The 115,343-nt window shown below is 74.4% G+C and carries 100 protein-coding genes and 2 tRNA genes (2 of these 102 running past the window's edge); 78 read left to right on the top strand and 24 right to left on the bottom strand.

Annotated elements, in window-relative coordinates; translation table 11 throughout:
- Window positions 1-790: the 5' portion of a glycoside hydrolase family 3 N-terminal domain-containing protein gene (locus IEV86_RS04425; RefSeq protein ID WP_161784016.1), read on the bottom strand. Its footprint begins 488 nt before the window's first position; 790 of the gene's 1,278 nt are visible here — the first part of the coding sequence; its start codon is at window positions 788-790; its stop codon lies beyond the left edge, outside the window.
- A gap of 120 nt (window positions 791-910) precedes the next feature.
- A tRNA-Gly gene (locus IEV86_RS04420) sits at window positions 911-981 on the bottom strand.
- A gap of 90 nt (window positions 982-1,071) precedes the next feature.
- On the opposite strand from IEV86_RS04420, the gene IEV86_RS04415 reads away from it, so the two are divergent.
- From IEV86_RS04415 to IEV86_RS04390, 6 genes are all read left to right on the top strand, one after another.
- Window positions 1,072-1,145, top strand: a tRNA-Pro gene (locus IEV86_RS04415).
- Window positions 1,146-1,373: 228 nt separating this feature from the next.
- Window positions 1,374-2,750: a trigger factor gene (gene tig, locus IEV86_RS04410; protein WP_043603444.1), complete on the top strand. Its 1,377-nt coding sequence runs from the start codon at window positions 1,374-1,376 to the stop codon at window positions 2,748-2,750.
- Window positions 2,751-3,112: 362 nt separating this feature from the next.
- On the top strand, window positions 3,113-3,691 hold the full coding sequence (locus tag IEV86_RS04405; protein WP_052425920.1) for an ATP-dependent Clp protease proteolytic subunit: 579 nt from the start codon (window positions 3,113-3,115) through the stop codon (window positions 3,689-3,691).
- 47 nt (window positions 3,692-3,738) lie between these two features.
- The gene (locus IEV86_RS04400) at window positions 3,739-4,449 is read left to right on the top strand and encodes an ATP-dependent Clp protease proteolytic subunit (RefSeq protein WP_043603441.1); all 711 of its coding nucleotides are present in this window, start codon (window positions 3,739-3,741) and stop codon (window positions 4,447-4,449) included.
- Between the two features lie 164 nt (window positions 4,450-4,613).
- A complete protein-coding gene (gene clpX, locus IEV86_RS04395; RefSeq protein WP_043603438.1) occupies window positions 4,614-5,882 on the top strand; it encodes an ATP-dependent Clp protease ATP-binding subunit ClpX in 1,269 nt (422 codons plus the stop codon).
- A 333-nt stretch (window positions 5,883-6,215) separates the two neighbouring features.
- A complete protein-coding gene (locus tag IEV86_RS04390) occupies window positions 6,216-7,457 on the top strand; it encodes a baeRF2 domain-containing protein (protein ID WP_052425911.1) in 1,242 nt (413 codons plus the stop codon).
- Window positions 7,458-7,496: 39 nt separating this feature from the next.
- On the opposite strand, the gene IEV86_RS04385 is transcribed toward IEV86_RS04390, so the two are convergent.
- From IEV86_RS04385 to valS, 5 genes are all read right to left on the bottom strand, one after another.
- Window positions 7,497-9,308: an AMP-dependent synthetase/ligase gene (locus tag IEV86_RS04385; protein WP_043603435.1), complete on the bottom strand. Its 1,812-nt coding sequence runs from the start codon at window positions 9,306-9,308 to the stop codon at window positions 7,497-7,499.
- An 82-nt stretch (window positions 9,309-9,390) separates the two neighbouring features.
- Entirely contained in the window at window positions 9,391-10,152 is a 762-nt protein-coding gene (locus tag IEV86_RS04380; protein ID WP_188484553.1) for an amino acid ABC transporter ATP-binding protein, read from the bottom strand.
- Window positions 10,149-10,982, bottom strand: coding sequence for an amino acid ABC transporter permease (locus IEV86_RS04375; RefSeq protein ID WP_052425910.1), 834 nt, complete (start codon window positions 10,980-10,982; stop codon window positions 10,149-10,151). Before IEV86_RS04375 ends, IEV86_RS04380 begins: the two co-directional genes overlap by 4 nt.
- Entirely contained in the window at window positions 10,982-11,770 is a 789-nt protein-coding gene (locus IEV86_RS04370) for a transporter substrate-binding domain-containing protein (protein WP_052425909.1), read from the bottom strand. Before IEV86_RS04370 ends, IEV86_RS04375 begins: the two co-directional genes overlap by 1 nt.
- A 190-nt stretch (window positions 11,771-11,960) precedes the next feature.
- Entirely contained in the window at window positions 11,961-14,627 is a 2,667-nt protein-coding gene (gene valS / locus IEV86_RS04365; protein ID WP_043603432.1) for a valine--tRNA ligase, read from the bottom strand.
- Window positions 14,628-14,856: 229 nt separating this feature from the next.
- Between valS and IEV86_RS04360 the strand changes: the two genes are divergently transcribed.
- The 4 genes from IEV86_RS04360 to IEV86_RS04345 all read left to right on the top strand — a co-directional run bounded on the left by IEV86_RS04360 (window position 14,857) and on the right by IEV86_RS04345 (window position 20,158).
- On the top strand, window positions 14,857-15,675 hold the full coding sequence (locus IEV86_RS04360) for an ABC transporter ATP-binding protein (RefSeq protein ID WP_052425908.1): 819 nt from the start codon (window positions 14,857-14,859) through the stop codon (window positions 15,673-15,675).
- Window positions 15,672-18,200 (top strand): ABC transporter permease, encoded by a 2,529-nt coding sequence (locus tag IEV86_RS04355; RefSeq protein WP_043603429.1) that lies wholly within the window; start codon window positions 15,672-15,674, stop codon window positions 18,198-18,200. The genes IEV86_RS04360 and IEV86_RS04355 overlap by 4 nt, the downstream gene beginning before the upstream one ends.
- A 168-nt stretch (window positions 18,201-18,368) precedes the next feature.
- Window positions 18,369-19,370 carry a TIGR03557 family F420-dependent LLM class oxidoreductase gene (locus tag IEV86_RS04350; RefSeq protein WP_043603427.1) on the top strand — a complete coding sequence of 334 codons (1,002 nt, stop codon included), beginning with the start codon at window positions 18,369-18,371 and terminating at the stop codon, window positions 19,368-19,370.
- Complete coding sequence (locus tag IEV86_RS04345; protein ID WP_043603425.1) at window positions 19,367-20,158, top strand: coenzyme F420-0:L-glutamate ligase; 792 nt, start codon at window positions 19,367-19,369, stop codon at window positions 20,156-20,158. Before IEV86_RS04350 ends, IEV86_RS04345 begins: the two co-directional genes overlap by 4 nt.
- Before the next feature lie 50 nt (window positions 20,159-20,208).
- On the opposite strand, the gene IEV86_RS04340 is transcribed toward IEV86_RS04345, so the two are convergent.
- The 4 genes from IEV86_RS04340 to IEV86_RS04325 are packed head-to-tail and all read right to left on the bottom strand — an operon-like array spanning window position 20,209 to window position 23,667.
- A complete protein-coding gene (locus IEV86_RS04340) occupies window positions 20,209-20,787 on the bottom strand; it encodes an HhH-GPD-type base excision DNA repair protein (protein ID WP_043603422.1) in 579 nt (192 codons plus the stop codon).
- Window positions 20,788-20,792: 5 nt separating this feature from the next.
- A complete protein-coding gene (locus IEV86_RS04335; RefSeq protein ID WP_043603478.1) occupies window positions 20,793-21,599 on the bottom strand; it encodes a putative F420-0 ABC transporter ATP-binding protein in 807 nt (268 codons plus the stop codon).
- Entirely contained in the window at window positions 21,596-22,654 is a 1,059-nt protein-coding gene (locus tag IEV86_RS04330; protein WP_043603419.1) for a putative F420-0 ABC transporter permease subunit, read from the bottom strand. Before IEV86_RS04330 ends, IEV86_RS04335 begins: the two co-directional genes overlap by 4 nt.
- Complete coding sequence (locus IEV86_RS04325) at window positions 22,651-23,667, bottom strand: putative F420-0 ABC transporter substrate-binding protein (RefSeq protein ID WP_043603476.1); 1,017 nt, start codon at window positions 23,665-23,667, stop codon at window positions 22,651-22,653. Before IEV86_RS04325 ends, IEV86_RS04330 begins: the two co-directional genes overlap by 4 nt.
- 194 nt (window positions 23,668-23,861) lie before the next feature.
- Here IEV86_RS04325 and IEV86_RS04320 point away from each other — a divergent pair, with 194 nt between their 5' ends.
- The 3 genes from IEV86_RS04320 to ssuE all read left to right on the top strand — a co-directional run bounded on the left by IEV86_RS04320 (window position 23,862) and on the right by ssuE (window position 26,928).
- Window positions 23,862-25,181, top strand: a complete 1,320-nt coding sequence (locus IEV86_RS04320) for an aspartate aminotransferase family protein (protein WP_043603416.1) — start codon at window positions 23,862-23,864, stop codon at window positions 25,179-25,181.
- Complete coding sequence (locus IEV86_RS04315; protein WP_043603412.1) at window positions 25,178-25,921, top strand: SDR family oxidoreductase; 744 nt, start codon at window positions 25,178-25,180, stop codon at window positions 25,919-25,921. The genes IEV86_RS04320 and IEV86_RS04315 overlap by 4 nt, the downstream gene beginning before the upstream one ends.
- 440 nt (window positions 25,922-26,361) lie before the next feature.
- Window positions 26,362-26,928 (top strand): NADPH-dependent FMN reductase, encoded by a 567-nt coding sequence (gene ssuE, locus IEV86_RS04310; protein WP_043603408.1) that lies wholly within the window; start codon window positions 26,362-26,364, stop codon window positions 26,926-26,928.
- 317 nt (window positions 26,929-27,245) lie between these two features.
- Here ssuE and IEV86_RS04305 read toward each other — a convergent pair whose 3' ends face one another.
- On the bottom strand, window positions 27,246-28,019 hold the full coding sequence (locus IEV86_RS04305) for a MerR family transcriptional regulator (protein WP_043603405.1): 774 nt from the start codon (window positions 28,017-28,019) through the stop codon (window positions 27,246-27,248).
- Window positions 28,020-28,361: 342 nt separating this feature from the next.
- On the opposite strand from IEV86_RS04305, the gene ileS reads away from it, so the two are divergent.
- From ileS to whiG, 29 genes are all read left to right on the top strand, one after another.
- Window positions 28,362-31,610 carry an isoleucine--tRNA ligase gene (gene ileS / locus IEV86_RS04300; RefSeq protein WP_043603403.1) on the top strand — a complete coding sequence of 1,083 codons (3,249 nt, stop codon included), beginning with the start codon at window positions 28,362-28,364 and terminating at the stop codon, window positions 31,608-31,610.
- Window positions 31,607-32,953 carry a bifunctional folylpolyglutamate synthase/dihydrofolate synthase gene (locus IEV86_RS04295; protein WP_043603401.1) on the top strand — a complete coding sequence of 449 codons (1,347 nt, stop codon included), beginning with the start codon at window positions 31,607-31,609 and terminating at the stop codon, window positions 32,951-32,953. The genes ileS and IEV86_RS04295 overlap by 4 nt, the downstream gene beginning before the upstream one ends.
- A gap of 197 nt (window positions 32,954-33,150) precedes the next feature.
- Window positions 33,151-34,146, top strand: coding sequence for a dihydroxyacetone kinase subunit DhaK (dhaK, locus tag IEV86_RS04290; protein WP_043603397.1), 996 nt, complete (start codon window positions 33,151-33,153; stop codon window positions 34,144-34,146).
- A gap of 167 nt (window positions 34,147-34,313) precedes the next feature.
- On the top strand, window positions 34,314-34,961 hold the full coding sequence (gene dhaL, locus IEV86_RS04285; protein ID WP_043603395.1) for a dihydroxyacetone kinase subunit DhaL: 648 nt from the start codon (window positions 34,314-34,316) through the stop codon (window positions 34,959-34,961).
- Entirely contained in the window at window positions 34,958-35,710 is a 753-nt protein-coding gene (gene dhaM, locus IEV86_RS04280; protein WP_202595136.1) for a dihydroxyacetone kinase phosphoryl donor subunit DhaM, read from the top strand. The genes dhaL and dhaM overlap by 4 nt, the downstream gene beginning before the upstream one ends.
- Before the next feature lie 106 nt (window positions 35,711-35,816).
- On the top strand, window positions 35,817-36,260 hold the full coding sequence (locus IEV86_RS04275) for a DUF4233 domain-containing protein (RefSeq protein ID WP_081978511.1): 444 nt from the start codon (window positions 35,817-35,819) through the stop codon (window positions 36,258-36,260).
- A 5-nt stretch (window positions 36,261-36,265) separates the two neighbouring features.
- A complete protein-coding gene (gene ndk, locus IEV86_RS04270; RefSeq protein WP_043603469.1) occupies window positions 36,266-36,694 on the top strand; it encodes a nucleoside-diphosphate kinase in 429 nt (142 codons plus the stop codon).
- Between the two features lie 91 nt (window positions 36,695-36,785).
- Window positions 36,786-40,403, top strand: coding sequence for a chromosome segregation protein SMC (gene smc / locus IEV86_RS04265; RefSeq protein ID WP_188484552.1), 3,618 nt, complete (start codon window positions 36,786-36,788; stop codon window positions 40,401-40,403).
- Between the two features lie 81 nt (window positions 40,404-40,484).
- Window positions 40,485-40,820, top strand: a complete 336-nt coding sequence (locus IEV86_RS04260) for a hypothetical protein (protein WP_043607872.1) — start codon at window positions 40,485-40,487, stop codon at window positions 40,818-40,820.
- 31 nt (window positions 40,821-40,851) lie between these two features.
- Entirely contained in the window at window positions 40,852-42,033 is a 1,182-nt protein-coding gene (gene ftsY / locus IEV86_RS04255) for a signal recognition particle-docking protein FtsY (protein WP_043607874.1), read from the top strand.
- A 154-nt stretch (window positions 42,034-42,187) separates the two neighbouring features.
- Window positions 42,188-43,549: an ammonium transporter gene (locus IEV86_RS04250; protein ID WP_052426350.1), complete on the top strand. Its 1,362-nt coding sequence runs from the start codon at window positions 42,188-42,190 to the stop codon at window positions 43,547-43,549.
- Entirely contained in the window at window positions 43,549-43,890 is a 342-nt protein-coding gene (locus IEV86_RS04245) for a P-II family nitrogen regulator (protein WP_043607893.1), read from the top strand. Before IEV86_RS04250 ends, IEV86_RS04245 begins: the two co-directional genes overlap by 1 nt.
- A 4-nt stretch (window positions 43,891-43,894) precedes the next feature.
- On the top strand, window positions 43,895-45,688 hold the full coding sequence (locus IEV86_RS04240; RefSeq protein ID WP_052426351.1) for a [protein-PII] uridylyltransferase: 1,794 nt from the start codon (window positions 43,895-43,897) through the stop codon (window positions 45,686-45,688).
- A gap of 55 nt (window positions 45,689-45,743) precedes the next feature.
- Entirely contained in the window at window positions 45,744-47,351 is a 1,608-nt protein-coding gene (gene ffh / locus IEV86_RS04235) for a signal recognition particle protein (RefSeq protein WP_043607876.1), read from the top strand.
- The gene (locus tag IEV86_RS04230; RefSeq protein WP_052426352.1) at window positions 47,348-48,502 is read left to right on the top strand and encodes an amidohydrolase family protein; all 1,155 of its coding nucleotides are present in this window, start codon (window positions 47,348-47,350) and stop codon (window positions 48,500-48,502) included. The genes ffh and IEV86_RS04230 overlap by 4 nt, the downstream gene beginning before the upstream one ends.
- Window positions 48,503-48,615: 113 nt before the next feature.
- The gene (locus IEV86_RS04225) at window positions 48,616-49,992 is read left to right on the top strand and encodes an MFS transporter (RefSeq protein ID WP_052426355.1); all 1,377 of its coding nucleotides are present in this window, start codon (window positions 48,616-48,618) and stop codon (window positions 49,990-49,992) included.
- A 239-nt stretch (window positions 49,993-50,231) separates the two neighbouring features.
- On the top strand, window positions 50,232-50,672 hold the full coding sequence (gene rpsP, locus IEV86_RS04220; protein WP_043607878.1) for a 30S ribosomal protein S16: 441 nt from the start codon (window positions 50,232-50,234) through the stop codon (window positions 50,670-50,672).
- Complete coding sequence (locus IEV86_RS04215; protein ID WP_043607880.1) at window positions 50,672-50,911, top strand: RNA-binding protein; 240 nt, start codon at window positions 50,672-50,674, stop codon at window positions 50,909-50,911. Before rpsP ends, IEV86_RS04215 begins: the two co-directional genes overlap by 1 nt.
- Before the next feature lie 73 nt (window positions 50,912-50,984).
- Window positions 50,985-51,578, top strand: a complete 594-nt coding sequence (rimM, locus tag IEV86_RS04210) for a ribosome maturation factor RimM (RefSeq protein WP_052426353.1) — start codon at window positions 50,985-50,987, stop codon at window positions 51,576-51,578.
- A gap of 1 nt (window position 51,579) precedes the next feature.
- Window positions 51,580-52,464, top strand: a complete 885-nt coding sequence (trmD, locus tag IEV86_RS04205) for a tRNA (guanosine(37)-N1)-methyltransferase TrmD (protein WP_081978823.1) — start codon at window positions 51,580-51,582, stop codon at window positions 52,462-52,464.
- A gap of 191 nt (window positions 52,465-52,655) precedes the next feature.
- Window positions 52,656-53,015, top strand: coding sequence for a 50S ribosomal protein L19 (rplS, locus tag IEV86_RS04200; protein ID WP_043607883.1), 360 nt, complete (start codon window positions 52,656-52,658; stop codon window positions 53,013-53,015).
- 199 nt (window positions 53,016-53,214) lie between these two features.
- Window positions 53,215-53,916: a signal peptidase I gene (gene lepB / locus IEV86_RS04195; RefSeq protein ID WP_052426354.1), complete on the top strand. Its 702-nt coding sequence runs from the start codon at window positions 53,215-53,217 to the stop codon at window positions 53,914-53,916.
- Entirely contained in the window at window positions 53,913-54,779 is an 867-nt protein-coding gene (gene rnhB, locus IEV86_RS04190) for a ribonuclease HII (RefSeq protein WP_229734462.1), read from the top strand. The genes lepB and rnhB overlap by 4 nt, the downstream gene beginning before the upstream one ends.
- On the top strand, window positions 54,776-55,099 hold the full coding sequence (locus IEV86_RS04185) for a DUF2469 domain-containing protein (protein ID WP_043607885.1): 324 nt from the start codon (window positions 54,776-54,778) through the stop codon (window positions 55,097-55,099). Before rnhB ends, IEV86_RS04185 begins: the two co-directional genes overlap by 4 nt.
- A gap of 111 nt (window positions 55,100-55,210) precedes the next feature.
- Window positions 55,211-55,567, top strand: a complete 357-nt coding sequence (locus IEV86_RS04180; protein ID WP_043607887.1) for a YraN family protein — start codon at window positions 55,211-55,213, stop codon at window positions 55,565-55,567.
- Window positions 55,564-57,093, top strand: a complete 1,530-nt coding sequence (locus IEV86_RS04175; RefSeq protein WP_043607890.1) for a YifB family Mg chelatase-like AAA ATPase — start codon at window positions 55,564-55,566, stop codon at window positions 57,091-57,093. The genes IEV86_RS04180 and IEV86_RS04175 overlap by 4 nt, the downstream gene beginning before the upstream one ends.
- Window positions 57,090-58,346 carry a DNA-processing protein DprA gene (dprA, locus tag IEV86_RS04170; protein ID WP_188484551.1) on the top strand — a complete coding sequence of 419 codons (1,257 nt, stop codon included), beginning with the start codon at window positions 57,090-57,092 and terminating at the stop codon, window positions 58,344-58,346. The genes IEV86_RS04175 and dprA overlap by 4 nt, the downstream gene beginning before the upstream one ends.
- Window positions 58,347-58,399: 53 nt before the next feature.
- On the top strand, window positions 58,400-59,329 hold the full coding sequence (locus IEV86_RS04165) for a tyrosine recombinase (RefSeq protein WP_043605026.1): 930 nt from the start codon (window positions 58,400-58,402) through the stop codon (window positions 59,327-59,329).
- A gap of 13 nt (window positions 59,330-59,342) precedes the next feature.
- Entirely contained in the window at window positions 59,343-60,200 is an 858-nt protein-coding gene (gene whiG, locus IEV86_RS04160; RefSeq protein ID WP_081978640.1) for an RNA polymerase sigma factor WhiG, read from the top strand.
- 153 nt (window positions 60,201-60,353) lie between these two features.
- Here the strand turns inward: whiG and IEV86_RS04155 are convergent, their stop codons facing one another.
- Window positions 60,354-60,881, bottom strand: coding sequence for a M23 family metallopeptidase (locus tag IEV86_RS04155; RefSeq protein ID WP_052426083.1), 528 nt, complete (start codon window positions 60,879-60,881; stop codon window positions 60,354-60,356).
- A gap of 384 nt (window positions 60,882-61,265) precedes the next feature.
- Between IEV86_RS04155 and rpsB the strand changes: the two genes are divergently transcribed.
- From rpsB to dxr, 8 genes are all read left to right on the top strand, one after another.
- A complete protein-coding gene (rpsB, locus tag IEV86_RS04150) occupies window positions 61,266-62,303 on the top strand; it encodes a 30S ribosomal protein S2 (protein WP_043605023.1) in 1,038 nt (345 codons plus the stop codon).
- A 90-nt stretch (window positions 62,304-62,393) separates the two neighbouring features.
- Window positions 62,394-63,233 carry a translation elongation factor Ts gene (gene tsf / locus IEV86_RS04145; RefSeq protein ID WP_043605020.1) on the top strand — a complete coding sequence of 280 codons (840 nt, stop codon included), beginning with the start codon at window positions 62,394-62,396 and terminating at the stop codon, window positions 63,231-63,233.
- 106 nt (window positions 63,234-63,339) lie between these two features.
- Window positions 63,340-64,092: a UMP kinase gene (pyrH, locus tag IEV86_RS04140; RefSeq protein WP_229734461.1), complete on the top strand. Its 753-nt coding sequence runs from the start codon at window positions 63,340-63,342 to the stop codon at window positions 64,090-64,092.
- 36 nt (window positions 64,093-64,128) lie between these two features.
- Window positions 64,129-64,686 carry a ribosome recycling factor gene (gene frr / locus IEV86_RS04135; protein ID WP_043605017.1) on the top strand — a complete coding sequence of 186 codons (558 nt, stop codon included), beginning with the start codon at window positions 64,129-64,131 and terminating at the stop codon, window positions 64,684-64,686.
- Window positions 64,686-65,546: a phosphatidate cytidylyltransferase gene (locus IEV86_RS04130; RefSeq protein ID WP_052426082.1), complete on the top strand. Its 861-nt coding sequence runs from the start codon at window positions 64,686-64,688 to the stop codon at window positions 65,544-65,546. The genes frr and IEV86_RS04130 overlap by 1 nt, the downstream gene beginning before the upstream one ends.
- Window positions 65,547-65,625: 79 nt before the next feature.
- A complete protein-coding gene (gene rlmN / locus IEV86_RS04125) occupies window positions 65,626-66,714 on the top strand; it encodes a dual-specificity RNA methyltransferase RlmN (protein WP_043605062.1) in 1,089 nt (362 codons plus the stop codon).
- Window positions 66,711-67,262 carry a DivIVA domain-containing protein gene (locus IEV86_RS04120; protein WP_043605011.1) on the top strand — a complete coding sequence of 184 codons (552 nt, stop codon included), beginning with the start codon at window positions 66,711-66,713 and terminating at the stop codon, window positions 67,260-67,262. Before rlmN ends, IEV86_RS04120 begins: the two co-directional genes overlap by 4 nt.
- Window positions 67,263-67,323: 61 nt before the next feature.
- Window positions 67,324-68,508 carry a 1-deoxy-D-xylulose-5-phosphate reductoisomerase gene (gene dxr, locus IEV86_RS04115; RefSeq protein WP_043605059.1) on the top strand — a complete coding sequence of 395 codons (1,185 nt, stop codon included), beginning with the start codon at window positions 67,324-67,326 and terminating at the stop codon, window positions 68,506-68,508.
- Window positions 68,509-68,553: 45 nt separating this feature from the next.
- Here the strand turns inward: dxr and IEV86_RS04110 are convergent, their stop codons facing one another.
- Genes IEV86_RS04110 through IEV86_RS04100 form a run of 3 tightly spaced genes read right to left on the bottom strand, consistent with a single transcriptional unit; the run spans window position 68,554 to window position 71,916 of the window.
- Entirely contained in the window at window positions 68,554-70,017 is a 1,464-nt protein-coding gene (locus tag IEV86_RS04110) for an NAD(P)/FAD-dependent oxidoreductase (protein WP_081978639.1), read from the bottom strand.
- A gap of 7 nt (window positions 70,018-70,024) precedes the next feature.
- Complete coding sequence (locus IEV86_RS04105) at window positions 70,025-71,446, bottom strand: aspartate aminotransferase family protein (protein ID WP_052426081.1); 1,422 nt, start codon at window positions 71,444-71,446, stop codon at window positions 70,025-70,027.
- Window positions 71,443-71,916 (bottom strand): Lrp/AsnC family transcriptional regulator, encoded by a 474-nt coding sequence (locus IEV86_RS04100; RefSeq protein WP_043605008.1) that lies wholly within the window; start codon window positions 71,914-71,916, stop codon window positions 71,443-71,445. The genes IEV86_RS04105 and IEV86_RS04100 overlap by 4 nt, the downstream gene beginning before the upstream one ends.
- Window positions 71,917-72,120: 204 nt before the next feature.
- Between IEV86_RS04100 and IEV86_RS04095 the strand changes: the two genes are divergently transcribed.
- The 7 genes from IEV86_RS04095 to IEV86_RS04065 all read left to right on the top strand — a co-directional run bounded on the left by IEV86_RS04095 (window position 72,121) and on the right by IEV86_RS04065 (window position 80,509).
- Complete coding sequence (locus IEV86_RS04095; RefSeq protein ID WP_052426080.1) at window positions 72,121-73,569, top strand: gamma-aminobutyraldehyde dehydrogenase; 1,449 nt, start codon at window positions 72,121-72,123, stop codon at window positions 73,567-73,569.
- A gap of 173 nt (window positions 73,570-73,742) precedes the next feature.
- Window positions 73,743-74,969, top strand: a complete 1,227-nt coding sequence (locus IEV86_RS04090) for an ABC transporter substrate-binding protein (protein ID WP_052426079.1) — start codon at window positions 73,743-73,745, stop codon at window positions 74,967-74,969.
- Window positions 74,969-76,219: an ABC transporter ATP-binding protein gene (locus IEV86_RS04085; protein WP_081978637.1), complete on the top strand. Its 1,251-nt coding sequence runs from the start codon at window positions 74,969-74,971 to the stop codon at window positions 76,217-76,219. Before IEV86_RS04090 ends, IEV86_RS04085 begins: the two co-directional genes overlap by 1 nt.
- Window positions 76,216-77,136, top strand: coding sequence for an ABC transporter permease (locus IEV86_RS04080; protein ID WP_043605005.1), 921 nt, complete (start codon window positions 76,216-76,218; stop codon window positions 77,134-77,136). The genes IEV86_RS04085 and IEV86_RS04080 overlap by 4 nt, the downstream gene beginning before the upstream one ends.
- Window positions 77,133-78,011 carry an ABC transporter permease gene (locus tag IEV86_RS04075; protein WP_438501596.1) on the top strand — a complete coding sequence of 293 codons (879 nt, stop codon included), beginning with the start codon at window positions 77,133-77,135 and terminating at the stop codon, window positions 78,009-78,011. Before IEV86_RS04080 ends, IEV86_RS04075 begins: the two co-directional genes overlap by 4 nt.
- Before the next feature lie 60 nt (window positions 78,012-78,071).
- Window positions 78,072-79,373: a saccharopine dehydrogenase family protein gene (locus tag IEV86_RS04070; protein ID WP_043605002.1), complete on the top strand. Its 1,302-nt coding sequence runs from the start codon at window positions 78,072-78,074 to the stop codon at window positions 79,371-79,373.
- Window positions 79,370-80,509, top strand: a complete 1,140-nt coding sequence (locus IEV86_RS04065; RefSeq protein ID WP_052426078.1) for a GGDEF domain-containing protein — start codon at window positions 79,370-79,372, stop codon at window positions 80,507-80,509. The genes IEV86_RS04070 and IEV86_RS04065 overlap by 4 nt, the downstream gene beginning before the upstream one ends.
- Window positions 80,510-80,546: 37 nt before the next feature.
- Here IEV86_RS04065 and IEV86_RS04060 read toward each other — a convergent pair whose 3' ends face one another.
- Together IEV86_RS04060 and gabT are read right to left on the bottom strand one after the other, a co-directional pair.
- Window positions 80,547-82,013 carry a transaminase gene (locus tag IEV86_RS04060; RefSeq protein WP_081978636.1) on the bottom strand — a complete coding sequence of 489 codons (1,467 nt, stop codon included), beginning with the start codon at window positions 82,011-82,013 and terminating at the stop codon, window positions 80,547-80,549.
- A complete protein-coding gene (gene gabT / locus IEV86_RS04055; protein ID WP_052426077.1) occupies window positions 82,010-83,437 on the bottom strand; it encodes a 4-aminobutyrate--2-oxoglutarate transaminase in 1,428 nt (475 codons plus the stop codon). Before gabT ends, IEV86_RS04060 begins: the two co-directional genes overlap by 4 nt.
- Before the next feature lie 231 nt (window positions 83,438-83,668).
- On the opposite strand from gabT, the gene IEV86_RS04050 reads away from it, so the two are divergent.
- The 3 genes from IEV86_RS04050 (at window position 83,669) to IEV86_RS04040 (ending at window position 87,169) form a co-directional block, all read left to right on the top strand.
- The gene (locus tag IEV86_RS04050) at window positions 83,669-84,985 is read left to right on the top strand and encodes a M50 family metallopeptidase (protein WP_043604999.1); all 1,317 of its coding nucleotides are present in this window, start codon (window positions 83,669-83,671) and stop codon (window positions 84,983-84,985) included.
- A 77-nt stretch (window positions 84,986-85,062) separates the two neighbouring features.
- Window positions 85,063-86,217 (top strand): flavodoxin-dependent (E)-4-hydroxy-3-methylbut-2-enyl-diphosphate synthase, encoded by a 1,155-nt coding sequence (gene ispG / locus IEV86_RS04045; protein ID WP_043604996.1) that lies wholly within the window; start codon window positions 85,063-85,065, stop codon window positions 86,215-86,217.
- Window positions 86,218-86,293: 76 nt separating this feature from the next.
- Entirely contained in the window at window positions 86,294-87,169 is an 876-nt protein-coding gene (locus tag IEV86_RS04040) for a GNAT family N-acetyltransferase (protein WP_043604993.1), read from the top strand.
- A gap of 70 nt (window positions 87,170-87,239) precedes the next feature.
- On the opposite strand, the gene IEV86_RS04035 is transcribed toward IEV86_RS04040, so the two are convergent.
- A complete protein-coding gene (locus tag IEV86_RS04035) occupies window positions 87,240-88,100 on the bottom strand; it encodes an Fpg/Nei family DNA glycosylase (protein WP_043604989.1) in 861 nt (286 codons plus the stop codon).
- Window positions 88,101-88,224: 124 nt separating this feature from the next.
- Between IEV86_RS04035 and IEV86_RS04030 the strand changes: the two genes are divergently transcribed.
- Window positions 88,225-90,027, top strand: a complete 1,803-nt coding sequence (locus IEV86_RS04030) for a proline--tRNA ligase (RefSeq protein WP_043604986.1) — start codon at window positions 88,225-88,227, stop codon at window positions 90,025-90,027.
- A 57-nt stretch (window positions 90,028-90,084) separates the two neighbouring features.
- On the opposite strand, the gene IEV86_RS04025 is transcribed toward IEV86_RS04030, so the two are convergent.
- Window positions 90,085-91,044 carry a DUF4439 domain-containing protein gene (locus IEV86_RS04025; protein WP_043604984.1) on the bottom strand — a complete coding sequence of 320 codons (960 nt, stop codon included), beginning with the start codon at window positions 91,042-91,044 and terminating at the stop codon, window positions 90,085-90,087.
- Window positions 91,045-91,388: 344 nt separating this feature from the next.
- On the opposite strand from IEV86_RS04025, the gene rimP reads away from it, so the two are divergent.
- From rimP to IEV86_RS03965, 12 genes are all read left to right on the top strand, one after another.
- Window positions 91,389-91,880: a ribosome maturation factor RimP gene (gene rimP, locus IEV86_RS04020; protein ID WP_043604981.1), complete on the top strand. Its 492-nt coding sequence runs from the start codon at window positions 91,389-91,391 to the stop codon at window positions 91,878-91,880.
- Window positions 91,880-92,914 (top strand): transcription termination factor NusA, encoded by a 1,035-nt coding sequence (nusA, locus tag IEV86_RS04015; protein WP_043604978.1) that lies wholly within the window; start codon window positions 91,880-91,882, stop codon window positions 92,912-92,914. Before rimP ends, nusA begins: the two co-directional genes overlap by 1 nt.
- Before the next feature lie 152 nt (window positions 92,915-93,066).
- Entirely contained in the window at window positions 93,067-93,279 is a 213-nt protein-coding gene (locus tag IEV86_RS17815) for a DUF448 domain-containing protein (RefSeq protein ID WP_229734460.1), read from the top strand.
- 126 nt (window positions 93,280-93,405) lie between these two features.
- Window positions 93,406-96,273: a translation initiation factor IF-2 gene (gene infB / locus IEV86_RS04005; RefSeq protein ID WP_188484550.1), complete on the top strand. Its 2,868-nt coding sequence runs from the start codon at window positions 93,406-93,408 to the stop codon at window positions 96,271-96,273.
- A gap of 241 nt (window positions 96,274-96,514) precedes the next feature.
- Window positions 96,515-96,970, top strand: a complete 456-nt coding sequence (gene rbfA, locus IEV86_RS04000; RefSeq protein ID WP_043609159.1) for a 30S ribosome-binding factor RbfA — start codon at window positions 96,515-96,517, stop codon at window positions 96,968-96,970.
- Window positions 96,967-97,875: a tRNA pseudouridine(55) synthase TruB gene (truB, locus tag IEV86_RS03995; RefSeq protein WP_043609156.1), complete on the top strand. Its 909-nt coding sequence runs from the start codon at window positions 96,967-96,969 to the stop codon at window positions 97,873-97,875. The genes rbfA and truB overlap by 4 nt, the downstream gene beginning before the upstream one ends.
- A 128-nt stretch (window positions 97,876-98,003) precedes the next feature.
- Window positions 98,004-98,993, top strand: coding sequence for a bifunctional riboflavin kinase/FAD synthetase (locus IEV86_RS03990; protein ID WP_043609155.1), 990 nt, complete (start codon window positions 98,004-98,006; stop codon window positions 98,991-98,993).
- 91 nt (window positions 98,994-99,084) lie between these two features.
- Window positions 99,085-99,354, top strand: a complete 270-nt coding sequence (gene rpsO / locus IEV86_RS03985; RefSeq protein WP_043609153.1) for a 30S ribosomal protein S15 — start codon at window positions 99,085-99,087, stop codon at window positions 99,352-99,354.
- Window positions 99,355-99,614: 260 nt separating this feature from the next.
- Window positions 99,615-101,846, top strand: a complete 2,232-nt coding sequence (locus IEV86_RS03980) for a polyribonucleotide nucleotidyltransferase (protein WP_043609150.1) — start codon at window positions 99,615-99,617, stop codon at window positions 101,844-101,846.
- A 1-nt stretch (window position 101,847) separates the two neighbouring features.
- Window positions 101,848-103,191, top strand: coding sequence for a M16 family metallopeptidase (locus tag IEV86_RS03975; protein WP_043609149.1), 1,344 nt, complete (start codon window positions 101,848-101,850; stop codon window positions 103,189-103,191).
- 26 nt (window positions 103,192-103,217) lie between these two features.
- On the top strand, window positions 103,218-103,973 hold the full coding sequence (dapB, locus tag IEV86_RS03970) for a 4-hydroxy-tetrahydrodipicolinate reductase (RefSeq protein ID WP_043609162.1): 756 nt from the start codon (window positions 103,218-103,220) through the stop codon (window positions 103,971-103,973).
- Entirely contained in the window at window positions 103,973-104,443 is a 471-nt protein-coding gene (locus tag IEV86_RS03965; protein WP_188484549.1) for a hypothetical protein, read from the top strand. Before dapB ends, IEV86_RS03965 begins: the two co-directional genes overlap by 1 nt.
- 22 nt (window positions 104,444-104,465) lie before the next feature.
- Here IEV86_RS03965 and IEV86_RS03960 read toward each other — a convergent pair whose 3' ends face one another.
- The 4 genes from IEV86_RS03960 to IEV86_RS03945 form a co-directional block, all read right to left on the bottom strand.
- Window positions 104,466-104,999 carry a GNAT family N-acetyltransferase gene (locus IEV86_RS03960; protein WP_043610721.1) on the bottom strand — a complete coding sequence of 178 codons (534 nt, stop codon included), beginning with the start codon at window positions 104,997-104,999 and terminating at the stop codon, window positions 104,466-104,468.
- Between the two features lie 62 nt (window positions 105,000-105,061).
- A complete protein-coding gene (locus IEV86_RS03955; protein WP_043610719.1) occupies window positions 105,062-105,376 on the bottom strand; it encodes an AzlD domain-containing protein in 315 nt (104 codons plus the stop codon).
- Window positions 105,373-106,062: an AzlC family ABC transporter permease gene (locus IEV86_RS03950; RefSeq protein ID WP_188484578.1), complete on the bottom strand. Its 690-nt coding sequence runs from the start codon at window positions 106,060-106,062 to the stop codon at window positions 105,373-105,375. Before IEV86_RS03950 ends, IEV86_RS03955 begins: the two co-directional genes overlap by 4 nt.
- 56 nt (window positions 106,063-106,118) lie before the next feature.
- Window positions 106,119-107,609, bottom strand: coding sequence for an NAD-dependent succinate-semialdehyde dehydrogenase (locus IEV86_RS03945; RefSeq protein ID WP_043603153.1), 1,491 nt, complete (start codon window positions 107,607-107,609; stop codon window positions 106,119-106,121).
- 44 nt (window positions 107,610-107,653) lie between these two features.
- Between IEV86_RS03945 and IEV86_RS03940 the strand changes: the two genes are divergently transcribed.
- The 5 genes from IEV86_RS03940 to IEV86_RS03920 form a co-directional block, all read left to right on the top strand.
- On the top strand, window positions 107,654-108,154 hold the full coding sequence (locus tag IEV86_RS03940; protein ID WP_043603151.1) for a dihydrofolate reductase: 501 nt from the start codon (window positions 107,654-107,656) through the stop codon (window positions 108,152-108,154).
- A gap of 51 nt (window positions 108,155-108,205) precedes the next feature.
- The gene (dapA, locus tag IEV86_RS03935; RefSeq protein ID WP_043603149.1) at window positions 108,206-109,120 is read left to right on the top strand and encodes a 4-hydroxy-tetrahydrodipicolinate synthase; all 915 of its coding nucleotides are present in this window, start codon (window positions 108,206-108,208) and stop codon (window positions 109,118-109,120) included.
- On the top strand, window positions 109,120-110,805 hold the full coding sequence (locus IEV86_RS03930) for a ribonuclease J (protein WP_043603146.1): 1,686 nt from the start codon (window positions 109,120-109,122) through the stop codon (window positions 110,803-110,805). Before dapA ends, IEV86_RS03930 begins: the two co-directional genes overlap by 1 nt.
- Window positions 110,806-111,008: 203 nt before the next feature.
- Window positions 111,009-113,648 carry an FtsK/SpoIIIE family DNA translocase gene (locus tag IEV86_RS03925; protein WP_043603145.1) on the top strand — a complete coding sequence of 880 codons (2,640 nt, stop codon included), beginning with the start codon at window positions 111,009-111,011 and terminating at the stop codon, window positions 113,646-113,648.
- A 23-nt stretch (window positions 113,649-113,671) separates the two neighbouring features.
- A protein-coding gene (locus IEV86_RS03920) for a putative bifunctional diguanylate cyclase/phosphodiesterase (RefSeq protein WP_229734459.1) crosses the window boundary here: on the top strand, window positions 113,672-115,343 show its 5' portion. The gene runs 800 nt beyond the window's last position; 1,672 of the gene's 2,472 nt are visible here — the first part of the coding sequence; its start codon is at window positions 113,672-113,674; its stop codon lies beyond the right edge, outside the window.

Genomic DNA, 115,343 nt, shown 5'->3' with positions numbered 1-115,343 from the left:
CCGCGAGCGGGGCGGCGACGACGTCGGACGTGCGGTGGGTGTCGGCCGACGAGCTCCCGTGGCCGGGGAAGTGCTTGACGGTCGGGACGACGCCCGCGTCGTCGAGCCCGGCCGCGAACGCGAGGCCGTACTCGGACGCCACCTCGGGGTCGCCGCCGAACGACCGGTCGCCGATCGTCCCGTCCCACGGCCCGTCGTCGAGGTCGAGCGAGGGGGCGAGGTCCAGGTCGACGCCGACGGCCGCGAGCCGCTCCCCGATGCCCGCCGCGACCTCGCGGACCTCGTCGGGCGTGCGCTGGGCCGCGAGGCGACGCGGCGACGGACCGGACCCGACGATCGCACGGGTGACCGAGACCCTCCCGGACTCCTCGTCGGTCGACACCACGAGGGGCCGCGGCGACCGCTCGCGCAGCCCGGCGACGAGCTCGGTGACCTGCGAGGCGTCGACGACGTTCGCCTCGGACAGGAAGACCCCGCCGACGCCGACCCGCGTCACCTCCGCCACGAGCGGGTCGTCCGGGCTGGTCACGTGCGGCAGGCCGACGACGAGCACGGCCGCGGCGCGGTCGGCGAGCGGCGCCGGGGTGCACGCGTCGTCGTCGGCGGCGGGCGCGGAACCCGTCCCCGCGACGGCGCCGGGACCCCGGTCGCCGACGTGCTCGGCGCCGCCCGCCGCGCCCACGGCGGCCGGTGCGGCGGTGGAGCCGAGCGGGACCGAGCACGCGGCGAGGACGAGGGTGCAGGACAGCAGCACCGTCGCGGGGCCGCTGCCGGGGGATCGGCGGCTCACGGGCCGAGCGTAGGTGGGCCGTGCCCGACGCGCGCGCCGGGCGGTCAGGGTGTCGGGTGGTCACGGCACCGGGTGGAGAGCCGGCGCCGCTGTCGCGGAGCCGGCGATCGAGGTGGAGGGAGCGGGCGACGGGAATCGAACCCGCGTAGCCAGTTTGGAAGACTGGGGCTCTACCATTGAGCTACGCCCGCACGTGCCCCGGGGGGCAGCGTGGACAGGGTAGCCGGTCGCCGCGCCAGGGCGGGAAACGGGACCGGTCGCGGCCAGTAGGCTCGTCCCCACGGGATGTGGCGCAGGTTGGTAGCGCGTCCGCTTTGGGAGCGGAAGGTCGTCGGTTCGAATCCGTCCATCCCGACCGGTCCCGCACGTGTGCCGTACGATCGGGTGGCCACGCGCCCTCCGCGTTCGCGCGCCCCGCCCCAGACCGCTCGCCCCCCGTGGTGAGCGTGTGACGGGGTCGGGCGCGAGCACGGGTGCGTGGAGCACCGCCAGCACACCCCACCGGGACCGCACGCCGACGCGAGCGGTCCGCCGCCTGCGCCGGGGCCCACCCGGAACACCCGAGCCGTTGGAGACCACTGCAGTGAAGAGCGCCGTCGAGACCCTGGACCCCACCACGGTCAAGCTGACCGTCGAGGTGTCGTACGACGAGCTGAAGCCGAGCATCGACCACGCGTACGAGCACATCGGCTCGCAGGTGCAGATCCCCGGCTTCCGCAAGGGCAAGGTGCCGCCGCGGCTCCTCGAGCAGCGCGTGGGCCGGCCCGCGATCATCGAGCACGCCGTCAACGACGGGATGCCGACGTTCTACCGCCAGGCGGTCAACGAGGCGGACCTGCGCCCCCTCGGCCAGCCCGAGATCGAGGTCACCGAGATCCCCGCGCTGACCGGCACCGAGGGTGGTCTCACCTTCACGGCCCAGGTCGAGGTGCGGCCGGCGTTCGAGCTGCCCGAGCTCTCGGGCCTGACCGTCACGGTCGACGACGTCGCGGTGTCCGACGAGGACGTCGACGCGCGGCTCGACGCGCTGCGCGAGCGGTTCGGGACCCTCGTGGGCGTCGACCGCCCCGCGGCCGAGGGCGACTACGTCGTGCTCGACCTGACGGCGACCGTCGGCGAGGAGGAGGTCGACTCGGTGAGCGGCATCTCCTACCAGATCGGCTCGGGCAACATGCTCGACGGGCTGGACGAGGCGCTCACCGGCCTGTCGGCGGGCGAGACGACGTCGTTCGAGACGGCGCTCGCCGGTGGCGAGCACGCGGGCGAGACCGCTCTGGTCACGGTGACCGCGACGACCGTGAAGACGCGCGAGCTGCCCGACGCCGACGACGAGTTCGCCCAGCTCGCGTCGGAGTTCGACACGCTCGACGAGCTGCGTGAGGACCTGCGCGCCCAGGTCGGCCGCACCAAGGTCCAGAACCAGGCCGTCCAGGCGCGCGACGAGCTCGTCAAGCAGCTCCAGGCCGCGGTGGAGATCCCGGTCCCGTCGGGCGTCGTCGAGGCCGAGGTGCACCGCCACCTCGAGTCCGAGGGACGACTCGAGGACGACGAGCACCGCACCGAGGTCACGGAGCAGGCGCAGGACGCGCTGCGCACGCAGATCCTGCTCGACACGCTCGCCGAGAGGCTCGAGGTCAAGGTCGGCCAGAGCGAGCTGCTCGAGTACCTGGTCTCGGCGTCGCGCCAGTACGGCATGGACCCGAACACGTTCATCCGCACGGTCGACGAGCAGGGCCAGATCCCGGTCATGATCGCCGAGGTCGGGCGGTCGAAGGCCGTCGCGGTCGCGCTGCGCTCGGTCTCGGTCGTGGACTCGACCGGCTCCGCCGTGGACCTGAGCGAGTACATCGGCTCGGACGAGGAGGACGCCGCCGCCGAGGCTGCCGAGCAGGCCGCCACGGAGGCCGCCGACGCCGCGTCGGACAACGACGCCGCCGCCGAGGAGCGCGCCGAGGCCTGACCCGGTCGGGAGCCTTCCGAGAGCCCCGTCCCCGCGTCGTCGGGGGCGGGGCTCTCGGCTGTCCGGGCGCTGCGCGGGTGCCCGGATCGACGCGCCGTGCCGGCGCCGGGCCGCGAGGTCGAGACGTGTCGTCAGCCGCTGGCCCGGGGGACGCGGAGAGCCGCGGGGGAGACGGGTCGGCGTGGGTGCGCCGACAGCGAAAAGGCCCCGCGGCGCGCGTGCCGTGTCGGCTCACCGCGTTAGGGTCGCTGCGAACCGAGAGGGCCGGGGGACTCCCCGGGTGGTCCACGACGAGGAGAGCTGTGAACGGGACGACGCACGCAGACCTGACGCCGCGCGACGCGCGCGGTGAGGGCCCCTCGATGGGCCTCAACGACAGCATCTACAACCGTCTGCTGCGCGAGCGCATCATCTGGCTCGGCTCCGAGGTCCGGGACGAGAACTCGAACGCGATCTGCGCGCAGATGATGCTCCTCGCCGCCGAGGACCCCGAGAAGGACATCTACCTCTACATCAACTCGCCCGGTGGCTCGATCACGGCGGGCATGGCGATCTACGACACGATGCAGTACATCGAGCCGGACGTCGCCACCGTCGCGATGGGCATGGCGGCGTCGATGGGGCAGTTCCTGCTCTCCTCGGGCGCCAAGGGCAAGCGCTACGCGACGCCGCACGCCCGCGTGATGATGCATCAGCCGTCGGGCGGCATCGGCGGGACCGCGACCGACGTGCGCATCAACGCCGAGCTGATCCTCCACATGAAGCGCGTCCTCGCCGAGCTCACGGCCGAGCAGACGGGCAAGAGCGTCGAGCAGATCAACGCGGACGCCGACCGCGACCGCTGGTTCACCGCTCCCGAGGCCCTCGAGTACGGCTTCATCGACCACGTCGTCACGCACGCCCGGTCGGTCAGCGGCGGCGGCGGGACCACCGGGGCCTGAGCGGCCCCGCCCGACGCCCGACGGCCACCACACACCGAGGAGCACCAGTGAGCACCGAGCACCAGTTCATCGCCCGCGCCTCCGCCCTGGCGGGCGGTTTCGGCGGGACCGCCGGCCGTGGCGCGCTGCCGTACGGCACGCCGTCGTCGCGCTACGTCCTGCCCCAGTTCGAGGAGCGCACGGCCTACGGGTTCAAGCGCCAGGACCCCTACACCAAGCTGTTCGAGGACCGGATCATCTTCCTCGGGGTGCAGGTCGACGACGCCTCGGCCGACGACGTGATGGCCCAGCTCCTGGTCCTGGAGAGCCAGGACCCGGACCGCGACATCACGATCTACATCAACTCGCCCGGCGGCTCGTTCACCGCGCTCACGGCGATCTACGACACGATGCAGTACATCAAGCCGCAGATCGCGACGGTGTGCCTCGGTCAGGCCGCGTCGGCCGCCGCGGTGCTCCTCTCGGCCGGCGCCCCCGGCAAGCGGCTGGCGCTGCCGAACGCGCGGGTGCTGATCCACCAGCCCGCGATGGAGGGCGGCGGCTACGCGCAGGCCTCGGACATCGAGATCCACGCGAACGAGCTCATCCGCATGCGCGAGTGGCTCGAGGAGACGCTGGCCCGGCACACGGGCCAGGACGTCGACAAGATCCGCAACGACATCGAGCGCGACAAGATCCTCACCGCGCAGCAGGCGCTCGAGTACGGTCTGGTCGACCAGGTGCTCGCGAGCAGGAAGGCGCCGAGCCTCCCGGCGTGACGTCGACGGCGGGGTGTCGCTCAGGCGGCACCCCGCCCGGCCGATTGGATGACGACACGGTCACGACCGTGGACACGCGCAGCGCCGCGGCTGACAGCCGGGCGGGCGTGGTGTGCAATGGGGGTACGAGCGGGCGTCGGACGCCCACCGGGAGGGAGACAGCAGTGGCACGCATCGGGGAAGGCGCTGACCTGCTGAAGTGCTCCTTCTGCGGAAAGAGCCAGAAGCAGGTCAAGAAGCTCATCGCCGGACCTGGCGTCTACATCTGCGACGAGTGCATCGACCTGTGCAACGAGATCATCGAGGAGGAGCTCGCCGAGGCGACCGAGGTCGGCATGGTCGAGCTCCCCAAGCCGCGGGAGATCTTCGACTTCCTCGAGCAGTACATCGTCGGCCAGGAGCCCGCCAAGCGGTCGCTCGCGGTCGCCGTGTACAACCACTACAAGCGCATCCAGGCGGGCGAGGCCGCCCGCGGCGAGGGTGACGAGGTCGAGCTCGCGAAGTCCAACATCCTGCTCATCGGGCCCACGGGCTGCGGCAAGACGTACCTCGCGCAGACGCTCGCGAAGATGCTCAACGTGCCGTTCGCGATCGCGGACGCGACCGCGCTCACGGAGGCCGGGTACGTCGGCGAGGACGTCGAGAACATCCTCCTCAAGCTCATCCAGGCCGCCGACTACGACGTCAAGAAGGCCGAGACGGGCATCATCTACATCGACGAGGTCGACAAGATCGCCCGCAAGAGCGAGAACCCGTCGATCACGCGCGACGTCTCGGGCGAGGGCGTCCAGCAGGCGCTCCTGAAGATCCTGGAGGGGACGACCGCGTCGGTCCCGCCCCAGGGTGGTCGCAAGCACCCGCACCAGGAGTTCATCCAGATCGACACGACGAACGTGCTGTTCATCGTCGCGGGCGCGTTCGCCGGCCTCGACGAGATCATCACGTCGCGCGCAGGGCGCCGTGGCATCGGCTTCGGGGCCCCGCTGCACTCGGCCGACGACACCGACGTGTTCGGCGACGTCATGCCCGAGGACCTGCTGAAGTTCGGTCTCATCCCCGAGTTCATCGGGCGCGTCCCGGTCATCACCACCGTGTCGCCGCTCGATCAGGCTGCGCTCGTGCGGATCCTCACCGAGCCGCGCAACGCCCTCATCAAGCAGTACCAGCGGATGTTCGAGATCGACGGCGTCGAGCTCGAGTTCACGGCCGACGCCGTCGAGGCGGTCGCGGACCAGGCGCTGCTGCGCGGCACGGGTGCGCGCGGTCTCCGTGCCATCCTCGAGGAGGTCCTCCAGCAGGTGATGTTCGACGTCCCCAGCCGTGACGACGTCGCCCGGGTCGTCATCACCCGCGAGGTGGTTCTCGAGAACGTCAACCCGACGATCGTCCCGCGCGAGGCACCGAAGCGGACCCCCCGCGAGAAGTCGGCCTGACACGCGCGGCGTTGCGTCGCCGCACGCACGTCGCCCGACGAGGGCCCGGTGGGACTCCTACCGGGCCCTCGTGGTCCATCCGGCCGGCCCTGCGCGTCCGTCGTCGGGCGTTCCCGACGCGCGGGTCCAGCGGCAGTCCGGGCCTGCTCGGGGACGCCCGGAGAGGACCCGGAGTCCCGTGGCGGGCGCTGTGCGGACGCGGGCTCGTCCAGCCTGCGGGACGCGCCCATCCGGTGCGGTGAAGAGGTGGCGCAGCCGGGAGCCGTGCACCAAGGTGGGAGGGGACCGACGGGGCGTCCGAGGCGCCCCCAGCGACCGATCGTGAGGTGCTCGATGAAGCTCGACTCGCTCAAGCCCCTGCTCCACCACGGCGGACCGTTGACGACGGTCTGCCTCGACGTGACCCGCGCCGACGAGGCGGGGGACCGCGAGATCCGCAGCCGGTGGAACGGCCTCCGGCGCGAGCTGGAGCATCGTGGAGCGCCGGGCGAGACCCTCGACGCGATCCAGGAGGTCGTGCTCCGGCCGACGCACGTCCCCGGACCGCACGGGCGCTACGTCGTCGCGTCGCGCGACGAGATCCTGTTCGACCACGTCCTCGCGGACCCGCCCGTGCGGGACGAGGCGTTCCACGACGGCACCCCGTCCCTCATGCCCGCCGTCCGCGCGGCCGACGAGGCCGTGCGGTACCTGCTCGTCGAGGTGGACCGGGCGGGCGCGGACCTCAGCTGGTCGGGCGTGGACTCGCACGACGCGGACACCGACCTCGGCCACGTCGAGGGGGGCCACGACGTGCTCCACAAGTTCGGGGGCGGGGGCTGGTCGCACCGACGGTTCCAGGAGCGCGTCGAGGACTCGTGGGAGCGCAACGCCGAGGCGGTCGCGGCCGAGGTCGAGCGACTCGTCACGCGGTACCGCCCCGAGCTCGTGCTGCTGACCGGCGACGTCCGTGCCGTGCCGCTCGTCCGCGACGCCGCCGGCCACGCCACGAAGGAGGTCCTCGTCGACGTCCCGGGCGGGTCGCGCGCCGACGGCGTCAAGGAGGACGTGTTCGCGCGCAACGTGGGTCAGGTCCTCGAGGCCTACCGTGCACGCCGCCGCGAGGCCGTCGTCGACCGTCTGCGTGAGGGCCTGGGCCGCGGCGACGGCGCTGTGACGGAGCTGGGTGACGTCGTCGACGTGCTGCGCAAGGGCCAGGTGGACGAGCTCGTCGTCGTCCGGAACGCGGCGGGCGACTCGGTCGCGCACCTCAACGAGCGGACGCTGTGGGTGGGACCCGAGCCGCTCCAGCTCGGGCTGTCGCGGGGCGACCTCGAGTCGCTCGGCGTCCCGTCGGCGGACCAGCGCGAGCTGCGTGCCGACATCGCGGTGCTGCGCGCCGCGCTCGCGCAGGACGCGGGCTTCACCTTCGCGCTCGAGGGCAGCGTGTCGCTCGTCGACGGGCTCGGCGCGCTGCTGCGCTGGACCGACGCGGCGACGCCTCACGAGACGGCCCCGAGCTACACGGCCGACAGCCACCGCCGCGGCGGTCACAACCAGGGCGCTCGACGTTCCGCGGGACCCGACGTCGGCTGACGGACCGACCGGGAACCGCACCGGCCGGCGTCCACCCGGTCAGCCGGCCGGTGCGGTCCCGTAGAGCGCGTCCACCTCGCTCGCGAAGTCCTCGAGGACCCGCGCGCGACGCACCTTGAGCGACGGCGTCAGGTAGCCGTTGGTCTCGGTGAAGTCGGACGTGAGCACGGAGATCCGCCGGATCGACTCGGCGCGCGAGACGGCCTCGTTCGCGCGCTCCACGGCTCGGTCCAGCGCCGCGACCACCGTCGGGTGGACCGCGGCGGCGGCGACGTCCATGGGCGGCAGCCCGTGACCCGCGAGCCACCCGGGCAGCATCTCGGCGTCGAGCGTCACGAGCGCCCCGATGAACGGCCGGCCGTCACCGACGACGACGACCTGGCTCACGAGCGGGTGGCCGCGCAGCCGGTCCTCGAGCACGGCGGGGGCGACGTTCTTGCCGCCCGCGGTGACGATGATCTCCTTCTTCCGACCGGTGATCCGCAGGCAGCCGTCGTCGTCGATCGTCCCGAGGTCGCCCGTGCGGAACCAGTCGTCGTCGAACGCCTCGGCGGTGGCCTCGGGGTTGCCGCGGTAGCCGCGGAACACGTGCGCCCCGCGGACCTGGATCTCGCCGTCGTCGGCGATCCGGACCGACGCGCCTGGGAAGGGGGGCCCGACCGTGCCGATCCGGACCGAGCCCGGTCGGTTGACGGCGGTCGGTGCGGTCGTCTCGGTCAGCCCGTACCCCTCGAGCACGGTCAGCCCGAGCCCGCGGTAGAAGTGGCCGAGGCGCTCGCCGAGGGGTGCGCCGCCCGAGATCGCGTACCGGGCCGCGCCGCCGAGCGTCGCACGCAGCCGGGACAGGACGAGCCGGTCGGCGAGCGCGTGCTGGGCCCGCAGCGCGGGGCTCGGCCCGTCCGCGGTGTCGAGTGCGCGCGAGTAGACGATCGACGTCTTCGCGGCCCAGCGGAACAGGCGGAGCTTCACGCCCCCCGCGGCCTTCTGCTCGGCCGCGTTGTAGACCTTCTCGAAGACGCGCGGGACGGACAGGATGAACGTCGGGTGGAACGTGCCGAGGTCCGCGACGAGGTTCCTGGTGTCCGGCGTGTGGCCGATGACGGCTCCCGACGCGACGCACAGGACCTCGATGAACCGCGCGAACACGTGCGCGAGCGGCATGAAGAGCAGGGTCCGCGAACCTGGGGCGGCGCACACGTCGTACAGGCCCGCGACGCCCTCGAGGCTCAGCGAGACGAAGTTGCCGTGCGTCAGCTCGACGCCCTTGGGACGCCCCGTCGTCCCGGACGTGTAGATGACGGTCGCGAGGTCGTCCGCGGTCGCGAGCCGGCTGCGCCGCTCGACCTCGGCCGGCTCCACGGAGGCGCCCGCCTCGGCGAGCTCGTCGACGGCGCCCTCCTCGATGACGAGCACGGTGCCGAGGTCCGGCAGGCGGTCGCGGACCGACTCCGTCAGCGTCGCGTGCGCGCGGCTCTCGACCACCGCGAGCCGCACCCCGGCGTCCGCGAGGATCCAGGCGACCTGCTCGGCGGACGACGTCTCGTACACCGGCACGGGCACGCCGCCCGCGGCCCACACCGCGAAGTCGAGGAGCGTCCACTCGTACCGCGTCCGGCTCATGATCGACACCCGGTCGCCCGGCGCGACGCCGAGGGCCACGAGGCCGCGCGCGGCCGCCGCGACCTGGTCGGCGAACTCCTGCACCGTGACGGGTGTCCAGGCGCTCCCGAGCGCGGCCTTCCGCTCGGCGAAGGGGCCGTGCGGGTCGGCCGCGAGCCGGCCCGCGAGCAGGCCGGGGATCGACAGCGTCGGGTCGGGCGTGATGAGGCTCGGACTCGTCGTCTCGCGCACAGGTCTCTCCGGTCTCTCCGGGGCGGGGCGGCTGCCGGGTGGGCTCGTCGACCCTACCGGCGGGGGAGGCCGCCGCCCTGGGTCAGACGTGCCGGTGCGTGGGATCCAGCACGCGCGACAGGAACGACCGCGTGCGGTCCTCGGTCGGCGCGCCGATGACGCGGTCGGCCGTGCCCTGCTCGACGACGAGCCCGTCGTCCATGAAGACGACCCGGTCGGCGACCTCGCGCGCGAAGGCCATCTCGTGCGTGACGACGAGCATCGTCATGCCCGCGTCGGCGAGGTCCCGCATGACCGCGAGGACGTCGCCGACGAGCTCGGGGTCGAGCGCCGACGTCGGCTCGTCGAAGAGCATGAGCGCCGGGTCCATGCTCAGCGCGCGGGCGATCGCGACGCGCTGCTGCTGGCCGCCGGACAGCTGACCCGGCATCGAGGCCGCGCGGTCGGCGAGGCCGACGTGCTCGAGGTTGCGCCGCGCGACCGCCTCCGCCTCCTCGCGCGACCGCTTGAGCACGGTGCGCTGCGCGAGGGTGCAGTTGTCGAGCACCGAGCGGTGCGGGAAGAGGTTGAAGCCCTGGAACACCATGCCGACGTGCGTGCGGACGCGGTCGATGTCGACGTCCGGGTCGGTGACCTCGGTGCCGAGGACGCGCACCGTGCCCGCGGTCGGCTGCTCGAGCAGGTTGACGCACCGCAGGAGGGTCGACTTGCCCGACCCGGACGGCCCGATGACGCACACGACGTCGCCCTGGTCGACCGTGAGGTCGATCCCGCGGAGCACCTCGCGCTCGCCGAAGGACTTGTGCAGGCCCTCGACCTGGACGACGGACGTGCTCGCGCTCATACGTGCCCCTTGTGGCCGGTCGTCCGCTCGAGCCAGCGCGTGACGCTGCTGAGCGGGATCGTGATGAGGAGGTAGACGAGCCCGACGAGGACGACGGCGGTGAGCCCGCCGCCGGCCTGGTTGATCCCGTCGCGGCCCAGCCGGGTGAGCTCGAACTGGCTCGTCGTCAGGCCGAGCCCGAAGATCAGCGAAGTGTCCTTGACCAGGAGCACGGCCTCGTTGGTCAGCGGGGGCAGCACGATGCGGAACGCCTGCGGCACCACCACGTGCAGCATCGTGCGTCCGGGCGACATGCCGAGCGACCGGGCCGCCTCGACCTGACCCTTGGGCACGGCCTGGATCCCCGCGCGCAGGGTCTCGGCGATGTACGCGGCGGACACCATCCCGAGCGCGATGGCGATCTGCAGGACGACGGAGTCGAAGCGCACGTCGAAGGCGGCGGGGACGCCGTAGCCGAACGCGAACACCACGAGCAGCGCTGGGATGCCGCGGAAGAACTCGATGTAGCCCGTGGCGATCGCGCGGTAGACGCGCACGCTCGAGAGCTTCATGAGCGCGAGCACGAGCCCGAGCGCGAGCCCGACGGCGAACGCGGACACGGTGTAGACCAGCGTGTTGAGCGCCGCACGCGGCAGGCGCGGTGCGAGCGCCTGGACGGCCTCGGGGTCGAGGAACGCGTCCGCGAACTGCCGCCAGTTGACCGTGAGCACGAGCACCACCACGAGCACGACGAGCAGCACGTACTGGACGCGGCGCGACATCTCCGCGCGGCGCCGGGGGCTCAGGCCGGTCCGGGGCTCGATCCGGACCGGCTCGACGGCCGGGCTCATCAACCCTCCGACGGCGCGGTGCCGATGTGCGTCTCGTAGATCGCGTCGTACGTGCCGTCCTCGCGGATCCGCTCGAGGGTCGCGTCGACGGCCTCGAGCAGCGCCGTGTTGCCGGTCTCGACGCCGAGCCCGTACTGCTCACCGGTCGTGAACGTCGTGCCGATCTCGAGCTCGTCGTCGGCGAAGGGGCCGAGGACCGCGATGTCGTTGACGACCGCGTCGACCGAGCCGTTGCGCAGCGCCTGCACCTGGAGGCCGAGATCCTCGAACTCGACCGTGCTCAGGCCCTGCTCGGCGGCCCAGTCCAGCCCGGTGGTGGCCTGCTGGACGCCGACCTGCAGACCCTCGAGCGCCTCGACCGAGTCGAGCCCCGAGCCGGCGGCGACGAGCAGACCCTGGTCGGCGTCGAAGTACGGCGCGGAGAAGTCCATGTTCTCCTCGCGCTCCTCGGTGATGGTGATGCCGGACGCGACGACGTCGCAGTTGCCCGCGTTGAGGTCGGCACCGGACTGGATGCCCTCGAAGGGCGTCACGACGACCTCGAGCTCGACGCCGAGGTCGTCGGCGACCTCGCGCACGACGTCGACGTCGAGGCCCACGACCTCGCCGTCCTGCTCGTACTCGAACGGCTCGTAGGGCGGGTTCGTGCACATCGTCAGGACGCCCTCGCGGACGAGCTGGACCTCGCCCGACGCGGCGGCGTCGTCGTCGGTCGCCGTGGAGCTGCAGCCCGCGAGGGCGAGCGCGGACAGCGCGACGGCGGTCGCGGCGGCGTGGGTCCTGGGCATGGTGGTCCCTTCGAGGAGCGGATCAGGCGCGTGAAACTTTATCCGCTCCGCACGATAGGTATGCACACAGGCGCCCCGGTGTGACGAACGTCCCGTCGTCAGCAACCCACCACGGGCGAGGGCCCTGCCGCCCGGGTCGGGTGGCAGGGCCCTCGCTGCGCCTCGCCGGGCCGCACCCGGCCGCGTCGCGTCAGGTGGTCGGCGCCTCGAGCTCGGCGCGCCGGACCTGGGCGACCTCGACGTCGTCCGCGACGAGCCGCAGCGCGACCGTCCGGCCCGCGGCGCGCACGTCGTCGACGGCGAGCTCGACGAGCGCGCGCTGCGCCGCCGGCACCGCGAGCTCGGCCTCGGTGATGACCGTGCGCATCGAGACCTTCGCCTCGGACTTGACCTTGCGCAGCGCGGCGAGCGCCCGGCCCGCGGCGTCGAGCGTCGCGGGGTCCGCGTCGCCGGCCGCCTCGCGCAGCGGTGCCGCCTCGGGCCACGCGGCGCGGTGCACCGAGCCGCTGCGCCACCACGACCAGACCTCCTCGGTCGCGAACGGCAGCACGGGCGCGAGGAGACGCAGGAGCGTGTCGAGCGCGATGCCGAGGGCGGCACGCGCCGACAGCGTCGCGGCGGTCGGCGTCTCGTCGCCCGAGCCGTACGCACGGTCCTTGACGAGCTCGAGGTAGTCGTCGCAGAAGGTCCAGAAGAACGTCTCGGTGAGCTCGAGAGCGCGCGTGTGGTCGTAGGCCTCGAGCGCGGCGGTGGCCTTCTCGACGACGTCCGCGAGCCCCGCGAGCATCGCCCGGTCGAGCGCGACCGTGACCGCCTGCGGGTCGAGCGGACGGTCCAGGTCGGCCTCGCCGGCGAACCCGAGGGCGAACTTGCTCGCGTTGAGGACCTTGATCGCGAGCCGCCGCCCGATCTTCATCTGGCCGACCTCGAACGCCGCGTCCGTGCCGAGCCGCGCGGACGCCGCCCAGTAGCGGACCGCGTCCGAGCCGTGCTCCTCGAGGAGCCCCATGGGCGTCACGACGTTGCCCTTGGACTTCGACATCTTCTTGCGGTCGGGGTCGAGGATCCAGCCGGAGATCGCGGCGTGCTTCCACGGCAGCGAGCCGTGCTCGAGGTGGGACCGCACGACCGTGGAGAACAGCCACGTGCGGATGATGTCCTGGCCCTGCGGGCGCACGTCCATCGGGAAGACGCGCTCGAACAGGTCCGGGTCGGTCTCCCAGCCACCCGCGATCTGCGGCGTGAGCGACGACGTCGCCCAGGTGTCCATGACGTCGGCCTCGCCGACGAACCCCCCGGGCACGCCGCGCTGGTCCTCGGTGTACCCGGGCGGGACGTCGCTGCTGGGGTCGACGGGCAGCGACGCCTCGTCGGGCACGATCGGGTGGTCGTGGTCGACCTCGCCGTCCGCGTCGACCGGGTACCACAGCGGGATGGAGACGCCGAAGAACCGCTGCCGTGAGATGAGCCAGTCGCCGTTGAGGCCGCCGACCCAGTTCTCGTAGCGCACGCGCATGAAGTCGGGGTGGAACTGCAGCTCCCGACCGCGTGCGAGGAGCGCATCGCGCAGGCCCGCGCCCGTGCCCTCGTCGCGTCCGCCGTTGCGGATGTACCACTGGCGCGACGTGACGATCTCGAGGGGCTTGTCGCCCTTCTCGAAGAAGTTCGCCATGCGCTGCGTCGGCGTGGGCTCGCCGTCCAGGTCGCCGGACGCGCGCAGCCCCTCGACGACCGCGGTGCGTGCCGAGAAGGTCGTCTTGCCCGCGAGCTGCTCGTAGTGCTCCCGCCCGGTCTCGGTCGTGACCCACTCGGGCGTCTCGCGCTGCAGGCGCCCGTCGCGCTGGACGACCGAGCGCGTCGGCAGCTGGAGCTCGCGCCACCACTGCACGTCCGTCAGGTCGCCGAACGTGCAGCACATCGCGATGCCCGCACCCTTGTCGGGCTCGGCGGCCGGGTGCGCGAGCACGGGGACCTCGACGTCGAACAGCGGCGAGCGCACGGTGGTGCCGAACAGGTCCTGGTAGCGCTCGTCGTCGGGGTGCGCGACGAGCGCCACGCACGCGGGGATGAGCTCGGGGCGCGTCGTCTCGATGTGCACGGGTCCCGAGCCGTCGGTGCGGTGGAACGCGACGCGGTGGAAGTGGCCCGGGTACTCGCGGGCCTCGAGCTCGGCCTGCGCCACGGCCGTCTGGAACGTCACGTCCCACAGGCCCGGGGCCTCGGCCTGGTATGCCTCGCCGCGCGCGAGGTTGCGCAGGAACGCCTTCTGCGCCACGGCGCGCGCCTTCTCGCCGATGGTCTGGTAGTGGTGCGACCAGTCGACCGAGAGCCCGAGCCGGCGCCACAGGGCCTCGAACTGGCGCTCGTCCTCGACCGTGAGCCGCTCGCACAGCTCGACGAAGTTGCGCCGCGAGATCGGCACCTGGTCGGCCGCCTTGACGCTCTTGCCCTCGGCGCCCTCCAGCGGCGGCACGAAGCCGGCGTCGTACGGCAGGGACGGGTCGCAGCGCACGCCGTAGTAGTTCTGCACGCGGCGCTCGGTGGGCAGCCCGTTGTCGTCCCAGCCCATCGGGTAGAAGACCTCGCGGCCGCGCATCCGCTGGAACCGCGCGACGACGTCCGTGTGCGTGTACGAGAAGACGTGGCCCACGTGCAGCGAGCCCGAGACCGTGGGCGGCGGGGTGTCGATCGAGAACACCTGCTCGCGCGTCGCGGTCCGGTCGAAGGAGTACGTGCCCTGCTCGGCCCAGGCGGCGTCCCACCGGCCCTCGAGGCCGTCCAGGCTCACCTTGTCCGGTACCCGGGACGCCGTCGTCGGCGCCGGGGTGCTGGGGGACGTCGTGGGGAGGTCGCTCATGGGCGCCGATTCTCCCAGACCGCGGGGTCCGCCCGTGCACGCGAGCGGCACGGGAACCCGCAGGGTCTGTCGTCCGTCCTCGGGGTGGGCGACCCTGGGACTCAGGGCCCGTTCAGGGGCCGGTTCAGGGCCGTCCCCGATGTCGGTGCCGGGCTGCGGTCCAGCACGATCGACCCGACACGCGGGACGACGGCGACCCGCGACCACTGCGACGACGAAGGACACGAACATGCGAGCACTGGCCGCGGACCCCGGGGTGGGACCCATCGCCTCCGCGCGGGACCTGGTCAAGACCTACGGCAGGGGAGAGGCGGTCGTCCGGGCGCTGGACGGCGTCTCCGTCGACTTCGCGCGCGGTGAGCTCACCGCGATCATGGGCCCCTCGGGCTCGGGGAAGTCGACGCTGATGCACTGCATGGCGGGGCTCGACACCCCGACGGCGGGCACCGTCGTCGTCGACGGCGAGGACGTGGGCCGGATGAACCAGCGCCGGCTCACGCGCCTGCGCCGCACCCGGCTCGGCTTCGTCTTCCAGGCCTTCAACCTCATCCCCACGCTCACCGCCGAGGAGAACATCCGCCTGCCGCTCGACATCGCGCGGCGGCCCGTCGACCGCGCGTGGTTCGACACCGTGGTGGACGCGGTCGGCCTGCGCGACCGGCTCGACCACCGCCCGGGGGAGCTCTCCGGCGGTCAGCAGCAGCGCGTCGCGTGCGCGCGCGCGCTGATCTCGCGGCCCGCGGTCGTCTTCGCCGACGAGCCCACCGGCAACCTCGACTCGCGGTCGTCGGGCGAGGTGCTGGGCTTCCTGCGGCGCTCGGTCGACGAGCTCGGTCAGGCGATCGTCATGGTCACGCACGACGCGACCGCCGCGTCGTACGCCCACCGCGTGCTGTTCCTCGCCGACGGCCGCCTCGTCGGCGAGCTCGAGGACCCCACGCGCGAGACCGTGCTCGACGCGCTCCGCGGCTTCACGCCCGGCGACGGCGACGGCCACGGACGTCACGAGCAGCCCCTCGCGCAGACCGCCGGCCCGGTGACCCGGTGACCCGGGTCGCGCTGCGGGGCATCCGCAGCCACCTGGGCCGCTTCCTGCTCTCGGTGCTCGCCGTCCTGCTCGGCGTCGCCTTCGTGGCCGGCACGTTCGCGCTGCGGACCATGCTGTCGACCACCTTCTCGGACATCATCGCGAGCTCCGTCGTCGGCGACGCCTACCTGCGCGGCGCGCAGGAGACCTCGACGACGAGCCCGACGGGCCTGGGCACCGAGCGCAACCGGATCCCGCTGTCCGTCGCGGACGACGCCGAGCGCGTCGAGGGCGTCGACCGCGTGCTGCCCGACATCACGGGCCCGATCGTCGTCGTCGGCAGCGAGGGCACCGCGGTCATCAGCGGCAACGGGGCCCCGAGCTTCGCGATGGCCATGTACGACGACGACCCGTCGGTCGAGCTCGTGGACGGACGTGCGCCGCAGGGCCCCGACGAGGTCGCGCTCGAGTCGTCGACGCTCGAGGCGTCGGGCCTCGCAGTCGGCGACCGGACGACCGTCGTGGTCGGCGGGGCGCTCGCCGAGGTCGAGGTCGTCGGCGAGGCCGCCTTCGCGGCGCCGCTCGCGGGTGCCGTCATCGTCATGCTCGACGTCGACACCGCCACGGCGGCGTACGCGCCCGACGGCACCGTCGCGACCATGGCGGTGTACGGCGAGGAGGGCACGACGCAGGAGGGGCTCGTCGACGCGCTGTCCGCCGCCGTGGGCGACGACACCGTCGCGGCCGTCACGGGCGAGCTGCTGCGCGAGGAGTCCGAGGAGCAGGTCCAGTCGGCGCTCGGCTTCGTCTCGACGTTCCTGCTCGTGTTCGCCGCGATCTCGCTCTTCGTCGGCGCGTTCATCATCGCCAACACGTTCCAGATGGTCGTCCGTCAGCGTCAGCGCGAGTACGCGATGCTGCGCGCCGTGGGGGCCTCGCCGCTCCAGGTCTTCTCGACGATCCTCGTGCAGGCGGCGGTCGTCGGCCTGCTCGGGTCGGCGCTCGGCGTCGGCGCGGGTGTCGGCCTCGTCGCGGCACTGCGCGGGTTCTTCGCGACCATGGGCATGGAGCTGTCCGGCCGGATCCCGCTCGACGGCTTCACGGTGGTCGTCTCGGTCGTCACGGGCACGGTCGTGAGCCTCGTCGCGGCGGCCGTCCCGGCGCGACGGGCGGCGCTCACGCCGCCCGTCGAGGCCATGCGCGACGAGGTCGTCACGCACGACCGCAGGTCGGTCGTGCGGGCCGCCGCGGGTGCGGTGCTGCTCGTCGGCGGGATCGCGGCCGTCGCGCTCGCGGTGCGTGGCACCGAGGACGCCGGCACGGTCCTCGGCCTCGGCGCGGCGTCGGTCGTCGTGTCGGTCCTGCTGCTCGCGCCGACGGTCGTCCCGGCCGCCCTCGGCGTCCTCGCGGCACCCGCCGTCGCGCTCGTCCGGCCGCTCGGCGCGCTCGCGCGCGGCAACGTGACGCGGGTCCCGCGCCGCACCGCCAGCACGGCGAGCGCGCTCATGATCGGCATGGCGCTCGTCGGGGCGGCGTCGGTCCTCGCGGCGTCGACGCAGGCCTCGACGCGCGTCATCGTCGAGAACGAGTCGACGTCCGACCTGCTCGTGCAGTCGGCCACGCAGGCCGTCCCCGAGGAGGTCGTGGGTGCGGTCGCCGCGCTCGACGGCGTCGACCGTGCCGACCCGGTGCGGTTCGCCGCGCTGACCGTCGACGGGACGTCGGACTTCGGCCTCGGCCTGCCCGCGGGCGCGTTCGGCTCGGCGCTCGACGTGGAGGTGGTCGAGGGGTCGACCGACCGCATGGCCGACGGCGAGGTCGCGGTCCAGCGCAGCCGCGCGGAGGACGAGGGCTGGTCGGTGGGCGACACCGTGACGGTCGGTGCGGGCCTAGGCGAGCGCGAGCTGACGATCGGTGCCGTGATCGACTCGCGGGCGCTCGGTGCGCCCGTGGTCCTCCCCGAGGACGTCTTCACCGAGCTGGTCCCGACGACCGAGGCCGTGATCGACACGGTGTTCGTCGTCGCCGTGGAGGGAGCGGACCTCGACGCGCTGCGCGACGACGTGACCGACGTCGTGCGCCCGTACGTCGTCGTCTCGGTGCTCGACAACGAGCAGTTCGCGGACGAGCTCGCCGACCAGGTCGACCAGGTGCTCGTGATCCTCTACGCGCTCCTGGGCCTGTCGATCGTGATCGCGGTGCTCGGCATCGTCAACACGCTCGCGCTGTCGATCGCGGAGCGCACCCGGGAGATCGGCCTGCTCCGCGCGGTCGGCCTCGGGCGGCTCCAGCTCGCGACCGTCGTGACGATCGAGTCGGTCCTCACCGCGGTCTTCGGGACGGTCCTCGGGCTCGTGGTCGGCACCGGGCTCGCCGCGACGCTGCCGCAGGTGTTCGCCGACGAGGGGCTCACCGAGCTCGCCGTCCCGTGGGGCCAGCTCGGCGTCCTGCTCGGGCTCGCCGTCGTCATCGGCGCGGTCGCGGCCCTGTGGCCCGCGATCCGGGCCGCCCGGATGGACGTGCTCGACGCGGTCTCCTACGAGTGACCCTCCCGGCCCGGTCCGTGCCCCGCGCACGGGCCGGGCCGGCGTCGTCCGTGCCGCACGGCCGCGCCGTACGCAGGCGCGGCCCGGGTGTGCCCCGTGCGGTGCCGCGTGGGTAGTGTCGCCAGGGACGGGCCGGACGCGCCGGCCGACGAGGACGTGAGGTGTCGTGTGGCAGGTCTGGCGGTCGGGTACGCGGCGGCGCTCGAGCAGTTCCACCCGACGGAGATCGTCGAGTACAGCGTCCTGGCCGAGCAGCACGGCTTCTCGGGCGTGATGGCGGCCGACCACTTCCAGCCGTGGGTCCCCGCGCAGGGGCACGCCGCCTTCGTGTGGAACGTCCTGTCGGCCCTCGGCGAGCGCACGACGGGCGACCTCGGCCCGGGCGTCACCGCGCCCACCTTCCGCTGGCACCCCGCGCTCGTCGCGCAGGCGTCGGCGACGCTGGCGGCGATGTACCCGGGACGGCACTGGCTCGGTCTCGGCTCGGGCGAGGCGCTCAACGAGCACATCCTCGGCACGTACTGGCCCGAGGCGCCCGAGCGGATCAACCGCATGTTCGAGGCCATCGAGATCATCAAGAAGCTCTTCCAGTCGGGCCTCACCGGCAAGGACGTCAAGCACTCGGGCACCTTCTACAAGCTCGAGTCCACGCGGCTGTGGACGATGCCCGAGACGCCGCCCGAGATCCTCGTGGCGACGGCCGGCCCCGTGACCGCCAAGCGCACGGGCCGTCACGCCGACGGCCTCATCACCGTGGGCGCGCCGCTGGAGAAGATCAGCGGGCTCTTCGCGAAGTTCGAGGAGGGTGCGCGTGAGGCTGGCAAGGACCCCTCGACCATGCCCAAGGTGCTCCAGGTCCACGTGTCGTGGGCCGAGACCGACGAGCAGGCCATGGCGAACGCGCTCGAGCAGTGGCCCAACGGCGGCATGAAGTTCCCCAAGGGCGACATCCGCTCGCCGCACGACTTCGAGGCCATGGCCAAGCTCGTGCGGCCCGAGGACTTCGCGGGGCGCATGGTCGTCTCCGCCGACCCCGACGTGCACCGCGCCGAGCTGCAGAAGTACGTCGACCTCGGCTTCGACCGGATCTACCTGCACAACGTCGGACGCAACCAGCGCGAGTGGATCGAGGTCTTCGGCCGCGACGTGCTGCCGCACCTGTCGCGGTGACGCGGCCGTCGTCGCGCCTGGCGGTGTGGGCGCCCGACGGGATGGGCGAGGTCGGGCCCGGTGACGACCTCGCGCGGCTCGTCGGCGACCTGCTCGAGGCCGAGGGCCTCGCGGACGGCGACGTCGTCGTCGTCACGAGCAAGGTCGTGTCGAAGGCCGAGGGCCGCGTCGTCGCCGCGGCGGACCGCGAGGACGCGATCACGGCGGAGACCGTGCGCGTCGTCGCGACGCGGGTGCACGCGCACGGGACCCTACGGATCGTCGAGAACCGGCTCGGGCTGGTCATGGCGGCCGCCGGTGTCGACGCGAGCAACACGCCCGAGGGCACCGTCCTGCTGCTGCCCGAGGACCCGGACGCGTCCGCGCGACGCCTGCGGGCCGCGCTCGCGGACCGGTTCGGCGTGCGCCTGGCGGTCGTGGTGACCGACACCGCGGGGCGCGCGTGGCGCGAGGGCCTCACCGACATCGCGATCGGCGCGGCAGGGCTGCGCGTGCTGGACGACCTGCGCGGCGGCACGGACTCGCACGGCAGGCCGCTCGTCGTGACCGTCACCGCGGTCGCCGACGAGGTCGCCGCCGCGAGCGAGCTCGTGCGTGGCAAGGCGGGCGGTCGGCCCGTCGCCGTCGTCCGGGGCCTCGCCGCCCACGTGACCGACGACGACGGACCGGGTGCGCGCGTCCTCGTCCGGCCCGCCGAGCAGGACATGTTCCGCGAGGGCTCGGCCGAGGCCTACGCCCGCGGGGTCGCCGACGCGCGGGCCGACACCGATCGGGCGCCGAGCGCCTGAGCCGCGTCGACGCGGCGACCGACCTGGCGACCGACCGGCCGGCCCCGCCGTCAGCCCTTCGCGGCGCGTGCCGCGGCCTTCGCCGCGCGCTTGGTCTCGCGGACCCGACCGAGCGACCCGGCGTCCGTGACGTCCGCGATCGAGCGGTGCGCGCCCTCCTCGCCGTAGGCACCCGCGACCTCGCGCCACCCCAGAGGGGTGACGCCACGCTGCTTGCCGAGCAGGGCGAGGAAGATCCGTGCCTTCTGGTCGCCGAACCCGGGGAGGGCCTTGAGCCGGCGCAGCACCTCGCGCGCGTCGGGGTCGCCGTCGGTCCACAGGCGCGTCACGTCGCCGTCGTGCTCGTCGACGACCGCGCGCGCGACCGCCTGGATGCGGCCGGCCATCGAGCCGGGGTAGCGGTGCACCGCGGGCGGCGTCGCGCACAGCGCCGCGAAGTCCTCGGGGTCGGCGTCCGCGATCCGCCGAGGGTCGAGGCCGCCCATCCGTTCGGCGATCTTGTGCGGGCCCGCGAAGGCCGTCTCCATCGCGACCTGCTGGTCCAGCAGCATGCCGACCAGGAGCGCGAACGGGTCGTCGTCGAGCAGGCGGTCCGCCTCCGGGTCACCGGTGAGCCACAGGGAAGCCATGGACGTCATCGTGCCACCGCGCCGTGCGCGCCGGGCCCTCCGAGCGGGTCGAACGTCAGGACGGGCCGCCCGGTGACGGGGTGCTCGAGCACGTGGCACCGCACGCCGTAGACGGGCTCGAGGACGGCCGGCGTCAGCACGTCCCGCACGCCGCCCGCCGCCACGACGCGGCCGCGCGCGAGGAGCACGACGTGGTCGCACGACGACGCCGCGAGGTTGAGGTCGTGCAGCGCGGCGACGACCGTCACGCCGCGCTGAGTGAGCCCCCGCAGCAGGTGCAGCAGGTCGAGCTGCGCGTGGACGTCGAGGTGGTTGGTCGGCTCGTCCAGCAGCAGGAGCCGCGGCTCCTGCGCGAGCGCGCGGGCGACGTGCACGCGCTGGCGCTCGCCGCCCGACAGCGTCCCGAGGACGCGGTCGGCGAGCTCACCCGCCCCGGCCTCCGCGAGCGCCGCGTCGACCACCTCGAGGTCGTGCCGTGACGTCCCCGCCCACGGCCCGCCGTGGGGCGTGCGCCCCAGCAGCACCGCGTCCCGCACGGTGAGCGGGACCTCGGCGACCGCCTCCTGCTCGACCAGGGCGAGCCGCCTCGCGCGCTCGCGGCGCCGCAGCGCGAGCAGGTCCTCGCCGTCGAGCACCGCCCCGCCGCGGTCGGCCCGCACGACGCCCGCGACGAGGCGCAGGAGCGTCGACTTCCCGGCCCCGTTGGGGCCGAGCAGGCCCGTGAGGGCACCCGTCGGGGGCGTGCAGTCGACGCCGTCGACGACGAGGCGCCCGTCGACCGACCACGAGAGGTCCTCCAGGCGCAGGCTCATCCGAGCGCCCCCGCCCGCGAGCGGTGACGCCACAGCAGGAGTGCGAACGCCGGCGCACCGAGGAACGCCGTGACGATCCCGACGGGGAGCTCCCGGGGCTCGAAGAGCGTGCGCGCCGCGGTGTCCGCCCACACGAGGAACGTGGCGCCCGCGAGCGCCGAGAGCGGCAGGAGCCGGCGGTGCGCAGCGCCCGCGACCAGGCGCACCGCGTGCGGGAGGATCAGCCCGACGAAGCCGATCGACCCGCTCACGGCGACCAGGGCGCCGGTCAGGAGCGCGACGACGGTCAGCAGCGCCCAGCGCGTGCGGTCGACCTCGACGCCGAGCGCCGACGCCGCCGTGTCCCCGAACGCGAACGCGTCGAGCGTGCGCCCGCTCAGGGTCAGCAGCGTGCCGAGCGCGACGAGCGCGCCGCCCGCGATCGCGACCGAGCCCCAGGTCGCCCCTGCGAGCGAGCCCATGAGCCACGCGAGGATCTCGCGGTAGGAGTCGCCCGTCGCGGACCAGAAGATGACGAACGACGTGCCCGCGGCGGCGAGGTGTCCCACGGCGAGGCCGGCGAGGATCGTGCGCGCGGGCGTGATGCGGCCCAGCGAGCCCGCCAGGCCGAGGGCGGCGGCGAGCGCGAGCACCGCACCCGCGAACGCCGCCACGGGGAGCAGGACGGCCGCGCCGAGCACGAGGACCGCGACGGCGCCCAGGGACGCGCCCCCCGAGAGGCCGAGGAGGTAGGGGTCGGCGAGCGGGTTGCGGGTCAGGCCCTGCATGACCGCGCCCGCGAGCGCGAGGCCGGCACCCACCGCGGCCGCGGTGAGCACGCGCGGGAACCGCAGCTGCCACACGATCCCGTCGCGCAGCGCGTCCATCCCGGGCGCGCCCGGCGCGCCCGTGACGTGGTGCCACGCCGTCCGCCAGACGTCCGTGACGGCGATGTCCGCGGGCCCGATCGTGACGGCGACCGTGACCGAGAGCGCGAGCGCGACGACCCCGATGCCCGCGAGCAGCCCCGCGGGGACCGCGCGCGGGGCTGCCGGGACCGAGGACCCGCCCGTCATCCGAGGTCGAGCGCTGCGAGCTGCCGGGCGAGCTCGGCCGCGGCCTCGACGTTGCGGACCCCGGCCTCGGACGCGGGGAAGGGCACGACGAGGTACCGCTCCTCGCGCACCGCGGTGAGGTTCTGCGTCGCGGGGCTCGTGGCCAGGAACTCCTTCTTCGACTCGGCGCTGTTCCAGTCCGCGTCGACGAGCACGACCACGTCGGGGTCGGCCGCGGCGACCGTCTCCCAGCCGAGCGAGGACCACGTGTCCGCCACGTCGGCGGCGACGTTCCGCAGACCGACGGCGTCGAGGATCATCTGCGGCGCGCCGATCCCGGCCCCGACGTACGGGATGTCCGTGCCCGACGAGTACCACAGGGCCGTGAGCCCGCGGTCGTCGGCCTCGACGTCCGCGAGTGCGGCGCGCTGCTCCTCGACGAGGTCCGTCGCGGCGTCGCTCGCGCCGAGCACTCGCCCGGCCTCCTCGATGCCCGCGAACACGTCGTCGAACGTCAGGCGGTCCGGCTGGTACGCCGGGTCCTTGCACGCGGACGGCGAGACGTACGTCGCGACGCCGAGCCCCGCGAGGACGTCCCGCTCACCCGCGCCCTCACCGGTGAGGTTCGACTCCCACCCGGCCATCACCAGGTCGGGCCGGGCCTCGAGCACGACCTCCGACGACGGGACGCGCTCGGCGAGCACGGGGAGGTCGCCCGCCTCGTCGGCGAGGTCGTCGGGCACCGGCCCGTCGGGGAACCCGGTCCCGACGACGCGGTCGCCTGCCCCGAGCGCGAGCACGAGCTCGGTCATGCTCGACTTGATGGTGACGACGCGCTCGGGCGGCGCCTCGAGCGTCACCTCGACGCCGCAGTTGTCGACCGTGACGGGGAACGCCGACGCGTCCGACCTGCCCGCCGTGACGGCCGCCGGCTCGCCGGTCGGCTGCGTGGCCGGCGCCGAGCACGCGACGAGGCCGACGCACCCGAGGAGGCCGACGACGGGCGCGACGAGGAGGCGGGGGGTTGTGGGCACGACGGCGCTCCAGGGTTCCGTGGGGAGGGGGAGCCGGCACACCCGCCGACGAGGACCACGGCCCAGAGCGGAGGCCGAGCGCCGGACCAGCCCAGGTCCGGGATCCGCGTCCAGCCTAGTCGAGCGCGCGTGCCAGGATGCGTCCGGGCGCCCAGCGCCCGCGGCGCGAGCCGCCCACCGACGGGAGGTGCCCCATGACGCACGCCGAGCCCGACCTCGCCCTCGCGCTCGACCGCGCGCACGTCTTCCACTCGTGGTCCGCGCAGGGCACGCTCAGCCCGCTCGCGGTGCAGACCGCCGAGGGGTGCCGCGTGACGGACACCGCCGGGCGGACCTACCTCGACCTGTCCAGCCAGCTGGTCAACACGAACATCGGCCACCGCCACCCGCGCGTCGTCGCCGCGATCCGCGAGCAGGCCGAGCTGCTGCCGACCGTCGCCCCGGCGCACGCCAACCTGACCCGGGGCCTCGCGGCCCGCGCGATCGTCGAGCGCGCACCGGAGGGCATGTCGAAGGTGTTCTTCACGAACGCGGGCGCCGACGCGAACGAGAACGCGATCCGGATGGCGCGCCTGCACACCGGACGCGACAAGGTCGTCTCGACGTACCGCTCGTACCACGGCAACACGGGCGCCGCGGTGGTCGCGACCGGTGACTGGCGACGCGTCCCGAACGAGTACGCGCGCGGCCACGTGCACGTCTTCGGCCCCTACCTGTACCGCAGCGAGTTCTGGGCGACGACGCCCGAGCAGGAGGCCGAGCGTGCGCTGCAGCACCTCGACCACGTGATCCGGGCCGAGGGGCCGGCGTCGGTCGCGGCGGTGCTGCTCGAGACGGTCCCCGGGACCGCGGGCGTGCTCGTCCCGCCGCCCGGGTACCTCGCGGGCGTGCGCGAGATCTGCGACCGGTACGGCGCCGTGCTGGTCCTCGACGAGGTCATGGCGGGATTCGGCCGGACGGGGGAGTGGTTCGCGTTCGACGGGTTCGACGTGCGCCCGGACCTCATCACCTTCGCCAAGGGCGTGAACTCCGGCTACGTGCCCGCCGGGGGTGTCGTCCTCTCCGACGAGATCGCGGCGACCTTCGACGACCGCGTCTTCCCGGGCGGGCTGACCTACTCGGGGCACCCGCTCGCCATGGCGTCGGTCGTCGCGACGCTCGAGGCGATGGCCGACGAGGGCGTCGTGGACAACGCGCGGCGGATCGGCGAGGACGTGCTCGGGCCGGGCCTGCGCGAGCTGACCGACCGCCACGCCGTCGTCGGCGAGGTGCGCGGGCTCGGCGTGTTCTGGGCGGTCGAGCTCGTCCGCGACCGCGCGACGCGCGAGCCGGTGGACGCGGACGCCATGGCGCGCGTGAAGGCCGGCCTCCTGCGCCGGGGCGTGCTGCCGTTCGTGCAGGACAACCGCGTGCACGTCGTCCCGCCCTGCGTCATCACGCCCGACGAGGTCCGCGAGGGCCTCGCGGTCCTCGACGAGGTCCTGGCCGAGGTCGGTCCGGAGGTGGTCGCGTGAGGCGCGCGCTCGTCACCGGCGCGTCGTCGGGCATCGGGGCCGCGACGGTCCGGCGCCTGCGCCGGGAGGGGTGGGAGGTGGTCGCGTCGGCGCGGCGCGCGGACCGCCTGGCCGAGCTCGCGGCCGAGACCGGGGCGGAGGCGTTCCCCGCGGACGTGACCTGCGACGACGACGTCGCACGGCTGGCCGCTCACCTCGCCGCGACCGGGGGGCTCGACGCGGTCGTCAACAACGCCGGCGCGGCGATCGGCCAGGACCGGGTCGAGGACTCGGACGTCGACGGCTGGCGCGCGATGTACGAGCTCAACGTCCTCGGCACGCTGCGCGTCACGAAGGCCGTGCTGCCGCTGCTGCGCGCGTCGGGGGAGGGCGACGTCGTCGTCGTCACGTCGACCGCCGCGCACGGCGCCTACGAGGGCGGTGGCGGGTACACCGCGGCCAAGCACGCCGAGCGGATGCTCGCGACGACGCTGCGCTGGGAGGTCGTGGGCGAGCCGCTGCGGGTCGTCGAGATCGCCCCCGGTGCGGTCGCGACCGACGAGTTCTCGCTCGTCCGGTTCGGCGGCGACGCCGAGCGCGCCGCCAAGGTCTACGAGGGCTACCGGCCGCTCACCGCCGACGACGTCGCGGACACCATCGCGTGGGCGCTGAGCAGGCCCGCGCACGTCAACGTCGACCTCCTCGTGGTGCGCCCGCGGGCGCAGGCGCACAACACCAAGATCGCGCGGACGGGCGTCTGACGTCCCCGCCCGTCGCGCGGCCGGGACCTTCGTCCCGGATCCTGGGACGGGGCTTCCCGGGTGATGACCACGCTGTCAAGGTCGTCACATGACTTCCGCCCGACTGCTCTTCGTGCCGCGCGACGCCGCCGCCGCACGAATGTGCATGTCTGCGGGAGCCGCGCTGCCGTCCTGCCGCTGAGGTCCCCGGGCCCCGAGCCCGCCCAGCGCCCACCCAGCAGCCCACCCGCCGCGCCGACCTGACGGTCCCGTGGACGCCTCGCGTCCGCGGTCGCGGCTCCCGCCCCGCCGGACGAGGCACGACCCGTCCGGACCTGCCCGCGCGCCCCGTGACGCACCCGTCACCACCCCGGCGCGCCCGGCCAGCCCGCCGTCGCGTCCGTGCGCGCCGGTGTCCACCCAGAGCGCGTTGCCGCGCGCCCGACCCCGAGGAGCAGACGATGGCCACCGTCCTCGTCCTGACCGCAAGCCCGTCCATCACGTCCCGTACCTCCGCGCTCGGCCACCACGTCGGTGACGAGCTCGTCCTCGCCGGGCACGACGTCCGGTTCCTCGACCTGCGCAGGCTGCCCGCGCAGGCCCTGCTCGCGGCCGACACGTCGGCCCCCGAGATCTCCGCGGCGGTGCAGGCCGTGCTGGCCGCGGACGGCGTCGTCGTCGCGACCCCCATCTACAAGGCCTCCTACTCGGGGCTGCTCAAGGTGTTCCTCGACCTGCTCCCGCAGCGGGCCCTCGAGGGGAAGGTCGTCCTGCCGCTCGCGACGGGCGGGACGGTCGCGCACCTCCTGGCGATCGACTACTCGCTCCGGCCCGTGCTCGTGTCCCTCGGGGCGTCGCACATCACGACGGGACGGTTCGTCCTCGACCAGCACATCGACCACACGTCCGGCGGCCCCGTGCTCGCCGACGAGTCCACGCGCGCGTGCATCGCCCGGACCGCCGACGCGTTCCGGCTCGCCCTGCGCGAGGTCGCGGGCCCCGTGCGGTCCCTCGCGGCGTCCGCCTGACGTCGCCCGGGGGCCACCACCGTCGTTGCCGCGGTGGTGGTGGTCCGCGGGCTCGTGGTCCGGACCGACGGCGCTGGGGGGCGCCGGTCCGAACCGTCCTGGTCCGTCCGGGACGGCGGCCCGAGCCCGACGGCGGTGCCGGGCGGACATGGTCCGTCCGCCCGGCACCTCGTCCCACCGGTTGCCGCCGGTGGGCACGCGCACCGTCCCGAGGGACGGCGTCCATCACGCACCGAGCAGTATCCCCGCCCGGGTGCCCGGCGTGCCAGCGGCCTCGGGACGCACGCACCCGGGTGCGTGAGGTGCCGTGGGGCCCCTCACGCACCCAGGTGCGCCCGGAGCGCGTCGCGGACGAACGTCGCACCCTCGACGCCCCCGTAGGCCGCCGCGAACCGCTCGTCGGCGACGTACGTGTCCGCGAGGCCGAGGACGTACCCGCGGTCCGGCGCCGGACCGCCGTGCCCCGGGGTCCCGGGGACGCCGGCGAGCCATGCGACGTGGCGCCGCGCGAGCTCGGCGGCCGCTGGCGAGTCGGCCGCGGCGCCGGAGGCCGCCAGGGCAGCCCAGTCGCGTCCGAGCTCCGCGGTGCGCCGCCGCCACGCGGCCCGCTCGTCGTCCGACATCCCGCGCCACCAGGCGTCCGAGTCCGCGTAGGCCCGGGCGCCCCAGCGGCGCTCGACCTCGTCCTTGTGCTGCGTGTGGTCGAAGCCGTCGAACATCTGCTCGGCCATGACCGGTCCTCCTCCCGTGAGTGCGGCGATCGTGCGCTCGACCGAGCGCACCTGCCGTGCGACCCGAGCCTGCTCGGACCGCAGCTGGTCGAGGTGGTGACGCAGCGCGACGACCTGGTCCTCGCCCTCGTCCACGACGCGGGCGACCGCCGCGAGCGGGACGCCGAGCGCGCGCAGCACGAGGATCCGCTGGAGCCGCACGAGCTCGTCGCGGCCGTAGAACCGCAGCCCGCCGTGCCCGACCCGGCTCGGGCGCAGCAGCCCGATCGCGTCGTAGTGGCGCAGCGTGCGGCTCGTCGTGCCGGTGAGCCTCGCCACCTCCTGGATCGGGACCTCGACGTCCTGGTCGACGCTCGTCACGTGGTCACCTCCTCCTGTCACGCACGACGGTAGGAGTTGACGTCACGTCAACCGCAAGCCCCGACGACCCGCGTTCGCGGACGCGCGCTGGACCGCCTTGTACGATCGGGGAAAGGCGTCGACCCGGCCATCACCGGCGAGCCTCCGGAAGAACCGGCTCCCGCGCGTGCGGGCGCCCCAGTAGAACCGGACGGGTGGGCCCGTCACAGCCTGCGACGAGCGGTCCTCGTCCCGTGCCCGGCCACGCCGACGCACGGACGGGGGCAAGCGAGGTGGTACCGCGGCGCCCCGGCGTCGTCCTCGCACGATGTGCTGCACACCGTGACGACCAGGAGCCCCTCGATGGCCTACCCGCTGCACCGCCCCGACAGCTCGGGCGTGCCCGCGTCCCCGGACCTGCCCGCGCTCGAGAAGGACGTGCTGGCCCACTGGGCCGAGGACGGCACCTTCCAGGCGTCGATCGACGCGCGGCCCGCGGGCGACGACGGCGCGAACGAGTACGTCTTCTACGACGGCCCGCCCTTCGCCAACGGCCTGCCCCACTACGGGCACCTGCTGACCGGGTACGCGAAGGACGTCGTGCCGCGCTACCGCACGATGCGCGGTCAGCGCGTCGAGCGCCGCTTCGGCTGGGACACCCACGGCCTGCCCGCCGAGCTCGAGGCCGAGCGCGTGCTGGGGATCACCGACAAGTCCCAGATCGAGGAGATGGGCATCGCCGCGTTCAACGAGGCGTGCCGCACCTCGGTGCTCCGGTACACCGACGAGTGGCGCGCGTACGTCACGCGGCAGGCGCGCTGGGTCGACTTCGACAACGACTACAAGACGCTCGACCTGCCGTTCATGGAGTCCGTCGTCTGGGCCTTCAAGCAGCTCTACGACAAGGGCCTGGCGTACGAGGGCTACCGCGTCCTGCCGTACTGCTGGCGCGACGAGACGCCGCTGTCCAACCACGAGCTGCGCATGGACGACGACGTGTACGCGTCGCGCCAGGACCCGGCCGTCACGCTCGGCGTCCGCCTCGAGAGCGGCGAGCTCGCGCTCGTGTGGACGACGACGCCGTGGACGCTCCCGTCCAACCTCGCGGTCGCGGTCGGTCCCGACGTCGAGTACGTCGTCGTCGTCCCGGGGGAGGGTGCGGCCGAGCACCTCGCGGGCGAGCGGCTGCTGCTCGCGGCGTCGCGCCTGGCCTCGTACGCGCGTGAGCTCGGGGACGAGCCCGCCGTGCTGGAGCGGGTCGCGGGTCGCGACCTCGTCGGGCGGCGCTACACGCCCCCGTTCGGCTACTTCGAGGGGCACGAGAACGCCCACCGGCTGCTCGCGGGCGACTTCGTCTCGACCGAGGACGGCACGGGCCTGGTGCACCTCGCGCCCGCGTTCGGCGAGGACGACATGGCGGTGTGCGACGCGGCCGGGATCACCCCGGTCGTGCCCGTCGACAGCAAGGGTCGCTTCACCGCCGAGGTCCCCGACTACGCGGGGGAGCAGGTCTTCGACGCGAACGCGCGGATCCTCGCCGACCTCAAGGCGGGGACCGGGCCGCTCGGGGCGGTCGCGCCCGCGCAGCGCGCGGTCGTCGTCCGGCACGAGACCTACCAGCACCCGTACCCGCACTGCTGGCGCTGCCGGAACCCGCTGATCTACAAGGCCGTCTCGAGCTGGTTCGTGCGCGTGACCGCGTTCCGCGACCGGATGGTCGAGCTCAACGAGCAGATCACCTGGGTGCCCGACCACATCAAGCACGGGCAGTTCGGCAAGTGGCTCGAGAACGCGCGCGACTGGTCGATCTCGCGGAACCGGTACTGGGGCACGCCGATCCCCGTCTGGGTCAGCGACGACCCGGCCTACCCACGCACCGACGTGTACGGCTCGGTCGCCGAGCTCGAGGCCGACTTCGGCGTCCAGGTGACCGACCTCCACCGGCCGTTCATCGACGAGCTCACGCGCCCGAACCCCGACGACCCGACCGGCCGGTCGACGATGCGCCGGATCCCGGACGTGCTCGACGTCTGGTTCGACTCGGGCTCGATGCCCTTCGCCCAGGTGCACTACCCGTTCGAGAACGCGGACTGGTTCGAGCACCACTACCCGGGCGACTTCATCGTCGAGTACATCGGGCAGACGCGCGGCTGGTTCTACACGCTGCACGTCCTCGCGACGGCGCTGTTCGACCGGCCCGCCTTCCGCACGTGCATGTGCCACGGGATCGTGCTGGGTGACGACGGCCGCAAGGCGAGCAAGAGCCTGCGCAACTTCCCCGACCCCGTCGAGATGTTCGACGTCTACGGGTCGGACGCGGTCCGCTGGTCCCTCATGTCCTCGACCATCCTGCGCGGCGGCAACCTCGTCGTGACCGAGGACGGCATCCGTGACGCCGTCCGCACGGTCCACCTGCCCCTGTGGAGCACGTGGTACTTCTTCTCGCTGTACGCGGGCGCGGCCCACGGCGGGGCCGGGTACGCCGCGCAGCGCGTCACCACGGAGCGGGTCGAGCACCTGCCGCACATGGACCGCTACGTGCTCGCCCGCACGCACGACCTCGTCGTCCGGGTCACCGAGCAGCTCGACACGTACGACATCGCGGGGGCGTGCGAGTCCGTCCGCGACCACCTCGACATGCTCACCAACTGGTACGTGCGGACGCAGCGCGACCGGTTCTGGGCGGACGACCACGACGCGTTCGACACGCTGTGGACCGCGCTCGAGGTGCTCACGCGCGTCATGGCGCCGCTCGCGCCGATGGTCGCCGAGGAGGTCTGGCGGGGCCTGACCGGCGGGCGCAGCGTGCACCTCGCCGACTGGCCGGCCGTCGCGTCGGGCGAGGCCGACGCCGTGCTCGTCGCGGACCCCGCGCTCGTGCACGCGATGGAGGCCGTCCGCGAGGTCGTGTCGACCGTCCTCGGCCTGCGCAAGGGCCACGGGCTGCGCGTCCGTCAGCCGCTGCGCGAGCTCGGCCTCGCGCTCACCGACCCGGCCGCGGTGCAGCCGTACGCCGACCTCGTCGCGCGCGAGCTCAACGTCAAGCACGTCACGCTCGTCCCGGTCGCCGAGGTGGGCCTCGCCGACCTCGGCGTGACGCAGCGGCTCGCGGTCAACGCGCGTGCCGCGGGCCCGCGGCTCGGCCGCCGGGTCCAGGAGGTCATCCGCGCCGCCAAGGCCGGGGAGTGGGAGCAGTCGGGCGACACGGTCGTCGTGCGCGTCGCCGACGGGGCCGTGCCGCTCGAGCCGGGCGAGTACGAGCTCACGACGGTCGTCGCGGACGGTGCCGACGAGCAGAACACCGTCGCCGCCGTGCTGCGGGACGGCGGCGTCGTCCTGCTCGACACCGGTCTGGACGACGCGCTCCGCGCGGAGGGCTTCGCACGCGACGTCGTGCGCGTCGTCCAGGACGAGCGCAAGGCCGCGGGTCTGCAGGTCTCCGACCGCATCCGGCTCGCGCTCACCGTCGGGGCCGAGCACGTCGCCGCGGTCGAGGCGCACCGCGACATGATCGCGCGCGAGACGCTGGCCACCGAGCTCGCCGTCGTCGCGGGTGACGTCGACGGTGCCGTCGCGCACGCCGCCGTGGCGCGTGTCGAGGTCGACGCGTGAGCGCCGACGACGAGGCCCTGCGCGAGGTCTACGCGGGGATCCTCGACCGGGCACCCGAGCACGCCTTCGAGCCGACGCTCGACCGCGTGGTCGAGGTGTGCGACCTGCTGGGCCGGCCGCAGGACGCCTACCGCGTCGTGCACGTCACGGGCACCAACGGCAAGACGTCGACGGCGCGCATGGTCGACGCCCTGCTGCGCGAGCACGGCCTGCGCACGGGTCGCTTCACGAGCCCGCACCTGTCGAGCGTGACCGAGCGCGTCGTCGTCGACGGCGAGCCCGTGAGCGCCGAGCGGTTCGTCGAGCTGTGGCAGGACGTCGCGCCGTACGTGCACATGGTCGACCAGCGGTCGCTCGCGGCCGGCGGCCCGCGGATGAGCTTCTTCGAGGTGCTCACGGTCATGGCGCTCGCGGCGTTCGCCGACGCCCCCGTGGACGTCGCCGTCGTCGAGGTCGGCATGGGCGGCCTGTGGGACGCGACCAACGTGGTGACCGCTGACGTCGCGGTGCTCACGCCGGTCTCGCGCGACCACGAGCGGTGGCTCGGTCACGACCTGGTGGACATCGCGGGCGAGAAGGCCGGGATCATCAAGGACGGCAGCGTCGTCGTGCTCGCCGAGCAGACCGAGGAGGTCGACGGCGTGGTCCTCGCCGCCGCGGCCGAGCACGGCTCGCGCGTGCTGCGCGAGGGCGTCGACCTCGAGGTGGTGCAGCGTCACGTCGCGGTCGGCGGCCAGGTGCTCGACCTGCGGACCAGCGGCGGCCTGTACACGGGCGTGCTGCTTCCGCTGCACGGCGCGCACCAGGCGCACAACGCGCTGCTCGCGCTGTCGTCGGTCGAGGCGCTCCTGCGCGACGGCGGTGCGCTCGCGGGTGACGTCGTCGAGGCCGCCTTCGGCTCAGTCACGTCGCCGGGCCGGCTCGAGGTCGTCCGGTCCTCGCCCACGGTCCTCGTCGACGCGGCGCACAACCCCGCGGGTATCGAGGCACTCGTGGTCGCGGTGGAGGAGGCGTTCGCCTTCACGCGGCTCGTCGGGGTGGTCGCCGTCATGGAGGACAAGGACGCCGAGCAGATCCTCGCGGGGCTCGAGCCGCTCGTCGACGAGGTGGTCGTGACGCGGTCGGCGTCCGCCCGGTCGCTCGACGTCGAGGACCTCGAGCGGGTCGCGGTCGAGGTCTTCGGCGAGGACCGGGTCCACCGCGCCGAGCGCGTCGACGAGGCGGTCGCCCGCGCGGTCGAGCTCGCGGAGGGCGGGAACTCCGGTGCGCTGACGGGTGCGGGTGTGCTCGTCACCGGGTCGGTCGTGCTCGCGGGCGAGGTCCGCGTCCTCATGGGGCGCTGAGCCCGGCCACCGCCCACCTGCCCACCACCGCTCCTGCACGGACGTGCAGGAGCGGTGCACGGGATCCCCTTGACCGTGATCGGCACGCGTGAGGATGCTGACCAGCAGGGACGCCCCGGCCGGGCCCGGCCACGGGTCGGCGGGGCGCCCGTGCCGCGGCGACGAGGCCGCGGGTGCGACCTGAGAGGGAGTGCAGCGTGAAGAAGCTGATCAACGACCCGTCCCGCGTCGTCGACGAGTCCGTCGAGGGGTTCGGGCTCGCCCACGCCGACCTGGTGGCCGTCCGGACCGACCCTCTCTTCGTGGTGCGGGCCGACGCGCCCGTCCGGGGCAAGGTGGGTCTGGTCAGCGGCGGCGGCAGCGGGCACGAGCCCCTGCACGCCGGCTTCGTCGGACGCGGGATGCTCGACGCGGCGGTACCGGGCGCGATGTTCACCTCGCCGACGCCCGACGCGATCGCCCCCGCGACCGCAGCGGTCGACGGCGGCGCCGGCGTGCTGCACATCGTCAAGAACTACACGGGCGACATCCTCAACTTCGAGACCGCCGCCGAGCTCGCCGACGCCGACGGGATCGAGGTCCGGACGGTCGTCGTCAACGACGACGTCGCGGTCGAGGACTCGCTGTACACCGCCGGGCGGCGCGGCGTCGCGGGGACCGTCGCGGTCGAGAAGATCGCCGGGGCGGCGGCCGAGCGCGGCGACGACCTCGCGTCGGTCGCGTCCGTCGCCGAGCGCGTCGTCGCCAACGTCCGCAGCATGGGCGTCGCGCTGTCGGCGTGCACGGTGCCGCACGCCGGCACGCCCAGCTTCGACCTGACCGACGCCGAGATCGAGATCGGCATCGGCATCCACGGCGAGCCCGGTCGTCGTCGCATCCCCATGGCACCGGCGGACGAGATCACCGACCTGCTCACCACCCCGGTCATGGACGACCTCGGACTGGCGTCGGGCGACCAGGTGCTGCTGCTGGTCAACGGCATGGGGGGCACGCCGCTGTCCGAGCTCTACGTCGTGTACCGGCACGCGCGCCGGCTGCTCGAGGGGCGCGGCGCGACGGTGAGCCGGTCGCTCGTCGGCAACTACGTGACGTCCCTGGAGATGCAGGGCGCCTCGGTGACCGTGCTGCGGCTCGACGACGAGCTCACGGCGCTGTGGGACGCCCCTGTGCACACCGCCGCCCTGCGCTGGTGACGTGAGCGCCGCGCGCCGGACCGGGGACGAGCGAACCGCGGCCCGGCGCGCGGTGGCGTACCGGCGTGACGCGGTCGCCGACGGCGCCTCGGTGCCGTGGGAGGTGGCCGCGTGGCAGGGTGGGGTCACCCGCGCCGCGGCGCGGGCCTCTCGGACGAAGGAGGAGCATGAGCCTCGACGTGACGTGGGCGCTCGCATGGGTCCGGCGTACCGCTCAGGTGGTCGCCGAGAACCGTGACCTGCTCGTGGAGCTCGACCGCCAGATCGGCGACGGCGACCACGGCGAGAACCTCAACCGCGGGTTCGCCGCGGTGATCGGCAAGCTCGACGGCGCCGAGCCGCCCGAGCTCGTCGGCGACGTCCTGAAGACCGTCGCGACGACCCTGATGTCGACCGTGGGCGGCGCGGCGGGACCGCTCTACGGCACGGCATACCTGCGCGCCGCGAAGGTGACGGGCGTCGCGTCGCTCGACGCGGCCGGCGTCGTCGCGCTGCTCGAGGCGGGCCTGGAGGGCATCGTCGCGCGCGGCAAGGCGCAACCGGGTGAGAAGACGATGGTCGATGCGTGGACGCCGGCCGTGACCGCGGCCCAGGACGCGGCGGCGAACGGCGCGTCCGCGGAGCAGGTCCTCGTGGCCGCGGCCGAGGCTGCCGAGGCGGGTGCCGTCGCGACGGACCCGCTGGTCGCGACGAAGGGCCGCGCGAGCTACCTCGGGGAGCGCAGCGCGGGCCACCGCGACCCGGGCGCTGCGTCGTCGGCCCTCGTCATCCGGGCTGCCGCGGAGGCGGCCGGCACGGCGTCGGCGACGGCGTGACCGTGGCGCGCGTCGCGCTCGTCCTGGTGTCGCACTCGCGCGCCGCGGCGGAGGGCGTCGCGGAGATCGCGGCGCAGATGGCCCCCGACGTCGCGATCGTCGCGGCGGGCGGCATGCCCGAGGGGATCGGCACCAGCTTCGAGCGGGTGCTCGACGCGATCGAGGAGGGCGCCGCGGCGGCCCAGGAGGGGTCGGGGGCCGACGGCGGCGGCGTCGCGGTGCTCACCGACCTCGGCTCCGCGGTGCTCACGACCGAGTCGGTGCTCGAGGCGGTCGACGAGGACGTCGCCGCGCGCGTGCGCCTGGTCGACGGGCCGTTCCTCGAGGGCGCCGTGGCCGCCGCCGTGCGCGCCCAGCAGGGTGGGGACCTCGACGAGGTCGTCACGGCCGGGGAGGCGGCGGGGGACTGGTCGACGTCGCGCACGTCGGGGCCGCGCGACGGTGCCGCTTCCGCGGGAGCTCCCGACGCGGCCGGCGCCGCAGCCGCCGGCGAGGCCGTCCGTCGGACCGTCGTCCTGCGGAACCCCCTCGGCCTGCACGCGCGGCCGGCAGCTCTGCTCGCCCGTGCGGTCGCGGACCTCGGGGTCCCGCTGACGGTGGACGGTGTGGACGGCGCGAGCGTCCTCGCGCTCATGGCGCTCGGTGCCGCCGGCGGCCACGAGCTCGTGGTGGAGGCGTCGGGCCCGGGAGCCGCCGAGGCGGTGGACGCGGTGGTCCGCCTCGTCGACGAGGGCTTCGGCGAGGTGTGACGCAGCAGGGCGACACGGCCGCAGCCGCGCCGCCGTCGTCCAGCAGCTGCCGGACGCGGCGCGAGGGCCCGCGGGGACGTCGAGCGCTCGCCGGTAGCCTGAGCCGGTGAGCGCGAGCACGAGCGACCAGCCCCCGACCGGTCGGGACACGGGCAGCGAGGGGGGCACCGGGCGCGCGGCGGGGTCGGCGCGGCCGCCCCGGTCGGCGCGGCGCCAGTTCGCCGCGACGATCCTGTCCCTCGAGGCGTTCGTCGTGCTCTTCGCGACGCTCGCGGCGTACGGGCTCCGGCTCGCACCGGCCGGCACCGTGTGGCTCCTCGGCGGGAGCCTCGCCCTGTCGATGCTGCTGGTCGCGGGCATGCTGCGGTGGCCGGCCGGCTACTGGGCCGGCTCGGTGCTCCAGCTCCCGCTGCTCGTGCTCGGGCTCGCGGTGCGCGAGATGCTGCTCGTGGGTGGGATCTTCGTCGTGCTGTGGGTCGTCGCGCTGCGGCTCGGCGGGCGCATCGACGCCGAGCGCGCCGAGAGGGCCGCCGCCGCGCCGCTAGGGTGACCGCCATGACGTCAGCACCCGAGCGCACCCTCGTCCTCGTCAAGCCCGACGGCGTCCGCCGCGGACTGGTGGGGGAGGTGCTGCGACGCATCGAGGCCAAGGGGTACACCCTCGTCGCGGCCGAGCTGCGGACGGCCGACGCGGAGCTCCTCGGTGCGCACTACGCCGAGCACGAGGGCAAGCCCTTCTACCCGGCGCTCGTCGAGTTCATGGCGTCGGGTCCGGTCCTCGCCGTCGTCGCGGAGGGCCACCGCGTGATCGAGGGCTTCCGCGTGCTCGCCGGCGCGACGGACCCGACGACCGCAGCGCCCGGCACCATCCGGGGCGACCTCGGTCGCGAGTGGGGCCTGCGCGTGACCCAGAACCTCGTGCACGGGTCGGACTCGCCCGAGTCCGCCGCGCGCGAGATCGCGCTCTGGTTCCCGCACCTCTGACCGTCCCGCCACCACCCGGCCGCCCGGCCGACGCCGCGGCGGCGGCGCCCGCCTGACCGCCGCCCGGCCGACGACCTCCTAGGCTCACCCCGTGCACCTGAAGACCCTGACGCTCCGCGGCTTCAAGTCGTTCGCGTCCGCGACGACGCTGGGCTTCGAGCCCGGCGTCACCTGCGTCGTGGGCCCGAACGGCTCCGGCAAGTCGAACGTCGTGGACGCGCTCGCCTGGGTGATGGGCGAGCAGGGTGCCAAGTCGCTGCGCGGCGGCAAGATGGAGGACGTCATCTTCGCGGGCACGTCGGGGCGGCCGCCGCTCGGTCGTGCCGAGGTCAGCCTCACGATCGACAACAGCGACGGCGCCCTGCCGATCGACTACACCGAGGTGACGATCTCGCGGACGCTGTTCCGCAGCGGCGGCTCGGAGTACGCGATCAACGGGTCGTCGTGCCGGTTGCTCGACATCCAGGACCTGCTGTCCGACTCGGGCCTCGGCCGCGAGATGCACGTCATCGTCGGCCAGGGCCAGCTCGACGCGGTCCTGCGCGCCACACCCGAGGAGCGACGCGGCTTCGTCGAGGAGGCCGCCGGCGTCCTCAAGCACCGCAAGCGCAAGGAGAAGGCGCTCCGCAAGCTCGACGCGATGCAGGCGAACCTCACGCGCCTGACCGACCTGACGAGCGAGATCCGCCGCCAGCTCGGCCCGCTCGGCAAGCAGGCCGAGGTGGCCCGCAAGGCGCAGACGGTCCAGCAGGACCTGCGCGACGCACGCGCCCGCCTCCTCGCGGACGACCTCGTGCAGCTCACCGCGACCCTCGAGCAGGAGATCGCCGACGAGACGGCGCTGCAGGCCAGGCGCGCCGAGGTCGAGCAGACGCTCGCCGCGGCCCGCGCCCGTCTCGCGGGCCTGGAGGCCGAGGCGGCCGCCGCGGCTCCTGCGCTGTCCGAGGCGAGCGAGGTCTGGTACCGGCTGTCGTCCCTGCGCGAGCGGCTGCGTGGGACGTCGACGCTCGCGGGCGAGCGGCTGCGCCTGCTCGGCTCGGCCGCGGACGAGCCGACCGGTGGTCGTGACCCCGACGACCTCGAGGCGCAGGCCGCGCGGGCCCGCGCTGCCGAGGCCGAGCTCGCGGGCGAGGTCGAGATGGCCCGTGCGGCGGTCGAGGCGGCCGCGACCCAGCGGGCCGAGCTCGAGGAGGCGGCCCGCGCCGCGGAGAAGCAGGTCGCCGCACTGCAGCGCGCGGTGGCCGATCGCCGCGAGGGCCTCGCGCGTCTCGCCGGCCAGGTCGCTGCCAAGCGCAGCCGCGTCGAGGCGACCGAGTCCGAGATCGGTCGACTGCGCGACGCCGTCGCGGAGGCCGAGCGCCGCGGTCACCAGGCGACGGTCGAGTTCACGGCCCTGGAGTCCCAGGTCGCGGGGGTCGAGCAGGGTGAGGAGGGGCTCGACGCCGAGCACGAGGCGGCCACCGAGGCCCTCGACGACGCCGTCGCGCGCCTCGCCACCCTCAAGGAGGCCGAGCAGGTCGCCGAGCGCGACCGCGCGACCTGGGCCGCGCGCGTCGAGGCCCTCGGGATGAGCCTCGTCCGCAAGGACGGCGCCGGGGCGCTGCTCGAGGCGGACCTCCCGGGGCGGCTCGGGTCCCTCGCGGCGCTCGTGAGCGTCGAGGCCGGGTTCGAGGACGCCCTCGCGGCCGCCTTCGGGGCGACGGCGGACGCGGTCGCCGTCGAGTCGCTCGAGGTCGCCGTCGACGCGCTGCGCCTCCTGCGGACAGAGGACTCGGGACGCGCGGTGCTGGTCGTCGGGTCCGGCGGCGCACCCGACCCCGGTGCGTCGAGAACCGGGGTGCCCGACGGCGTCGCGCTGCCGGAGGGGGCGGTGCCGGCGGTGTCGCTCGTGCAGCCCGCCGCCGTCGTCCGCGCCGCGGTCGAGGAGCTGCTCACCGGCGTCGTGGTGGTCGACGACCTCGCCCGGGCCCGTGCCCTCGTGCACGAGCACCCCTCCCTCACGGCCGTGACGCGCCAGGGCGACCTGCTCGGCGCGGTGCGGGCGTCCGGCGGCTCGGCCTCGGCTCCGTCGGTGCTCGAGCTCCAGGCGGCGCTCGACGACGCGCGCGAGCAGCTCGACGAGGCGGTCGCCCGCGGCGAGCGCACCCGCTTCGAGCTCGTCGCCGCACGGGACGCCGAGCAGGCGGCGCGCGAACGCCACGACGCGACGCTCGACCGGCTCCACGAGTCGGACGCCGCGCTCGCGGCCGTGGCCGAGCAGCTCGGGCACCTCGGGTCGGTCGCTCGGTCCGCGCGGGCCGAGGTCGAGCGGGCCGAGCGCGCGCTCGCCGGCGCGACGGAGCGCCTCGCGGCGGACCAGACCGAGCTGGCGGAGCTCGCGGAGCGGCTCGAGCGCGCCGAGCAGGACCCTGCGGAGTCCGAGGACGAGATCGCGACCGCGCTCGCGGAGCGCGACCGGACGTCCGCCGAGGCGTCGTCGGCGCGGTCGCGCGAGACCGAGGCCCGGCTGACGCTGCGGACGAGCGAGGAGCGCGCGCGGGCGCTGTCGGGCCGGGCGCAGTCCCTCGAGCGTGCGGCGGCGACCGAGCGGCAGGCGCGCGAGCGTGCCGCCGAGCGGGCGCGCCAGCGCGCCGAGCAGGCGCGTCGCGCGCAGGCCGTGGCCGCCGGCGCCGACCGGGCGCTCGCGGTGCTCGAGGTGTCGCTGCGGCGGGCGAGCGAGGAGCGCGAGGCGGTCGAGGCCGCACGGGCGGAGCGCGACGAGCAGGTCCGTGCGACCCGTGCGGAGGTCGACCGTGCCGCGGCCGACCTCGCCGAGCTGACGGACGTCGCCCACCGCGACGAGGTCGCGCGCACGCAGCAGCGGCTGCGCATCGAGCAGCTCCAGGCGCGTGCCGTGGAGGACCTCGGCACCGACCCCGAGGTGCTCGTCGCCGAGTACGGGCCGGACCGGCCGGTGCCCCTGTGGGGCGACCGTGCCGAGGCCGTCCGCTCGGCCGCGGCCGAGCAGGACCGCGAGCCCGACGACGACGAGCTGCACGTGCCGTACGTCCGGGCCGAGCAGGAGAAGCGGCTCCGCGCGGCCGAGCGCGCGCTGTCGCTCCTGGGCAGGGTGAACCCGCTGGCCCTCGAGGAGTTCGCGGCGCTGGAGGAGCGGTACACGTTCCTGTCCACACAGCTCACCGACCTGAAGAAGTCGCGGAGCGACCTGCTGCAGATCGTCCGCGAGATCGACGAGCGCGTCGAGCAGGTGTTCGCCGAGGCGTACCGCGACACCGCGGTGCAGTTCGAGCGGGTCTTCGCGCGGCTCTTCCCCGGGGGCGAGGGCCGCCTCGTGCTCACCGACCCGGGCGACATGCTGACGACCGGGATCGAGGTCGAGGCCCGCCCCGCGGGGAAGAAGGTCAAGCGGCTCTCGCTGCTGTCGGGCGGTGAGCGGTCGCTCACGGCCGTGGCGCTCCTCGTCGCGATCTTCAAGGCGCGGCCGAGCCCGTTCTACGTCATGGACGAGGTCGAGGCCGCGCTCGACGACGTCAACCTCGGCCGCCTGCTCGAGATCTTCCGCGAGCTGCAGGAGGACAGCCAGCTCATCGTCGTGACGCACCAGAAGCGCACCATGGAGATCGCCGACGCGCTCTACGGCGTGACGATGCGCGGCGACGGCGTCACGACCGTGATCAGCCAGCGGCTGCGTGAGGACGCCCCCGCCTGAGGTGGAGATCCTGTGGTGATCTCGCGAGCCGGGGCCGCACGGAAGGACGCCGGGGCCACGGGCGGGCGATACTCCGAAGTCATGGGACCTGTGCTGCTGACCCTCGCTCTCGCGCTCGCCGTGTCGGTCGGTGTGGTGGCGCTCAGCGCCCTCGTGTCCGCGGGTGGCCCCGACGGCGTGCGACGTCAGCTCGCCGAGGTGCGCGCCGCCCTCCGCGAGCGACGCGACGTCGGCCCGGCGACCACCCCCCGCGACGACGACGACGAGGACGAGCTGTCCGTCGACGCGATCTTCGCCGTGGGTCGGCCCGACCCCCAGGGCTACGTGGACGCCGACGAGCTCGCCGACGCGCTGCAGCGCGCGGGCTCGGCCGTCGTCGGCCGCGTCTCGGGCGTCGCGCACCGTGCGCGCCGCTGACCCTCCGCACACCTCCTGAGAGACTGCACGCGTGAACGACTTCCTCGACGTCCTCGTCTTCGGCATCCCCGCGCTGCTCGTCGGCGGCGCAGCGGCCTACGCCGGCGCGCGCCTGCGCCGTCGGGGCCGCAGCGACGGGCCGCCCGCCGTCCCGACGACCGACGCCGTCGACGGCAGCGCGGTCCCGACGACCGACGGCACGCCGCCCGGCGTCGCGGTCGACGAACGCGTCGAGGAGCCAGCCCTCGAGGTGCCCGCGGTCGAGGCGCCGGAGCCCGTCGCCGGGCGCCTCGTCCGCCTCCGCGAGCGGCTCGCCCGCTCGGGTTCGCCGCTCGGCACGCGCCTGCTCGCGGTGCTGTCGCGCGACCACCTGACCGAGGACGACTGGGACGAGATCGAGGAGACGCTCCTCCTCGCCGACGTGGGCGCCGGGCCGACCACCGAGCTCGTCGACCGCCTGCGCGAGCGCGTCCGCGTGCTGGGCGTGCGCGAGCCGGCGGCGGTCCGCGCACTCCTGCGCGAGCAGCTCCTCGAGCTCGTCGACCCGTCGCTCGACCGCTCGCTCGCGACGACCCCCGGGGTGGCCGACGACGGGTCGCCGCACCCGGCCGTCGTCCTCGTCGTCGGCGTCAACGGGACCGGCAAGACCACCACCGTGGGCAAGCTCGCGCGCGTGCTCGTGGCCGAGGGCCGCACCGTGGTGCTCGGTGCGGCGGACACCTTCCGCGCCGCGGCGGCCGACCAGCTCCAGACCTGGGGCGCCCGCGTGGGCGTCCCGACCGTGCGCTCGGACCGCGACGGCGCCGACCCCGCCGCCGTCGCGTTCGACGCCGTGAGCAGGGGGTCCGCCGAGGGTGCCGACGTCGTGCTCGTCGACACCGCGGGCCGGCTGCAGAACAAGGCCGGGCTCATGGACGAGCTCGGCAAGATCACGCGCGTGCTCTCACGCCGTGCGCCGGTGGCCGAGGTGCTCCTCGTGCTCGACGCGACGACGGGGCAGAACGGCCTCAACCAGGCGCGCGTGTTCGGCGAGGTCGCGGGCGTCACGGGCATCGTCCTGACCAAGCTCGACGGGACGGCCAAGGGCGGCATCGTCGTCGCGGTGCAGCGCGAGCTCGGCGTGCCCGTGAAGCTGGTGGGCCTGGGCGAGGGTCCGGACGACCTCGCGCCGTTCGAGCCCGAGGCCTTCGTCGACGGCCTCCTGCAGGGCTGAGGGTCCCTCCGTCCGACCCGCGAAACGCAACGTTCACCTCGCGGGACGCTCCGTCACCGCGGCGTAACACCGCGGCGCGTCGGGGGAAACAGCGAGCCACGACAGTTGACCCGCGACCAGCCACCCCCGGCTGGTGCGACGGAGAGGCGGTCACATGGAGTTCTCGCTGGACACCGGAAACACAGCGTGGATCCTGACGGCGTCTGCGCTCGTGCTGCTCATGACGCCGGGACTGGCGTTCTTCTACGGCGGCATGGTGCGCGGCAAGTCGGTCCTCAACATGATGATGATGAGCTTCGGCGCGATGGGCGTCGTCAGCGTCATCTGGGTCCTCTGGGGCTACTCGGGCACCTTCGGCTCGGACATCGGCGGCATCATCGGCAACCCCCTCGAGTACTTCGGGGTCAGCACGATCACGGACGAGCAGAGCCTCATGGCGGCGGCGGGCGTCCCCGCCCTCGTCGCCGTGGCCTTCCAGGCCACGTTCGCGATCATCACGGTCGCCCTCATCTCCGGTGCGGTCGCCGACCGCACCAAGTTCGGCTCGTGGATGGTCTTCACGGCCGTCTGGGTCACGCTGGTCTACGTCCCGATGGCCCACATGGTCTGGGGCGGCGGCCTGCTCGGCGCCGACGGCATCACGTCCGGACTGTCGACCCCCATCGACTTCGCGGGCGGCACTGTCGTCCACATCAACGCGGGTGTCGCGGGTCTCGTCCTCGCGCTCGTCATCGGCAAGCGCCGCGGCTTCGGCAAGGAGCCCATGCGGCCCCACAACCTGCCGTTCGTCATGCTCGGCGCGGCGCTGCTGTGGTTCGGCTGGTTCGGCTTCAACGCGGGCTCGGAGTTCGCGGCCGACGGCACGGCCGGCCGGGCCTGGGTCAACACGCTCGTCGCGACGGGCGTCGCGATGCTCACGTGGCTCCTCACCGAGAAGGTCCGTGACGGTCACGCCACGTCCCTCGGTGCCGCGTCGGGCGTCGTGGCAGGTCTCGTCGCGATCACCCCCGCCGCCGCGGCCGTCGACACGTTCGGCGCCCTCGGGATCGGCGCGGTCGCCGGTGTGCTCTGCGCGCTCGCGGTCGGTCTGAAGTACCGCTTCGGCTACGACGACTCGCTCGACGTGGTCGGCGTCCACCTCGTCGGCGGTCTGGTCGGCACGGTCCTCATCGGTCTCTTCGCCAACGTCGGTGACGGCGTCAACGGCACGTGGTACCCGGACGGTGCGCTCAACGGCCTCTTCTACGGCGGCGGGGTGACGCAGCTCGCGACGCAGGTGGTCGTCGCCGTCGTCGCGATGGTCTTCAGCGCGGCGGTCACCGCCGTGATCGCGATCGCGATCAAGGCCACGATCGGGCTGCGGGCGAGCGACGAGGCCGAGCTCGGCGGGCTCGACCTCGCCGTCCACGGCGAGGCCGCGTACGAGACCCTGGGCGGTGGACGCTTCTCGGGAGAGGGCCGCACGGCGCTCACCGCAGCAGCTCCCGCCGCTCGTCCCACCACGGAGGTGAAGTGATGACCAAGCTCGTCACCGCAGTGATCCAGCCCCACCGGCTCGACGACGTGAAGTCCGCGCTCGAGGCGTTCGGGATCCGGGGCATGACCGTGAGCGAGGCGAGCGGCTACGGCCGTCAGCGCGGCCACACCGAGGTCTACCGGGGCGCCGAGTACACCGTCGACCTGGTCCCCAAGGTCCGTCTCGAGGTCCTGGTGGCCGACGACGACGCGGTGAGCGTCACCAAGGTGATCGTCAACGCGGCGCAGACGGGCAAGATCGGTGACGGCAAGGTGTGGGTGGTCCCGGTCGAGGACGTCGCCCGCGTGCGCACCGGTGAGCACGGCGACGAGGCCCTCTGACGAGATGACGCGACCGCACGACGACGCGGTCGGGCCGGCAGCAGGACCTGCGCAGGAGGCCCCACGCCCCCCGGTGGGGGTGTGGGGCCTCCGCGCTGACCGGCTCGACCTGGCCCGCCGGCTCACCGGACCGGGCTCGAGCGGGGCCGCGCGGCGACGCGCGGTCGCCGACCTGACGACGGGACGTCTCTCCGAGCTGTGGGACGACGTGTCGGACCTGCTGCCGACGACCGACGGGATCGCGCTCGGCGCGGTCGGCAGCCTCGGCAGGCGCGACGCGTCGCCTGCGAGCGACCTGGACCTGCTGCTCGTCCACGACGGCCGCACCCACGCCCCGGACGTCGTGGCGGCGCTCGCCGAGCGGCTCTGGTACCCGGTGTGGGACGCGGGTCTCGACCTCGACCACTCGGTGCGCACGCTCGCCCAGTGCCGCCAGGTCGCGACCGCCGACCTCCCCGCGGCCGTGGGCCTGCTCGACCTGCGCCACGTCGCGGGGGACCCCGCCGTCGTCCTCAAGGCGCGCTCGGCCCTGCTGACGGACTGGCGCAGCGCCGCGCGGCGTCGACTGCCCGAGCTCATCGCGGGCACGCGCGTGCGCGCCGAGCGGACCGGGGAGCTGGCCTACCTCGTCGAGCCCGACCTCAAGGAGGCCCGTGGCGGCATCCGCGACGCGGTCGTGGTCTTCGCGCTCGCGGCGACCTGGCTCACCGACCGGCCGCACGGCGGGCTCGACGTCGCCTACGAGCACCTCCTCGACGTGCGGGACGCCGTCCACGTCGTGACGCGCCGATCGACGAACCGCCTGCTGCGCGCGGACCAGGACGAGGTCGCCCAGCTCGTCGGCGCGGACGACCCGGACGACCTCCTCGCGGGCCTCGCGGAGGCCGGCCGCACGGTGTCGCACGCGCTCGACACGACGATCCGGCACGCGCGCCAGGCACTGGCCAGGCCGTCGACCCGGCGCCCCGTCGTCGTGCGCGGCCGTCGCGTCGCGCCGCGCCTGCGGTCGGTCGGCCAGGGCCTCGTCGAGCACGACGGCGAGCTCGTGCTGGCCGCCGGGACGCGTCCCGAGGACGACGCCGAGCTCGCGCTGCGCGCGGCGGCGACATCCGCCCGGCTCGCGGTCCCTCTGTCGCCGGTGACGGTCGCGAGCCTCGCGCGCACGCCCGACCTGCGCGAGCCGTGGTCGGCCACGGCCCGCGCGTACCTGCTCCAGCTGCTGTCGACCGGACCCGCGCAGGTACCGGTGTGGGAGACGCTCGACCTGGCTGGAGTCGTGACGCGGTGGATCCCCGAGTGGGCGGGCGTGCGCAACCGCCCCCAGCGGTCCCCGGTCCACCGGCACACCGTGGACCGTCACCTCGTCGAGACGGCGGCGCGCGCGGCACGGTCGCGGCGCTCGGTCGAGCGCCCGGACGTCCTGCTCCTCGCCGCGCTGCTGCACGACATCGGCAAGCGGCGCGGTGCCGAGGACCACAGCGTGGCGGGCGCGCGGCTCGTGCCGGCGATCGGCGAGCGGATCGGGCTGGCCCCGCGGGACACCGCCGACGTCACCCGGCTCGTGCTGCACCACCTGACGCTCGCGACGCTCGCCACGACCGAGGACCCCGACGACCCGGCGACGGTCGCGCGGCTGTGCGACGCGGTGGACGGGCGGGTGGAGGTCCTGCGCCTGCTCAGGGCCCTCACCGAGGCCGACGCGTCGGCCGCGGGGCCGACGACGTGGTCGCCGTGGCGTGCCCGGCTCGTCGACGACCTGACCGGGCGGGCCCTCGCGGCGCTGCGCACCGAGGGCTGACGTGCGTGCGGCGGGTACCCTGGGACGGCCCGCGTCCTACCACCGGTGAGGTCCTGTGTTCGCCACGCTGTCCGACCGTCTGACGTCGACCTTCAAGAACCTGCGCAGCAAGGGCCGGCTGTCCGAGGCGGACATCGACGCCACGGTGCGCGAGATCCGCCGGGCACTGCTCGACGCCGACGTCGCCGTGACCGTCGTCCGTGAGTTCACGGGCAAGGTGCGCGAGCGGGCGCTGTCGGCTGAGGTCTCGGGCGCGCTCAACCCCGCCCAGCAGGTCGTCAAGATCGTCAACGACGAGCTCGTCTCGGTGCTCGGCGGGGACCAGCGTCCGCTGCGGTTCGCCAAGACCCCGCCCACGGTGATCCTGCTCGCGGGCCTGCAGGGCGCCGGCAAGACGACGCTCGCGGGCAAGCTCGCGCAGCACCTGCGCGAGAAGGGGCACACGCCGCTCCTCGTCGCCGCCGACCTCCAGCGGCCGAACGCGGTGACCCAGCTCCAGGTCGTGGGCGAGCGCGCCGGTGTCCCCGTGTTCGCGCCGCACCCGGGCGCGCAGGAGGGCGCCGAGCACCTCCCCGGCGCGTCGGCCGGTGACCCGGTCGCGGTCGCGCGCGACGGCGTCGCCACCGCGCGCTCGCGCCAGCACGACGTCGTGATCGTCGACACGGCGGGTCGCCTCGGCGTCGACGCCGAGATGATGCAGCAGGCCGCGGACATCCGGGACGCCGTCCAGCCGGACGAGATCCTGTTCGTGATCGACGCGATGATCGGTCAGGACGCGGTAACCACCGCGCAGGCGTTCGCCGACGGCGTCGGGTTCACGGGCGTCGTGCTGTCCAAGCTCGACGGCGACGCACGCGGCGGCGCGGCCCTCTCGGTGGCGTCCGTGACGGGTCGGCCGATCCTCTTCGCGTCGACGGGTGAGAAGCTCACCGACTTCGAGGTCTTCCACCCGGACCGCATGGCGGGGCGCATCCTCGACATGGGCGACGTGCTGTCGCTCATCGAGCAGGCCGAGAAGGCGTTCGACGCCGACCAGGCCGAGGCGATGGCCGGCAAGCTCGTCAGCGGCGAGGACTTCACGCTCGAGGACTTCCTCGTCCAGATGCAGGGCCTGCGCCAGATGGGCTCGATGAAGAAGATGCTCGGGATGCTCCCCGGCATGGGCCAGATGCGCGAGGCCATCGAGAACTTCGACGAGCGCGAGGTCGACCGCATCGAGGCGATCATCCGCTCCATGACGCCGGGTGAGCGGAACAACCCGAAGATCATCAACGGGTCGCGCCGGGCGCGCATCGCCAAGGGGTCGGGGACGACGACCACCGACGTCAACCAGCTCCTCGAGCGGTTCGCGGGCGCGCAGCAGATGATGAAGCAGATGGCGCGCGGCGGAGGGATGCCCGGCGTCGGCGGCATGGGGCGGCTCCCGGGGATGGGCGGCAAGAAGTCCCGCGGCAAGATGGCGCCCCAGCCCAAGAAGGCCAAGGGCCGCTCGGGCAACCCCGCGAAGCGTGCCGAGCAGGAGCGCGCTGCCGCGTCCCGGTCGGCCGCTCCGCGGTCGGGTCCGGCCGGTTCGGCCTTCGGGATCCCGCAGCAGCCGCCCGCGGGCGCCGACCCGGGCTCGCTCGAGCTCCCGCCCGGCCTGGAGAAGTACCTGGGCCGATGAGCGACGCCGCTCCCGCCGGTCCGCCGGTCCCCCCGGTCCTCGAGGTGCGCGGCCGGGTCCTCCTCGACGAGGACCAGGAGACCGATCGGCTCTGGGTCGTCGACGGTCGCGTGACGCTCGCGCCGCCGCGTGGACGGCGGTCGGCGGACGTCGGCGTGCTCGAGGGCTGGGCCGTGCCCGGGCTCGTGGACGTGCACTGCCACATCGGGCTGGGTCCGGACGGTCCGGTCGACGAGGCGACCGCCGAGCAGCAGGCGCGCACCGACCGCGACGCGGGGACGCTGCTCGTGCGCGACGCCGGCTCGCCGAGCGACACGCGCTGGGTGGACGCGCGCCCGGACCTCCCGCGCGTGATCCGCGCGGGGCGGCACCTGGCCCGGCCCCGGCGCTACCTGCGCCACTACGGCCGCGAGCTCGACGACGTCGCGCAGCTGCCGTCCGCAGTCGCCGAGGAGGCCGCACGCGGGGACGGCTGGGTCAAGGTCGTCGCGGACTGGATCGACCGGGACCTCGGCCCCGACGCGGACCTCACGCCGCTGTGGCCCGACGACGTGCTCGCGGACGCGGTCGCGGCGGCCCACGACGCGGGCGCCCGCGTCACGGCGCACACCTTCTCGACGGAGGCGCTCCCCGGGCTCCTCGCCGCGGGCGTCGACTGCCTCGAGCACGGCACCGGGCTCACGCCCGACCTCGTCGACGAGGTCGCCGCCCGCGGCGTGCCGGTCGTCCCGACGCTGGTCCAGGTCGCGAACTTCGAGGGCTTCGCGCAGCAGGCGGGCGACCGCTTCCCGCGGTTCGCCGAGCGGATGCGACGCATGCACGCACGCCGCTACGAGCACGTCCGGGACCTGCACGACGCCGGCGTCCTGCTGCTGCTCGGATCGGATGCGGGCGGCACGATCGCGCACGGGCGGCTCGCGGACGAGGCCCACGAGATGGTGCTCGCGGGCGTCCCCGCGGCCGACGTCGTCGCGTCGGCCTCGTGGCGCGCGCGCCGGTTCCTCGGCGCCGCGTGCCTGGGCGAGGGTGCGCCGGCCGACCTCGTGGTCTACCCGGCGGACCCGCGGTCGGACATCGGTGTGCTGCGTGCCCCGCGCGCCGTCGTCCTGCGCGGCCGCGTCGTCGCGCCCGCGGGGGCTGCGACCGCCTGACGGTGCGGTCCGTCGCAGGTCGCAGCCCGGGTCGCGCCCGCTGCGCGGAGGCACGTGCGACCGGGCTCCGACACACTGGGCGCGTGCACGACGACCTCGAGCGCGCCGACGGCGTGCAGCCCACCGGGTCCCCTCCGCCGGGCGGGGGCGCGTCGCTCACAGACCGTCTCGACCGGCTGCCCTTCACGCGTCGGCACGGCCGGCTCGTCGTCGGGTCGGGTGTCGGCTGGGCGCTCGACGCGATGGACGTCGGGCTCATCGCGTTCGTGATCGCGGCGCTGCGGGTGCAGTGGGAGCTCAGCCCGACCCAGATGTCGTGGATCGCGTCGGTGGGCTTCCTCGGCATGGCGCTCGGCGCGAGCGTCGGTGGGCTGCTCGCGGACCGCGTCGGACGCCGCCAGGTCTTCGCGCTCACGCTGCTCGTCTACGGGCTCGCGACGGGTGCCGCCGCGCTCGCGACGTCGGTCGCCGCACTCATGGCGCTGCGCTTCGTGGTCGGCCTCGGCCTCGGGGCGGAGCTGCCGGTCGCGTCGACGCTCGTCAGCGAGTTCGCGCCGGCACGCATCCGCGGCCGCGTCGTCGTCGTGCTCGAGGCGTTCTGGGCAATCGGCTGGATGCTCGCGGCCCTCATCGGGTACCTCGTCGTGCCCTCGGGTGACGACGGGTGGCGGTGGGCCCTCGTCATCGGTGCGGCGCCCGCCGCGTACGCGATCGTCGTGCGCCGCGGGCTCCCGGAGTCGGTCCGCTTCCTCGTCGCCCGCGGACGCACGGCCGAGGCCGAGCGGGTGGTCCGCTCGTTCGAGGAGGCGGCCGGCGTGCCCGCACCGCGCGCGACGGTGACGCCGGCGTCGCCCCGTGCCGCGGGCCCTCCGGAGGGGACGTCGCACCGCACCGCGGGCGGACCCTCCGCGCTGTGGACCCCCGGGCTGCGGCGCCGGACCGCGGGGGCCTGGGGGGTCTGGTTCTTCGTCAACTTCTCGTACTACGGCGCCTTCACGTGGCTCCCGTCGCTCCTCGTGGCCGACGGCTACACCCTCGTGCAGTCGTTCGGGTACACGCTCGTCATCACGCTCGCGCAGCTGCCGGGGTACGCCGCGGCCGCCGTGCTCGTCGAGCGCTGGGGGCGTCGACCGACCCTCGCGTCCTTCCTCGTCGGCTCGGCGGTCGCGGCGGTCCTCTTGGGCACCGCGGGCACGCCGGCGGGCGTCGTCGCGGCAGGCATGCTGCTGTCGTTCTTCAACCTCGGCGCGTGGGGCGCGCTGTACGCCGTCACACCCGAGATCTACCCGACGGCGCTGCGGGCGACGGGTGCGGGGTGGGCCGCGGGCTTCGGCCGGGTCGCCTCCATCGCCGCACCCCTCAGCGTCCCGCCGCTGCTCGTGCTGGGCGGCACGGCCACGGTCTTCGGCGTCTTCGCGGTGGCGTTCGTGCTCGCGGCCGGCTGCGCGCTCGCCCTGCCCGAGCTGCGCGGTCGCGTGCTCGACGCCTGAGGCGGGGTCGCGCCGCGTGGCCGGGCGGGCCACCGTCGGCGACCCCGCACGCCCGACGCGTGCCCGCGCCCGTCCGCCGGGTGCGAGCACGGGTCGGGGTCTGGCAGAATGGCCCGCTGTACCCGGCCCGGGCGGACCCTCTACCCGCCCGACGTCGTGTCCTCCGGCTCCGCGCACCGCCTAACCCCACGGGTCGGCGCGCCGGGCCTCCCACGCAGAAACCAGGAGAGACCACCACTGTGGCCGTCAAGATCCGTCTGAAGCGTCTCGGCAAGATCCGGGCGCCGTACTACCGCATCGTCGTCGCCGACTCGCGCACCAAGCGCGACGGTCGCGTGATCGAGGAGATCGGCAAGTACCACCCCACCGAGGAGCCGTCGTTCATCGAGGTGAACCGCGAGCGCGCGCAGTACTGGCTCAGCGTCGGCGCCCAGCCGACCGAGCAGGTCGCGGCGATCCTCAAGGTCACCGGCGACTGGCAGACCTTCAAGGGTCTCCCGGGCGCCGAGGGCACCCTGAAGGTCAAGGAGCGTCCCGGTGACGACTCGGCAGCGGCCGCCGTCGCCGCCGCCGCCGACGCCGCCGAGAAGGCGAAGGCCAAGGCCGCCGAGAAGAAGGCCGCCGAGCCTGCTGCCGAGGCCGAGGCGCCCGCCGACGCCGCCGCGGAGGAGCAGGCCTGATGCTCGCCGACGCCCTGGAGCACCTCGTGCGCGGCATCGTCGACCACCCGGACGACGTCCGGGTGAGCGCGCGGTCGCTGCGTCGTGGGGAGCTCCTCGAGGTCCGGGTGCACCCGACGGACCTCGGCCGGGTGATCGGCCGCAACGGCCGGACCGCGCGAGCGCTGCGCACCGTCGTGAACGCGCTCGCGCCGCAGGGCGGCGTGCGCGTCGACGTCGTCGACGTCGACCGCCGCTGACCGAGAGCACGAGGTCGGACGAGGCCCGGTCCCCGCACGGGGACCGGGCCTCGGCCGTGAGAGAGGGAGCCGCATGCAGCTGACCGTCGCGACCATCGGCCGTGCGCACGGCCTGCGCGGGGAGGTGGCGCTTGACCTGCGCACCGACGTCCCCGACGAGCGCTTCGCCCTGGGCGCCGTGCTCCGGACCGTCCCGTCCGCCGCGGGGCCGCTGACCGTCGCGCGGACGCGGGACCAGAACGGCCGCCTCCTCGTGACGTTCGCCGAGGTCCCCGACCGCACGACCGCCGAGTCGCTGCGGGGCGTCGAGCTCGTCGTCGAGGCCGAGGCCTCCGACGAGGAGGACGCCTGGTACCCGCACGAGCTCGTGGGCCTGCGCGCCGAGCGGACCGACGGCGAGGTCGTCGGCGAGGTCGTCGGGCTCGAGCACCTGCCCGCGCAGGACGCGCTCGTCGTGCGCGAGCCCGACGGGACGCGGACGCTCGTCCCGTTCGTCCGCGCGATCGTCCCGGTCGTGGACGTCCCGGGTGGACGCGTCGTGCTCGACGCGCCGCGCGGGCTGCTCGCCTCGGACCCCGTCGAGGACGAGGACGGCGACGCCGCGCCGGACGACGGGGCGGGCGGGCGGCGCGCGCGCGGCGGACCGGACGAGCCGCGCGAGGGCTGACGTGCGCATCGACGTCCTGACGATCTTCCCGGAGTACCTGGCCCCGCTCGACCTCTCGCTCGTCGGCAAGGCCAGGACCGCCGGGCTCCTGGACCTGCGCGTCCACGACCTGCGGCGCTGGGCGACCGACCGGCACCGCACCGTCGACGACACGCCCCTCGGCGGCGGCGCGGGGATGGTCATGCGCCCCGACGTGTGGGGCGAGGCGCTGGACGAGGTGCTCGGGCTGGGTGACGGCGGCGAGCCCGGGCGCGGGCCCGACCACGAGCCCGACCACGAGCCCAGTGGCGTCGAGCTGCTGGTCCCCACGCCGTCGGGCGAGCGGTTCACGCAGCGCACGGCGGAGCGCCTCGCGGGCGTCCCTCGGCTGGCCTTCGCTTGCGGTCGCTACGAGGGGATCGACGCACGCGTCGCCGAGCACTACCGCGGACGCGGGGTGCGGGTGACGGAGCTGTCGCTGGGCGACTACGTGCTGAACGGGGGAGAGGTCGCCGCGCTCGTCGTCGTCGAGGCGGTCGCACGGCTGCTCCCGGGGGTCGTGGGGAACCCCGAGTCCCTCGTCGAGGAGTCGCACGGGGTCGCGGGCCTGCTCGAGTACCCCGTCTACACGCGTCCCCCGGTGTGGCGGGGGCACGAGGCGCCCGAGGTCCTCCTCTCCGGGCACCACGCGCGGATCGCCCGGTGGCGACGCGACCGGGCGCTCGAGCGCACGGTGCAGCGCCGGCCCGACCTCGCGGCGGCGCTCGACCCGGCAACCCTGGACCGGCACGACCGGGAGATCCTCGCGGGGTGCGCGTGGGAGGTCGGCCCGGACGGGCCGCACCCGGCCGGCGCGGGCAGCGACGAGCGCGACGCGGGCGGGTCGGGGGCACTCACGCCCGAGTGAGGCGCTGTCGTCGGCCACGATCGCGCTGTGGCAGAATGGCCCGTCGGTGTGCGCCCCCGCGTCTCTGCCACAGGGGAGGCGGTCCGGTCGGCCCTCAGGGCCGGTGGCGCGCACGACTCCGATCCGTTCACGGCAGCACGGCTGCCCATGATGACGCGCCTGACCTGTGGCAGGGCGGGGAAGTGACTGACATGCACACGCTGGACTCGGTGGACGCGGCACAGCTGCGCTCCGACATCCCGTCGTTCCGTCCGGGCGACACCGTCAAGGTCAACGTCAAGGTCGTCGAGGGCAACCGCTCGCGCATCCAGGCGTTCCAGGGCGTCGTCATCGGCCGTCACGGCGGCGGCATCCGCGAGACCTTCACGGTCCGGAAGATCAGCTTCGGTGTGGGTGTCGAGCGCACGTTCCCCGTGCACTCGCCGACGCTCGACTCGATCGAGGTCGTCACGCGCGGTGACGTCCGTCGCGCGAAGCTGTACTACCTGCGCGCGCTCCGCGGCAAGAAGGCCAAGATCAAGGAGAAGCGCGAGACGCCGGCGGCCCGCTGACGTCGGCTGCGACTCGCGACGGGCGGTCACCCCTTCGGGTGGCCGCCCGTCGGCGTCCGTGGGGGCGCAGGCACGCAGGAGGACGCGCGGCGTCGGCCGGATGCCGACGGGGTGGGGGAGACATGGCACAGTGGGGACGGTGACGTCCCGTGGTGCCGCCGACCGACCCCTCTCCCACGCGGAAGCCCAGGAGGACGGCATGACGAGCGTGGCCGGACCCGAGGAGCCGCACCACCACGGGGGGCTCGCTGCGTGGCTGCGCGAGACGGCGATCATCGTGGTGAGCGCCCTCGTGCTCTCGCTCGTCATCAAGACCTTCCTGGTGCAGGCCTTCTTCATCCCGAGCGGCTCGATGGAGGAGACGCTCCTCGTGGGCGACCGCGTGCTGGTGTCGAAGCTCGCCCCGGGACCGCTGGACGTGAGCCGCGGCGACGTCGTCGTCTTCAAGGACCCGGGTGGGTGGCTCCCCGACGAGCCCGAGACGCCCGTCGCGCCGTGGCGGAGGGTCGCGACGGACGTCCTGACGTACGTCGGGCTGCTTCCGCAGGACTCCGGCGAGCACCTCATCAAGCGCGTGATCGGCCTCGAGGGCGACACCGTGGAGTGCTGCGACGAGCAGGGGCGCGTGAGCGTCAACGGCGTCCCGCTCGACGAGCCGTACCTCGCACCCGGGGCGCAGCCGAGCGAGCTCGAGTTCACGACGACCGTGCCCGAGGGTCACCTGTGGGTCATGGGGGACAACCGCCAGCACTCGCAGGACTCGCGCTACAAGCAGGGGAACCCCGGGGGCGGGAGCATCCCCGCGGACAACCTCGTCGGGGTCGCGTTCGTGACGGTCTGGCCGGTGGACCGGTGGCAGGTGCTCCGCAACCCGGGGTCGACCTTCGAGGACGTCCCGTGACCACGCCGCCCGCACGGCGTCCGCGACCGGACCTGCGGCACGAGCGCGCGTTGCTGCGCTCGGGGGCGCGTGTGGTGGTCGGCATGGACGAGGTCGGGCGGGGTGCGCTAGCGGGCCCCGTCAGCGTCGGCGCGGTCGCGGTCGACCTGACGACCCGGACGTGCCCGTCCGGCGTCGCCGACTCCAAGCTGCTGACGCCCGGCGCCCGACGTCGGCTCCTGCCCGCCCTCGGCCGGTGGGGCCTCGCGCGGGCCGTGGGCCACGCGAGCCCGGCCGAGATCGACGAGGTGGGCATCGTCGCGGCGCTCCGGCTCGCGGGCGGCCGCGCGCTCGCCGCGCTCGGCGTCGCCCCCGACGTCGTGCTGCTCGACGGCTCGCACGACTGGCTGAGCCCGCCCCTGCAGCCCGACCTGTTCGTCGAGGTCCCCGAGGTCGGCTTCGCCGTGCGGACGCGCGTCAAGGCGGACCAGCGCTGCGCGTCGGTCGCCGCCGCGAGCGTGCTCGCCAAGTGCGAGCGGGACGACCTCATGGTTGCGCTCGACGCGGCGCACCCCGAGTACGGGTGGGGCGGCAACAAGGGCTACGGCGCCCCGGAGCACGTCGAGGCGCTGCGGCGCCTCGGCCCGTGCCCCGAGCACCGACGCAGCTGGCGGCTGCCGGTCACCGGCGAGGTCGGCGCAGGGTGCGCCGAGGCGCGCGAGGACGCCGACGCGACCGGCGCCCGCGCCACGCGGACCGGGACGGTGGTCGCTGTCGAGGCGGAGCACGAGCCCGGGACCGCGGACGGAGCGGGCGTCCGTCCGGGGGACGAGCCGTCCGGCGCGTCGGACGCGCCTCCCGGATGGGTCATGATGGACGCGTGAGCGCCGAGGACCTCGAGAACTACGAGACGGACATGGAGCTCGCGCTCTACCGCGAGTACCGGGACGTCGTGAACCTGTTCGCCTACGTCGTCGAGACGGAGCGCCGCTTCTACCTCGCCAACCAGGTCGACCTCCAGGTCCGCTCCGCCGCCGGCGAGGTGTACTTCGAGCTCACGCTCGGCGACGCCTGGGTGTGGGACGTCTACCGCTCGGCGCGGTTCGTCAAGTCCGTCCGCGTCGTCACCTTCAAGGACGTCAACGTCGAGGAGCTCGCCAAGGCGGACCTCGACCTGCCGGACGGCGGCGGCTTCCGCCGCTGACGCGACGGGCGTCGTCCCCAGGTCGGCGCCGCGTGCGCCGTCCACGGGACGAGGTGGCCCGTGCGCTCGGCCCCGGTCCCCGCGCCCCACGGTGTGACCGGAGGTGGTCGCATGCGCGCGAAGGACGCGGTGGGCAGGTACGGGGAGGGCGTCGCTGCGGCGCACCTGGGACGGGCCGGCTGGGAGGTGCTCGACCGGAACTGGCGCGGCCGGGCCGGGGAGATCGACATCGTCGCCCTCGACGGCGAGGAGCTCGTCGTGGTGGAGGTCAAGACCCGGAGCGGCGACGGGTTCGGTCATCCCGCCGAGGCGGTGACGCCGGTCAAGCTCGCGCGCCTGCGCCGTCTCGCCGCCGAGTGGCTCGACGCGCACGACGTGCGACCGCGGGGCGTGCGGATCGACGTGGTCGCGGTCCGGACCGCGCGGCGCGGTGCGGCGCACGTCGAGCACCTGCGAGGCGTGCTGTGACCGGTCTGGGGCGCACGCGCGCGGTGTGCCTCGTGGGGCTCACCGGGCACGTCGTCGAGGTCGAGGCGCACCTCGCGGCGTCGGTGCCCGGCTTCACGCTGGTCGGGCTGCCGGACGCGTCCCTGGCGGAGTCCCGGGACCGCGTGCGCGCGGCAGTGACGTCCTCGGGCGTGAGCTGGCCGCAGCGGCGCATCACGGTCAACCTGTCGCCCGCCGCGCTGCCCAAGGCCGGGGCGGCGTTCGACCTCGCGGTCGCGGTCGCGACCCTCGCCGGGGCGGGTGCGTGCGACCCGCGCGCGGTCGACGGTGCGGTGCACCTGGGGGAGCTCGGTCTGGACGGGCGCCTGCGCCCGGTGCGGGGCGTGCTGCCCGCCGTGGCCGCCGCGGTCGCCGCCGGGCACCCGCGCGTCGTCGTCCCCATCGGGAACGCCGACGAGGCCCGGCTGGTCCCCGGCGCGGAGGTCGTCGCGGCGACCAGCCTCCGCGAGGTCCTGCGCCGGTACGGCGCGGACGTCCCGGAGGTCGACGACGAGCCGGTGCTCGTCGAGCACCGCGGAGCCCCGGCTGCGTCGACGGCCGACCTCGCCGACGTCGTGGGCCAGTCCTCGGCGCGGTGGGCGCTCGAGGTGGCCGCGGCGGGCGGTCACCACCTGCTCATGGTCGGACCACCCGGGACGGGCAAGACGATGCTCGCGGCACGGCTGCCGGGTCTGCTGCCGGACCTCGACGAGCGCGACGCCGTCGAGGTGACGGGCGTCCACTCCGTGTCCGGGACGTTCCGGCCGGGGGACGGGCTGCTGCGACGGCCGCCGTACGAGGACCCGCACCACACGGCGACGCCGGCCGCGGTCGTCGGCGGCGGCAGCGGGCTCCCGCGCCCCGGCGCCGCCTCGCGCGCGCATCGCGGCGTGCTCTTCCTCGACGAGGCGCCGGAGTTCTCGCCACGCGTCCTCGAGACCCTCCGCCAGCCGCTCGAGCAGGGCGAGATCGTGCTGCACCGGGCTGCGGGGAGCGCCCGGTACCCCGCGCGCTTCCAGCTCGTGCTCGCCGCCAACCCGTGCCCGTGCGGGCTCTCCGTCGGCCGGGGTCTGGACTGCACGTGCACGTCGCTCGCGCGTCGACGGTACTTCTCACGGCTGTCCGGCCCGCTCCTGGACCGCGTCGACGTCCAGGTGGAGGTGCACCCGCTGAGCCGTGCGGACCGCCTCGCGCAGGGCAGCCCCGAGGGCTCGGCGGTGGTCGCCGACCGCGTCGCCCACGCGCGTGACCGCGCTCGCCGTCGGCTCGCGGGCACGCCGTGGACGACCAACGCGGAGGTGCCCGGGTCGTGGCTGCGTGGACGACCCGGCGCGCCCACCCACGTGCTCGACCGTGCCCTCGACGAGGGCAGGCTCAGCCTGCGTGGCGTCGACCGGGTCCTCCGCGTGGCCTGGACCCTCGCCGACCTCGCCGGGCGCGACGTCCCCGGGAGCGACGACGTCGGTCAGGCGCTCCTCCTGCGGACCCGAGGGCAGGTCGCCGCGTGAGCGCGGTGGGGTCGCCCACGGCCGTCGCCGAGGCGGAGCTCGTGGCGCGCGCGGCGTGGAGCCGCCTGGCCGAGCCGGGCGACGAGGTCGCCGGGGCGCTCGTCGCGGCGCTCGGTGCGCGGGACGCGCTCGCGTGGGTCCGCGACGCCGCCCAGGGCTGTGCGCGCGCCGCATCCGACGTCGCCGGCGGCGGGCCGGCCGCACGACGGCTCGCGACGGCGGTCACGCGCTGGGCCCCGCGCCTGGAGACCCTCGCCCCGGACCGGGACCTCGACGCGCACCGTCGCCGCGGCGGGGACGTCGTCGTGCCCGGTGACCCGCGGTGGCCGGCCGCCCTCGACGACCTCGCCGCGGCTGCACCGCACGCGCTGTGGACGCTCGGCGGCGGCGACCTCGCAGCCGCGCTCGACGGCTCGGTGGCGGTCATCGGGGCGCGGGCCTGCACGGCGTACGGCGAGCGCGTCACCGCCGAGCTCACGGCGGGCCTCGTCGACGTGCGTCGCCCTGTGGTCTCCGGTGGCGCCTACGGGATCGACGCCGTGGCGCACCGCACCACGCTGCGGTGCGGTGGGCGGACCGTCGTCGTCCTCGCCGGGGGCGTCGACCGGCCCTACCCGGCCGGCAACGCGCGGCTCCTCGCGGAGGTCGTGGCGTCGGGGGGGACGCTCGTCAGCGAGGTCCCGCCGGGGAGCGTCCCGAGCCGGTCGAGGTTCCTGCAGCGCAACCGGCTGATCGCCGCCGGTGGGTCGGTGACGGTGGTCGTCGAGGCGGCGTGGCGGTCGGGCGCGCTCAACACCGCGGGGACGGCCGCGACGCTGCTGCGTCCGGTCGGGGCGGTCCCGGGTCCGGTCACCTCGTCCGCCTCGGCGGGCTGCCACCGGTTGATGCGTGAAGGGGTCGCCGCGTGCGTCACGGGCGTGGAGGACGTGCTCGAGCTCGTCGCACCGGCCGGCTCGGACCTGCGTCCCGCAGCACCCGAGGTCGCGGCGCGCAGACCCGTCGACGCGCTCGACGAGGTGCACGCGCGGACCCTCGACGCGCTGCCCGTGCGGGCGTGGGCGGTGGAGGAGTCGGTCTCCCGCGTCGCGGGGCTCGCGCTGGCGGAGGTGCGGGCCGCGCTCGGGCGCCTGGAGCTCGCGGGTCTCGCCGAGCGCAGCGAGGGTCGGTGGCGGCGCCGGACGGTGCGGGACGGACGGGTGCGAACCGGCCCAGACCGGGCACGGACGAACCCGGACGGGCCGGGCAGCGGGTGAAGTGAGCGTGTCCCGCCTTGTGACTCCGGCCGGAACACGCCACGGTAGGTGACATGGACGGGGGAGCCGGAGCGGCCACGAGTGCGACCGAGGAGGTCGCGGTGCGCGGCTTCCTCGACCACCTGGCGCTCCAGCGCGGGCTGTCCCAGCACACCGTCCGGGCTTACGACGGCGACGTGCGTCACGCGTTGTCCTTCGCGCGACGACGCGGTGTCGCGTGGTCCGAGGTCGACCTCGCCGTCCTGCGTGCCTGGCTCGGCGCCATGGTCGCGGCCGGCCTGTCACGTGCGACGGTGGCGCGGCGCGGGGCGGCGGTCCGCGCGTTCTACTCGTGGGCCGCGCGGTCGGGGATGCTCCCGGCCGATCCTGCCGCGCGTCTGGTGACCGCCCATCCCGGTGCACCGCTGCCCGTCGCGCTCGCGGTCGAGCCGGCGCGTCGGCTCGTCGAGACGGCGCGCGACCTCGCCGCCGACGGCGACCCGGTGGCGCTGCGGGACTGGGCCGCCGTCGAGCTCCTCTACGGCACCGGCGCCCGCGTGGGCGAGCTCGTGGGTGTCGACGTGGACGACGTCGACCTCGACGACCGGCTCGTCCGGGTCATGGGCAAGGGTGCCAAGGAGCGCGTCGTCCCGTTCGGCCTGCCCGCCGCTCGCGCCGTCCGGGCGTACCTGCGCGACGGGCGTCCCCGGCACGCGACCGCCACGTCCGGCCCCGCGCTCCTGCTCGGGCTGCGCGGCGGCCGCGTCGACCAGCGCCAGGTCCGAGCCGCGGTCCACCGGCTCGCGCGCGCCGCGGGCGTCGAGGACCTCGCGCCGCACGGTCTGCGGCACACCGCCGCGACGCACCTCCTGCACGGAGGCTCCGACCTCAGGTCCGTCCAGGAGATGCTCGGCCACGCGTCGCTCGCGACGACCCAGCGCTACACGCACGTGACCCCCGACCGTCTGCGACGCTCGTACGAGCAGGCGCACCCCCGAGCCTGAGAGGGTCATCCAGATGCCAGCACAGGCTCGCCCGTCGGGCGCCGTGACACGGCGCACCGTCGGCCGCGTCGTGCCGCACCCCCACGTCGCCGGTGCCGCCGACGACGCGGTGGCCGTCGAGTCGCTGTGGACGGTGTTCAAGGAGACGGGCGACCGGGCCGCGCGCGAGCGGCTCATCCTGCACTACGCCCCGCTGGTCACGATGGTCGCCAACCGCGTCGGCGCCGGGCTCCCGAGCACCGTCGAGCAGGCCGACCTCGTGTCCTACGGCATGTTCGGCCTCATCGACGCGATCGAGAAGTACCAGACCGACCGCGCGGTGAAGTTCGAGACGTACGCGAGCTCGCGGATCCGGGGCGCGATCATCGACGAGCTCCGGGCCATCGACTGGATCCCGCGGTCGGTGCGGACCAAGGCCCGAGCGGTGGACCGGGCGTTCGCCGAGCTCGAGGGCGAGCTCCGGCGGGCGCCCACCGAGCAGGAGGTGGCGGACCGCCTGAAGATCGGCGTGGGTGAGCTGCGTGCCGTCTTCACGCAGCTCTCGACGGTCAACGTCGCGGCGCTGGACGAGCTCCTCGGCGGGGGCAGCGACCGCGGCGACTCGCTGTCCCTGCTCGACACGCTCGAGGACCCGGGCGCTGTCGACCCGGCGGGCAGCGTCGAGGCGCAGGAGACCAAGATCCTGCTCGCGCGCGCCATCGAGAAGCTGGGCGAGCGCGAGAAGATCGTGCTGGTCCTCTACTACTACGAGGGCATGACCCTCGCCGAGATCGGCCGCATCCTCGGTGTGACGGAGTCGCGGATCTCGCAGATGCACACCGCCGCGATGCTGCGGCTGCGGAGCACGCTCCAGGAGAGCGAGCGCGGCTGAGCGCTCGCCCCGGCGGTTCACCCGGTCGCGCGCCACGGTGCGGGTCGCCCTGCGGCGACGAGTGCCGACGGTGCGGGTGGTCGGTGGTCACCGGCGCCGACGGCGCGGGTGGTCGGAGGCCACGGGCGCGGGGGGTCTGCGGTGAGCTCACGCTCACGGCCTCGGCAGGAGGCGAACCTCCCGCGCACCGGGCAGCAGCCCCAGCGGGTCGACGTAGGTGCCGCCCCGCCGCACGCCCCAGTGCACGCACGGTCCCCGGCAGTGCGTGGATCCCTGCTCCACGACGCCGATGACGTCGCCCGCGGCGACCACGTCGCCGGCCGCGACCGTCGCCGTGACCGGCTCGAGGCTCGAGCGGAGCGCTCCCGCGTGGTCGATCGAGACCACGCCACGGTCCACGACCCGGCCGACGAACGCGACCGTCCCGTCCGCGGGTGCCAGCACGAGCCCGCCCGGTCCCGTCTCGACGTCCACGCCCCTGTGGCCCCGGGACCACCGCTGCGCGGGCGGGTCGAACAGCCGCAGCACGCGTGCGGTCCCGTCGACGGGCACGCGCACCACGACCGACGGGACGGGGACCGCCGACGCCCACGCGAGGTCACCGCCGACGACGGCCTGCAGGCCGAGGAGCGTCGTGAGCGTCACCGTGACCAGGACGGCGGGGAGGGGGCGTGCGCGCATGCCGCAACGGTGGAGCCGTCGTCGGACGCCGGGCGGGCGGGACCCGGGTGCCTGTGGACGCGGGGCCGCCCCTGCCACCGGGGACGCCGGCGGGGGACCCGTGCCCCCGGCGTGCGGTCCACCGCCCGCCCCGCGTCGGGTACGCTTTCCGTTGCACCCGGTCCGCCGGGTGACATCGCGCGCCTCCCACCGACCGCGAGCGGCCCCCGGGTCGCAGGTCGGGCGCGTGCCGACGACGGTCCGGGCCTCGTGCCCGGTGTCGGCACCGCAGGCGCCAGGGACGTCCGGCACCGAGCCGGCGTCGACAACCGGATCGCGGGACGGCCTCGGCCGGACCCGCCTGCACTTGCGCGGCTGCGACCAGCCGCGCCGGAAGGACGTGCCATGGCCGTCGTGACCATGCGCCAGCTGCTCGAGAGCGGTGTCCACTTCGGGCACCAGACCCGCCGGTGGAACCCGAAGATGAAGCGCTTCATCTTCACGGAGCGCAACGGCATCTACATCGTCGACCTCCAGCAGTCGCTGTCGTACATCGACCGCGCGTACGAGTTCGTCAAGGAGACCGTCGCGCACGGCGGGACGATCCTCTTCGTCGGCACCAAGAAGCAGGCCCAGGAGCCCGTGGCCGAGCAGGCCGCGCGCGTCGGCATGCCCTACGTCAACCAGCGCTGGCTCGGCGGCATGCTGACCAACTTCACCACGGTCAACAAGCGGCTCCAGCGCCTCAAGGAGCTCGAGGAGATCGACTTCGACGACGTGGCGGGCAGCGGCTACACCAAGAAGGAGCTGCTGATCATGCGTCGCGAGAAGGACAAGCTCGCGAAGACGCTGGGCGGCATCCGCGACATGGCGAAGGTGCCCTCGGCCATCTGGGTCGTCGACACCAACAAGGAGCACCTCGCCGTCGACGAGGCGCGCAAGCTGGGCATCCCGGTCGTCGCGATCCTCGACACGAACTGCGACCCCGACCTGGTCGACTACCAGATCCCCGGCAACGACGACGCGATCCGCGCCGTCACGCTGCTCACCCGCGTGATCGCGGACGCCGCTGCCGAGGGCCTCATGGCCCGCCACTCGGGTCGTCAGGCGCAGGCCGAGGGTGCGGCCGACGCGACCGCCGAGCCGCTCGCCGAGTGGGAGCGCGAGCTCCTCGCCGGCGCCGGCGACGCGGGCACCGGTGCCGAGGTCCACACGGAGCCCAAGGTGGCCGAGCGCGGCGACCACGCCGAGCCGGCCGCCCCGGTCGAGGCCGACGACCTGCCCGCGACCGCCGAGGCCGCCGCGGCCGAGGTCGAGAGCCCGGTCGACGCGATCGGGACGACCACGGACGACGCCGCGGCGCCGTCGGGCCAGGACGCGGCGCCGGCCGCCGAGGCCGCAGGTGCCTCGGAGCCCGCCGCCGAGGACACCGCCTCCGCCTGACCCGCGCGCTGCGCACCTGACCAGGGCCCGACCGGCCGGAACCCGGCCGGTCGGGCCGCCCTGAGCCGACAGACAGAGGGACACGAACCCATGGCGAACTACACCGCCGCAGACATCAAGGCGCTCCGCGAGCGCACCGGCGCCGGCATGCTCGACGTCAAGAAGGCCCTGGACGAGGCGAACGGCGACGCCGAGAAGGCGCTCGAGATCATCCGCGTCAAGGGGCTCAAGGGCGTCAGCAAGCGTGAGGGTCGCGCCGCGTCGGACGGCCTCGTCGCCGCGCACGTCGAGGACGGCGCCGAGGGCCAGACCGGCGTCCTCATCGAGCTGAACTCCGAGACGGACTTCGTCGCCAAGAACGCGACGTTCGTGGCGCTCGCCGACAAGGTGCTCGCCGCCACGGTCGCGGCCGGGACCGACGACGTCGCCGCCGTGCTCGCCTCCGACCTGGACGGCCGCACCGTGCAGGAGACGATCGACGAGACCGCCGCGACGCTCGGCGAGAAGGTCGTCCTCCGCCGCGTCGCCCGGGTGTCCGCCGAGAAGGTCGCGGTCTACCTGCACAAGGTCAACAAGGACCTCCCGCCCCAGGTCGGCGTCCTCGTCGGCTCCGACGCCAAGGGTGCTGAGGTCGCGCGCGACGTCGCGATGCACATCGCGGCGTACTCGCCCGCGTACCTGACGCGCGACGAGGTCCCCGCCGAGACGGTCGAGTCCGAGCGCCGCATCGCGGAGGAGACCTCGCGCAACGAGGGCAAGCCCGAGGCCGCGCTCCCCAAGATCGTCGAGGGGCGCCTGAACGGCTTCTTCAAGGAGTCGGTGCTCGTGGACCAGGCGTTCGCGAAGGACCCGAAGAAGTCCGTCGGCCAGGTGCTCACCGAGGCCGGCGGCACCGTCACGGCGTTCGCCCGCTTCCGGGTCGGCGCCTGACCGACCGACCTGTAGCGTCACGACGGCGGCCCGCGGTCCTGGTGGCCCGGGCCGCCGTCGTGCACCAGGGGGACTCGCGTCCCGGCCCGAACACCGTGGAGGAAGCGTGACGCAGGACCAGATCGCACCCGTGCACCCGTCCCGCGCCCACCAGGCCCGGCGTGTGCTCCTCAAGCTCTCCGGCGAGACGTTCGGCGGGGGCGGCATCGGCCTCGCGGCCGACGTGGTGCAGCGCATCGCGGGGGAGATCGCCGACGCGGCGCGCGAGGGCGTCCAGGTCGCGATCGTCGTCGGCGGCGGCAACTTCTTCCGGGGTGCCGAGCTGTCCCAGCGCGGCCTGGACCGGGCTCGCGCCGACTACATGGGCATGCTCGGCACGGTGATGAACTGCCTCGCGCTGCAGGACTTCCTCGAGCAGGCGGGGGTCAGCACCCGCGTGCAGACCGCGATCACGATGGGTCAGGTCGCGGAGCCGTACATCCCGCTCAAGGCGATCCGTCACCTCGAGAAGGGCCGCGTCGTCATCTTCGGGGCCGGGGCCGGCATGCCCTTCTTCTCGACCGACACGGTCTCGGTCCAGCGTGCGCTCGAGACGCACTGCGACGAGGTCCTGATGGGCAAGAACGGCGTGGACGGCGTCTACTCGGCGGACCCGCGCTCGAACCCCGACGCGGTGCGCCTCGACCAGCTCACCTACACCGAGGCGCTCGTCGAGGGCCTGGAGGTCATGGACGCGACCGCGCTGAGCCTGTGCCGCGACAACGGCGTGCGCATGCGCGTCTTCGGCATGGAGGCCGCGGGCAACGTCACGCGTGCGCTCCGGGGTGAGAAGATCGGCACGCTGCTCACGGCCGGCTGACCGGACGCGGCACGACGACGAGACGAAGGAGCACCGGTGATCGACGAGACCCTCCTCGAGGCCGAGGAGAAGATGGACAAGGCGGTCGAGGTCGCCAAGGAGGACATGGCGACCATCCGGACGGGCCGGGCCAACCCCGCGATGTTCACCAAGATCCAGGTGGAGTACTACGGCGCCCCCACGCCGCTGCAGCAGCTCGCCTCGTTCACGACGCCCGAGGCGCGCACGATCCTCATCACCCCGTTCGACCAGAGCGCGCTCGGCAGCATCGAGCGTGCGCTGCGCGACTCGGACCTCGGCGTGAACCCGAGCAACGACGGTCGGATCATCCGCGTCGTCCTCCCGCAGCTGACCGAGGAGCGTCGCCGCGACTACGTGAAGCTCGCCAAGCACAAGGCGGAGGAGGCGCGCGTCTCCGTGCGCAACGTCCGACGTCGTGCGAAGGAGGAGCTCGACCGCATCGTCAAGGACGGCGAGGCCGGCGAGGACGAGGTCACGCGTGCGGAGAAGGAGCTCGAGTCGCTCACCAAGAAGCACGTCGAGCTGATCGACCAGGTGCTCGCCCACAAGGAGAGCGAGCTGCTCGAGGTCTGATGGCTGATCTCGCAGGTGCCGATGCCGTGCAGCGCACTGCGCCACGGGCCGGCCGCAACCTCCCTCTGGCGGTCGCGGTCGGCCTCGGCCTGCTCACGCTCGTCCTGCTCTCGCTGTTCGTCCGCAAGGAGCTGTTCCTCGTCCTCGCGGTCGTCGCGTGCGGCGCCGCGCTGTACGAGCTGACGCAGGCCGTCGGCCGGCGCGGGATCCACCCGCCGCTGCTGCCGATGCTCGTCGGCTCGACCGGCATCCTCGTGTCGTCGTACGTCTCGGGTGCCGAGGCGCTCTACGTCGCGTTCCTGCTGACCGCGGGCGGGGTCGTGGTGTGGCGCGTCCTGGACGGGAGCGGTCCGGCCGCCGTCCGCGACGCGGCCGCGGGGACGTTCGCGACGGCGTACGTGCCGTTCATGGGCGGCTTCGTGATGCTCATGCTCGCCGAGGCCGACGGTCCGCGGCGCGTGCTGCTGTTCGTGCTCCTCGCGGTGGCGAGCGACACGGGCGGCTACGTCGCCGGGGTGCTCGCCGGACGCCACCCGCTCGCGCCGTCCGTCAGCCCGAAGAAGACCTGGGAGGGTCTCGGCGGGTCGGTCGTGCTCGCGTCCGTCGTCGGGGCGGTCGGGCTCGTCTGGGGCTTCGGCGCGTCGCCTGCGCTCGGCGTCCTCCTCGGCGTCGCCGCGGTGCTCACCTCGACCATCGGGGACCTCGCCGAGTCGCTCCTCAAGCGCGACCTCGAGCTCAAGGACATGGGCACGCTGCTGCCCGGCCACGGCGGCGTGCTCGACCGCCTCGACTCGCTCCTGCTCACGGCACCCCTGGTGTACGTGGTGCTCCTCATGGCCCTCCCGGTCGTGGGCGACTGACGATGGGACCTGTGCTGTGAACGCCCGTGCTGACGAGGTCCGGCCCTCCGCCGAGGGTCGCGCCCCCCTGACGCTCACGATGAGCGCCCCGCGTCGCGGCAAGCCGCCGCGGCACTTCGCCGACCTGACCGCCGAGGAGCGTGCGACCGCGGTCACCGAGCTCGGCGAGAAGCCGTTCCGCGCCAAGCAGCTCGCGACGCACTACTTCGGCCACCTGTCGGCCGACGCCGACGAGATGACGGACCTGCCCAAGGCGACCCGCGACGCGCTCGTGGGCGAGCTCTTCCCGCCGCTCCTGCGGCCCGTGCGCACGTTCACCGCGGACGCGGGGACGACGGTGAAGACGCTGTGGAGCCTGTTCGACGGCGTCAAGGTCGAGTCGGTCCTCATGCGCTACCCCGGACGGGCGACGCTGTGCGTCTCGAGCCAGGCCGGCTGCGGCATGGCGTGCCCGTTCTGCGCGACCGGGCAGCAGGGCCTCACGCGCAACCTCTCGACGGCGGAGATCGTCGAGCAGGTCCGGCACGCGGCGCGCGCCCTGCAGCGGGGCGAGGTCGCGGGCGGGCCCGGTCGGCTGACCAACGTCGTCTTCATGGGCATGGGCGAGCCCCTCGCCAACTACCGCACCGTGGTCGACGCCGTCCGTCGCTTCGTCGCCCCGGCCCCCGAGGGTCTCGGTCTCTCGGCGCGGAACGTCACGGTGTCGACCGTCGGGCTCGTCCCGGCGATCGACAAGCTCGCGGCGACCGGCATCCCGGTGACGCTCGCCCTGTCGCTGCACGCTCCCGACGACGAGCTGCGCAGCGAGCTCGTGCCGATCAACACCCGGTGGACCGTCGACGAGGCGCTCGACGCGGCGCGGCGGTTCTTCGAGTCGAGCGGACGACGCGTGAGCATCGAGTACGCCCTCATCAAGGACATGAACGACCACGCCTGGCGCGCCGACCTCCTCGCGGAGAAGCTCCTGGCGCGGGGGCGGGGCTGGGTGCACGTCAACCCGATCCCGCTGAACCCGACGCCGGGGTCGATCTGGACCGCGAGCGAGCGCGCCGTCGAGGCGGAGTTCGTCGCACGACTTCGCGCTGCCGGGATCCCGACGACCGTCCGGGACACCCGCGGCAGCGACATCGACGGGGCCTGTGGCCAGCTCGCAGCGGAGGACCGATGACGACCCTGTTCCGCACCGTCGGCCGCCTGCGCTCGGGGTACGACCCCGCGCAGGTCGACGAGTTCTTCTCGCGCGCCCGCCGCGTCTACGAGGGCGACGGCCACGAGCCGCTCACCGCGGCGGAGGTCCGCGAGACCGCGTTCGACCTCGTGCGCGGCGGGTACGCGACCGGACCCGTCGACGCGGCCATGGACCGCCTGGAGCGCGCTTTCGTCGCGCGTCAGCGGACCGAGTTCATCGCGGCGAACGGCCAGCAGGCGTGGATGGACCACCTCGCCGGCCAGGCCCGCACCCTCTACGGCCGCCTCACGCGGCCCGACGGCGAGCGGTTCGCGCCGGCGCGCCGGGGTCAGCAGGGCTACCTGCCGGAGGACGTCGACGCGTTGTGCCACCGCCTCGTCGACTACTTCGACCACGGCCAGAGCCTGACGTCCGAGGAGGTCCGGGGCGCCACGTTCCGTCGGGCGCGCGGCGCCAAGGCGTACGGCGAGCCCGCGGTCGACGCGTTCTGCGCCCGCGCGGTCGAGGTGCTGCTCGGCGTCGAGTGACGGCGCCGCGCTCGTGCGCCACCCGCCACGCCGCGCCGCGCCGCTGCTGCACAATGCCGGGGTGAACCAGCGCACCGTGGTCCTGCTCGGGTCGACGGGGTCGATCGGCACCCAGGCCGTCGACGTCGTCCGCCGCAACCCCGACCGCTTCCGGGTGGTGGGTCTCGCGGCGGGCGGCCGTGACCCCCGGCTCGTGGCCGAGCAGGTCGTCGAGACCGGTGCGACGACGGTCGCGGTCGCCGACCCGGGCGCGGGCGTCGCCGTGCTGGAGGCGGTCACGCGCGTGGCCGCCGAGCGCGGCGTCGGCGCGATGGGCGTCGAGCTGATCACCGGACCGGACGCCGCGACGGTCCTCGCGGGGCGCGGGGCCGACGTCGTGCTCAACGGGATCACGGGGTCGATCGGCTTGCGGCCCACGCTCGCGGCGCTCGAGGCCGGCAGCACGCTGGCGCTCGCGAACAAGGAGTCGCTCGTCGTCGGCGGGGCGCTCGTCCGAGCCGCCCAGCGGCACGCGGACCAGGTGGTGCCGGTCGACTCCGAGCACTCCGCCATCGCCCAGTGCCTGCGCGGCGGCCGGCGGGACGAGGTGCGACGGCTCGTGCTCACCGCGTCGGGCGGTCCCTTCCGCGGCTGGACCCGGGACGAGGTCAAGGCCGTGACGCCCGAGCAGGCGCTCGCGCACCCGACCTGGTCGATGGGGCCGGTCGTGACGGTGAACTCCGCGACCCTCGTCAACAAGGGGCTCGAGCTCATCGAGGCGCACCTGCTCTTCGACGTGCCGGTCGAGGACATCGAGGTCGTCGTGCACCCGCAGTCCGTCGTGCACTCGATGGTCGAGTTCGTCGACGGGTCCACCATCGCGCAGGCGTCACCGCCCGACATGCGCCTGCCGATCGCGCTCGGCCTCGCCTGGCCCGACCGGGTGCCGTCCGCGGTGCCGCCGTGCGACTGGACGTCGGCGACGGCCTGGACGTTCGAGCCGCTCGACGACGACGTGTTCCCCGCCCTGCGCCTCGCGCGCGACGCGGTGCAGGCGTCCCCGACGCACCCGGCGGTGCTCAACGCCGCCAACGAGGAGTGCGTCGACGCGTTCCTCGCAGGCCGGATCGGGTTCCTGGACGTCGTCGCGACGGTCGAGCGCGTGCTCTGCGAGCACCGGGCCGAGGGCGACCTCGACCTCGAGACCGTCCTGGCGGCCGAGACGTGGGCGCGCGCCCGCACGCACGAGCTGCTCGACCGGCGCTGACCGGCGCTGACCGGCGCCGACCGGCGCTGACCGGCGCCGTGCGGCTCAGTGCCCCGTGAGCGGAGCCATGACGCGCGCGACGGCGCTCGGGCGGTCCGTCAGCCGCTCCTCGACGTCCGCGAGCGCCGCGGCGCGGAGCCCCGCGTTGATCCCGAGCCAGCGCAACGGCTCGGGCTCCCACGGGCGTGACCGGTGGCCGACCCAGGGCAGCCGGGTCAGCGCGGTGTCCCGGCCGGTGACGAGGTCGGCGAGCGTGCGACCCGCGAGGTTCGTCGTGGCGACGCCGTCGCCCACGTAGCCGCCCGCCCAGGCGAGGCCGCGCGGGTCGGCGCCCACGGACGCGTGCCAGTCCCTGGCGATCCCGAGCGGGCCGCCCCAGCGGTGCGTGACGCGTGCGGCGCCGAGCTGGGGGAGGAGGTCGCGCAGGGTCCTCTCGAGCGCCGCGAACACCGTCGGCTCGCGGTCGGATCCGGGCCGGATCGCGCTGCCCCAGTGGTACGGGGCACCGCGGCCGCCGAACGCCAGGCGGCCGTCGGCGGTGCGCTGCCCGTAGACGACGAGGTGGCGGTGGTCGGAGAAGGTCTCGGCCTCCGCGAGGCCGATGCCCTCCCAGACGTCCTCGGGGAGCGGCTCGGTCGCGACCATGAGCGAGTACACGGGCGCGACGGCCCGGCGGGTCCCCGGCAGCCGCGCGGTCCAGGCCTCGGTCGCTCGCACGACCCAGCGCGCCCGGACGTCGGCACGACGCCCCGCGTGCTCGACGACGACGCGGCCCGGGGCGACCTCCACCGCGCGCGTCCGCTCGGCGACGCGTGCACCGCGTCGCTCGACGACGCGCGCGAGGCCGCGGACGAGCCGCGCGGGCTGGACGCGCAGGCAGTCCGGCGTCCACGTGCCGCCCAGGGTGCCCCGCCCGGCCAGCCGGCGCCGTGCGTCCTCCGCCCCGAGCAGGTCCAACCGGTCGCCCCACCGCTCGGCCTCGGCGGCCTCGGCGCGCGCGCGTGCGAGCTGCGGAGTGGTGCGCGCGAGCGTCACCGTGCCGCCGCGGACGAGGTCGCACCGCAGGTCCTCGACGGCGACGACGCGCTCGACCTCGTCGAGGGTCGCGCGCATCGCGGCCCGCATCGCCAGGGCGGCGGGCGTCCCGTGCCGACGAGCGAGCCCAGCGGCCGACGTCGGGAACAGCGCCGAGCACCACCCGCCGTTGCGGCCGCTCGCTCCGAAGCCGACGACCTCCTGCTCGACGACGAGCACGTCGAGCGTCGGATCGGCGGCGGTGAGGTAGTACGCGGTCCACAGCCCCGTGAGGCCGCCACCCACGACGACGACGTCGGCGTCGGTCGCGCGGTCGAGCCCGGGTCGCGGCTCGAGGCGGTCGCCGTCGTCGGCCACCTGGTCGAGCCACAGCGACACGTCGCGGTAGGGCCGGGCGGCCGGCGCGTCACGTGCGTCGCGCGCGTCCGCCCCGTCCGGGGCCGGCCCGCCCGGCCCCGGACGACGGTCCGTCACCACGTCGTCAGAGCTGCGCCCAGGCCCGCGTGAGGACGTCGCGCAGGATCTGCTCGATCTCGTCGAACTCCGCCGGGCCGCACGTGAGCGGGGGAGCGAGCTGGATCACGGGGTCCCCGCGGTCGTCCGCACGGCAGTACAGACCCGCGTCCATGAGCGCGTGCGAGAGGAACCCGCGCAGCAGCCGCTCGCTCTCGTCGTCGTCGAAGGTCTCGCGTGTCGTCGCGTCCTTGACGAGCTCGACGCCGTAGAAGTACCCGTCGCCGCGGACGTCGCCGACGATCGGCAGGTCGAGGAGCTTCTCGAGCGTGCGGCGGAACACGGGCGCGTTCTCGTGGACGCGGTCGTTGAGGCGCTCGCGCTCGAAGAGGTCGAGGTTCGCCATGGCGACCGCCGCGCTCACGGGGTGCCCGCCGAACGTGTAGCCGTGGTAGAAGGTCGTCGTCCCGTGCCGGAACGGCTCGAAGATACGGTCCGACACGAGGCACGCGCCGATGGGGGAGTAGCCCGACGTCATGCCCTTGGCGCACGTGATCATGTCCGGGACGTACCCGTAGTCGTCGCACGCGAACATGCTGCCGATGCGTCCGAACGCGCAGATGACCTCGTCGGAGACGAGCAGGACGTCGTGCCGGTCGCAGATCTCGCGCACGCGCTCGAAGTAGCCGGGCGGCGGGGGGAAGCACCCGCCCGAGTTCTGCACGGGCTCGAGGAACACCGCGGCGACCGTGTCGGGGCCCTCGAACAGGATGGCCTCCTCGATCCGGTCGGCGGCCCACCGGCCGAACGCCTTCGGGTCCTCGCGCAGGTGCTCGGGCGCGCGGTACAGGTTCGTGTTGGGCACCTTGTGGGCACCGGGCACGAGCGGCTCGAACGGCGCCTTCATGCCGGGGATGCCGGTGATGGACAGCGCGCCCTGCGGCGTGCCGTGGTACGCCACGGCGCGCGAGATGACCTTGTGCTTGCCCGGGCGGCCCTGGAGCTTCCAGAACTGCTTCGCGAGCTTCCACGCCGTCTCCACGGCCTCGCCGCCGCCCGTCGTGAAGAACACCCGGTTCAGGTCGCCGGGTGCGTGGTGCGCGAGGCGCTCGGCGAGGTCGATCGCCTGCGGGTGCGCGTACGACCAGAGCGGGAAGAAGGCGAGCTCGGACGCCTGCCGGCGCGCTCGCTCGGCCAGCTCGACGCGGCCGTGACCCGCCTGGACGACGAAGAGGCCCGACAGGCCGTCGATGTAGCGGCGCCCGTCGGCGTCCCAGATGTGGTGGCCCTCGCCGCGCACCACGACCGGCACCGGGCCGTGCTCCCACGTCGAGTGGCGCGTCATGTGGCCCCACAGGTGGTCGCGCGCCGCCTGCATGCGGTCGGTGCCCGCGGGTGTGCGGGACGTGGTCGCCGCCGCGGCGCCGGTGTGCTCGACGGGCTCGGTCATCGGGTCCCCCAGTTGTAGAGCTGCTTGCGCAGCTTGAGGTAGACGAACGTCTCGGTGGTGCGCACGCCGGGCAACGTGCGGATGTCGTTGTTCAGCACCTGGAGCAGGTGCTCGTCGTCCTCGCACACGACCTCGACGAGGACGTCGAACGCGCCCGCGGTCACGACGACGTAGTCGACCTCGGGGATGTCGGCGAGCGCGTCCGCGAGACCCTGGAGGTCGCCCTCGGCCTTGATCCCGATCATCGCCTGGCGGGAGAAGCCGACCTGGAGCGGGTCGGTCACGGCGACGATCTGCACCACGCCCGACTCGACGAGCCGCTGGACCCGCTGCCGCACGGCCGCCTCCGAGAGGCCGACCGCCTTGCCGATCGCCGCGTAGGGACGACGGCCGTCCTCCTGGAGCTGCTCGATGATGCCCTTGGAGGTCGCGTCGAGGGTCACGGGCGGCGGCTTGCGCTGGTCGGCCATGTCCGCGATGGTCCCGCGTCGGACGCGGCAAGGCAAGCGAATCCGTGGAACGGCGTGCCTTCCGCCGCGCATCTCGTCGTTCGAGACGGTCGCGGGCGAGGAAATCGACGGCGGCGAGCCGTGACCTGGCCTCGTCGCTGCGCTACCGTGCGGGGGTCACGAGGGCGTGGCCGACCGGGCCGCCCCGACCCCGCAGGAGGTGCTGTGTCCACGAGCTCTGCCACCACCACGGACGTCGTCGCGCTGCAGAACGTCGTCGGCGGCCGTCGCACCGACGCGGCCGACGGACGCACGACCGACGTGATCGACCCCTCGACGGGCGAGCGCTACGCGACGGCGCCGCTGTCGACGGCCGAGGACGTCGACGCCGCCTTCCGCGCCGCGGCCGACGCGTTCCCCGGCTGGCGCGACGCGACGCCGGGGGAGCGGCAGCTCGCGCTGCTGCGGGTCGCCGACGCGATCGAGGCGCGCGCCGAGGAGTTCGTCCAGGTCGAGTCGCGCAACACCGGCAAGCCGCTCGCCCTGGTCCGCAGCGACGAGGTCCCGCCGAGCGCGGACGAGCTGCGCTTCTTCGCCGGGGCCGCGCGCGTGCTCGAGGGGCTCAGCGCCGGGGAGTACATGCGGGGGCACACGTCGTGGGTGCGACGTGAGCCGATCGGCGTCGTCGGGCAGGTGACGCCCTGGAACTACCCGCTCATGATGGCGATCTGGAAGGTCGCCCCCGCGCTCGCGGCGGGCAACACGGTCGTCCTCAAGCCCTCCGACACGACCCCCGCGTCGACGCTGCTGCTCGCGGAGGTCGCGGGCGAGTTCCTGCCGCCGGGCGTCCTCAACGTCGTGTGCGGCGACCGCGGCACGGGGCGCGCGATCGTCGAGCACCCCGTCCCCGCGATGGTGTCGATCACCGGTTCCGTCCGGGCCGGGATGGAGGTCGCGGGCTCGGCGGCGCGGGACGTCAAGCGCGTGCACCTCGAGCTGGGCGGCAAGGCGCCCGTCGTGGTGTTCGGCGACGCGGACCTCGCGGTCGCCGCGGAGGGCATCGCCGGGGCCGGCTACTACAACGCGGGCCAGGACTGCACGGCCGCGACGCGCGTGCTCGTGCACGAGTCGGTGCACGCGGACTTCGTCGCCGCGCTCGCGGAGCAGGCGAGGGCGACGCGCACGGGCCGCCCGGACGAGGACGTCGCCTTCGGCCCGGTGAACAACGAAGGCCAGCTGGGGCGGGTGATGGGCTTCCTCGACAGGCTGCCCGACCACGCCGACGTCGTCGCGGGCGGGCGGCGCCAGGGCGACGTGGGCTGGTTCCACGAGGCGACCGTCGTCGACGGGCTGCGCCAGGACGACGAGGCCGTGCAGGACGAGATCTTCGGCCCGGTCATCACGGTCCAGACGTTCCGCGACGAGGAGGAGGCGGTCCGGCTCGCCAACGGCGTCCGCTACGGGCTGTCGAGCTCGGTGTGGACCACGGACCACGGCACCGCGCTGCGCATGTCCCGCGCCCTGGACTTCGGCGTCGTGTGGATCAACACGCACATCCCGTTCGTGTCGGAGATGCCCCACGGCGGGTTCAAGCACTCGGGCTACGGCAAGGACCTGTCCATGTACGGGTTCGAGGACTACACGCGCATCAAGCACGTGATGAGCGCGTTCTAGCGCGTCGCCCGGCGCGCGCCCGCCCGTCCGCGCCCCGGAGCGTCATTCGTGTGACTTTTTCGTTGCAGATGCGCTCCGGGGCGACGGAATCCCTTGTGTCAGCGGTGGGCCCCTGCCAAGATCCACACCACCCGGATCCCGCCCTGGCCGACCCCCACCGACAGGAGCCCACCGTGCCGAAGCCACCCGAGCCCACCGACCCGTTCCTGCGGGCGCTCGTCCGCGCCCAGCGCGCCAGCCTGTCGCGCCGGTCCGTCCTCGCGGCCGGTGCCGGGGCCGCGAGCGTGTCGGCGCTCCTCGCCGCGTGCGGCACGAGCGGGACGCCGTCGTCGCCCGGCACGGCGGGGCCGGCCGAGGACGTCTCCGACGAGGACAAGCGCGTCACCTGGGCGAACTGGACGCTCTACCTCGACTACGACGACGAGTCCGGGACGTACCCGACGCTCGAGGCGTTCACCGAGCAGACGGGCATCGAGGTCACCTACGTCGAGGACATCGACGACAACGACTCGTACTACGGACGCGTCCAGGGCCAGCTCGCGAACGGCCAGGACATCGGCCAGGACATCGTGACGCTCACGGACTGGATGGCCGGTCGGATGATCCGGCAGGGCTACACGCAGGAGCTCGACAAGGCGAACATCCCCAACTGGGAGAACCTCCTGCCCGGCCTGCGCGACGTGTCGTTCGACCCCGGCCGCGAGCACTCGCTCACGTGGCAGTCGGGCTTCGGCGGGCTCGCGTGGAACAAGACCGCGGTCGCCGCGGGCCTGCGCACCGTGTCGGACCTGTGGAACCCGGACCTGCGCGGGCGTGTGGAGGTGCTCTCGGAGATGCGGGACACCGTCGGGCTGATCATGCTCGACCAGGGAGTCGACATCGCGTCGGACGAGTGGGGCGACGACGAGTTCTTCGCGGCACTGGAGGTGCTCGACCAGCAGATCACCTCCGGCCAGATCCGCCAGGTCCGCGGCAACTCCTACGCCGAGGACCTCGTGTCGGGGGACGCGCTCGCGGTCATCGGCTGGTCGGGGGACATCACGGTCCTCAACTTCGAGAACGGCGACAACTGGGAGTTCGTCCTCCCCGAGGCCGGCGGCACGCTGTGGAGCGACAACCTCATGGTGCCGATCGGGAGCCGGCGCAAGAAGAACGCCGAGACCCTCATGGACTACTACTACGACCCGGCGGTCGCGGCCGAGGTCGCGGCGTACGTCAACTACATCTGCCCCGTCGAGGGCGCGCGCGAGGAGATGGAGGCGATCGACCCGGAGCTCGCCGAGAACCCGCTGATCTTCCCCGACGACGAGGTGCTCGCGAGGTCGTACGTCTTCCGTGCGCTGACCCCCGACGAGGAGAACCGGTACAACGCCGAGTTCCAGTCGGTGATCGGCAACTGATGGCCGCGCACGGCGCGAGCACGGGTACCGGTCCGGAGGCCGTCGCGCGCGAGGACCGGGTGGCCCCGGCCTCGCCCGCGGAGCACTCCCGGTCGCGTCGGTCGGGACAGCCCGGCCGGGCCGCCGCGAGCGGCGGCGACCTCGTCCTCGAGCGCGTGACCAAGACCTTCGGCGACTTCGTCGCGGTCGACGACCTGTCCCTGTCGGTCCCGGCCGGCTCGTTCTTCGCGCTCCTGGGCCCGTCGGGCTGCGGCAAGACGACGACGTTGCGCATGGTCGCGGGCCTCGAGCGAGCCACGTCCGGTCGCATCCTCCTCGGCGGCTCCGACATCACGGCGACCCGGGCGCACCAGCGACCCGTCAACACCGTCTTCCAGTCCTACGCGCTGTTCCCGCACCTGGACGTCCTGGAGAACGTCGCCTTCGGCCTGCGGCGCACCAAGGCGCCTGACGCGGTGCCCCGCGCGCGCGCCGCGCTCGAGCTCGTCGAGATGGCGCACATGGCCGACCGGCGCCCCTCCCAGCTGTCCGGCGGCCAGCAGCAGCGCGTCGCGCTCGCGCGCGCGGTCGTGAACAACCCCGCGGTGCTCCTGCTCGACGAGCCGCTCGGTGCGCTCGACCTCAAGCTGCGGCGGCAGATGCAGTCCGAGCTCAAGCGCATCCAGAACGAGGTCGGGCAGACGTTCGTGCACGTGACGCACGACCAGGAGGAGGCCATGACGATGGCCGACACGGTCGCCGTCATGAACGCGGGGCGGATCGAGCAGCAGGGCCCGCCCGAGGAGCTGTACGAGCTGCCGCGCACGGCCTTCGTCGCGAACTTCCTGGGCCGGTCCAACCTGCTCGCGGGCTCGGTCGCCGAGGAGTCGGGCGACGCGCTCGGCGTCGACGTCGCGGGCCGCCGGCTGTGGCTCCCGCGGGACCGTGCCGTCACGACGTCGGGGCCGGTCCTCGTCGGCGTGCGGCCCGAGAAGGTGCACATCTTCTTCGCGGACGAGGGCGTCCCCGACGACTCCAACGTCGTCGGGCCGGGCCGCGTGACCGACGTCGCGTTCACCGGTGTGAGCACGCAGTACGACGTCGAGGTCCCCGGCCTCGGCACGCTGGGCGTGTTCGCGCAGAACGTCTTCGGCGGACGGCCCATACGCGAGGGCGACGAGGTCATGCTCGGCTGGGCCGTCCGCCACACGTTCGGGCTCGACGGGCACGAGGACGCCAGGTCGGGCGCGCAGGTCGAGGACGACGCGTGAGCATCGTCACCGCGATCGGGCACGGCCCCGGCCAGGGCGCCCCCGCGGCGGCGCCGCGCCGTCGCGCGCGCGGCGGCGCGTACCTCCTGCTCGCCCCCGGGCTCGCGTACCTCGGCCTGTTCTTCGTCGTCCCGGTGTTCGCGCTGCTCGTGACGTCCCTGTACGTGCCGGTGCCCGGTGGCGAGGTCGGCTCCTTCCAGCCGGCGTTCGAGTGGGCCAACTACGTCCGGGCGCTCGAGACGTACTGGCCCCAGCTCGTCCGGTCGTTCGCGTACGCGGCGATCGCGACGGTCGCGGCGCTCGCGATCGGATACCCGATCGCGTACGTCATCGCGGTCCGCGCGCGCGGGCGCCCCTTCCTCCAGGCGATGCTGCTCGTCCTCGTCGTCGCGCCGTTCTTCACGAGCTTCATCCTGCGGACCGTGGCGTGGAAGCAGATCCTCGCCGACGAGGGGTTCGTCGTCGCGGGCCTGCGGGCGCTCTCGGTGCTCCCGCCGGACGGCCGCCTCACCGCGACGGGGTTCGCCGTCGTGTGCGGCCTGACCTACAACTTCCTGCCGTTCATGACGCTGCCCATCTACGCCAACCTCGAACGGCTCGACCCGCGGCTCGTCGAGGCGGGCGCCGACCTGTACGCGAGCGGCCCGACGACGTTCCGCCGCGTCACGCTGCCGCTGTCGATGCCGGGCGTGGTGTCCGGGACGCTCCTGACCTTCATCCCCGCGTCGGGCGACTTCGTCAACGCGGTGCTCCTCGGCAACAGCACGACGACGATGATCGGGCAGGTCATCGACTCCCGCTTCTTCAAGGTGAGCGACTACCCGACGGCAGCGGCGCTGTCGTTCGTGCTCATGGTCGCGATCCTCGCGCTCGTCGCCGCGTACATCCGGCGCGCGGGCACGGAGGAGCTGCTGTGAGCGGCACGACGGGCGCCGCCGTGACGGTGGGCGCCACGGCCCGCCCCGACCCCGACGACGCACGGCCCCCCGCCGCCGCCGCGCGCCGCTCGTGGCGCCTGGGCGACGCGGTCGTCCCGGTCTTCGCCGCGCTCGCGTTCGTGTACCTCATGGTCCCGATCGCGTACACGGTCGCCTTCTCGTTCAACGAGCCCGGGCGCACGAACCTCGTGTGGCGCGGCTTCACGCTCGAGAACTGGCAGAACCCGTGCGGTGCGCCCCAGGTGTGCGAGGCGCTCGTCAACTCGCTCCAGGTCGGGGCGATCGCGACGATCGCGTCCACGGCGCTCGGCACGCTCGTCGCGCTCGCGCTGGTCCGGTACCGGTTCCGGGGACGGACGCTGGCGAACCTGCTCATCTTCCTGCCGATGTCGACCCCCGAGGTCGTCCTCGGCGCCGCGCTGCTCGCGCAGTTCCTCAGCATCCGGGTGAACCCGGGGTTCACGACGGTCGTCCTCGCGCACGTCATGTTCTGCATCAGCTTCGTGGTGGTGACGGTCAAGGCGCGCGTCGCGAGCCTCGACCCGCGCCTCGAGGAGGCTGCCGCGGACCTGTACGCGTCGCCGGTGCAGGCGTTCTGGCGCGTGACGTTCCCGCTCCTGCTGCCCGGGATCGCGGCGGCCGCCCTGCTGGCGTTCTCGCTCAGCTTCGACGACTTCATCATCACCAACTTCAACTCGGGGTCGTTCACGACGTTCCCCAAGTTCGTGTACGTCTCCGCGACGCGCGGCATCCCCGCGCAGGCGAACGTCATCGGCTCGGCGATGTTCCTCGCCGCGCTCCTCCTCGTCGTGGGCGCCCAGGTGCTCTCGGTCGCCCGACGCCGCAGACGCTGACCCCCGGGCGCGCCGCGTCGTGCCACAGTGTGCGCGCCCCCATCGGAACCAGGAGCTCACGTGCGCATCCTCGTCGTCGGAAGCGGTGGCGTCGGTGACGCCGTCGCGCGGGTCGCGGCCCGCCGCGACTTCTTCGACCGGATGGTCCTCGCGGACCACGACCGGTCCCGGGCCGAGCGCACCGTCGCCGCCGTGCGCGAGCACCCCGCGACGCGCTCGCCCGAGCGCTTCGTGGCGGCGCACGTCGACGCGTCGGACGCGTCGGCCGTCGCGGCGCTCGCGCGCGAGCACGGGGCGACGCACGTCCTCAACGCGGTCGACCCGCGGTTCGTCATGCCCGTCTTCCACGGGGCGTTCGACTCTGGCGCCGACTACCTCGACATGGCCATGTCGCTGTCTCGTCCGCACCCGACGGCGCCGTACGAGCGCACGGGCGTCAAGCTCGGGGACGACCAGTTCGCCGAGGCGCAGCGGTGGTCGGACGCAGGGCGTCTCGCGCTCGTCGGCATGGGTGTCGAGCCCGGGCTGTCCGACGTCTTCGCGCGGTACGCGGCCGACCACCTCTTCCGCGACGTCGACGAGCTGGGCACGCGCGACGGCTCGAACCTCGTGGTGCTCGGCGAGGACGGCGAGCCCGTCTTCGCGCCGTCGTTCTCGATCTGGACGACCATCGAGGAGTGCCTCAACCCGCCCGTCGTGTGGGACGCGGCGCGCGCCGAGGAGGGGGGCTCGCTCGAGGCCGGCTGGTACACCGTGCCGCCGTTCCACGAGCCCGAGGTCTTCGACTTCCCCGGGGGCATCGGGCCGGTCGAGTGCGTCCACGTCGAGCACGAGGAGGTGCTGCTCATGCCGCGCGCCGTGCAGGCGCGCCGCGTGACGTTCAAGTACGGGCTCGGCGCCGAGTTCATCGACGTGCTGCGGACGCTGCACCGCCTCGGGCTGGACCGGACGGAACCGGTGACGGTCCGGTCGGCGGACGGCGGCGGCGCGGTCCGGGTGAGCCCGCGCGACGTCGTCGCGGGGTGCCTGCCGGATCCGGCGACGCTCGGTGAGCGGATGCACGGCGCGACGTGCGCCGGGCTCCTGGTCACCGGGACCGGGACCGACGGCCGGCCGCGCGAGGTGTACCTCCACCACGTCGTCGACAACGCGTGGTCCATGCGCGAGTACGGCGCGCAGTGCGTCGTGTGGCAGACCGCGGTCAACCCGGTCGTGGCGCTGGAGCTGCTCGCCCGTGGCACCTGGTCGGGTGCGGGCGTGCGCGGACCGGAGACGTTCGACGCGGTGCCCTTCCTCGAGCTGCTCGCCGACCCGGCGGGGTACGACAGCCCGTGGGGCCTGCAGGAACGGGAACCGCGATGAGCGCGCGCGGAGGCGACGGCAGGCGCGACGGCCTCCTGCGCCGGCTGCGGGTCGTCGTCGCGGGCGAGCCGCTCGACGACCTCGCGCGCCGCGTGGTCGCCCTGGGGATCGCGGGTGGCGCACCCGTCATGCTCGTCGTGCTCGCGCTGCGCGGTGACACGGACCCGCTCGTGCGCCTCGGGTACCCGCCCGTGGTGGTCATGCTGCTCGGCTACGCGTGGGTGCTGGTCCACCGTCCCGCGCGCGCGGTGCTGGTCTCGCGCGTCGTCCTCGGCACGTTCGAGGTGCTGTGGCTCGCGTCCGTGGTCGTCCGCCTCCGCACGGCCGACGACGTCGTGCAGGGCTGGGCCGCGCTGTTCCCGCTGTCCTTCATGGGCCTCGTCGTGTTCGTCGTCGTCGGCTACCTGTTCCAGTCGACGACGGCGGCGCTCCTGCACGGCGTGATCCTCGTCGCCGCGACGCTCGCCACGACCCTCGTCGCGCTGGCCGGCGTCGAGGGCGGTCGGGCGTACGTCGTCGACGCGTCGCGGTTCTGCATGTACCTCGCCGTCGTCGTCTTCATGCTCTACGTGCTCTCGGGGGCCAAGGAGCGCCTCGCGCGCGCCGAGGCGTCCGCGGCGCGGGCGAGCGCACGCGCCCTGGAGCTGCACGACCTCGCCTACCTCGACGAGCTCACGGGCGTCGGCAACCGGCGGCGCGTCGTCGAGGAGCTCGCGTTCCGCGCGGGCCAGGTCACGGCGGACGAGCCGGTCGCGGTCCTGTACTTCGACCTCGACCGGTTCAAGGCCGTCAACGACGAGCACGGCCACGCGGTCGGGGACGAGGTCCTGCGCGCGGTCGCCGCGGCGGCGGGCACGGTCGTCCGGCGCGAGGACGTCGTGGGGCGGCTGGGCGGCGAGGAGTTCGTCGTCGTGGCTCCCGGGACGGACCGCGACCGCGCGGTGCAGCTCGCCGAGCGCCTGCGCCAGACGCTCCCGCACGAGGTGTCCGTCGCGACGGGCGTCCGCGCCACCGCGAGCTTCGGCGTCGTCATGGTCGAGCCCGGCGAGTCGCCCGAGAGCGTGCTGACGCGCGTCGACGTGCTCATGTACCGCGCGAAGAGCGGGGGTCGGGACCGCGTCGAGGTCGCCGGCTGACCGGCGCTCGACCAACGGATCGCCGGCTGACCGGCGCTCAGCCGACGAGCGCGGCGGCCGCCTCGGCGAACGCCCGGGTGTGCGCGTCGACGTCGGCGTCGACCGTCGCCGGGCTCATGAGCGCCATGTTGTGGAACGGCGTGAGCAGGACGCGCCGGTTGAGGGCCTGCAGGTGCAGGTACTGCTGGAGCGCGAAGTCGTCGGACGCCGCCGCCTCGGCACCGTGCCGCGGGGCCCGGGGAGCGAAGGCGTACTCGGCCCGGCACCCGAGCCGGGTCACGTGCCACGGCAGGCCGTGCCGCTCGACGACGGAGCGCACGCCGTCGGCCCACGCGACGGCGAGCCGCTCCATCGCGACGAACGCGTCGTCCGTCAGGACCTCGGTGAGGGTCGCGCGGGTCGCCGCGAGCGAGAGCGCGTTGCCCGCGAGCGTCCCCCCGACGCCGCCCACGTCGACGTCCTCGAGCCCGACCGACGCGACGACGCGCTCCGTGAGCTGGCTCGTCATGCCGAACGCCGCGGACGGGACGCCCCCGCCGATCGTCTTGCCGACGACGACGGCGTCCGGTTCCAGTCCCCAGGCCGCGGTGCACCCTCCGGGACCGGCGCACAGCGTGTGGGTCTCGTCCACGACGAGGAGCGTCCCGTGGCGGCGCGTGAGGTCGCGGAGTGCCTCGTGGTAGCCCGGGTCCGGCAGCACGATGCCGATGTTGGTCATCGCGGGCTCGAGGAGCACCGCGGCGACCGTGCCGGTCGCGAGCTCCCGCTCGATCGCGTCCAGGTCGTTGAACGGGACGACGGCCGTCGTCGTCGCCGGCGGGACGGGCGCGCCGATGGTGCCCCGGCGCGGCACCACGCGGCCGTCGGGGTCGAGCGTCGCGAACGTCTCGTCGACCGTGCCGTGGTAGCAGAAGTCCATGACCGCGACGGGCTGCCGCCTCGTCACGTGGCGCGCGTAGCGGACGAGGTGCCGGTTGGCGTCGGTCGCGGTGAGCGTCATCTGCCACTGGTCGACGGGCCGCTCGGCGGTGCCGAAGCGGCGCGTGAGCTCCTCCGCGACCACCGCGGCGTCCGCGGTCGGCAGCATCGTCGTGATCCCGCGTGCGGCCTGCGCGGCCACGGCGCGCACCGTCGGCCCGGGGGAGTGGCCCGACATGGCACCGGTGTCGCCGAGGCAGAGGTCGACGTGCTCGTGGCCGTCCGCGCACACGAAGTGGGCGCCGGACGCCTCCGCGACGTGCACCGGGAACCCGCCCGGCCACTTGGCCATCCACGACATGGGGACGCCGTAGGGCATGTGCGCGCGACCGCGCTCGGCGAGTGCCGCGCACCGCGGGTGGTCGGCGGCGAAGCGTGCGAGCTCGTCGGCGTACGCCGCCGCGAGGCGCGCGGCGTGGACGCCGGTACGAGCGGGCTCGGTGGCCGTGCCCGTGCCGGCGCCGGTTGCGCCCGGGTCCGCGCGACGCACGCCTGCGCCGGCGACCCCTGGGGGGTCCGTGCTCATGCCGGTGGGCCGGACGCACCGACCGCCCGCTCGGGAGCGTCGTCGGCGCGGGCGGCGGGGGGCGGCGTGCGTCCCTCGAGCACCGCCTCGAGCACGTCGAGGGCCTCGTCGAGCAGCTCGTCGCCGATGACCAGCGGCGGGAGGAGCCGCAGCACGTTGCCGTAGGTGCCGCACGTGAGCACGAGGACCCCGTGCTGCGCGCACTCGCGTGCGACGCGGGCGGCCTCGGCCGCGTCCGGCTCGAGCGAGCCGGGGCGCACGAGCTCGAGGGCGAGCATCGCGCCGCGGCCCCGCACCTCGGCGACCTGCGGGGCGCGCTCGGCGACAGCCCGCAGACGCGGCACCACGCGGGCCTCGATGCGGCGCGCGGCGCCGACGAGGTCGGCGTGCTCGTAGAGGTCGATCGCGGCGAGCGCGGCGGCGCACGCCGCGGGGTTGCCGCCGTACGTCCCGCCGAGGCCGCCCGGGTGGACCGCGTCCATGATCTCGGCGCGGCCCGTCACGGCGGCGAGCGGGAGACCGCCGGCGATGCCCTTGGCGGTGGTGACGAGGTCGGGGACGACGCCCTCGTGGTCGCACGCGAACATCGCGCCCGTGCGGGCGAAGCCGGTCTGGATCTCGTCCGCCACGAGCAGCACACCGTGCTCGCGGCACCACGCGGCCAGGGCGGGCAGGAAGCCCGGCGCGGGGACGACGAACCCGCCCTCGCCCTGGACGGGCTCGACGACGACGCACGCGACCTGGTCCGCGCCCACCTGCTTCTCGATGACGGCCGTCGCCCTCCGCGCGGCCTCCTCGCCCGTGATCGGGACGGGCTCGCGCAAGGGGTACGACGCGGGGACCCGGTAGACCTCGCCCGCGAACGGCCCGAAGCCGGTCTTGTAGGGCATCGCCTTGGCGGTCATCGCCATCGTCAGGTTCGTCCGGCCGTGGTACGCGTGGTCCAGCACGACGACGGCGTCGCGCCCGGTGGCCCGACGGGCGATCTTGACCGCGTTCTCCACGGCCTCGGCGCCCGAGTTGAGCAGCACGCTGCGCTTGGCGTGGTCGCCCGGGGTGAGTCGTGCGAGCGCCTCGCACACCGCCACGTACTCCTCGTACGGGGCGACCATGAAGCACGTGTGGGTCGTGCGCTCGACCTGCTCCTGGACCGCGGCGCTGACCGCCGGTGCGGCGTTGCCGACGCTCGTCACCGCGATCCCCGAGCCGAGGTCGACGAACGAGTTGCCGTCGACGTCCACGAGCACACCGCCCCCCGCGCGCTCGACGTACACGGGCAGCGTGCTCGCGACGCCGGCGGCGACGACCGCCGCGCGCCTCCGCGCGACCTCCTGCGAGCGCGGCCCGGGGACGGCGGTCCGCAGCAGCCTGCGCTGAGGGAGGTCCGGCCGGACCAGCGGGAGGCGGGACGAGACGTCGATCATGTCGACGGATCCGTGCGTCATGGCGCGATGCTAGTGCGGCGTTCGCCCGTGCGGCAGGGGCGCGGGCCACGGTTTCCGTCGGCGCATCGACGCCGAGCGCGCACGCGACGCGGCCCGACGCCCCGGCCCGGCGGACCGGCGGCCAGGGGTCTGCGGTCACGGCCCACGCCACGAGCGGGGGATGATGGGAGCACGGCCCCGACCGGGGGGCCGCCGGAACCGGGAGAGTGCATGGCGTACGCGGTCGGGCTGCTCGTGCTCGTGGTCGGCCTGCTGGTCTCGATCGCGCTGCACGAGGTCGGCCACATGGTCCCCGCGAAGCGCTTCGGCGTGCGCGTGAGCCAGTACATGGTCGGCTTCGGGCCGACCCTGTGGTCCCGCACGCGGGGCGAGACCGAGTACGGCGTCAAGGCGATCCCGCTCGGCGGCTACGTGCGGCTCGTCGGGATGTTCCCACCCGCGCACGTCGTCGGCGCGCCTCGCCGGACGGGGCGTCTCGCCGAGCTCGTCGACGCCGCGCGCGAGGCGAGCGCCGAGGAGATCCGGCCGGGGGAGGACCACCGCGCCTTCTACCGCCTGAGCACCCCGAAGAAGCTCGTCGTCATGCTCGGCGGGCCCGTCATGAACCTCCTGCTGGCGGTCGCGCTCGTCGCGCTCACGTTCCTCGGCACGGGACTGCCCGGCGCGACGACGACCGTCGCGACCGTGGGCGAGTGCGTGCTCCCGCCGGACGCGGGCCCCGACACGGCGTGCGGACCCGAGGACGCACCCGCGCCCGCCTCGCTCGCCGGTCTGCGCGAGGGCGACCGGCTCGTGTCGTACGCCGGCGTGCCGACCGAGCGGTGGGCGGACTTCCAGGCGGCGGTGCGGTCCGCGGGCGCCGAGGACCTGACGCTCGTCGTCGAGCGTGACGGGCGCGAGGTCGCGCTCGACGTGAGCCCCGTGCTCGCCGAGCGGCCGGTGTTCGACGAGGTCGGTCGGCCCGTCGTCGACGACGACGGCGACCCGGTCCTGGCGACGACGCCGTACGTCGGCCTCGCGCCGACCGTCGGCATGGTGCGGCTCCCCGCGGCCGACGTGCTGCCGTTCACGTGGGACGTCGTGCGCCAGACCGTCGGCGTGGTCGCGACGCTGCCGGCCCGCATGGTCGAGCTCGTGCAGGCGACGTTCGGGGGCGCCGAGCGCGACGCGTCGGGCGTCGTGGGCCTCGTGGGCGTCGGCCGCTTCGCGGGCGAGATCGCGGCCGAGGGCAGCGCCGACCTCGGCGTCACCTACCAGGTCGCGCGGTTCCTCCTCCTGCTCGCGTCGCTGAACGTCGCGCTGTTCGCGTTCAACCTCATCCCGCTCCCGCCGCTGGACGGCGGTCACGTGGCGGGCGCCCTGTGGGAGGGCGGGCGGCGGCAGGTCGCGCGCCTGCGCGGACGTCCCCGTCCGGCACCGGCGGACGTCGCCCGTCTCATGCCGCTCACCTACGGGGTCTTCATCGCGCTCGTGGGGATGGGGCTCCTGCTCGTGTACGCCGACATCGTGCGTCCCGTCACGCTCTGAGCGGACACGCCCCGGTCCCGCCGCACCCGCGCGGGGTCGCCTGCGTCGGACCGCCGCGGACGGGGGATACTGGGTCGGTGAGCACCCCCATCAACCTCGGCATGCCCGAGGCCCCCGCGCCCGTCCTCGCCCCCCGGCGTCCGACCCGCAAGATCAAGGTGGGCTCGCTGTGGGTCGGCGGTGACGCCCCCGTCTCGGTCCAGTCGATGACGACGACCCGGACGAGCGACGTCAACGCGACGCTCCAGCAGATCGCCGAGCTCACGGCGTCGGGCTGCGACATCGTGCGTGTCGCGTGCCCCACCGAGGAGGACGCCGCCGCGCTGCCCGTGATCGCGCGCAAGTCGCAGATCCCGGTGATCGCCGACATCCACTTCCAGCCGAAGTACGTGTTCGCGGCGATCGACGCCGGGTGCGCGGCGGTCCGCGTCAACCCTGGGAACATCCGCAAGTTCGACGACCAGGTCGGCGCGATCGCCCGGGCCGCGAAGGACGCGGGCGTGTCGATCCGCATCGGTGTCAACGCGGGCTCGCTCGACAAGCGGCTCCTCGAGAAGTACGGCAAGGCCACGCCCGAGGCGCTCGTGGAGTCCGCCGTCTGGGAGGCGTCGCTCTTCGAGGAGCACGACTTCCACGAGTTCAAGATCTCGGTCAAGCACAACGACCCGGTCGTGATGGTGCGCGCCTACGAGATGCTGTCCGAGCGGGGTGACTGGCCGCTCCACCTCGGGGTCACCGAGGCGGGTCCCGCGTTCCAGGGCACGATCAAGTCGGCGACCGCGTTCGGCGCCCTGCTCAGCAAGGGCATCGGCGACACGATCCGCGTCTCGCTCTCGGCACCGCCGGTCGAGGAGGTCAAGGTCGGCATCCAGATCCTCCAGGCGCTCAACCTGCGGCCGCGCAAGCTCGAGATCGTCTCGTGCCCGTCGTGCGGTCGGGCCCAGGTCGACGTGTACTCGCTCGCCGAGCGCGTGACCGCGGGCCTGGAGGGCATGGAGGTGCCGCTGCGCGTCGCCGTGATGGGCTGCGTCGTCAACGGCCCGGGCGAGGCGCGCGAGGCGGACCTGGGCGTCGCGTCGGGCAACGGCAAGGGTCAGATCTTCGTCAAGGGCGAGGTCATCAAGACCGTCCCGGAGTCGCAGATCGTCGAGACCCTCATCGAGGAGGCCATGCGGCTCGCCGAGACCATGGAGCCCGTCGAGGGCGCCGGGCCGGTCGTCACCGCGCGCTGACTCGCCCCTGACCACGGGCGGTCCGCGGACGCGGCACGGCAGCGCCCTGTCCGCGCCGCTGGTGCACAATCGCCGCATGGGACCGTGGGGCGTCGACGTGCGCGGCAACGGGGCCGCCGTCAACGGCGTCGACCTGCGTGAGGCGCTCGGCGTGTGCGACCGCGACCCGGTGGGCTCGGTCCTGGCGGCGTCGCGCATCGAGTCCGCGCTCGCCGACGGGGGCGACCGCGCGGGGTCGTCGCTGTGGGGGTTCCGGCGGGACGGGCGGCTCGACGCGGTGTGCTGGGCGGGCGCCAACCTCGTCCCGGTGTGCGCCGAGGGTGACGTCGAGGCGGTCGACGCGTTCGCACGCGCGGCGCTGCGTCAGGGGCGCCGGTCGTCCTCGATCGTCGGCCCGGCCTGGGCCGTGCTCGCGCTGTGGGACCGCCTCGAGCCGTCCTGGGGGACGGCACGCGAGGTCCGCCCCGACCAGCCGTCGCTCGTCCTCGACGGACCGCCGCTCGTCGAGCCCGACCCCGACGTCCGCGCCGCGCGCCCGGACGAGATCGGGATCGTGCTGCCGGCGTGCGTGCACATGTTCGTCGAGGAGGTCGGGTACTCACCCGTCGAGGGCGGGTCCACGGCGTACGAGTCGCGCGTGCGAGCACTCATCGCCGAGCAGCGCTCGTTCGTGCGCGTCGGGACGGGCGAGCGCGGTCCGCACGTCGTCTTCAAGGCCGAGCTGGGGGCCGTGACGCGACGCGTCGCGCAGGTCCAGGGCGTGTGGGTCACGCCGTCGCTGCGCGGTCGCGGGCTCGCGGCCCCGGGGATGGCGGCGGTGACCGAGCTCGCCCGCCTGCGGTTCGCGCCGAGCGTGTCCCTCTACGTCAACAGCTACAACGAGCGGGCACTGGCGACGTACCGGCGTGTGGGCTTCCGCCAGGTGGGGACGTACGCGACGGTCCTGTTCTGAGCCGCCCTGTCCTGAGCGGCCCTGTCCTGAGCCGACCGGCGACGCCCGCGACCTCCCACGCCGCCGGACGTCAGCGCAGCAGGCGTGACAGCCTGCGGTCCGCGAGCGGCTTGCCACCCGTCTGGCACGTCGCGCAGTACTGGAGCGAGCGGTCCGCGAACGACACCTCGCGGACGGTGTCCCCGCACACCGGGCACGCCTCGCCGGTCCGGCCGTGCACCTGCATCCCCCGACGCTTCGCGTCCTTGAGCTCGGCGGCGGGCCGGCCCGCGGCGGCGGCGAGGGCCTCGGTGAGCACCTCACGCGTGACGCGGTGGAGCAGGTCGACGTCCTCGCGGCTCAGCTTCGACGTCAGCGCGAACGGGCTCATGCGCGCGGCGTGCAGGATCTCGTCGGAGTACGCGTTGCCGATCCCCGCGATGGCGCGCTGGTCCCGCAGGAGGCCCTTGACCTGCTGCGACCGTGCGGCGGCCAGCCCGGCGAGGTGGTCGGCGGTGAACGCGTCGGACAACGGGTCGACGCCGAGGTCCGCGACGAGCGGCACGTCGTCAGGGTCCTCCACGAGGTGCACGGCGAGCCGCTTGCGCGTGCCGGCCTCGGTCAGGTCGAAGCCGCTGCCGTCGTCGAACGAGACGCGCAGCGCGATGGGGCTGCGCCCGGGCCGGACCGGGGTCGACGGGACCGCGTCGTACCAGCGGACCCAGCCGGCCCGGGACAGGTGCGCGAGCAGGTGCGGGCCGTCGGTCGCGAGGTCGAGCCACTTGCCGTGCCGGGCCACCCCGACGACGGGGCGCCCCACGAGGTCGGACGGCGCGGGGGAGAACGTCTTGAGGGCGCTCACCGCGCCGACCGCGACGCCCGCGACGGCGCGACCGGTCGTGCGCTCGTCGAGGAACCGCGCGAGGGCCTCGACCTCCGGGAGCTCTGGCACGGGCCCATCCTGCCGCGCGGGCCCACGCGAGGGAACGGGGGCGGTCTGCGGCGGGCGCGGGGAGCGCGCCCGGGTGCCGTGCGGACGGGCGGGTGCGCCGCGCGCCGCCACTAGGCTGACGCCCATGCTGCTGCGGATGTCGACCCTGTTCGTGCGCACCCTGCGGGAGGACCCGGCCGACGCCGAGGTGCCGAGCCACCGCCTCCTCGTCCGGGCAGGTTGCATCCGTCGCGCCGCCCCGGGTATCTACACGTGGCTCCCGCTCGGTCTGCGGGTGCTCGCGAAGGTCGAGCAGGTCGTGCGCGAGGAGATGGCCGCGATCGGCGCGCAGGAGGTCCACTTCCCGGCGCTCCTGCCGCGCGAGCCGTACGAGGCGACGGGCCGGTGGACCGAGTACGGGCCCAACCTCTTCCGCCTCCAGGACCGCAAGGAGGCCGACTACCTGCTCGCGCCCACGCACGAGGAGATGTTCACGCTCCTGGTGAAGGACCTGTACTCGTCGTACAAGGACCTCCCGCTCGCGCTCTACCAGATCCAGACCAAGTACCGGGACGAGGCTCGTCCCCGCGCGGGGCTGCTGCGCGGCCGCGAGTTCGTCATGAAGGACGCGTACTCGTTCGACGTCGACGACGCCGGGCTCGAGGCCGCCTACCAGCGTCAGCGCGAGGCGTACCAGCGGATCTTCACGCGGCTGGGGCTGGACTTCGTCGTCGTGTCGGCCGTCTCGGGGGCGATGGGCGGGTCCAAGAGCGAGGAGTTCCTCATGCCGACGCCGATCGGCGAGGACACCTTCGTCCGGTCCGCCGGCGGGTACGCGGCGAACGCCGAGGCCGTCACGACGCCCGTCCCGGACCCCGTGCCGTACGACGACGTCCCGCCGGCGCACGTCGAGGACACCCCGGACACCCCCACGATCGACACCCTCGTGGCGCTCGCGAACGAGCGGTTCGCGCGCCCCGACCGGGCGTGGACCGCGGCGGACACCCTGAAGAACGTCGTCGTCGCGCTCGAGCACCCCGACGGCGAGCGTGAGGTCGTCGTCGTCGGCGTGCCGGGCGACCGGGAGGTCGACCTGCGCCGGCTCGAGGCCGCCGTCGCGCCGGCGACGGCGGAGACCGCCGGCGAGGCGGACTTCGCGGCGCACCCCGAGCTCGTCAAGGGGTACATCGGCCCGGGCGTCCTCGGGCGCGCCAACACCGGACGCGAGGACGCCGTGCGGTACCTCCTGGACCCGCGCGTCGTCACCGGTACCCGCTGGATCACGGGGGCGGACGAGCACGGCCGGCACGTCTTCGACCTCGTCGCGGGTCGCGACTTCGTGGGTGACGGCACGATCGAGGCGGCGGACGTCCGCGCGGGTGACCCGGCCCCCGACGGGTCCGGACCGCTCGAGCTCGCGCGCGGCATCGAGATCGGCCACATCTTCCAGCTCGGCCGCAAGTACGCCGAGGCCCTGGGCCTGAAGGTCCTCGACGAGAACGGCAAGGCCGTGACCGTGACCATGGGCTCGTACGGCATCGGCGTCTCGCGCGCCGTCGCGGCGCTCGCCGAGACCAACCACGACGACGCCGGCCTCGCGTGGCCCGCGCAGGTCGCGCCGTACCACGTGCACCTCGTCGCGACGGGCAAGGACCCCGCGGTGTTCGCGGCGGCGGAGGAGCTCGCGTCGGAGCTCGTGGGCCAGGGCGTCGAGGTGCTCTACGACGACCGGCCCAAGGTCTCGCCCGGCGTGAAGTTCGCCGACGCCGAGCTGCTCGGTGCACCCGTGGTCGTCGTCGTCGGGCGCGGGCTCGCCGAGGGTGTCGTCGAGGTCCGCCTCCGCCGCGCACCGGACGGCGGGTCGGGGCGTCCCACGGGCGACCAGGTGCCCGTCGCCGACGCCGCGACGCACGTCGGCCGGCTCGTCGCGGACCTGCTGCAGGCCTGAGCCCGCCCGGGAACCACCGCTCGGGCGCTCCGTGTCGGCCCCACGGTGGTCCCGGTCTCAGGACCGCTCGGGCAGGCCCGGGAACCGCGGGACCGACCCGCTCGCGGAGGCGTCCCCCGCCGCGGCGGACGTCACGGTCAGCAGGTCGACGAGGAGGACGCGGTCGTCGCCGGGCGCACCGGCGACGAGCGAGGCGTAGTCGGTCGCGATCGCGGACTCGACGGCGTGCAGGGCGTCGGCGACCGCCGCGGCGTCGGTGTCGTCGGCGACGGCGGCGGGCAGCGGGTAGGTCGCCCGACGCGGGTCCAGGTCCGTGCCGGCGACGTCGCCCGACGTCGCCCAGGCCTGCGCCGCGGCACGGTGGCGGGCGGCGTGCGCCGCCGCTGTCGCCCGCTCGGAGTCGGCCCGTCGTGCCGCGACGACCTCCCACACGAAGCCGGCCGCGTCCTCCGCGGTCACGACCGCGGCCAGCTCCGACGGCGTGAGGGCAGGACGCGTCGGCGTGTCGACCGCTGGCCGGGACGCCTCGAGCGCGTCGACGTCGAGCCCGGCCGCGCGCGCGATCGCGTCCGCCGCGAGCAGCCGGTGGGCGGCGACGGACCCGATGAGCCGTGCCAGGCCGCCGTCGTCGACCACGGCGACGTCGGAACGAGCGGTGGAGCCGGCCTCGACGAGCACGTCGACCAGGTCCTCGACGTCCGCGGCGCTCGCGGCGGCCTCCTCGGAGGGCGACGGCGAGGGGCTCGAGCCAGGGACGGGAGCCGGCTCGTGGACACCGCCCAGCGCCTCGACGTGGGCCTCGGCTGCGTCGGCGACCCCCGCGACGAGCACGGCGACGGCCTCGGACGTCCCGTCGTCCGTCGCGACGACTGCCGCGGTCGCCGCGATCCGCTCCGCGTCGACGGCCGTGCGCTGACGCGCCGACTCGCTCGCGTCGGGGACGGGTGCGGCGGGCGGTTCCGTCTCGAGGCGCAGCGAGCACCCGGCCAGCGCGAGCGCGAGGCCGAGGGCCGTCACGACGGCGCGTCGCCCGGCCGGACGGCGACGCGCGGGCCCCCGCGGCGTGGTCGGACCGGGAGGCCCCGGTCGCGGCGCGCGCGGGCAGACGCGGGGGGAGGAGGCGGTCGGCGGCATCGCGGGTGATCCTGCCACGCCCGCCGCGCCCCGCACCGGCCCGTCGCACGCCTGTCCCCGCACTCTTGGTCCGTCGCGGGCCCGTCGCCGGGCCGTCCTCCCGCTCCGGGATCCCGTGCGAGCGTGCCGACGGCGAGCCGCACCCCCGGGAGTCGTTAGGCTGGTGGGCGACAAGTGCAGAGGGTCGTATCCGTCGGAGGCCCCGCCCTGACGAACGGGAGGCGAGCATGGTGACGTCCCAGAGCGGCCCGGCGCAGAAGGTGCGCGACGTGGTGTCCCCGGTGGTGAGCGCCGCCGGGCTCTTCCTCGAGGACGTGGAGGTGGCCCGGAGCGGACGGCGGCACGTCGTGCGCGTGGTGGTCGACCTCGACGAGGACGCCGTCGGCAGCCTCGGGTCGGACGCGCTCGCGGACGTGTCGCGCGACGTCTCCGCCGCGCTCGACCGCCACGACCCCGTGCAGGGCGAGTACGTGCTCGAGGTCTCGACGCCCGGGACGTCCCGCCCCCTGACCGAGCTGCGCCACTTCCGGCGCGCCCGCACGCGTCTCGTGCGCCTCGCGCTGCGCGACGGCCGCACCGTGAGCGGCCGGCTCGTCGACGCGGGCCCGGACGGGCTGCGCCTCGAGGGCGACTCGGGCCCCGTCGACGTCGCGCTCGACGACGTCGCTCGCGGCACCGTGGAGCTCGACTTCCGCAGCACCGAGGACGAGGAGGCCTGATGGACATCGACATGACCGCGCTCCGACTGGTCGAGCACGAGCGCGAGATCAGCCTCGACACGCTCGTCTCGGCGATCGAGCAGGCACTGCTCTCGGCGTACCACCGCACGACCGGCGCCCACCCCGACGCCCGCGTCGAGGTCGACCGGCGCACGGGGCACGTGACGGTGTGGGCGCGCGAGCGCGTCGCGGCCGAGCCGGGCGAGGACGGCGAGGCCGGACCGGTCGAGCTCGGCCCCGAGTTCGACGACACCCCCGAGGGCTTCGGTCGGGTCGCGACCTCGACGGCGCGGCAGGTGATCGTCCAGCGGCTCCGTGACGCGGAGGACGAGCAGGTCCTCGGCAGCTTCCGGGGGACCGAGGGCGAGCTCCTCGCGGGCGTCATCCAGCAGGGTCGTGACCCGCGCACGGTCCTCGTCGCCGTGCGCGGCACGGAGGCGGTGCTCCCCGCGCACGAGCAGGTGCCGACCGAGCGGTACGTCCACGGCGAGCGGCTGCGCGCCTACGTCCTCGACGTCTCCCGCGGTCCCAAGGGCCCGCAGATCACGCTCTCGCGCACCCACCCCAACCTCGTCCGGAAGCTCTTCGCCCTCGAGGTGCCCGAGGTGGCCGACGGGTCGGTCGAGATCACGGCCGTCGCGCGCGAGGCCGGTCACCGGACCAAGATCGCGGTCCGCAGCACGGTCGCGGGCCTCAACGCCAAGGGCGCCTGCATCGGCCCGATGGGTGCCCGCGTGCGCGCCGTCATGGCCGAGCTGCACGGCGAGAAGATCGACATCGTCGACCACAGCGACGACCCGGCCGAGCTGGTCGCGCACGCCCTCTCGCCCGCGCGGGTCAGCAGCGTGACCGTCGTCGACGCCGCGGCCCGGTCGGCCCGCGTCGTCGTGCCGGACTACCAGCTCTCGCTCGCGATCGGCAAGGAGGGCCAGAACGCCCGCCTGGCCGCGAAGCTGACCGGCTGGAAGATCGACATCCGCCCCGACACGGAGGTCGCCACGCCGACGGACGAGGCCTCCGGTCCCGCGTCGTGACGCGTCGGGGTAGACTGGACGACGCTGGACCGCGCGTCCGGCTCCCCGACCACGACCAGGGTGGCGCCCACGGCGTCCCGGGACCTCTCACGGGTCCGGTCCGTACGTGCGTCGGGTGCCGGGGTCGTGACCAGCGGACCGTCCTGCTGCGGGTGGTCCGGGACGCCTCGGCCGGGGGAGACCTCGCCGTCGTCGACCCGGGTCGTTCCCTCCCCGGGCGGGGTGCCTGGTTGCACCCCGACCTGCAGTGCCTCGAGCTCGCCGAACGGCGTCGAGCGCTCCCGCGTGCCCTGCGCGTCGGGTCGATCGACACGACCGCCGTACGACGTCACCTCGAGGACCGGCCCGGCCGACCGTCGGCCTGACCGGAACACCGATCATCGAGAAGGAAGCGGGTTGGAAGCCGATGGGCCCCCGATGAGTACCGACCGATGAGTACCCAGCACTAACGACGGTCCGCTCCTGTCCGGGCGGGCCGAGACAGGAGAGTTGTGGCAAAGGTCCGCGTCTACGAGCTCGCGAAGGAGCTCGGAGTCGAGAGCAAGGCCCTCATGGCCAAGCTCAACGAGATGGGCGAGTTCGTCCGGTCGGCCTCGTCGACCATCGAGCCGCCGGTCGTCCGCAGGCTGCGCGACGCCTACCCGGCCGGTGGTGGCGCGTCCGCGCCCGCCGCGAAGCCGGCTGCGTCCAAGCCGTCCCCCGCCCGCCCCGCCGCACCCGCGGCCCCCGCGGCCCCCGCGGCACCGTCCGCCCCCGCAGCGCCCTCGGCACCGAGCGCACCCGCGGCGAGCGCACCGGCCGCACCCTCGGCACCGAGCGCGCCGGCGCGCCCCGCGCCGCGCACGCCCGAGGCGCCCGCACCCGCAGAGCGTCCGGCGGCCGCCGGACCGTCGGCACCGAGCCCGGCGCCGTCGCGTCCGTCCGCGCCCACCCCGGGGCCCCGCCCCGCACCCGCAGCCCCGGCCGCGCCGTCGGCCCCGGCGGCCGGCTCGCGTCCCGGTGGCCCGCGTCCGGGTGGTCCGCGTCCCGGCAACAACCCGTTCGCGCCGAGCCAGGGCATGCCCCGGCAGGGCGGCCCCCGTCCCGGTGGTCCGCGTCCCGGCAACAACCCGTTCGCGCCGAGCCAGGGCATGCCCCGGCCCGGCGGCGGCCGTGACGGCGCCGGCGCGGGCACGGGCGACCGTCCCGGTGGGCCCCGCCCGCCGCAGGCCGGACCCGGCGGTCCGCGTCCCAACCCCGGCATGATGCCCGGCCGCACGTCGGTCGGCCGTCCGGGCGCAGGTGCCCCGGGTCGTCCCGGCGGCGCCGGAGGCGGCCGTCCGGGCGCAGGTGGCGGCGCAGGTCGTCCCGGCGGTGGCGGCGGCGGCTTCGCCGGTCGTCCCGGCGGTGGCGGCGGTCGTCCCGGCGGTGCCGGTCGCGGCAGCACGCAGGGCGCCTTCGGGCGCGCCGGCGGACGCCCCGTGCGCGGGCGGAAGTCGAAGCGCGCGAAGCGGCAGGAGTTCGAGCAGATGCAGGCGCCCTCGCTGGGCGGCGTGCAGGTCCCCCGTGGGGACGGCTCGACGGTCATCCGTCTGCGTCACGGCTCGTCGCTCAACGACTTCGCCGACAAGATCGACGCCAACCCGGCCAGCCTCGTGACGGTGCTGTTCCACCTCGGTGAGATGGCGACCGCGACGCAGTCGCTCGACGAGGACACGTTCGGCACGCTCGCGGCCGAGCTCGGCTACGTCATCGAGATGGTCTCGGCCGAGGAGGAGGACCGCGAGCTGCTCGGGTCCTTCGACATCGACCTCGACGCCGAGCTGGCGGCCGAGGGCGACGAGGACCTCACGCCGCGTCCGCCGGTCGTCACCGTCATGGGTCACGTCGACCACGGCAAGACGAAGCTCCTCGACGCGATCCGCTCGGCCGACGTCGTCGCCGGCGAGGCCGGTGGCATCACGCAGCACATCGGTGCCTACCAGGTCCACGCGCAGCACGAGGGCGCGGACCGCGCGATCACCTTCATCGACACCCCGGGTCACGAGGCGTTCACCGCCATGCGTGCGCGTGGTGCCCAGGTGACCGACATCGCGATCCTCGTCGTCGCGGCCGACGACGGCGTGATGCCGCAGACGGTCGAGGCGCTCAACCACGCGCAGTCGGCCGGTGTGCCGATCGTCGTCGCGGTCAACAAGGTCGACAAGGAGGGCGCGAACCCGGCGAAGATCCGGCAGCAGCTCACCGAGTACAACCTCGTGGCCGAGGAGTACGGCGGCGACACGATGTTCGTCGACATCTCGGCGCTCAAGCGCATGGGCATCGACGACCTCCTCGAGGCCGTCCTGCTCACCGCGGACGCGTCGCTCGACCTGCGTGCGAACGCCGACAAGGACGCCCGTGGCGTCGCCGTCGAGGCCAACCTCGACAAGGGACGCGGTGCGGTCGCGACCGTCCTCGTCCAGTCGGGCACGCTGCGCGTCGGCGACGCGATCGTGGCCGGCACGGCCCACGGTCGCGTCCGGGCGATGTTCGACGAGCACGGCGACACCGTCGCCGAGGCCACGCCGGCCCGGCCGGTCCAGGTCCTCGGCCTGACCTCGGTGCCGCGCGCCGGTGACACGTTCCTCGTGGCGCCGGACGACCGCACGGCCCGTCAGATCGCCGAGAAGCGCGAGGCCGCCGAGCGTGCGGCCCTCCTGGCGCGGCGCCGCAAGCGCATCAGCCTCGAGGACTTCACCCAGGCGCTCCAGCAGGGCAAGGTCGAGACCCTCAACCTCGTCCTCAAGGGCGACGTGTCGGGTGCGGTCGAGGCCCTCGAGGACGCGCTCCTCAAGATCGACGTGGGCGACGAGGTCGCGCTGCGGGTCATCCACCGCGGCGTCGGTGCGATCACGCAGAACGACGTCAACCTCGCGACGGTCGACAACGCCATCATCCTGGGCTTCAACGTCAAGTACGCCGAGCGCGTCGAGGACCTCGCCGAGCGCGAGGGTGTCGACGTCCGGTTCTACTCGGTCATCTACCAGGCGATCGAGGACGTCGAGGCGGCCCTCAAGGGCATGCTCAAGCCGGAGTACGAGGAGGTGCAGCTCGGCACGGCCGAGGTGCGCGAGATCTTCCGCTCCAGCAAGTTCGGGAACATCGCCGGTTCGCTCGTCCGCTCGGGCACGATCCGGCGCAACACGAAGGCTCGCGTCCTGCGCGGCGGCACCGTCGTCGCGGAGAACCTGTCCATCGAGTCGCTCAAGCGGTTCAAGGACGACGCGACCGAGGTCCGCGAGGGCTACGAGTGCGGTATCGGCCTCGGGTCGTACAACGACCTGCGCGTCGACGACGTCATCGAGACGTTCGAGATGCGGGAGAAGCCGCGCTCCTGAGGTGAGTCCGTCAGGGGGGTCGCGCGCCGCACGGTGAGGGCGCGCGGCCCCCCGACGCCCTCCTTCGTCGGGCGTCCTGCCAGGCCCACCACGGTCCGCGCGCCCCTCACCCTGCGTCGCGCCGCTGTCGTCTCACCGTGGATACCCGCACGGGGGCTGCGACAGACCCGCGCGTCGTGTTTCGTAGGTCCCTCACGTCAGTGCACGGCCCCACCACGCGTGGGGCGGAAGGTAGGTCGTCGTGGTTGATCATCCTCGGGCGCGGAAGCTGGGGGAGCGGATCCAGCAGATCGTCGCGCAGATGCTCGACACCCGGGTCAAGGACCCGCGGCTCGGGTTCGTGACCGTCACCGACGTGCGCGTGACCGGCGACCTGCAGCACGCGTCGGTGTTCTACACCGTGCTGGGCGACGACGAGGCACGCGCCGGTACCGCCGCGGCGCTCGAGAGCGCCAAGGGGCTCATCCGGTCCGAGGTCGGCAAGCAGACCGGTATCCGCCTCACGCCGACGATCGAGTTCATCGCCGACGCGCTGCCGCAGACCGCGAGCGACCTCGAGGAGGCGCTGCGTCGTGCTGCCGAGCGGGACGCCGAGGTGGCCGCACTCGCGTCGTCGGCGCAGTACGCGGGCGACGCCGACCCGTACCGCCGGCCCACCGAGGACGAGCTCGCGGACGAGGGCACCGAGGAGCGGTGAGCGACCGACGGCCGACCGCGCCGTCGGGCCTCGTCGTCGTCGACAAGCCCGGCGGCTGGACGAGCCACGACGTCGTCGCGCGCGTCCGCCGCCTCGCGGGGACGCGTCGGGTCGGCCACGCGGGGACGCTCGACCCGATGGCGACCGGGGTCCTCGTGCTCGGCGTCGAGCGTGCGACGCGCCTGCTCACCTACGTCGTCGGGGCGGACAAGGAGTACCTCGCGACGGTGCGTCTCGGGGTCACGACGACGACCGACGACGCCGAGGGCGAGACCGTCGCGACGGCCGACGCACGCCACGTCACGGACGCCGACGTGCTCGCCGCGGTCGAGCCCCTCACGGGCGAGATCCTTCAGGTGCCGTCGTCCGTCAGCGCGATCAAGGTCGACGGCCGCCGCGCGTACGCCCGCGTGCGCGCGGGCGAGGACGTCGAGCTCGCCGCGCGACCCGTGACGGTCCGCATCTTCGAGGTGCTCGACGTGCGCCCGGGCGGCGACCAGCCCGTCGTCGACGTCGACGTGCGCGTCGTGTGCAGCTCGGGCACGTACGTCCGTGCGCTCGCGCGAGACGTCGGCGCGGCGCTCGGCGTGGGCGGGCACCTGACGGCGTTGCGGCGCACCCGCGTCGGCCCCTACGGGCTGGACGTCGCGCGGACGCTCGAGCAGCTCGAGGAGGGCCTGACGGTGCTCCCGCTCGCCGACGCCGCGCGCAGGGCGTTCCCGGTGCGCGAGGTCGACGAGCGCGAGGCGTCCGCGCTCTCGCACGGACGGCGCATCGCGTCGTCGGACGTGCTGGGCACCCCCGAGGCGCCCGTCGCGGCACTCGGCCCGGACGGCACGCTCGTCGCGCTCCTCGTCGACGAGGCTGGGACGAGCCGCCCGACGCTCGTGCTGGCGCCCGCGTGAGGCGCGAGGTGGCAGGCTTGTCCCGCGGTCCGCGCAGCGGCCGGGGGACGAGCACGCGCCGAGCCGACCGCTGAGCCGACCGCCGACCCGACCGCCGAGTGGACCGCCGAACGAACACGGGAGCGCCTGTGCAGTGCTGGACCGACCTGGGGCAGGTGCCCCGGGACCTCGGCCCCTCGGTCGTCACGATCGGCAACTTCGACGGCGTCCACCGCGGGCACCGGACCGTCCTCGGGCGGATGGTCGCGACGGCGCGGTCGCACGGCTGGCGCGCGGTCGCGGTGACCTTCGACCCCCACCCCTCGCGCGTCCACCGGCCCGAGTCGGCCCCTGAGCTCCTCACCGGGACGGCCGACCGGCTCGAGCTCCTCGCCGAGACCGGTCTGGACGGCGTCCTCGTGCTGCGCTACACGCTCGAGCTCGCCCGCACGACACCCGAGGACTTCGTCCGGGAGGTGCTCGTCGAGGGGCTGGGCGCCCGGCGCGTCGTCGTCGGGCACGACGTCCGGTTCGGTCGGGACAACGCCGGGGACCTCGGCACGATGGTGGACCTCGGGCGCCGGTACGGCTTCGACGTCGACGCGCTCGACGACGTGCACGGCGACCGGCCCGGCCCCCGCAGGTGGTCCTCGACCTGGGTCCGGGAGCTGCTCGCCGAGGGCGACGTCGCGGGGGCCGCGGAGATCCTCGGCCGCCCGCACCGCGTGCGCGGCGTCGTCGTCCACGGTGACGCGCGGGGCCGCGAGCTCGGCTTCCCGACCGCCAACCTGGGGCGCACCGAGGGCATGGTCCCCGCGGACGGCGTGTACGCGGGTTGGATGCGGCGCGTGGGCAGGGACGAGGGGCTCGCGGACGGCTACTTGCCGGTCGCCGTGTCGATCGGCACGAACCCGACCTTCGACGGGGTCGAGCGGCGCGTCGAGGCGCACGTGCCGGACCGCACGGACCTGGACCTGTACGACGAGGAGGTCGTCGTCGAGCTGGTCGACCGGCTCCGCCCGACCGAGCGGTTCGACAGCGTCGAGGCGCTCGTCGCGCAGATGGCCGTCGACGTCGCCCGGACGCGCGAGCTGCTCGCGGGCGGACCGCTCGTGTTGGGGCCCCTGGCGGGCGACTGATACGATCGCTGCGCCGTCAGATCGGCCGCGGACCCAGAGCGCCCGGGTGGACATGCCCCGGAGCACCGCGCAACGACCACCAGGAGAGCCTGTGCCCCTCGACGCCGCGACCAAGCAGCGCATCATGACCGAGTACGCCACGACGCCGAACGACACGGGCTCGCCCGAGGTCCAGATCGCGCTGCTGACGCAGCGCATCAAGGACCTCACGGAGCACCTCAAGGAGCACAAGCACGACCACCACTCGCGTCGTGGCCTGCTCCTTCTCGTCGGCCAGCGTCGTCGCCTCCTCGGCTACCTGCAGAAGGTCGACATCAACCGCTACCGGAGCCTCATCGAGCGCCTCGGTCTGCGCCGCTGAACGTCCCGGACCAGCCCGGACCCCCTGAGGGTCCGGGCTGGTCCGGTGTGCAGGCCTCGTGCGCACGTCCGTCCGGTCCCCGGGGGACGGCGCACAGGGTCCGCGACCGGCCGACGTCCGTCGGCCGAGAAGTGACAACCCGCGTCCGACCCGGTGCCCGGTCCTCGGTAGTGGCTCGCGGAGCCCGGTTCGCCGGCCTCCGCGGACCTCGATCGAAGACCGTCACCCCGCGGACGCCCTTCGAGACGAGGAGGGATCCCATGGAGGGACCCGAGATCCAGTTCGCCGAGGCAGTGATCGACAACGGCCGCTTCGGCACCCGCACCGTCCGGTTCGAGACCGGCCGCCTGGCCAAGCAGGCCGCTGGTGCCGCCGTCGCCTACCTGGACGGCGAGACGATGCTCCTGTCGGCCACGACGGCCGGCAAGCACCCGCGCGAGCAGTTCGACTTCTTCCCCCTGACGGTCGACGTCGAGGAGCGCCAGTACGCCGCGGGCAAGATCCCCGGCTCGTTCTTCCGCCGCGAGGGCCGCCCGTCGACGGACGCGATCCTCGCGTGCCGCCTGATCGACCGCCCGCTGCGCCCGCTCTTCGTCAAGGGCCTGCGCAACGAGGTCCAGGTCGTCGTCACCGTCATGGCGCTGCACCCGGACGACCCGTACGACGTGCTCGCGATCAACGCCGCGTCGATGTCCACCCAGCTGTCGGGCCTGCCCTTCTCCGGCCCCGTCGGCGGTGTGCGCATCGCGCTCGTCGACGGCCAGTGGGTCGCGTTCCCGCGCTACTCCGAGCGCCAGCGTGCGACGTTCGACATGGTCGTCGCGGGCCGCGTCGTCGGTGACGACGTCGCGATCGCGATGATCGAGGCCGAGGCGCCCGAGGGTGCCTGGAACCTCATCAAGGACGAGGGCGGCCAGGCGCCGTCCGAGGACGTCGTCGCCCAGGGCCTCGACGCCGCCAAGCCGTTCATCCGGGCGCTGTGCGAGGCGCAGGCCCAGCTCGCGGCGAGCAGCGCCAAGGAGACCCAGGAGTTCCCGACCTTCCCGGACTACCAGCCGGACGCCTACGAGGCCGTCGAGTCCGCCTCGACGCAGCGCCTCGGCGAGGCGCTGAGCATCGCGGACAAGACGACGCGCAACGACCGCCTCGACGCGATCAAGGCCGAGGTCCTCGCCGAGCTCGCCGAGTCCTTCGAGGGTCGCGAGAAGGAGCTGTCCGCCGCCTACCGGTCGGTGCAGAAGAAGCTCATCCGCCAGCGCATCCTCACCGACGGGTTCCGCATCGACGGCCGCGGCCTGCGGGACATCCGCACGCTCTCGGCCGAGGTCGAGGTGCTGCCCCGCGTGCACGGCTCGGCGCTGTTCGAGCGCGGCGAGACGCAGATCCTCGGCGTCACGACGCTCAACATGCTCCGTATGGAGCAGCAGCTCGACACGCTCTCGCCCGAGACGCGCAAGCGCTACATGCACAACTACAACTTCCCGCCCTACTCGACGGGTGAGACGGGTCGCGTCGGCTCGCCGAAGCGGCGCGAGATCGGCCACGGGGCGCTCGCCGAGCGCGCGCTCATGCCGGTCCTGCCGAGCCGCGAGGAGTTCCCCTACGCGATCCGTCAGGTCTCCGAGGCCCTGAGCTCGAACGGCTCGACCTCGATGGGCTCGGTCTGCGCGTCGACCCTCTCGCTGCTCAACGCTGGCGTGCCGCTGCGTGCACCCGTCGCGGGCATCGCGATGGGCCTCGTGTCCGACACGGTGGACGGTCAGACCCGCTACGCGGCGCTGACGGACATCCTGGGCGCCGAGGACGCGTTCGGCGACATGGACTTCAAGGTGGCCGGCACGCGGGAGTTCGTCACGGCCATCCAGCTCGACACCAAGCTCGACGGCATCCCCGCGGACGTGCTCGCGGGTGCGCTGACGCAGGCCCGCGAGGCGCGCCTGCACATCCTCGACGTCATGAACGAGGCGATCGACGCCCCGGACGAGATGTCGCCGAACGCGCCGCGCGTCATCACGGTCAAGGTCCCGGTCGACAAGATCGGTGAGGTCATCGGCCCGAAGGGCAAGATGATCAACCAGATCCAGGAGGAGACCGGCGCCGACATCTCGATCGAGGACGACGGCACGGTCTACATCGGCGCGACCGACGGGCCGTCGGCCGAGGCCGCGCGGGCCGCGGTCAACGCGATCGCGAACCCGCACATGCCCGAGGTCGGGGAGCGCTTCGTCGGCACGGTCGTCAAGACGACCACGTTCGGCGCCTTCGTCTCGCTGACCCCCGGCAAGGACGGCCTGCTGCACATCTCGCAGATCCGTCGGCTCGTCGGCGGCAAGCGCGTCGAGAACGTCGAGGACGTGCTGTCGATCGGCCAGAAGGTCCAGGTCGAGATCGGTGAGATCGACCCCCGGGGCAAGCTCTCGCTGCACGCCGTCGTCGAGGAGGCCGCCGAGGCCGCCCCCGCCGCCGACGGCGAGGCCGGGGACCAGGCCTGAGGTGCCGCTGGATCTCCCGCTCGAGCGCCCGGGTGACCCGGGCAGCGAGCTGACCGCCGGGCAGGACGGCGGCGCCATCGTGCGCCGCTCCGTCCTGTCCGGCGGTGTCCGTGTGCTCACGGAGTCGATGCCCGGCCTGCGCTCCGCGACCGTCGGGGCGTGGGTCGGGGTCGGGTCGCGCGACGAGCGCGACGGGCACCACGGCTCGACGCACTTCCTCGAGCACCTGCTCTTCAAGGGCACCGCCCGACGCTCCGCGATGGACATCGCCGAGGCGTTCGACGCCGTCGGCGGCGAGGCGAACGCGGCCACGGGCAAGGAGCACACGTGCTACTACGCGCGGGTGCTCGACGCCGACGTGCCGATGGCCGTCGACGTGATCACCGACATGGTGACGTCCGCGACCCTCGACCCCGACGAGCTCGAGATCGAGCGCGGGGTCATCCTCGAGGAGCTCGCGATGAACGACGACGACCCGTCGGACGTCGCGCACGAGCAGTTCGCCGCCGCGGTGCTCGGGTCGCACCCGCTCGGGCGCCCCATCGGCGGGACACCCGGGTCGATCCAGGCCGTGCCGCGCGACGCCGTCGCCGCGCACTACGCCGAGCACTACCGGCCGAGAACACTCGTCGTCACGGCGGCGGGTGGGGTCGACCACGACGCGCTCTGCGCGCAGGTCGAGGGTGCGCTGGCCGCAGGCGGCTGGGACCTCGCGTCCGACGCGACGCCGGTGGGTCGCCGCCCCACCGTCACCCCGACGACCGGTGACCACGAGACGCTGCCGACGGCCGGGACCGAGCTGACCATCCACCGCACCACCGAGCAGGCGAACGTCGTCCTGGGGGGCGTGGGACTCACGGCCACCGACGACCGCCGCTTCGTGCTGTCGGTGCTCAGCGCCGCGCTGGGCGGCGGCATGTCGTCGCGGCTCTTCCAGGAGATCCGCGAGCGGCGGGGCCTCGCGTACTCCGTCTACTGCTTCGCGTCGAGCCACGCCGACACGGGGGTGTTCGGCCTCTACGCCGGCTGCACGCCCGCGAAGGTCGACGAGGTGCTCGCGCTCCTGCACGCCGAGTGGGACCGTCTCGCCGACAGCGGGATCACCGCGGCGGAGCTCGAGCGCAGCATCGGGCAGCTGTCCGGCGGGCTCGTCCTGGGCCTCGAGGACAGCGGATCGCGCATGACGCGACTCGGGAAGGCCGAGCTGGTCCACGGCGAGCTGCTGTCGCAGGACGAGACGCTCGACCGCATCCGGTCGGTGACGGCTGCGCAGGTCCAGGAGCTCGCCGCCGAGCTCGCCGCGCGACCCCGTTCGGTCGTGCGCGTCGGCCCGTTCGGCGGCTGACCGGGCACGGACTAGGGTCGGTGCCCGTGAACGCGCTCCCGTCCATCAAGGTCGCCGTCCTCGGTGCCGGCGGCCGCATGGGTCGCACGGTGTGCGACGCCGTGGAGGCCGCCCCGGGGCTCGAGCTCGTGGCCCGGCTGGATCACGACGACGACGTCGCCGGCGCCGCCGTTGCGGACGTCGCGGTCGACTTCACGGTCCCCTCGGCGACCGAGGCCAACGTCCACGCGCTCGTGGACCTCGGCGTGCACGCCGTCGTCGGGACGACCGGCTGGGACGCGGACTCCCTCGCCCGGGTCGAGCGTCGGCTCGCCACGCAGCCCACGGTCGGCGTGCTCGTCGCCCCGAACTTCGCCCTCGGCGCGGTGCTCGCGATGGTGTTCGCCGCGAAGGCGGCGCGCTGGTTCGAGTCGGTCGAGGTCGTCGAGCTGCACCACCCGGACAAGGTCGACGCCCCGAGCGGGACCGCGCGCCACACCGCCGCGGCGGTCGCACGTGCGCGCCGCGACGCGGGCCTCGGCCCCGGTCCCGACGCGACGGCGCAGTCCCTCGACGGCGCGCGCGGTGCGGTCGTCGACGGTGTGCACGTCCACGCCGTGCGCCTGCGGGGGCTCGTCGCGCACGAGGAGATCCTGCTCGGCAACCCCGGCGAGCAGCTGACCATCCGGCACGACTCGTTCGACCGCGTCTCGTTCATGCCCGGCGTGCTGCACGCCGTCCGCACGCTCCCGGGCCGGCCGGGCCTCACCGTCGGGCTCGAGAACCTGTTGGACCTCGGCTGATGCGACGTGGCCTCCTCGCGGCCCTCGCGCTGAGCGCCCTGCTCCTCGTGTACGTCGTCGCCGTCGCCGGGCGCGGCGTCGCGCTGGTCCGGACCGGCGAGCCCGTCGGCGTGGCGATGGGTGCCGGCGTCCTGGTCCTGCCCGTCCTGGGTCTGTGGCTGCTGTGGCGCGAGTGGCGGCTCGCCGCGGACGTCCAGCGCATGGCGGACGAGCTCGCGCGGGCGGGTGCGCTGCCCGTCGACGACCTTCCGCGCTCGCCGGGCGGCCGGGTCGACCGCGCCGCGGCCGACGCGGCGTTCGCCGTCGCGCGGGACGACGTGGACCGGGCGCCGGGGGAGTGGGCGACGTGGTTCCGCCTCGGCTTCGCGTACGACGCCGCGGGCGACCGCCGTCGCGCGCGCGAGGCGCTGCGCACGGCGGCCCGGCTGCGTCGTGGCGAGTCGCGGGGACCGGCGGGCCCCGCGGCCTGAGGACCGGTCCCGACCGTCCGGGTCAGATCTCGGCCTCCCAGCGGGCCTCCGCGACGGTCCGCGTGCCGCCGTCGGGACCGGACGCGAGTTCGCGCCGCGCGCCGTCGGGGCCGAGCCCCGCCCCGGCGAGGAAGCGCCCGCGAGGCTCGTCCCCCTCGAGCACCCACGTCACGAGCCGGGTGGCACCCCTCTCGCGGGCGAGGTCCACGCACGCGGCGAGCAGACGCGACCCGTGACCGCCCCGGCGGTGGTCGGGGTCGACCTCGAGGGCCAGCAGCTGGACGGCGTCGCCGTCCGGGGCCGACGCCACGAAGCCGACGACGCGCGGCCCGGCGCACGCCACGAGGACGCGGTGCGCGGGGGACGGCGGGGCGACGATCGCCTGCTCCCACTGCCGCCGCACCGCCTCCTCGTCGACCGCGTCGAGCGTCTCGGAGCCGAGGAGCTCGCCGTGGTCGGTGCGCCACGCGACGAGCTGGATGCGCGCGACGTCCGTCTCGTCCCCGGGGGTCGCGGGACGGACGGAGACGTCGGCGGTCTCGCGGAAGAGGGCCATGGCGCGCAGGCTACAGCGCGGTCCGGGAGGACCCTGCCGCCGGGGACGTCGGACGCCGGGCCTCAGGTCAGCGCGCGGAGCACCGCGGCGACCACCGCGGCCAGGACGACGACGACGACGAACGGCGCCCGCAGCGCGAGCGCCACCGCGGCCACGAGGACCGCGACGAGGCGTGCGTCGGCGACGACCGCGCCGTCGGTGGTCGCCGACTGGACCGCGACGAGCGCCCCGAGCAGCGCGACGGTGACGAGCGAGGCGATCCGGGCGACCCGCGGGTGGGCGAGCCAGTGCTCGGGCACGCGGTGACCCACGAGCTTGACTGCGAAGCACGCGGCGGCCGCGGCGAGGACCGCGACCCAGGTACCTCCGGGGCTCACGCCGTCCTCCCCAGCCGAGGGGACGCCGCCGGGGTGCGCCAGCCCGCGAGGACCGCGACCGCCGCCGCCGCGAGCACGGGCACGCCCGCGGGTGCCACGGGCGTCAGGACGAGCGCGACGACGGCCGCCGCCGCGGCGACCAGGCGCGCCGAGCGGCTCGCGAGCCGAGGCCACACCAGCCCGAGGAACGCCGCCGCCGCGGCCGCGTCCAGCCCCCAGCGGCGCGGGTCGCCGAGGGCGTCGCCCACGACCGCACCCACGACGGTGAACACGTTCCACAGCGCGAGCACGCCGAGCCCGGTCCACCAGAAGCCCGCCCGGGCCGTCGCCGCGTCGGGCTGCGCCTGGGCGACCGCCGTGGACTCGTCGATCGTCACGTGCGCGGCTGCGAGCCCACGCAGCCCGCGTGCCCGCAGCAGCGGGGCGAGCACCGCGCCGTAGAGCGCGTTGCGCGCACCGAGCAGGGCGGCGGTCGCGACGGCCGCCACCCCCGAGCCACCTGCGCCGAGGACGCCGATGAACGCGAACTGCGACCCGCCCGTGAACATGAGGAGGCTGAGCGCGACGGTCTGCGCGAGGTCGAGGCCCGCCGCGACCGACAGCGCGCCGAAGGACACGCCGTACACGCCCGTGGCGAGCGACACCGATGCGGCCTGCCGCGCGGCCGCCCGCCGTCGGGAGCCCAGCTCCTCGACCGGCTGCTCGACGGGCTCCTCGACCGACCCCTCTCCGTGCGGCGCCGTCACAGGGCGACGTAGAGGGACTCGAGGTACTCCTCGATCCCGGCCTCGCCACCCTCGCGGCCGAGGCCCGAGGACTTCACCCCGCCGAACGGCGCGCTCGCGTCGGAGACCATGCCGCGGTTGATGCCGAGCATGCCCGCCTCGATCCGCTCGGCGACCCGGAAGACCCGGTCGACGTCGCGCGTGTAGGCGTACGCCACGAGCCCGTACTCGGTCCCGTTCGCGAGCGCGAGCGCCTCGTCCTCGGAGGTGAACGTGACGACGGGCGCGACGGGTCCGAAGACCTCCTCCTGGACGGCGCGCGCGCCCGGGTCGACGCCGGCGAGCACCGTCGGGCGGAAGAAGTGCCCGGGCAGGTCGGCCGCCGGGGGCCGGTCGCCGCCGACGAGCACGCGTGCGCCGCCGTCGACCGCCTGGGCGACGACCTCCTCCACGCGGTCCACCGCCTTGCGCTCGATGAGCGGCCCGACCGTCGTGCCCGGGGCGTACCCGGGGCCGACGACGAGGTCGTCGAACGCCGCGGCGAGGCCGCGGGCGAACTCGTCGGCGACGGACTCGTGAACGAGGAAGCGGTTGGCCGCGACGCACGTCTGCCCCGCGTTGCGCATCTTCGCCTGGACCGCGCCCTGCACCGCCGCCGGCACGTCCGCGTCCTCGAAGACGAGGAACGGCGCGTTGCCGCCGAGCTCCATCGAGGTCCGCAGGACGCCGTGCGCGGCACCGCGCAGGAGGACACGCCCGACCTCGGTCGAGCCCGTGAAGGAGAGCTTGCGCAGGCGCGGGTCGGCGAGCAGCGGGTCGACGAGCGCCCCGGAGGAGCTCGTGGGGACGACGTTCACGACGCCGGCCGGCAGGCCGCGCTCCACGAGCTCGGCGCGCACGACCTCCGCGAAGAGCGCGGTGGTCAGCGGCGTCAGGCCCGCAGGCTTGACGACGACCGTGCAGCCCGCGGCGAGGGCCGGCGCGATCTTCCGCGTCGCCATCGCGAGCGGGAAGTTCCACGGGGTGATCAGGAGCGCCGGTCCGACACCCCGGCGCAGCACGAGCTGGTGGTTCGCCCCGCCGGGGGCCGTCCGCGCGAGGCCGCCGACCCGCACCGCCTGCTCGGAGTACCACCGGACGAACTCGGCCCCGTAGGTCACCTCCGCACGGGACTCGGCGAGCGGCTTGCCACCCTCGGCGGTGATCACCGCGGCGAACTCGTCGATGCGCGCGGTCACGGTCTCGAACACGGAGCGCAGGAGCTCGGCGCGCTCGCGCGGCGCGACCGCGCGCCACGCGGGCATCGCGGCGTCCGCGGCGGCCAGGGCGGCGAGCCCGTCCTCGGGCGTGCCGTCGGCGACCTCGGTCAGCACCTCACCGGTCGCGGGGTCGTGGACCGCGAAGGTCGCCCCGCCGCTCGCGGGCCGCCACCGGCCGTCGACCAGGACACCGGTCGGGAGCCGCTCGGGCGAGAAGGGCAGGGCCGGTGCGGGGTGCGTCGTCGCCATGGGCGCCAGTATGGACCCGGGCAGCGGCGCCTAGCATCGGGCGCGTGGGACGTCTCGGGCTCGTCTGGGCGCAGTCGCGCGACGGCTGGATCGGTGCCGACGGCGGGATGCCCTGGCACGTGCCCGAGGACCTCGCGCACTTCCGACGCCTCACGCTGGGCAGCCCCGTGATCATGGGCCGGGCGACCTGGGACGCGCTGCCCGACCGGTCACGACCGCTGCCGGGCCGGGAGAACCTCGTGCTCAGCCGCCGACCCGACCTCGAGCTCGACGGGGCGCGCGTCGTCGGGTCGGTCGAGGCCGCCCTGGAGGCGGTCGGCGACCGGGACGCGTGGGGCATCGGCGGCGCCCAGGTGCTCGAGGCGCTCCTGCCCGCGGCCGACGTCCTCGTCGTCACCGACCTCGACCTCGACGTCGCCGGCGACACGCCCGCACCCGCGCTCGACGCCACGTGGTGCACCGTCCGGTGCGAGCCCGCCTCCGGCTGGGCCCGGTCCGTCGGGGGCGTCCGGTACCGGATCCGCACGCTGCGCCACGCCGGGTGACCTCGTGGGCGCCGGGCGCACCGGGCGTGTCGCGACGGTAGTTTGTCGCCCATGGTGCCGACCACCCCCGCACGACCGTTCGGCGCGGTGCTGACCGCGATGGTGACCCCGATGACCGCCGACGGCGCCGTCGACCTGGACGCTGCGGCCCGCCTCGCGACGCACCTCGTCGACCACGGCCACGACGGGCTCGTGCTCAACGGCACCACGGGGGAGGCGCCCACGACGCACGCCCCCGAGAAGGCCGACCTGGTCCGCGCCGTGGTCGCGGCCGTCGGTGACCGCGCCGTCGTCGTCGCGGGCGCAGGGTCGAACGACACCGCGCACGCGGTCCGCATGGCCGAGCAGGCCGCCGAGGCGGGCGCGCACGGCCTGCTCGTCGTCACGCCCTACTACTCGCGCCCGTCGCAGGAGGGCGTCTACCTCCACACCCGCACGGTGGTCGAGGCGACGGACCTGCCCGTGATGCTGTACGACGTGCCCGGCCGGACCGTCGTGCGCTACTCCGACGAGACGCTCGACCGGCTCGCGTCGGACGACCGGGTCGTCGCCGTCAAGGACGCGACGGGCGACGTGTACGGCTCGCTCGCGCGCATGCGCCGCACGGGCCTCGCGTGGTACTCGGGCGACGACCCGCTCAACCTGGCGTTCCTCGCGCACGGCGCCGCGGGCGTCGTCAGCATGGCCGGCCACCTCGTGGGCGACCTGCTCGCCGAGCTCGTCCGGTGCGCCGACGCGGGCGACCTCGTCGCCGCGCGTGAGGTGTTCGCCCGCGCGATGCCCGCGATCGACCTCGTCTGCGCGAGCGGCAACGGCGCCCTGCGCTCCAAGCTCACCCTGTGGCTCCTGGGACTCATCCCGGAGCCCACCATGCGGCTGCCCCACGCACCCGCCGACCCGAACGAGGTCGAGGAGGTCCGCGCGGCGCTCGCCGCCGCCGGCCTGCTCGCGACCCAGGAGGCCTGATGTCCCACCCGCACCCCGAGCTCGGTCTGCCCCCCGTCCTGCCGAAGGGCGGTCTGCGCGTCGTCGCGCTCGGCGGGCTCGGCGAGATCGGCCGGAACATGGCGGTGCTCGAGCACGAGGGCCGCCTGCTCATCATCGACTGCGGCGTCCTCTTCCCCGAGGACCACCAGCCGGGCGTCGACCTGATCCTCCCCGACTTCGACTACATCGCGGACCGCATGGACGACGTCGAGGCGGTCGTGCTCACGCACGGCCACGAGGACCACATCGGGGCCGTCCCGTACCTCCTGCGGCTCCGCAAGGACATCCCGGTCGTGGGCTCCCAGCTCACGCTCGCGTTCGTCGAGGCGAAGCTCAAGGAGCACCGGATCACGCCGTTCACCCTCGCCGTGAAGGAGGGGCAGCGGGAGAGCTTCGGGCCCTTCGACTGCGAGTTCGTCGCCGTGAACCACTCGATCCCCGACGCGCTCGCCGTCGCGGTCCGCACCGCCGCCGGGACGGTCCTGCACACGGGCGACTTCAAGATGGACCAGCTGCCGCTCGACGGCCGCATCACGGACCTGCGCGCGTTCGCACGCCTCGGCGAGGAGGGCGTCGACCTCTTCATGGTCGACTCGACCAACGCCGAGGTGCCGGGGTTCACGACGCACGAGCGCGAGATCGGCCCGGTCCTCGACAACGTCTTCGCCGCCGCGGACAAGCGGATCATCGTCGCGTCGTTCGCCTCGCACGTGCACCGCGTGCAGCAGGTCATGGACGCGGCTCACGCGCACGGGCGCAAGGTGGCGCTGGTCGGCCGGTCGATGGTGCGCAACATGGGCATCGCCGCCGAGCTGGGCTACCTCACGGTGCCCGACGGCGTCCTCGTCGACGTCAAGCAGGTCGACGACCTGCCTGCCGACCAGGTCGTGCTCATGTGCACGGGGTCGCAGGGCGAGCCCATGGCGGCCCTCTCGCGGATGGCCAACCGCGACCACCGCGTCGAGGTCGGTCACGGCGACACCGTGATCCTCGCGTCGTCCATGATCCCCGGGAACGAGAACGCGGTGTTCCGGGTCATCAACGGCCTCATGCGGCTCGGTGCGACGGTCGTGCACCAGGGGAACGCCCGGGTCCACGTCTCGGGTCACGCGAGCGCGGGCGAGCTCCTCTACTGCTACAACATCCTGCGCCCGCGCAACGTCATGCCCGTGCACGGCGAGGTCCGTCACCTCGTGGCGAACGGCGCGATCGCGGTCCGGTCGGGCGTGCCCGCCGACCGCGTGGTGCTCGCCGAGGACGGCGTCGTGGTCGACCTCGTGGACGGCCGCGCGAGCGTCGTCGGCGCCGTCCCGTGCGGCTACGTGTACGTCGACGGCTCGAGCGTCGGCACGATCACCGACGCCGAGCTCAAGGACCGCCGGATCCTCGGCGAGGAGGGCTTCATCTCGATCTTCGCGGTCGTGGACTCCGCGACCGGCAAGGTGCTCGCCGGCCCGCAGATCCAGGCGCGCGGCTTCGCGGAGGACGACGCGGTCTTCGAGTCGATCCAGCCCGACGTGACCCGTGCGCTCGAGGAGGCGGCGATGGGCGGGAGTGCGGACGTGCACCAGCTCCAGCAGGTCATGCGGCGCGTGGTCGGGCGCTGGGTGTCCAACCGCCTGCGCCGCCGGCCGATGATCATCCCGGTGGTCGTCGAGGCCTGAGGACCTTCTGCGCGACGGCGTCCCACGTCAGGCGCGGGACGCCACCACGGCGCGGAGGGCCCCGAGCAGCTCGGCCTGCTGGTCGACGCCCTCCTCGACGGAGCGCGGCGGCGGCGGGCTCGACACCACGTGACACGCACCACCGACACGGCGGGCGCTGCGCCTGCCGTGCCCTTCGGGACGCCGCCGGTACCGTGACCCGCATGGCGACACGCACCCCCACCGGACGCACGACGCAGGCCAGGACCTCGGGGTCCCGTGCCGGTGCGCCGCGTCCGGCCGGGTCGAGCCGCCCCGCGGGCCGGGGAGCGCCGGCCGCGCCGCCGCAGCGCTCGCTCCCCGCGCGGATCGTGCGCGGCGTGTGGATGGGATCGGCCCACGTCGTCGGCGGGTCGGCACGGCGGATCGGGCGCGGCGCGCGCGACCTGGACCCGGCGCACCGCCGTGACGGCGTCGCGTTCGCGCTGCTCGGCTTCGCGGTCGTCGTCGCCGCACGCGAGTGGTGGGGCCTGTCCGGGTCGGCCGGGGACGTGATCCACGCGGTGGTCGCCGGCACGCTCGGGGTGGTCGGCGTCGCGGTCCCGCTCTTCCTCCTGTGGGGTGCGGTGCGCCTCATGCGGCACCCCGACCGCGTCGACGCGAACGGGCGCATGGTCATCGGCCTGACCGCCGTCGTCATGTCGGTCGCAGGCCTGGTGCACCTCGCGGCGGACCTGCCGTCCCCGCGGGACGGGTTCGGGCCCGTCCGGGCCGCCGGCGGGGTGATCGGCTACGTGGTCGCGGCCCCGCTCGAGGCGCTCGTCACGGCGTGGGTGACCGTCCCCCTCCTGGTGCTCCTGGGCCTGTTCGGCCTGCTCGTGGTGACGGCGACGCCGGTCCACCAGGTCGTGCCGCGCCTGCGGTCGGCGTACCACCGGCTCACCGGTGGACGCGGCACCCGGGAGGCGCAGGACGACGGCGAGGGCGAGTCGCTCGCGGACCTGCCGACGCTCGCGCAGCAGCAGGAGACCGGCAAGCCGCGCCGACGCCGCCTGCGGGCCCCGCGCGCCGAGGACGGCGCGGCACCCGAGGTCGGCGCCTACTCCGGCGACGAGGCCTTCGAGGCCGCCGCGCTCACCGAGACCGTGGCCGCGCCGCCCGACGACGCCGCCCCGGTCGACGACCAGGACGACGTCGTCACCACGGTCGTGGCCGCGGCACCCGAGCGGGCGGTGCGCGAGCTCGTCGCGCCCGAGCCGACCCCGGTCCCGCGCGGCGAGCAGCCCATGCTCTCCGGGGACGTCGTCTACACCCTCCCGGCCGAGGCGCTCCTCGCCAAGGGCATGCCGCACAAGGTGCGCTCGGCGGCCAACGACCGCGTCGTCGAGGCGCTGACCGGCGTCTTCGAGCAGTTCGAGATCGACGCGCAGGTCACGGGATTCACGCGCGGGCCGACCGTCACGCGCTACGAGGTCGAGCTCGGCCAGGGCGTCAAGGTCGAGCGCGTGACCGCCCTGGGCCGGAACATCTCGTACGCCGTCGCGAGCGCCGACGTCCGCATCCTCTCGCCCATCCCGGGCAAGTCAGCCATCGGCATCGAGATCCCCAACACCGACCGCGAGACGGTCTCGCTCGGCGACGTGCTGCGGTCGTCCGTGGCGCGACGCAGCGAGCACCCGATGGTGATCGGCGTCGGGAAGGACGTCGAGGGCGGCTACGTCGTCGCGAACCTCGCGAAGATGCCGCACCTGCTCGTCGCGGGCGCGACCGGCGCGGGCAAGTCGAGCTTCGTGAACTCGATGATCACGTCGATCCTCATGCGGTCGACGCCCGACGAGGTGCGGATGATCCTCGTCGACCCCAAGCGCGTCGAGCTCACGCTCTACGAGGGCATCCCCCACCTCATCACGCCGATCATCACGAATCCCAAGAAGGCGGCGGAGGCGCTCGAGTGGGTCGTGCGCGAGATGGAGTCGCGGTACGACGACCTCGCGCTGTTCGGCTACAAGCACATCGACGACTTCAACGCCGGTGTCCGCTCGGGCAAGGTCAAGCCGCTGCCCGGGAGCGAGCGCAAGATCGCGCCGTACCCCTACCTGCTCGTCATCGTCGACGAGCTCGCGGACCTCATGATGGTCGCCCCGCGCGACGTCGAGGCGTCGATCCAGCGCATCACGCAGCTCGCGCGCGCGGCCGGGATCCACCTCGTCCTCGCGACGCAGCGGCCGAGCGTCGACGTCGTGACCGGCCTGATCAAGGCGAACGTCCCCTCGCGGCTCGCGTTCGCGACGTCGTCGCTGACGGACTCGCGCGTCGTGCTCGACCAGCCCGGCGCGGAGAAGCTCATCGGCCAGGGCGACGCCCTCTTCCTGCCGATGGGCGCCGCGAAGCCCATGCGCGTCCAGGGCGCCTGGGTCGCCGAGAGCGAGATCCACGCCGTCGTCGACCACGTCAAGGCGCAGCTCAAGCCGACCTACCGCGAGGACGTCGCGGCACCCGTCGCCAAGAAGCAGGTCGACGAGGACATCGGCGACGACCTCGACCTGCTCCTGCAGGCCGCCGAGCTCGTCGTCACCACCCAGTTCGGGTCGACGTCGATGCTCCAGCGCAAGCTGCGGGTCGGGTTCGCCAAGGCCGGACGGCTCATGGACCTGCTCGAGTCGCGCGAGATCGTGGGCCCGTCGGAGGGCTCCAAGGCCCGTGACGTCCTCGTCCAGCCCGACGACCTGCCGGCGACGCTCGCGATGCTGCGCGGTGAGCCGGCCACGACCGCTCATGAGGAGCCCCCGCTGACCGATGGTGACGGCGTGCACAGCGACGCCGACACCGACGACGGTCAGCGATGGGACCCGACGGGAGGCTGAGTGCCGGCGCCGTCGTCCCGACGGTGACCGCACTCATCCTGCTGATCGTCCTGGGGCTCGTCCTCACCTGGGCGTCCCGCCGCGCCGCGCACGCCGCGCGACGGCGTGACGCCCGCATCGCCGACCTCGAGCGCCACCTCCGGGCCGTCCTCGACGGCACCCGCGACGCGGTGCTCGTCCACGCCGACGACGGCGGCGTCATCGCCGCAGGTGCCGCGGCGGCCGCTCTCCTCGACGTCCCCGTCGAGCAGGTGCTCGGGGTGCCCGTCGCCGAGCTGCCCGTGGCGTGGGTGACCGACGACGGCTCGCGCGTCGACCCGGCGACCGTGTTCGCGCGGGACGTGCACGTCGGACCGGCCTCGCGCCCGCCGACCGTCGTCGGCGCCGTCCCCGCGACCGGGGCCCCGGTGCGCTGGGTCCAGGTGAGCACCGAGGCCGTCAGCACGCCCGACGGCCGACGCGAGCTCGTCACCTCCTTCAGCGACCAGACCGGTCCGCGCGAGATCCGTGCCGCGCTCGCCCGCTCGGAGAAGCAGTTCCAGGCCGCGATGGAGAACGCCCCGATCGGCATGGCCCTGCTCGACCCGCGCTGGCGCCTCGAGCAGGTCAACGCCGCGCTCGCCCAGCTCCTCGGCACGACCCCCGAGGCCTTGCGCGGACGCGACCTGTCGGCGCTCTCGCACCCCGAGGACCGCGCGACCGAACGGTCGGCGGTGCACCGGCTCTTGTCGGGCGAGGCCCAGCGGTTCAGCACCGAGAAGCGCTACCTGCGGACCGACGGCCAGACCGTCTGGGCGGTGCTCGACGTCGTGCTCGTGCGCACCGAGCACGGCGCCCCCGAGACGTTCGTCGCCCAGGTCCGGGACGTGACGGAGGCGCGCCTCCAGGCGGAGATGCTCGCGCACCGCGCGATGCACGACCCGCTCACGGGCCTCGCCAACCGTGCCCACATGCACGAGGTCCTGACCCGCGCGCTCGACCACCCCGACGCGTCGGGACGCGTCGCGCTGCTGCTCGTCGACCTCGACGAGTTCAAGCAGATCAACGACCGGTTCGGTCACCCGACGGGCGACGAGGTCCTCGTGCACGTCGGCGGCGTGCTCCGGGCCGCGACCGCGGGCCGCGGGACCGTCGCACGGCTCGGCGGTGACGAGTTCGTCGTCGTCGTCGAGGACCCGGACGCGGCACGCGTCGCGTTCGAGATCGCGGGCAGCATCCACACGGCGCTGCGCAACCCGATCCGCACGCAGCGGCGTCGCCTCCCCGTCGGCGCGAGCGTCGGCGTCGCCGTCGCGGACGCCGGGCTCACCGCGGGCGGCGCGCCCGCGGTGCTCGCCGCCGCCGACACCGCGCTGTACCGCGCGAAGGCCGCGGGCAAGCACCGGACCGAGGTCTGGGAGCCCTCGATGGGCTCGTCGGCGGGCACGCGCCACGGCGCCGCGGCCGAGCTGCAGGCCGCGATCGACGCCGGTCAGCTCCTGCTGCACTACCAGCCGACGGTCGACCTCTCCACGGGCGACGTCGTCGGCCACGAGGCGCTCGTGCGCTGGCAGCACCCCGAGCGCGGCCTCCTGCTGCCCGGGGCGTTCCTCGCCACGGTCGACGAGACGGGTCTCGGCGCCGCGCTCGGCGCGACGGTGATCCGGCAGGCGGTGCAGTACCTCGCCCGCACGGCCGACCTGGGTCGCTGGGTCT

Source organism: Cellulomonas carbonis (assembly GCF_014636275.1).
In the GTDB taxonomy this organism is placed as follows: domain Bacteria; phylum Actinomycetota; class Actinomycetes; order Actinomycetales; family Cellulomonadaceae; genus Actinotalea; species Actinotalea carbonis.
Note: the sequence above shows the minus strand (reverse complement) of the source record. Positions and strands in the feature narration are given on the sequence as shown.

Coding starts and splice junctions, on each gene's coding strand:
- IEV86_RS04405 (WP_052425920.1), top strand. CDS start 3,113: ATGGGCCTCAACGACAGCATCTACAACCGTCTGCTGCGCGAGCGCATC.
- IEV86_RS04390 (WP_052425911.1), top strand. CDS start 6,216: ATGAAGCTCGACTCGCTCAAGCCCCTGCTCCACCACGGCGGACCGTTG.
- IEV86_RS04380 (WP_188484553.1), bottom strand. CDS start 10,152: ATGAGCGCGAGCACGTCCGTCGTCCAGGTCGAGGGCCTGCACAAGTCC.
- IEV86_RS04375 (WP_052425910.1), bottom strand. CDS start 10,982: ATGAGCCCGGCCGTCGAGCCGGTCCGGATCGAGCCCCGGACCGGCCTG.
- IEV86_RS04370 (WP_052425909.1), bottom strand. CDS start 11,770: ATGCCCAGGACCCACGCCGCCGCGACCGCCGTCGCGCTGTCCGCGCTC.
- valS (WP_043603432.1), bottom strand. CDS start 14,627: ATGAGCGACCTCCCCACGACGTCCCCCAGCACCCCGGCGCCGACGACG.
- IEV86_RS04360 (WP_052425908.1), top strand. CDS start 14,857: ATGCGAGCACTGGCCGCGGACCCCGGGGTGGGACCCATCGCCTCCGCG.
- IEV86_RS04340 (WP_043603422.1), bottom strand. CDS start 20,787: ATGGCTTCCCTGTGGCTCACCGGTGACCCGGAGGCGGACCGCCTGCTC.
- IEV86_RS04335 (WP_043603478.1), bottom strand. CDS start 21,599: ATGAGCCTGCGCCTGGAGGACCTCTCGTGGTCGGTCGACGGGCGCCTC.
- IEV86_RS04330 (WP_043603419.1), bottom strand. CDS start 22,654: ATGACGGGCGGGTCCTCGGTCCCGGCAGCCCCGCGCGCGGTCCCCGCG.
- IEV86_RS04320 (WP_043603416.1), top strand. CDS start 23,862: ATGACGCACGCCGAGCCCGACCTCGCCCTCGCGCTCGACCGCGCGCAC.
- ssuE (WP_043603408.1), top strand. CDS start 26,362: ATGGCCACCGTCCTCGTCCTGACCGCAAGCCCGTCCATCACGTCCCGT.
- ileS (WP_043603403.1), top strand. CDS start 28,362: ATGGCCTACCCGCTGCACCGCCCCGACAGCTCGGGCGTGCCCGCGTCC.
- dhaL (WP_043603395.1), top strand. CDS start 34,314: ATGAGCCTCGACGTGACGTGGGCGCTCGCATGGGTCCGGCGTACCGCT.
- ndk (WP_043603469.1), top strand. CDS start 36,266: ATGACGTCAGCACCCGAGCGCACCCTCGTCCTCGTCAAGCCCGACGGC.
- IEV86_RS04260 (WP_043607872.1), top strand. CDS start 40,485: ATGGGACCTGTGCTGCTGACCCTCGCTCTCGCGCTCGCCGTGTCGGTC.
- IEV86_RS04250 (WP_052426350.1), top strand. CDS start 42,188: ATGGAGTTCTCGCTGGACACCGGAAACACAGCGTGGATCCTGACGGCG.
- IEV86_RS04245 (WP_043607893.1), top strand. CDS start 43,549: ATGACCAAGCTCGTCACCGCAGTGATCCAGCCCCACCGGCTCGACGAC.
- IEV86_RS04240 (WP_052426351.1), top strand. CDS start 43,895: ATGACGCGACCGCACGACGACGCGGTCGGGCCGGCAGCAGGACCTGCG.
- IEV86_RS04230 (WP_052426352.1), top strand. CDS start 47,348: ATGAGCGACGCCGCTCCCGCCGGTCCGCCGGTCCCCCCGGTCCTCGAG.
- IEV86_RS04215 (WP_043607880.1), top strand. CDS start 50,672: ATGCTCGCCGACGCCCTGGAGCACCTCGTGCGCGGCATCGTCGACCAC.
- rimM (WP_052426353.1), top strand. CDS start 50,985: ATGCAGCTGACCGTCGCGACCATCGGCCGTGCGCACGGCCTGCGCGGG.
- rplS (WP_043607883.1), top strand. CDS start 52,656: ATGCACACGCTGGACTCGGTGGACGCGGCACAGCTGCGCTCCGACATC.
- lepB (WP_052426354.1), top strand. CDS start 53,215: ATGACGAGCGTGGCCGGACCCGAGGAGCCGCACCACCACGGGGGGCTC.
- IEV86_RS04180 (WP_043607887.1), top strand. CDS start 55,211: ATGCGCGCGAAGGACGCGGTGGGCAGGTACGGGGAGGGCGTCGCTGCG.
- IEV86_RS04165 (WP_043605026.1), top strand. CDS start 58,400: ATGGACGGGGGAGCCGGAGCGGCCACGAGTGCGACCGAGGAGGTCGCG.
- whiG (WP_081978640.1), top strand. CDS start 59,343: ATGCCAGCACAGGCTCGCCCGTCGGGCGCCGTGACACGGCGCACCGTC.
- IEV86_RS04155 (WP_052426083.1), bottom strand. CDS start 60,881: ATGCGCGCACGCCCCCTCCCCGCCGTCCTGGTCACGGTGACGCTCACG.
- rpsB (WP_043605023.1), top strand. CDS start 61,266: ATGGCCGTCGTGACCATGCGCCAGCTGCTCGAGAGCGGTGTCCACTTC.
- tsf (WP_043605020.1), top strand. CDS start 62,394: ATGGCGAACTACACCGCCGCAGACATCAAGGCGCTCCGCGAGCGCACC.
- IEV86_RS04130 (WP_052426082.1), top strand. CDS start 64,686: ATGGCTGATCTCGCAGGTGCCGATGCCGTGCAGCGCACTGCGCCACGG.
- rlmN (WP_043605062.1), top strand. CDS start 65,626: ATGAGCGCCCCGCGTCGCGGCAAGCCGCCGCGGCACTTCGCCGACCTG.
- IEV86_RS04120 (WP_043605011.1), top strand. CDS start 66,711: ATGACGACCCTGTTCCGCACCGTCGGCCGCCTGCGCTCGGGGTACGAC.
- IEV86_RS04105 (WP_052426081.1), bottom strand. CDS start 71,446: ATGACCGAGCCCGTCGAGCACACCGGCGCCGCGGCGGCGACCACGTCC.
- IEV86_RS04100 (WP_043605008.1), bottom strand. CDS start 71,916: ATGGCCGACCAGCGCAAGCCGCCGCCCGTGACCCTCGACGCGACCTCC.
- IEV86_RS04085 (WP_081978637.1), top strand. CDS start 74,969: ATGGCCGCGCACGGCGCGAGCACGGGTACCGGTCCGGAGGCCGTCGCG.
- IEV86_RS04065 (WP_052426078.1), top strand. CDS start 79,370: ATGAGCGCGCGCGGAGGCGACGGCAGGCGCGACGGCCTCCTGCGCCGG.
- IEV86_RS04060 (WP_081978636.1), bottom strand. CDS start 82,013: ATGAGCACGGACCCCCCAGGGGTCGCCGGCGCAGGCGTGCGTCGCGCG.
- gabT (WP_052426077.1), bottom strand. CDS start 83,437: ATGATCGACGTCTCGTCCCGCCTCCCGCTGGTCCGGCCGGACCTCCCT.
- IEV86_RS04050 (WP_043604999.1), top strand. CDS start 83,669: ATGGCGTACGCGGTCGGGCTGCTCGTGCTCGTGGTCGGCCTGCTGGTC.
- IEV86_RS04040 (WP_043604993.1), top strand. CDS start 86,294: ATGGGACCGTGGGGCGTCGACGTGCGCGGCAACGGGGCCGCCGTCAAC.
- IEV86_RS04030 (WP_043604986.1), top strand. CDS start 88,225: ATGCTGCTGCGGATGTCGACCCTGTTCGTGCGCACCCTGCGGGAGGAC.
- rimP (WP_043604981.1), top strand. CDS start 91,389: ATGGTGACGTCCCAGAGCGGCCCGGCGCAGAAGGTGCGCGACGTGGTG.
- nusA (WP_043604978.1), top strand. CDS start 91,880: ATGGACATCGACATGACCGCGCTCCGACTGGTCGAGCACGAGCGCGAG.
- IEV86_RS03980 (WP_043609150.1), top strand. CDS start 99,615: ATGGAGGGACCCGAGATCCAGTTCGCCGAGGCAGTGATCGACAACGGC.
- IEV86_RS03965 (WP_188484549.1), top strand. CDS start 103,973: ATGCGACGTGGCCTCCTCGCGGCCCTCGCGCTGAGCGCCCTGCTCCTC.
- IEV86_RS03960 (WP_043610721.1), bottom strand. CDS start 104,999: ATGGCCCTCTTCCGCGAGACCGCCGACGTCTCCGTCCGTCCCGCGACC.
- IEV86_RS03945 (WP_043603153.1), bottom strand. CDS start 107,609: ATGGCGACGACGCACCCCGCACCGGCCCTGCCCTTCTCGCCCGAGCGG.
- dapA (WP_043603149.1), top strand. CDS start 108,206: ATGGTGCCGACCACCCCCGCACGACCGTTCGGCGCGGTGCTGACCGCG.
- IEV86_RS03930 (WP_043603146.1), top strand. CDS start 109,120: ATGTCCCACCCGCACCCCGAGCTCGGTCTGCCCCCCGTCCTGCCGAAG.
- IEV86_RS03925 (WP_043603145.1), top strand. CDS start 111,009: ATGGCGACACGCACCCCCACCGGACGCACGACGCAGGCCAGGACCTCG.